The following is a 113248-nucleotide window of genomic DNA, read 5'->3' on the forward strand; positions in this document are numbered from 1 at the left end:
GTCCGGTTCGGCGGCGAGGATGCCGGCGAGCTGACGGCCGACCTCGGTGCGGGTGAAGCGGGCGAGTTCGATGCGGCGGACCGTGCGCAGACGGTCGAGTTCGGCGAGCAGGGGGCGCAGCGGGTGGCGGCGGTGGATGTCGTCGGCGCGGTAGGTGGCGAGGACGACGAGGCGGCCGGAGCGCAGGGTGCGCAGGAGGTAGGCCAGGAGGTGGCGGGTGGAGGCGTCCGCCCAGTGGAGGTCCTCCAGGGCGACGAGGACCGTGCGGTCCGCGGAGACGCGTTCCAGGAGGCGGGCGGTGAGTTCGAAGAGGCGGGCCATGCCCTCCTCGTCGTGGCGTCCGGAGCCGGGGTCGCCCAGTTCGGGCAGCAGCCTGGTGAGCTCTTCCTCCTGACCGGCGGCCGCGGCGGCCAGTTCCTCGGGCAGTTCGCGGCGCAGGGCGCGCAGGGCCGTGGAGAACGGGGCGAAGGGCAGACCGTCCGCGCCGATCTCGACGCAGCCGCCGAGGGCGACGACCGCGCCGCGGCGGCAGGCCTCGGTGGCGAACTCCTCGACGAGCCTGGTCTTGCCGACGCCCGCCTCGCCGCCGATCAGCAACGCCTGCGGCTCTCCCGCGGCGGCACGGGCGAGTGCGTCGTTCAGTGTGTCCAGCTCTTCGGCTCGGCCGACGAACACCGGACTGACGGACCTGGTCTCCACGGGGGCGAGCATGGCATGCGGGGCGGTTGCGGCGGGACCGGTTTTCGGGGCGCCGTTCTGGGGGCTGCCGCCGCCAGGCCCCCGCTTCGGCCCTGAGGGGTCCTCGTCCTCAAACGCCGGACGGGCTGGATCTGCCCGTCCGGCGTCCCCCGTGTTCACGCTGCCCTGGCGAACCTGGGGCGGCGGTGGCGGGAGGTATGGGACTCGTTCTCGGCGGAGCGTTCCGCGGCTTCGCGGCGGGCTCCGCGGACTGCCTCGCGGGCGAGGCGCTCGTGATCGGCGCGGCGGATCAGTTCGGCGGAACGGAACTGCGCGATCTCGTACTCGTACATGGTGTGTCCCCTCGGGAGAGTCTGGTGCGGCTTCGCTTTCTGCGATGCCTCAACCTTCGTCTCCAAGGGGGGTCCGTCACATCGGGAGAGTTCCGCATCTTGCGGGGCGCCCGGGGCCTTAGACGCGGGTAAGGGGCCTCAGGAACTCCGTAAGGTGCTCACGGATGCCCTAAGACCCCTTCGGGCCTGCGGTGACTCAGCCCGCGGACGGCAGTCCGAGCAGGACGTCGGTGTACTTGAGGACGGCCAGGAGCAGGCCGATGACACCGAGCGCGACCCCGCCCCAGGCGACGGACTTGATCCAGGCGGCCTGCGGCTTGCCGGGGGCGCCGAACGCGGGCCGGACGAGGACCACGACGCCGACGACCAGCGCGAGCAGGGCGAAGATGCCGCCCCACAGGGCGCTGGCCTGCCAGGCGTCGCCGTACACGGCCTTGATCTGCTTGGCGACGCTCGCCGAGGACGACGTCTGGAGCTGGCCCACGAGGGTCTGGCGGGCGGCGGCCACGGTGCCGACCCAGCTCCCGGTGAGCGAGACGACGCCGAGGGCGGCGGCGACTACGGCGCCCGCGCCCTGACCGACGCCGGAGGGGCCTTCCTGGTCGCTCTCGGAGCCGCCCTCGACAAGGTCGGCCTCGGCGGTCGCCCCCTCGGTCTCCTCGGCGGCCTCGGCCTCGGCGGTGGTCGCCGCCTCGTCCTCGGGCTTCACTTCGGTGGCCTCGGTCGTGCCGGCCTCGTCAACTGTCTTGGTTCCCATGTCTGGCACCGTACGGACGCTCTCTGAGAGGGATCTTAATGATCGTTGTGTGCGGCACGCGCGCGTGCTTGACGCCACTCCGGGGCGAGGATCGACCACACCTCCAGGTCGTGCCGCACCCCACGATAGGGGTGCGCCTCTCGTCGTACGCCATCGCGGGTCATCCCCAGGCGCCGGGCGACGTTCAGGCTGGGGGTGTTCCCGGAGGCGGCGACCCATTCGACGCGGTGGATGCCGCGCTCCTCGACCGCCCAGTCGATCAGTATCCGCATCGCCCGGGTGATCAGGCCGCGCCCGGTGGCGGCGGGCTCCAGCCAGCAGCCGACCTCGGCGTTGCCGGTCGCCGCGTCGAAGTTCAGGGTGAGCACCCCGCCGACGAGCTTTCCGTCCAGCCAGATGCCGTGGTACGAGCCGGTGTCGGCGGCCCGCATGTCGGCGTACCGCTGGAGCGTCTCGCGCGTCGAGGGCAGGTCGACGGCCTGGGAGCCGAACGGGATGAACCGCCCGATGAACTCCCTGCCGCGCTCCAGGTGTGCCAGGAACTCCTCGGCGTGCCACGTCTCCAGCGGCCGCAGCTCGGCGCCGTCACCCAGTGATATCGCGTACATCCCGTTGCTCCCCGTCCGCCAGTACGTCCGCCACCTCGGCGTCCGTCGCCTCGGCCAGCCTTTCATGGGCGGCACGGCACTCGGGCGGCTCGATGCTGATGCGGGGCAGCCGGGCGTCCAGCCAGCGGGGCAGCCACCAGTTGGCGCCGCCGAGCAGGTGCATGAGGGCGGGCACCAGCAGGGTGCGCAGGACGAAGGCGTCCAGGGCGACGGCGGAGGCGAGCGCGATGCCGAACATGGCGATCACGCGGTCGCCGCTGAGGACGAAGGCCAGGAAGACCGACATCATGATGACCGCGGCGGAGTTGATCACGCGGCTGGTCTCGGCGAGGCCGACCCGTACGGCCCGCCGGTTGTCGCCCGTCTCCAGCCACTCCTCGTACATCCGGCTGACCAGGAAGACCTGGTAGTCCATGGAGAGCCCGAAGAGCACGGACACCATGATCACGGGGAGGAAGGGCTCGATCGGGCCCGCCCGGCCGAGGCCGAGCAGCTCGCTCCCCCAGCCCCACTGGAAGATCGCCACGACGATGCCGAAGGCGGCGGCGACCGCGGCGACGTTCATGGCGGCGGCCTTCAGCGGGATGCCGATGGACCGGAAGGCGAGCAGCAGGAGCAGGCAGCCGAGGCCGATGACGACGCCGACGAACAGGGGCAGCTTGCCCACGATGACGCCCGCGAAGTCGTCGTACGACGCCGTGACGCCGCCGATGTGGAGGTCGAGCGCGGTGCCGGTCTCGGCGCGTGGCAGCACCTCGGTGCGCAGCCGGTCGACGAGATCGCTGGTCCTCTGGGACTGCGGCTCCGAGGTCGGCACGATCGTGAAGTAGGCCGTGTTCCCGCCGCCGTCGTACGACACCGGGCTCACCGAGGCGACGCCCTCGGTGGTGCGGATGGTGGCGTCGAGGTTGTCGAGGGCGAGCCGGTCCTCGGCGCCGTTGACCTTGGTGACGACGGTGAGCGGGCCGTTGACGCCCGGTCCGAAGCCCTCGGCGAGCAGGTCGTACGCCTGCCTCGTGGTGGACGACTTCGGGTCGTTGCCCTGGTCGGAGGTGCCCAGGTGCAAGGAGAGGGTGGGCAGCGCGAGGACCGCCATCACGGCCAGCGCCACCACGCCGAGGACCTTGGGGTGGCGCTCGACGAACGCCGACCAGCGGTGGGCGAGTCCGGTGGGCAGCTCCGGCTGCGGTCCGTGCTCCGCCAGCCGCCGCCGCTCTCGCCGGCTCAGCGCGCGCATGCCGATGAGGGACAGCAGGGCGGGCAGCAGGGTGACGGAGGCGGCGACCGTGAGGACGACCGTCAGCGAGGCGGCGATGGCGACGCCGTTGAGGAAGCCGAGCCGCAGGATCAGCATCCCCAGCAGGGCGATGCAAACGGTGGCACCCGCGAAGACCACGGCCCGTCCGGTGGTCGTCACCGCGTTGGTGACCGCCTCGGTGACCGAGAGCCCGCGTTTGAGTCCGCGGCGGTGTCTGGTGACGATGAAGAGCGCGTAGTCGATGCCGACGCCGAGTCCGATCAGCATGCCGAGCATGGGCGCGAAGTCGGCGACGGTCATGGCGTGCCCGAGCAGCGCGATCGCGGCGTACGCGGTGCCGACACCGACCAGCGCGGTGGCGATGGGCAGCACCGAGGCGGCGAGCGAGCCGAAGGCGAGGAACAGCACGACCGCCGCCACGACCACCCCGACGACCTCGGCGAGGTGCCCGCCGCTCGGTTCGGTGAGGGCGACGGCGCTGCCGCCCAGCTCCACCTGGAGTCCGTCCGCCCGTGCGGCCTCGGCCGTGCGGACCACGGCCTCCACCTCGGACTTCTTGATGTCCTCGACGCGGTGGTCGAAGGTGACCGTGGCGTACGCGGTGTGCCCGTCGGAGCTGATCCGGCCGGCGCCCTGGCCGTCGTAGGGACTGCTCACGGAGGCCACGCCGGGCAGGTCCGTGATCTTGTCCAGGGTCTGGTTCATCGTCTGCTCGACGTCGGCGGCCCGGACGGTGCCGGACTTCACGTGCCACACGACGGTGTCGTTGTCACCGCCGAGTCCGGGGAAGCCCCGCTGCAGCAGCTTGGTGGCGGCGCCCGACTCGGTGCCGGGGGCCTCGTAGTCGTTCGAGTACGCCGTGCCCGCGACGGCGGCGGCCGCGCTCACCCCGCCGAAGGCGAGGAGCCAGAGCAGCACCGCGACGAGGCGGTGCCGGACACACCAGCGTGCAAGGGCTGCCACGAACGAGCTCCCGGGGACGATTTATAGGTCTTTGACCGGGAACAGTCGTGGAACGGTGGTTCACCACATGAACAGCCCGCAAAGAACACATGAGCAATGCGAGGTCCATATTTGCAGCCAGATGTGATCGTTTATGTCACTGGTGGCCTTATTCACAAGAGTGGGAGGCAGATCACAGGACAGTAACGAAGACTCTGTCACCTAGTCGAACTGATCTCCCAGCGCCATCACCATCACCCCGGCGACCAGCAGCCACAGCGCCCGCCGGGTGTGCCCACGGGAGCCCAGCACCGAGGCGAGGGCACAGACGGCGGCGCCGAAGCCGTAGGCGCCCGGCACCAGGGCCGGGGCGGAGCCGGTGAGGCGCAGCAGCGACGCGGCCAGCCCGGCGAGGGTCAGCAGCGTGCCCGTGCCGGCCGCCGTCCAGCGGGCCCGGCGGGCGTCGTAGGCCGTGTCCATGTCGTCCTCGACGTCCCGTATCCCGGAATCATCTCGTCCGCTCATGGCGGGTGAGCGTAGCGCGTCCGCCTCGGAAACCGGCTGCGGGGCGAACCGCACACCTGCTAGCTTCCGCGGGACAGCCGTCACCGGCCCCTCGCCGACGACCGAAGCGGGTGCATTTTTTGAAGGTCCGACCGAGCTCCTACGCATCGACTTCCTCTACGAAGATCCCAAGGAGCCCGTTCACCGATGTCCGACACCAGGACCACGAACGACGACCTGTCTGACCGCCTGAACCACCCCCACTACCCGCGCAGCAACGGCTACGACGCCCGCTGGGTCGTCGACAACCAGATGGGCCCGAACGCCCTGTGGCTGCTGGAGTGGCTGGCCCCCGCCCTCGGCCTGGACGCCCTGCGCCCCTGCGCGCGCGTCCTCGACCTCGGCTGCGGCCGGGCGATGACCTCGGTCTTCCTGGCCAGGGAGTTCCACGCCCAGGTCACCGCCGCCGACCTGTGGGTCAAGCCCGACGACAACGCCCGCCGCATCGCCGAGGCGGGCTTCGCCGACCGGGTGCTGCCCGTGCACACGGAGGCGCACGAACTGCCCTTCGCTGCGGGCGGCTTCGACGCGATCGTGTCCATCGACGCATACCAGTACTTCGGCACCGCCGACCTCTATCTGCCCACCCTCGCCCGGCTGTTGAAGCCCGGCGGGCGCATCGGCGTCGTCGTACCGGCACTTCGCGAGGAGCCCACGGGCGCCGAGCCGCCGGAGCATCTGAAGCCCTGGTGGGAGCCCGACTTCTGGTGCTTCCACACCGCCGACTGGTGGCGCCGCCACTGGACCCGCAGTGGTGCCGTCGAGGTCGAGACGGCCGACTGGCTTCAGGACGGCTGGAAGGACTGGCTGCTGTGGTGCGAGGTGGTCGCCGAGGAGAGCCCGGAGGAGTTCCACCGCACGATGGCCCGCCGGGTCGGCGAGATGGTGCGCGCCGACGAAGGCCGCTTGCTGGGCTTCGTACGCGTCGTGGGACGCCGTAAGCAGTAAGCCGTAAGCCGTACGGCCCCGGAGACCAAGTCTTCGGGGCCGTACCGTCCGTGACTGTCGTTCAGCCCTCGCTGACGCCCAGCTTCTCGAGGATCAGCTCCTTGACGCGGGCCGCGTCGGCCTGGCCGCGGGTCGCCTTCATGACCGCGCCGACCAGGGCGCCTGCCGCGGCGACCTTGCCGCCGCGGATCTTGTCGGCGATGCCCGGGTTGCCGGCGATGGCCTCCTCGACGGCGGCGGTCAGGGCGCCCTCGTCGGAGACGACCTTCAGACCGCGCTTGTCGACGACCTCGTCCGGGGTGCCCTCGCCCGCGAGGACGCCCTCGATGACCTGGCGCGCGAGCTTGTCGTTCAGGTCGCCCTTCGCGACGAGCTCGGTGACCCTGGCGACCTGCGCCGGGGTGATCGCCAGCTCGTCGAGCGAGGTGCCCGACTCGTTGGCGCTGCGGGCGAGTTCGCCCATCCACCACTTGCGGGCGGAGGCGGCGTCGGCACCGGCGTCGATCGTGGCGACGATCGGGTCCAGCGCACCGGCGTTGAGGATCGCCTGCATGTCGGTGGCGGAGATGCCCCACTCGGCGAGCAGCCGGTTGCGGCGGGCCAGCGGCAGCTCCGGCAGCCCGGCGCGGATCTCCTCGACCCACTCCCGGGACGGGGCGACCGGTACCAGGTCGGGCTCCGGGAAGTACCGGTAGTCCTCGGCCTCCTCCTTCACGCGGCCCGAGGTCGTGGACCCCGTGTCCTCGTGGAAGTGCCGGGTCTCCTGCACGATCGTGCCGCCGGACGACAGCACGGCCGCGTGCCGCTGGATCTCGAAGCGGGCCGCACGCTCCACGGAGCGCAGCGAGTTGACGTTCTTCGTCTCCGAGCGGGTGCCGAACTTCTCGGTGCCGTTCGGGCGCAGCGACAGGTTCACGTCGCAGCGCATCTGGCCCATCTCCATGCGGGCCTCGGAGACGCCGAGCGCCCGGATGAGCTCGCGGAGCTCACGGACGTACGCCCGCGCGACCTCGGGAGCGCGCTCGCCAGCGCCCTCGATCGGCTTGGTGACGATCTCGATGAGCGGGATGCCGGCGCGGTTGTAGTCCAGCAGGGAGTGGGACGCGCCGTGGATACGGCCCGTCGCGCCGCCCACGTGGGTCGACTTGCCGGTGTCCTCCTCCATGTGGGCGCGCTCGATCTCCACGCGGAAGGTCTCACCGTCCTCCAGCTGCACGTCGAGGTAGCCGTTGAAGGCGATGGGCTCGTCGTACTGGGAGGTCTGGAAGTTCTTCGGCATGTCCGGATAGAAGTAGTTCTTCCGGGCGAAGCGGCACCACTCGGCGATCTCGCAGTTCAGCGCGAGACCGATCTTGATGGCCGACTCGATGCCGATCGCGTTGACGACCGGGAGCGCGCCGGGCAGGCCGAGGCAGGTCGGGCAGGTCTGCGAGTTGGGCTCGGCGCCCAGTTCGGTGGAGCACCCGCAGAACATCTTGGTCTTGGTGCCGAGTTCGACATGGACCTCGAGGCCCATGACGGGGTCGTACGACGCCAGCGCGTCCTCGTACGACACCAGGTCGGTCGTGGTGGTCACGGTGAAACTTCCCTCTCAGCCCAGCAGGACGTCGTCGTCGCCCAGCCGCTTCAGCTCGCGGTACAGGATGGCGAGGCCGGTGACGATCGCGGCGGCGGAGACGGTGGCGTCGATCAGCCGCAGCGTGTCGTTCTCCAGTCGGGCCTTCTTGATCTGCTTGACGACGGCGACAGCGCCGAAGGCAGTGGTGGCCATGGACAGGTACGTGCCGGACTTGGACTTCTTGAAGTCCTTGGCCTTGGACAGCTTGCTCACAGCGACGGAGCCTCCTCCAGGAGCGGGTGCCCCCACCTTTCCACGAAGGCGGCCTCGACGGCGGCGCCGACCTTGTAGAGCCGGTCGTCCTTCAGTGCCGGGGCGATGATCTGCAGACCGACGGGGAGGTTGTCCTCCGGAGCGAGACCGCACGGCAGCGACATGGCCGCGTTGCCCGCGAGGTTCGTCGGGATGGTGCACAGGTCGGCCAGGTACATCGCCATCGGGTCGTCGGCGCGCTCGCCGATCGCGAAGGCGGTGGTCGGCGTGGTCGGCGACACGATGACGTCGACCCGCTCGAAGGCCTTCTCGAAGTCGCGCGTGATGAGCGTGCGGACCTTCTGCGCGGAGCCGTAGTAGGCGTCGTAGTAGCCGGAACTCAGCGCGTACGTGCCGAGCATGATGCGGCGCTTGACCTCGGGGCCGAAGCCCGCCTCACGGGTGAGGGAGGTGACCTCCTCGGCGGAGTGCGAGCCGTCGTCGCCGGTCCGCAGGCCGTAGCGCAGGCCGTCGAAGCGGGCGAGGTTGGAGGAGCACTCGGAGGGCGCGATCAGGTAGTACGCCGACAACGCGAGGTCGAAGGACGGGCAGTCCAGCTCGACGATCTCGGCGCCGAGCTCCTTGAGGAGGGCGACGGACTCGTCGAAGCGCTGGATCACACCGGCCTGGTAGCCCTCACCGCGGAACTGCTTGACGACGCCGACGCGCATGCCCTCGACGCTGCCGTTGCGGGCGGCCTCGACGACCGGTGGGACGGGGGCGTCGATGGAGGTGGAGTCCAGCGGGTCGTGCCCGGCGATGACCTCGTGCAGGAGGGCCGCGTCCAGGACCGTACGGGCGCAGGGGCCGCCCTGGTCGAGGGAGGACGAGAAGGCGACCATGCCGAAGCGGGAGACCGCCCCGTACGTCGGCTTCACGCCCACCGTGCCGGTGACGGCGGCCGGCTGGCGGATGGAACCGCCGGTGTCGGTGCCGATGGCCAGCGGCGCCATGTGCGCGGCCAGCGCGGCGGAGGAGCCACCGCCGGAACCGCCCGGGATCTTGGTGAGGTCCCAGGGGTTGCCGGTCGGGCCGTACGCGCTGTTCTCCGTCGACGACCCCATGGCGAACTCGTCCATGTTGGTCTTGCCGAGGATGACCACGTCGGCGGCCTTGAGGCGCTTGGTGAGCGTGGCGTCGTACGGCGGGATCCAGCCCTCGAGGATCTTCGAACCGACGGTCGTCGGAATGCCCTCGGTGGTGAAGATGTCCTTCAGCGCCAGCGGGACGCCGGCGAGGGGGCCGAGCCTCTCGCCCCGCTCGCGCTTGGCGTCCACGGCGCGCGCCTGGGCGAGGGCACCCTCGCGGTCGACGTGCAGGAAGGCGTGCACCTTCTCGTCGACGGCCTCGATACGGGCCAGGTGGGCCTCGGTGACCTGGACGGCCGTCAGCTCGCCGGAGGCGATCTTCTCGGCGGTCTCGGCGGCGGTGAGCTTGATGATGTCCGTCATCGTGATCAGTCCTCCCCCAGGATCTGCGGCACCTTGAAACGCTGCTGCTCCTGGGCCGGGGCGCCGGAGAGCGCCTGCTCGGGGGTGAGCGAGGGACGGACCTCGTCCGGCCGCATGACGTTGGTCAGCGGGAGCGGGTGCGAGGTCGGCGGTACGTCTTGGTCGGCGACCTCGCTGACGCGGGCGACCGCGCCGATGATGTCGTCCAGCTGTCCCGCGAAGTGTTCGAGCTCTTCGGGCTTCAGCTCCAGACGCGCCAGCCGGGCGAGGTGGGCGACCTCCTCGCGCGTGATGCCAGGCATGCAGCGTTCCTCTGGGGTGAGTGTGTGTGGTTTGGGGCTGGGGCTTGTCGGCACATTCCCGTCGTCCGCCCGGAGGGCGGGCCGCGCGGCGTCTGGTGCGTGCGATCGCAAGGCGCCGGAGCGTCCTCGTGGCGGAGCCACGTGGACGATTCGGCAACGCGGCGAGCGTGCGTGCCAGGCGTCGCGCGGCAGACGGGAATGTGCCGACAAGCCCCAATCCTAGGGGGCCCGGGGCTCTGGCCGTTAAACGGTTTCCCCGGTCACCGTCGAGCGTCCCAGGCCTCGCTCTTCAGGAAGTGGTTGTCGTACAGCTCCTGGACCTCCAGGAGGCTCTCCACCGTGGCCTCGCCGAGGCGGATGCGCTGGAGGTGGCGGAAGTACTCGAAGCGCTCGACTCCCGGCGTGATGACGATGAGCAGGTCCGCCGTGGCGCCGGGGACGGCGGCGAAGGCGTGCGGCCGGTCCGGCGGGACGATGATCAGATCGCCGCGCTCGGCGGTGACGACGTCGTCGCCGGAGAGGACCTCGGCGGCGCCGTCGAGCAGGTAGAACATCTCGGCGGAGTTGTGGTGCACGTGCGGGCGGGCCCCGTCGGCGCCCTCGGCGAGGGTGACGCGCACGGTGGACAGCGCGCCGCCGCTGGCGCTGCTGTCGGCCAGCAGCCGCACGGCGACGGGATCTCCCCCGACCACCTCGGCCTCGGCATCGCGGACCAGCACGGTTTCGTCGAACTTCGGCACGAAAAGCGACATTTTCTCGGTTCCCCCTGTGTCTCGCGTGCGGACGCCGTCAGACCGCGAAGAGCAGTGCGGCGCTGATCAGTACAACGATCGCGGTGGCGAAGTGGATCCCGAACGCCACGGCCTTCGCGCCTCCGTTGCGCAGGACTATCAGGGTGTCGCCGAACGGGATGAGTGCGACGCCGACCATGAACCAGGCCTCGGCGTGCGCGCCCGCGAAGGCCAGGACGAGGAGGCCGACCACGCCGAGGGCGCCGTCCCTGAGCCCCTTGATCGTGAGATAGGCGCCGGCGTCGCCCGCGGGGTCGGCCGGGACGCCGTAGCCGGCGGCGGCGGGGCCCGGCTGGAACAGGAAGCGGTAGCCGAGGAACAGGCAGAACAGGTCGAGCAGGACGGCCAGGGTGTAGGCGGCCACGGTCATGACGGTTCTCCTTTTTCTAGCAGCGCTAGGAACGCAATCGACGCTAGCAGAGCATCGACAGAACCGCTAGCGATGCTAGAATTTCTGGCATGTCGATTCAGACGCGCCGGGAGCGCGAACGAGCGGAACGCGAGCGGCTGATCGTCACGGCCGCGCGGGAGCTGGCGGAGGCCGAGGGCTGGGACGCGGTGACGACCCGCCGCCTGGCGGCCGAGATCGAGTACAGCCAGCCCGTCCTCTACAGCCACTTCAAGGGCAAGGACGCGATCATGGCGGCGGTCGCGGTGCAGGGCTGCGCTGACCTGGCGGTGGAGCTGCGCGCGGCGCGTACGGCGGCCGAGGGCCCGCGCGAGGCGCTGGCGGCGGTGGGCGAGGCGTACGCGTCCTTCGGACGGCGGCGGCCCGCCCTGTACGACGCGATGTTCACCCACGCGGTGGACCTGCCGTTCGCCACCCCTGAGGCCCCGGCGCCGCTACAGGAGGCGTTCGCTGAGCTGGTCGCGGTGGTGGAGCCGATCGCGGCGGAAGGCGAGGACATCGGCCTGCTCACGGAGACCTACTGGGCGGGACTGCACGGCCTGGTCACGCTGATGCGCAGCGGCCGGCTGCCGGAGCGAGCCCACGACCAGCGGCTGGCCCTGCTGATCGGCCACTTCACGGCCGCACTCTGATGTGAGTGCCGCGGAGGGGGCTACTCGGCCGCCGGCAGCGCGGCCCGTGGCCGCTGCCAGCCTCGGGAGCCGCGGGCCCGCAGCCACGCCGTGGTCTCCTCGGGCGGCATGGCCGCGGCCACCAGCCAGCCCTGTACGGCGTCACAGCCGAGGTCCCGCAGCCGCTCCCAGGTCTCGTCGTCCTCCACGCCCTCCGCGACGACCAGCAGACCGAGCGAATGGGCGAGGTCGACCGTGCAGCGCACTATCTCGGCGTCCTCGGTGTCGACGGCCAGCCGCGCCACGAAAGACCGGTCGATCTTCAGCTCGCTGACCGGGAGCCGGCGCAGGTGGACGAGGGACGAATAGCCCGTGCCGAAGTCGTCCAGGGACATCTTCACGCCGTGCGCGGTCAGCCCGGCCAGCGTGTCCGCGGCCCGCTGCGGATCCTCCAGCAGCACGTGTTCCGTTATCTCCAGCTGGAGCGCCCCCGCGGGCACCCCGTGCCGGGCGAGCCGCGCCGCCACCGAGCCCGCGAACCCGGGCGTGTGCACGTCGCGCGGGGAGACGTTGACCGCCACCGGCACGTACAGGCCCTGCGACCGCCACTCGGCCACCTGCCCGAGCGCCGTCTCCAGCACGTACTCCGTGAGATGGGGCATCAGCCCCGAGGACTCGGCTATCGCTATGAACTCGTCCGGCGGCACCTTCCCCCGCTCGGGGTGCACCCACCGCACCAGCGCCTCGAGTCCCGCCACCTGTCCGTCGAAGCGGACCTTCGGCTGGTAGTGCAGCTGCACCTCGTGCGCGTCCAGCGCGCGCCGCAGATCGCCCAGCAGTCCCAGCCGGTCCGGCGTGTTCGAGTCCCGCTTGGACTCGTACACCTCCACGCCCGTACGGTCCCGCTTCGCCTGGTACATCGCCACGTCCGCCCGCCGCAGCAGCCCCTCCGCGTCCAGGGCGTGGTCGGGGAAGACGGCGACGCCCGCACTGGCCTCCAGGACGAGGGTGAGTCCGTCGAGGTCGAGCGGGGAGCTGAGCGCGGTCACCAGGCCGCGGGCGACCCGGGTCGCGGACGTCGTGGAGTCGGCGACGGGCAGTAAAACGGCGAACTCGTCACCGCCGAGCCGCGCGGCCTCCGCCCCGCGCGGCAGTGCCACCCGCAGCCGGTCGGCTATCTGCAGCAGCAGCCGGTCACCGGCGAGGTGGCCCAGGGTGTCGTTGACGGACCGGAAGCGGTCCAGGTCGATCAGCATCAGCGCGGACCGGGCGCCGATGCGCTCGGCGTCGTCGAGCGCGGTCCAGATCCGCTCCAGCAGCCACTGCCGGTTGGGCAGCCCGGTCAGCGGGTCGCGCAGCTGCTCCTCGGCCCGCGCGCGGGCGATCCACAGGGTGGAGTCGAGGGCGATCAGCGGGATGGCGAACAGCGGCAGCAGCACCGGCTGGGCGACGGCGACCACGCACACCAGCGGGGCGATGCCGAGCAGGGCGATCGCGACCAGGCCCTGTCTGACCAGGGCGGTGCGGGCGACGGTGGGCAGTCCGCCGCGCGGTGCGTGCAGGTACCACAGCAGGGTGCGGGTGACCAGGAGGTAGGCGGTGGCGACCAGGACGACCTCGGGGGCGGTGCAGACCGTCCAGGAGTCGGGGTTCCACGGCGTCTCGACCGACGGCACCCGGCCGAAGGCGCCGAGCAGGAGGGCGCCGGCGCCGATGCCGAGGATGTCGACCGAGCCGTGCAGCACGCCGGCCCTCCAGCGCCCCCGCCTCGCTATGCCGACCAGCACGACGACGGTGAGGCTGACCATGCCGGCCGCGACCCAGCCGTAGAGCATCAGCACGGCGAGGGTGAGGGCGGCGCCGGAGCCCGTGCCGCCCCACCAGCGGGAGCGGCCGAGCATCACCAGGTGGCCGACGATGATGCCGGTCAGCACGGCCAGGGACCAGCCGACCGTGCCGGACGGGAAGAGCGCGTGCGTGCCGGTGAACGCCCGGTAGAACCCGGCGCCCAGGACGAACGCGGCGGCCGAGACGACCGCCGCGGGCAGCGCCGGCCAGGACAGGTGCCGTTCGTGGTCGGTGCCGTCCGGCTGCGCGGGCGGCCGGCCGGTGGTGAGCGGGGGCACACCGCGGACGTCCGTCACGGTGTACTGTCCGGTGCCGCGCCCCTCCGCGCCCGGACGCTCAGACGGCCGGCCGGTCCACCGGCGCGGCCGCCAGGCACCGGTGACCCGGCGTCGGCGCAGCCGTGAGTCCGGGGCGGCGCTCTCGGTCGGTTCCATTCCCGTCCCTCTCACAGCCGGCGGTGCCCACGCCACGCGGCCCGATGCCCGACATCCATCCACGGCGCCGCGTTGGAAAACTCTTCCCCCTGCTCACCAGGAGCACGGGGATGCCCCGACCGCAGCTGGGCACGGCAGGCGCACATCTCAACAGTAGGCCGCAGAAGGCTTCCACGGGCAGCGGTCGCAGACGGTTGCCCGAATGACCCCGGCCACCCGTATGCATCTGGTATGCGCCGAACAGGTGGCCTTCAACCGCTACTCCTCTGTCGGAAGCGCAACTTCGGCCGCCGCCTCGGGTCCCTGTTCGAGCAGTACGGTGAAGCCGTCCTCGTCGAGCACAGGCACCTTGAGCTGCATCGCCTTGTCGTACTTCGAACCGGGATTGTCGCCCACGACGACGAAGGACGTCTTCTTCGAAACGGAACCGGTGACTTTCGCTCCGCGGGTCTGCAGCGCCTCCTTGGCGCCGTCGCGGGTGAAATTCTCCAGGGTGCCGGTCACGACGACGGTGAGGCCCTCCAGGGGGCGCGGGCCCTCGTCCTCGGCGGAGGCCTCCTCCTCCATCCGGACTCCGGCGGCTCGCCACTTGCGGAGGATCTCCTGGTGCCACTCCTCGGCGAACCACTCCTTGAGGGAGGCCGCGATGATCGCGCCGACGCCGTCGGTGTCCGCCAGTTCCTTCTCGGTCGCCTGCTCGATGCGCTCGATCGACCGGAACTCACGGGCCAGCGCTTCGGCAGCGACCGGGCCGACGTGACGAATCGACAGGCCGGTGAGGACACGGGCCAGGGGGCGGGTCTTGGCGGCCTCGATGTTCTCCAGCATCGCCAAGGCGTTCTTGCGGGGTCCGCCCTCCTTGTTGGCGAAGATGAGGGCCGTCTTCTCCTCGCCGGTCTCCGGGTCCCGCTTGGGCAGGCCGCTGTCCTGGTCGAGGACGTACGCCTTGATGGGCAGCAACTGCTCGACAGTGAGGTCGAACAGGTCGCCCTCGTCCTTCAGCGGCGGCTGCTCGGGCTCCAGCGGCCGGGTGAGGGCTGCCGCGGCGACATACCCGAAGTGCTCGATGTCCAGCGCCTTGCGGCCCGCGAGATAGAACAGGCGTTCACGCAACTGGGCGGGGCAGGAGCGGGCGTTCGGGCAGCGGAGGTCGATGTCGCCCTCCTTCATCGGCCTGAGCGGCGTGCCGCACTCCGGGCACTCGCTCGGCATCACGAACTCCCGCTCGCTGCCGTCCCGCAGGTCGACGACCGGCCCGAGGATCTCCGGGATGACGTCACCGGCCTTGCGGATGACCACGGTGTCGCCGATGAGCACCCCCTTGGCCTTGACGACGTCCTGGTTGTGCAGCGTGGCGAACTCGACCTCGCTGCCCGCGACGGTGACGGGCTCGACCTGGGCGTAGGGCGTGACGCGGCCGGTGCGGCCGACGCCCACCTTGATGTCGATGAGCTTGGTGTTGACCTCTTCCGGCGCGTACTTGTAGGCGATCGCCCACCGCGGGGCGCGGGCCGTGGAGCCCAGGCGGCCCTGGAGGCGGATCTCGTCGAGCTTGACGACGACGCCGTCGATCTCGTGCTCCACGGAGTGCCGGTTCTCGCCGTAGTAGGCGATGAACTCCCGCACGCCGTCGAGGCCGTCGACGACCCGGTTGTGCCGGGAGGTCGGCAGGCCCCAGGTCTTGAGCAGGTCGTACGCCTCGGAGAGGCGGGCGATGCCCTCGAAGCCCTCCAGGGCGCCGATGCCGTGGACGACCATGTGCAGCGGGCGGCCGGCGGTGACCCGCGGGTCCTTCTGGCGCAGCGAACCGGCCGCCGCGTTGCGGGGGTTGGCGAACGGCTTGTCACCGGCGGCGACCAGCCGTTCGTTGAGTTCGAGGAACTTCTCCATCGGGAAGTAGACCTCGCCGCGGATCTCCACGAGGTCGGGGACCTCGTCGCCCCCCAGTCGGTCCGGGATCTCCGCGATCGTGCGGACATTGGGCGTGATGTCCTCGCCGGTACGGCCGTCGCCGCGGGTCGCCGCGCGCGTGAGGCGGCCGTGCTCGTAGGTGAGGTTGACGGCGAGGCCGTCGACCTTCAGTTCGCACAGCAGGTGGTAGACGGAGCCGCCGACGTCCTTGGCGACGCGGTCGGCCCACGCGGCGAGTTCCTCGTCGTTGAAGGCGTTGTCCAGGGAGAGCATGCGCGAGCGGTGCTCGACGGAGGTGAACTCGGTCTCGTAGGCGCCGGCGACCTTCTGCGTCGGCGAGTCCGGTGTGCGCAGCTCCGGGTACTCGTCCTCCAGGGCCTCCAGGGAACGCAGGAGCTTGTCGAAGTCCGCGTCGCTGACGACCGGAGCGTCCTTCACGTAGTACCGGAAGCGGTGCTCCTCGATCTGCTCAGCGAGCTGCGCGTGCTTCTCCCGTGCCTCGGCGGGCACCGTCGTCTCCGCTTGCTTGTCGCCGGCCACCGTGTTGTCCTCCCGTTACTCTGGGTTGTCCGCGAGGGATCTCGCCGCCCGGACGCAGTGGGCGAGCGCCCCGCGCGCGTACTCGGGGGAGGCGCCCGCGAGTCCGCACGACGGCGTGATCGTGACCGCCTCCGCGAGAAGCCCCGGTCGCAGCCCCAGCCTGCGCCACAACGTCCTGACACCCATGACGCTACCGGCAGGCTCTGACAATCGGCCGTCCGTGCCCGGCACGACACCGGCGAACAGCCGGGTACCCCCTTCCACCGCCTCGCCGATCACGTCGTCGTCACGCTCGGTGAGAAGCGTGAAGTCGAAGGAGACCGCCGTCGCGCCGGCCCTGCGCAGGAGGGCGAAGGGGACGTCCGGTGCGCAGGAGTGGACCACGGTGGGGCCCTCGCCGTGCACCCCGAGGACGTCACGGAGGGTCGCCTCGACGAGCTGCCGGTCCACGGCCCGGTGGGTGCGGTAGCCGCTGGCGGTCCGCACCTGGCCGCGCAGCACGGCGGTGAGGGACGGTTCGTCGAGCTGGAGGACGAGTCGCGCGCCGGGGATGCGCCGGGCGACCTCGGCCAGGTGCAGGCGCAGGCCCTCGGTGAGCGATGCGGCGAGGTCCCGGCAGGCGCCGGGGTCGCCGAGGGCGGCCTCGCCGTTGCGCAGTTCCAGGTTGGCCGCGAGCGTCCAGGGCCCGACCGCCTGCACCTTCAGCGGGCCCTCGTAGCCCTGGGTGAACTCCTCGAGGGCGTCGAGGTCCTCGCCGAGCCAGGACCGCGCCCGCTTGGTGTCGCGCCCCGGCCGGTCCCCGATCCGCCAGCCGCTGGGCTCCACGCGCGCGTACACCTCGACGAGCATTCCTGCGGTGCGGCCGATCATGTCCGCGCCGGGGCCGCGGGCGGGCAGCTCGGGCAGGTGCGGGAAGTCCTCGAAGGTGCCGGTGACGGCCTTGGCGGCCTCCCGGGCGTCACCGCCGGGCATGGAGCCGATGCCGGTGGCCGGGCCGAAAGCGGGTCCGGTCACCGTCCCGGCCTCACCGTCAGGTCGTTGACCTCGGCGTCCTCGGACAGGTCGACCGCCATCAGGATCGTCGTGGCGACCGACTCGGGGTCGATCCACCGGGCGGGGTCGTACTCCTTGCCCTCCTGCTGGTGGACCTTGGCCTGCATGGGGCTGGCGGTACGGCCCGGGTAGACGGAGGTGACGCGGACGCCGTTGCCGTGCTCCTCGTGGCGCAGGGAGTCGGCGAGGGCCTTGAGGCCGTGCTTGGAGGCGGCGTACGCGGACCAGTCGGCGTGGGCGGTGAGACCCGCGCCGGAGTTGACGAACACCACGTGCCCGCGGGCGGCCCGCAGCTGGGGCAGGAAGTGGCGGGTCAGTTCGGCCGGGGCGATCAGGTTGACGTTGAGCTGGTGCCGCCAGGACTTGGGGGTGAGTTCGCCGACCGGGCCGAGGTCGACCACGCCGGCGATGTGCAGCAGCGAGTCCACCCGGTCCGGGAGGGTCTGGTGCGAGAACGCCCAGGACAGCTTGTCCGGGTCGGCCAGGTCGCCCACCAGCGTCCGCGCGCCCGGGAACCGGGCCGCCAGCTCCTTGGCACGCCCCGCGTCGCGCGCGTGCAGCACGAGTTCGTCCCCGCGCGCGAGGAGGCGGCGGGCGACGGCCGCGCCGATGCCGGAGCCCGCCCCGGTGATCACATGTGTAGCCATGCCCGCCATGCTCGCACCCGCGGGCGGCTACTCGATCCCCTGGCTCTCCTCCAGGTACGCCAGCGCCCCCACGGGCTCCTCCGCGAAGAACACCAGCTCGGTCAGCGGGCGGGGCAGGAAGCCCTCGTCCTCCATGCGGCGGAACTGCTCCTTGAGGCCGTCGTAGAAGCCCGCGGTGTTCAGCAGCACCACCGGCTTCTCGGTGTGGCCGTGCTTCTTCAGCTCCAGTATCTCGGTGGCCTCGTCGAGCGTGCCGGTACCGCCGACCATGATCACCACCGCGTCCGACTTCTCCAGCAGCAGCCGCTTGCGCTCGGCGAGGTCGCGGGCGACCACCATCTCGTCCGCGCCCTGCCGCGCCTTGGCCGCGAGGAAGTCCACGGAGACCCCGCACAGCCGTCCTCCCGCGGCGTGCACGCCGTCGGCGACCACTTTCATCAGGCCGACGTCCGAGCCGCCCCAGACGAGCGTGTGGCCGCCCTTGCCCAGCAGTTCCGCGAACTCGCGCGCGGGTCGCGTGTAACGGTCGTCGAGGTCGGCGGCGGAGAGGAAGACGCAGATACGCATGGGATCACCGTACGCGGGAAGAACCGGCGGCCCGCGAGCGCTGTTTCCTTCATGGCCGAAGGACACACGATCACCATCGAGCAAGGCGACCGGCACGTGCGCGTGGTGCACGGCGATCAGGTACTGGCGGAGAGCGAACGGCCCCTGGTGCTCAGGGAGACGGGCTGCCCCGTGCGGTACTACATCCCCGCCGAGGACGTACGGCTGGACCTGCTGAAGCCCTCCGAGACCCACACCTACTGCCCGTTCAAGGGCACCGCGTCCTACTGGTCGCTGCCGGACGCGCCGGATCTGGTGTGGTCGTACCCCGATCCCAAGCCGGCGGTCGCACCGATCAAGGATCACCTCTGCTTCTACGAAGTCGAGGTGTCGTGAGCGTCTGAGGGCGATTATTTCGCCGCCGTGGGGCAGTCTCCACAGACATGGACAACAACACCATTTCGCACGACGGCACCTCCCTCGCCTACCAGCGCGCCGGCGAGGGCCCGGCGGTCGTCCTCGTGAGCGGGGCGATGTCGACGAGCGCCACCGTGGCCCCTCTCGCCGGGCTTCTCGCCAAGCGCTTCACCACCGTCTGCTACGACCGCCGCGGGCGCGGGCAGAGCGGCGACACGCAGCCCTACGAGGTCGCCCGGGAGGTCGAGGACCTCGCGGCGCTGATCGACGCGGTGGGCGGCGAGGCGTCGCTGTACGGCATGTCCTCGGGCGGCGCGCTGGTGCTGGAGGCGGCGGCGAGTGGACTGCCGGTGCGGCGGGTCGCCGTGTACGAGGTGCCGTACGCCGTCTACGAGGGCGGTGCGAAGGAGCGCGCGGAGTACACCCGGAACCTCACCGAGGCGCTCGGCGCGGGCCGGCGCGGGGACGCCGTGGAGCTGTTCCTGCGGCTGACGGGGCTGGCCGAGCAGATGATCCAGGGCGCCCGGAACTCCCCCATGTGGCCCGGCATGGAGGCGATCGCGCCGACCCTCGCGTACGACGACGCCGTGCTGGGCGACGGTCTGGTGCCCGAGGCCCGGCTGGCCGGGATCGGGGTGCCGGTCCTGTCGCTGGCGGGCGGCGCGAGCCCCGCCTGGATGCGCGAGGCCGCCCGGGCGGTGGCCGAATCCGCGCCCCAGGGGACGTACCAGGTGCTGGAGGGCCAGACCCACATGGTGGATCCGAACGTCCTCGCGCCGGCGCTGGCGGAGTTCCTCTGAGCGGTCAGGCGACCGAGGTCGTCGTCCTCGCGCGCGTGGTCGTCGCGATCGTCGCCGAGCCGACCACGCGCGTGTCGTCGTAGAGGACGATCGCCTGGCCGGGGGCGACGCCACGGACCGGCTCGGTGAAGGTCACCCGCAGTTCGCCGTCGGCCAGTTCGGCGGTGACCTCGCTCTCGCCGCCGTGGGCGCGCAGCTGGGCGGTGTAGGTGCCGGGGCCGGCCGGGGCGGTGCCGCACCAGCGGGGCCGGACGGCGGTCAGGGCCGTGACGTCCAGGGCGGCGGCCGGGCCGACCGTCACCGTGTTGTCCACCGGCGAGATGTCGAGGACGTAGCGGGGCTTGCCGTCGGGGGCCGGGGTGCCGATGCGCAGGCCCTTGCGCTGGCCGATGGTGAAGCCGTACGCGCCCTCGTGGGTGCCGACCTTGGTGCCGGACTCGTCGACGATGTCGCCCTCGGCCTTGCCGAGCCGGTTCGCGAGGAAGCCCTGGGTGTCGCCGTCGGCGATGAAGCAGATGTCGTGCGAGTCGGGCTTCTTGGCGACCGCGAGGCCCCGGCGCTCGGCCTCGGCGCGGATCTCGTCCTTGGTCGTGACCGTGTCGCCCAGCGGGAAGAGGGCGTGGGCGAGCTGCTTCTCGTCGAGCACACCGAGGACGTACGACTGGTCCTTGGCCATGTCGGAGGCGCGGTGCAGTTCGCGGGAGCCGTCCGGCAGTTCGACGACCTTGGCGTAGTGGCCGGTGCAGACGGCGTCGAAGCCCAGGGCCAGCGCCTTGTCCAGCAGGGCGGCGAACTTGATCTTCTCGTTGCAGCGCAGGCACGGGTTCGGGGTGCGGCCGGCCTCGTACTCGGCGACGAAGTCCTCGACCACGTCCTCGCGGAAGCGGTCGGCGAGGTCCCAGACGTAGAACGGGATGCCGATGACGTCCGCGGCGCGGCGGGCGTCGCGTGAGTCCTCGATGGTGCAGCAGCCACGCGCGCCCGTGCGGAACGACTGCGGGTTCGCGGAGAGTGCCAGGTGGACGCCGGTCACGTCGTGGCCGGCCTCGGCGGCGCGGGCGGCCGCGACGGCGGAGTCCACGCCGCCGGACATGGCGGCGAGGACGCGGAGGGGGCGGGTGGGCTGCGGGATGTCAGTCATAGCCCTTCCAGGGTACGGGGGTCCGGGAACCGGAGCCCGCGAGTATCCGTTGACGATCACATGGGGGCGGAGATGAGGTCCGGGGACGGCGACAGGCGGCTGGGGCGGCGCGCGCTGATCGTCGGCGGGGCGGCCGCCGCCGTCGGCACCGCGGCACTGGCGCGCGAGGAGCTGTCGCACCTGTGGTGGCGGCTGCCGGGCGTGGAGAAGCCGCGGGTGGCGGGCGCGGTGGACTTCCGGGGCGCGCGGTGGGTCGCGGCCTCGCCGGGCAACTACCGGCGGGCGGACCGGCCGGACGACTACCTCATAGACCGGGTGGTCGTCCATGTGACGCAGGGCGGTTACGCGAGCGCGGTGAAGGTCTTCCAGGACCCCGCCCACCAGGCCGCGGCGCACTACATCGTCCGCAGGGACGGGCGGATCACGCAGATGATCCGCGAGCTGGACGTGGCGTACCACGCGGGCAACCGGCAGTACAACGAACGCAGCGTCGGCATCGAGCACGAGGGTTTCGTGGAGCGGAGGTCCTCCTTCACGGACGCGATGTACGCCGCCTCGGCGCGGCTGACGGCGGGGGTCTGCGGGCGGTACGGCATACCCGTCGACCGGGAGCACATCATCGGGCACGTGGAGGTGCCGGGCACGGATCACACCGACCCGGGGCCGTACTGGGACTGGGACCGGTACATGGGTCTCGTACGGCGGGCCGAACAGGCCCGGGGGCGGTGATGAAATCGTGATGCTGTGGGTACCGGGCGTGCTCCGGGTGTCCGTTGCGTCCCGCCCGGTGGAGGTGACCTGCGGGGCGCCAACTACGCTTGCTGTTCAGGGGAGTTGAGTCACCCAGCGCTCACGGCGCGTTCACAGCGCGCGCGGCCGGCTCCTAACTTCGGCCCAGTCCTCGCACAGCCCTCGGGTCAAACATCCCGGGCCATGGCTGACATCACCGAGCCCGACGGCCGCACGAGCGGCACGGGCGGCAAGAGCGAGAAGAAGTCCAGGCACTCCAAGGCCGACCGGGCCTCCGGCGGCAAGGGCATGCACCGGCGCAGGTTCCTCGGCGGCATGGCCGGCGTGGGACTCGGGGCGGTCGCGGGGGCGGGCGGCGCCTTCTCCCTGCTGGCCGAGGCGGGAAGGAACAAGGCGAGCGCGGCGACCGGGACCGCCACCCTCACCGTCCCGGACCTCCTGGAGGGCACCACCTCCGGCGACACGACCACCTTCACCCTGGAGGCGAAGACCGGCACCGCCGAGGTCCTCTCCGGGGTCACCAGCGACACGATGGGCTACAACCAGTCCTTCCTCGGCCCCACCATGAAGTGGACCAGCGGCGACACGGTCCTGCTCGACATCACCAACAGCCTGGGCGAGGACACCACCGTCCACTTCCACGGCGCGCACGTCCCGGCCAAGATGGACGGCGGCCCCCAGGTCGCCTTCGCCGACGGGAAGACCTGGTCCCCTACGTTCACGGTCAAGGACGACGCCAAGACCCTCTGGTACCACCCGCACGCCCTGGGCACCACGGCCAAGCAGGCGGTGCACGGCCTGGCCGGCATGATCATCGTGGAGGACGACTCCACCGCGTCCTCGGACCTGCCCAGCACCTACGGCACCGACGACATCCCGCTCATCTTCCAGAGCCTCGCCACCGACAGCAGCGGCGACATCAAGTACAACCTCACCGGCTACCTGAGCAGCGGCCTGAGCTTCCCGCTGCTGCTGAACGGCACGAACGTCGACGACACCACGCTGACGTTCACGGCGACCAAGACCCGCACCCGGTTCCGGTGCCTCAACGCCTCGCCGTCGGACATCATCACCATCCAGCGCAGCGACGGCGGCACGCTGAACCAGATCGCCACCGACCAGGGCTATCTCACCTCGGCCACCGAGGTGACCAGCATCCGGCTGGTGGCCGGTGCCCGCGCGGAGTTCGTGCTGGACCTGTCGGACGCGGTCACGCTCCAGGCCGTCGTCACCACCGGCTGGGTGCGCGGCGGCAGCGGCACCTACGACGTGCTCGCGATCACCGCGTCCGGCAGCGACACCCCGGACGACCTGCCGAGCTCGCTCAACACCATCGACCGGTACGACACCAGCGACTTCACCGCCCGCACGATCACGCTCGGCCAGAGCGGCACGACCATGACGATCAACGGGTCGGCGGGGACGAGCATGTCGTCCATGGCGATGATCAGCACCACGCTGGGCGCCAAGGAGATCTGGACGATCAAGAACAACACCCAGCTGGAGCACTCGTTCCATCTCCACGACGTGCCCTACCAGCTGATCTCCGTCAACGGCGAGGATCCGACCGGCGTGGACCTCGGCTGGTTCGACACCTACGAGGTGGTCGGCGGCGGTTCCATCGAGATCGCCATGGAGTTCACGGACTTCTCCGACGACACCTACATGTACATGCTCCACTGCCATCTGCTGCAGCACGAGGACGAGGGCATGATGGCGTCCCTGATGGTGACGGACAGTTAGCCGAGCTCGCTGCGGTGAGCTAGGTCAGCCCGGCGGCTCGAGCGCGTTCGACCGCCGGGCCGATCGCCTTGGCGACCGCTTCCACGTCGGCCTCCGTGGAGGTGTGCCCGAGGGAGAAGCGCAGGGTGCCGCGGGCCAGGTCCGGGTCGGTGCCGGTGGCCAGCAGGACATGGCTGGGCTGGGCGACGCCGGCGGTGCACGCGGAGCCGGTGGAGCACTCGATGCCCTGGGCGTCGAGGAGCAGCAGCAGGGAGTCGCCCTCGCAGCCGGGGAAGGTGAAGTGGGCGTTGGCGGGGAGCCGGTCGACCGGGTCGCCGCCGTAGATGGCGTCCGGCACCGCCGTACGCACCGCCTCGACCAGGCTGTCGCGCAGGGCGCCGATCTCGGTGGCGAACCACTCGCGCTGCTCGGCGGCGAGGCGGCCGGCGACGGCGAAGGAGGCGATCGCCGGGACGGCGAGGGTGCCGGAGCGGACGTGGCGCTCCTGGCCGCCGCCGTGCAGGACCGGTACGGGGGTGTACTCGCGGCCCAGGACCAGGGCGCCGATGCCGTACGGGCCGCCGATCTTGTGGCCGGAGACGGTCATCGCGGCGAGGCCCGAGGCGGCGAAGTCGACGGGGACCTGGCCGAAGGCCTGGACGGCGTCGGCGTGCAGCGGGACGCCGAACTCCTTCGCCACGTCGGCGAGTTCGCCGACCGGCAGGACGGTGCCGATCTCGTTGTTGGCCCACATCACGGTGGCCAGGGCGACGTCGTCGGGATTGCGGGCGAGGGCCTCGCGCAGGGCGTCGGGGTGGACTCGGCCGTAGGAGTCGACGGGGAGGTACTCGACGGTGGCGCCCTCGTGTTCGCCGAGCCAGTGCACGGCGTCGAGGACGGCGTGGTGCTCGACGGGGCTGGCGAGGACACGGGTGCGGGCCGGGTCCGCGTCGCGTCGGGACCAGTACAGGCCCTTCACCGCGAGGTTGTCGGCCTCGGTGCCGCCGGAGGTGAAGACGACCTCGCTCGGGCGGGCGCCGAGTGCTTCGGCGAGGGTCTCGCGGGATTCCTCGACCGTGCGGCGGGCCTGCCGGCCGGAGGCGTGCAGTGAGGACGCGTTGCCGGTGATGCTCAGCTGGGCGGTCAGTGCCTCCGCCGCCTCCGGGAGCATCGGGGTCGTGGCGGCGTGGTCGAGGTAAGCCATGGTGGGCCCGATTCTACGGGGCCGGTGTCGCCGGCCTCGGGCCAAGGCTCCCCGGGAGGTGCCCGCCGCGGCTCACAGGCTCCAGGAGACGGTGTTGGACATCTCCATCGCGACGACCAGGACCACGAGGTCGGCCACGCCCAGAGTCAGGCCGAGGAAGGCCCGTCCGCGGCGCTTGGTGCCGCGCCAGAGGGCCGCCCCCGCGAGGGCGATGGCGATCGGGCCCAGGAAGACGTTCAGGACGAGCAGGCCGACGAGGCCGAGGATGAAGGACGCGACGGCCATGCCGTCGGCGTCGCGGCGGGTCGGGGTGGCGGTGGTGCCGTTGGCAGGGGCGGTGAGTTGCATGACGGGTCAGCTCCCGGCAGGACGTAGGGGCGGCAGGGTCAGTGGGTGCGGCGGCCGTGGCGCTCGCGGAGCGCGAAGATGCCGAGCCAGGCGGCGATCAGGGCGGCCGCGACCAGGGTGAAGGTGAACGGCGCGTGGGCGACGGTGCCCAGTACGGCGCCGAAGAGCATGAGTGCGGCGACCAGGAACAGCATGGGATCGATCCCCCTTCGACACGTCCCGAGGGACGCTCTCGTTACGTTTCGGTGAACAGTTGTAGTTACAGTTGTTCACTGACTCTAGAGTCTAGCGCGTTCCCCCGCTTTCCAAATCCAGAGAACAGTTGTTAACTGGATGACATGAGTCACACCCTCGGCATCCGGCAGGCCCAGAAACTGAAGACCAGGCAGGCGCTCCTCGACGCCGCGCTCGGCCTGCTGGAGGGGCAGAGCCTGAGCAGCCTCGGCCTGCGCGAGGTCACCCGCGCCGTCGGCGTCGCGCCGACCGCCTTCTACCGGCACTTCCGCTCCATCGCGGATCTGGGCGTGGCCCTGGTCGAGGAGGCCCTGGGCAGCCTTCATCCGATGATCCGCACGACGGTGACCGCGGCGGACAGCAGCGACGAACGCATAGCACGCGCCATTGAGTTGATTGCCGGTCATGTGGACGCGTACCCAGCCCATGTCCGTTTCATCGCCCGTGAGCGACATGGCGGAGTCCAGTCGGTGCGGGAGGCGATCCGGGACCAGCTCGCCCGGTTCGCCGAGGAGGTGAGCGCCGAACTCGCCAAGGACCGCGAGGCCGAGGGGTGGAGCCAGGAGGACCTGCTGATGCTGGCCCACCTGTACGTGGACCAGATGCTGATCACCGCCTCGCTGTTCCTGGAGGCCCTGGACAGCGCCGAGGAGGACCGGGAGCGGATCACGCAGGTCGCGACCCGGCAGATGCGACTGATCAGCATCGGCCGGCAGCACTGGCTGGACTGAACGGAGCGCCGGACGGCACGAAGGGGCGGCACCCCCGTGCACCGGGAGTGCCGCCCCTGTCGTACGCCGCCTGCGGGGTCAGCTCTTGGTGGCCGCCGCCGTCGGCTGCCCGGTGGGGGCGCCGCTCGGCGCGGCGCCGCCCCGGCCCCCGCCCGGACCGCCGCAGCCGCCCATGCCGCCGCCGGGCCCGCCCTGACCGCCTCCCTGGCCCACGCCGGGGGCGCCGCTGGGCATGCCCGTGGGGGTGCCGGTCGGCCTGGCCGTGCCCGTCGGGGCGCCCGAGGGGGCACCGCTCGGGCGGCCGGAGGCGTTCCCGGTGGGCGCCGAACAGGCCTGCTGCTGACCGGAGTTGCCGCTGTTCGAGGACGACGAGGAGTCGCCCGAGCCGCAGGCCACCAGAGCCAGGGGCGCGAGCGCCAGCAGCGCCACCGCGGGAACGAGACGCACACGCTTCATGAGAGACAACTCCAAGGAGGATGAGGGAGACCTGAGGCGGGCACTCAATCAACGGCGCTTAGGGCTTCCTTGGGGGCGGTCTGTCGGCGGCCTGTGATTCAGGTGAAGGAGACACCAACAACCCGCGCCGACCTGGGACTTCACGAATCGGCGTGACCGGCTCGCTGGTACAGGGCCGTGACGGAGGCGGCTGCCGCCGCCAGCTCCGCGCGCACCTCCGGCGGGGTGAGGACCTCCACGTGGTCGGCGAACGGCAGCAGCTGCCGCGCCTCGCCGACCACGCCGTACGACAGCCCGACGGTCACCCACTCGTCCTCGCCGCCGGCGTCCGGGAGCCGGGCGAGCTGTGCGGCGTTCAGGCGCATGAACATGTCGAGGCGGTCGCGCCGGACCCGGACGGTGACGTCGAGCCCGCCGGGGCGCTCCTCGACCTGACGGCGCAACACCCCCCAGACGTCGCCGAGTTCGACGCCGGGCCGGCGCCGCACCGGCTCGTCCAGGACCGTCGCCGACCGCACGCGGTCGGCCCGGAACAGCCGCGGTCGCGTACGCCGGTCGGCGACCAGGTACCAGACGCCCGCCTTCGAGACGAGGCCGTACGGGTCGACGGTGTACGTCCGCGGCTCCTGCTCCCCGCTGTGCCGGTAGCGCAGCCTCAGGCGGCGGTCGGCGAACACGGCGTCCTGCAGCACGTCCAGGTCGGCGGGCCTCTGCGGACCGCCCTTCCAGCGCGTGGCGTCGACCAGGATGCGGCGGCTGGTCACCTCGGCGGCCGGGCGGTACGGCGCAGGCAGCGCGGCCATCACCTTGCGCAGCGCCGAGCCGAGGGCGACGTCGAGGCCGAGGGCCGCGTGCGCGCCCTGGGCGGCCAGGATGAACAGGGCGCGGGACTCGTCGGCGGTCAGTCCCGTGACGTCCGTACGGAAGCCGGCGAGCAGCTCGATGCCGCCGTGCCGCCCCCGCTCGGCGTAGACGGGGACGCCGGAGGCGGACAGGGCCTCGACGTCCCGGTAGATGGTGCGCACCGACACCTCCAGCCGCTCGGCCAGTTCGTGCGCGGGGACGCGGCCCCGGGTCTGCAGGAGCAGCAGGATCGACAGCAGGCGGTCGGCTTTCACGGCACCAGGATCCAGTGCCGCGAAACCTGCGGCAAATGTTGACGGAAACTGTCAGGTTATGCGGGGACTCTTCGGGTGCCGGCCCACCAGCTTCGGGTGTCGGCCCAGCAGAGAGAGGCAGCAAGCACATGAACGTCATCGACCCCCGCCCCCTGTACGCCCGCGCCACCGAGCAGGTGGCCGCGCTGATCCGGACCGTCCGCCCCGAGCAGCTCGACGGCCCCACCCCGTGCGCGGAGTTCGACGTCCGCACGCTGCTCTCCCACATGGTCGGCGGCAGCCTGCGCATCGCGGTCGTCGGCGAGGGCGGCGACGGCATGGCCGTGCACCCCTTCGCCGAGGGCGTGGCGGACGAGGACTGGACGACGGCGTACGAGGAGGTCCGCACGCGCGTCGTCAAGGCCTGGGAGAGCGACACCCGCATGGAGGCGCCGGTGCGGGTGCCGTGGGGCGAGGTCCCGGGCCGGGCGGCTCTGTCGGGGTACCACATGGAGCTGGTGACCCATACCTGGGACCTCTCCGAGTCCCTCGGTCACCCTCTCGCACTCGACCCGGAACTGGCCGATTTCGCGCTGGCCACGGCCCGCCGCGTGCTGGCGGAGCCCGAGCGGGACGCGGACACACCCTTCGCGTCGGCCGTGCCGGCCCCCGAAGGGGCCGACGTCTACGGGCGACTGGCGGCCTGGCTGGGGCGTGAGCCGCTCAGCCGAGCCTGACGCGGGCGAGCTGGCGGGACTGGGCGACCAGGCGGTCGGTGCTGTCCCAGACCTCGGCGTCCTCCTCCAGGAAGCCGCCGGCGAGATTGCGGGTGGTGATGGAGACGCGCAGCGGGCCGGGAGCGGGACGGGAGCGGACGTGGACCGTCAGCTCGACCGTGGGGACCCAGCCCTTCAGACCGATCTCGAAGGCGGTGGGTGGGAGCGCGTCCACCGCGAGCAGGAGGGAGAGCGGGTCGGCGTCGCGGCCGTCGGCGAGGCCGAACCAGGCCCGCATCTCGCCCCTGCCGGAGGGGGCGCCGAGCGCCCAGCCGAGGGTGGCGGGGTCCAGCTTGATCATCAGACGGTCGGTGATGGCCGAGCTGCCGGGGACCGGCGTCGGGCCGTCCTGGGGGCCGAAGCACTCCTGCAGCGGCGGGATGGCGGGCGGCGCGGCGGTCGTACGGACGTCGTCGGGGAGGGAGTCCAGGTCGCCGTAGGAGGCCAGGACGCGGATGCGTTCCACCTCGCGGCCCTCCTCGTCGTACTGCAGGAGGGAGGCCTGGCCGGTGGAGAGGGTGCGGCCGGTGCGGACCGTCTCCGTGCGCACGACCGCCGGGCCCGGCTGGGACGCGGTGAGGTAGTGCGCCGAGATGGTGAAGGGGTCCGGGTGCGGCAGCGCGTCCGCGAGGGCGCGGCCCAGGACGGCCAGGAGGTAGCCGCCGTTGACGGCGTTGATGATGGTCCAGCCGGCGGAGAGGTCGATGTCGTACACGCCGGGGGCGCGTGCGGTGAGCGCGGTGTCGCGGTCGAACTCGCTGTCGCCGATCGTGGCCCGCGTCGGGGTCGCGGCGGAGGCTGCTTCTGGCATGGATGAACCGTACAACAGGAAATTACTAAGCGGTAGCTTTGAATGTGACGACGGTGTGACACGGGGCCGGACGCCGTCCCCTGGGTGAGATACCGGCAATTTCTTGGTAAGTGTCCGTACTCGTCCTCAACCCGGGGCCCTTCCCGGCCCTCTATGGGGACATGAGCCTCACCGGGACTCCGTTCCTCTACACCCTGATCGTGCTGTTCGCGGTCGCCCTGATACTGCCGCTCGTCCTGTGGTCGCGGGTGCGCGGGCCCAAAGCCCTGCGCGCGGTGGCCCGGATGTTCATGGTGCTGTTCGCCCAGGGAACCGCGGTCGCGCTGGTCTTCGTCCTCGTCAACAACGCCAACAGCCTGTACGACAACTGGGCCGACCTCCTCGGCACCGGAAACCACGTGCAGCAGGCCGCCAACCTCGGCGCCGACGGCACCGGCGGCATAGCGCTGAAACGGTTGCCCAAGGTGCGGCAGAACTTCACCGCGGCCACCGGCCCGGGCATGCGCGGAGTGCGCGAGACCCAGCTCAAGGGCCGCGTCTCCGGCGTCAACGCCGAGGTCTACGTCTGGCTGCCGCCCCAGTACGGCGAGCCGAAGTACGCCCACCACAAGTTCCCCGTCGTCGAGCTGCTGCCCGGCTACCCCGGCTCCGCGAAGGCCTGGTTCGGCTCGCTGCACGCGACCGCGCAACTGGCCCCGCTGATGCGCAACGGCGAGGTCTCGCCGTTCATCCTGGTCGCCCCGCGCACCAACCTGCTGGCCGGCGTCGACACGGGCTGCGCCAACATCCCCGGCACCGTCAACGCCGACAGCTGGCTGAGCATCGACGTGCCGAAGATGGTCATGGACAACTTCCGGGCGCAGCCCGCCCCCAGGGGCTGGGCGGTCGCCGGGTACTCGGCGGGCGCGCACTGCGCGGTGAAGCTGGCCGTCGCCCACCCGGACCGCTACATGGCCGCGGTCAGCATGTCCGGCTACAACGACCCGATCGGCGAACGCAACTCGCTCGCAGCGCAGAACCTGCGGATCCGGGCGGCGAACAACCCCTATCTGCTGCTGAAGAAGGCGCTCACGCCGCCGCGTATCGCGCTGTACATCTCCGGCCAGCCGCGCGACGGCTACGAGGCGGGAGTCGCCCTCGAACAGACCGCGAAGGCCCCGACGACGGTCCACGTGATCTTCATCCCGAGGAGCGCGGGCGGCCACAACATGGCGCTGTGGCGGCCGCAGGTGGTCCCGGCGTTCCGCTGGCTGTCGGTGCAGATGGGCCAGCACCGGGCCCGCGGCACTACTCCTCTCGTACCGTCGAGCGGCGGTTCCACGCACGCGGCGCTCGCCAGTGGTACCGCATCGCGAGCAGGCGCAGGACGAAGGCGGTGACGACCGCGAGGCCGCTGGTGAACGGGGTGAGGGCGTCGTAGCGGATGCACAGGACGACCATGGTGGCGCCGACGATCGCCGGGACCGCGTAGAGGTCGCGGTCCCAGCGCAGCAGGGACGGCACCTCGTTGGCGAGGACGTCGCGCAGCACACCGCCGCCGACGGCGGTGGCGAGGCCGAGGGTGGCCGACGAGGTGAGGTTCAGTCCGTACTCGTACGCCTTCGTCGTGCCAGCGACGCAGAACAGGCCGAGGCCGGCCGCGTCGAAGACGTTCACCGCGAACTGGATGCGCTCCACCTGCGGGTGCAGGAAGACGACCAGGAGCGCGGCGAGCAGCGGGGTGAGGAAGTAGCCGAGATCGGTGAAGGCGGCCGGCGGTACGGCGCCGATCACCAGGTCCCGGAACAGCCCTCCGCCCAGCGCGGTGACCTCGGCGAGGACGGCGATGCCGAAGACGTCGAAGTTCTTGCGGACGGCCAGCAGCGCGCCGGAGATGGCGAACACGAAGATGCCGATGAGATCGAGCGTGTGCTGGACGGAGGGGCTGAACAGTTGCTGAAGCACCCCACATTCTTACGCAGGGGTTTTCACAGGGCCGGCTTGCCCGTCGTGTAGAGCCACTTCTGGAACAGGTCCCCGAGCTTCTGGCCGGAGATCCGCTCGGCGAGGCGGATGAACTCGGCGGTGTTCGCGTTGCCGTAGCGGTGGCTGCGCGTCCAGGTGGGCAGCAGCTGGAAGAACGCCTTGTCGCCGATGCGCTCGCGCAGCGCCTGCAGGGTCATCGCGCCGCGCTGGTAGACCGCGGAGGCGAACATCGTGTCGCGCTGCGGGTCGGCGACGGTGATCTGCCAGAACGGGTTGTCGGCGGGACGGGCGTTGTAGGCGGCCAGGAAGGAGTCGTGGGCGCTGCGGGTGCCCTGGTGGTCGGCCCACAGCCACTGGGCGTAGGTGGCGAAGCCCTCGTTGAGCCAGATGTCCTTCCAGCGCTCCACCGACACCGAGTCGCCGAACCACTGGTGGGCCAGCTCGTGCACGATGGTCGTCTCGTTGCGCACGGCCGAGTACGCGGGCTTGCTCTGCACCTCCAGGGAGAACCCGGCCTCAGGCATGTCGTCGACGATCGCGCCGGTCTCCTCGAAGGGGTAGGGCCCGAAGACCTGCGACCAGTAGTCGGTGGCGGCGGCCGTGACGGCGTACACGTCGACGTTGTTGCTGTTCGCCAGCACCGGGTCGATGGCGACGTAGATCGGGATGCCGGACGGTGTGCGGCCCGTCCTCACGTCGAACTTCCCGATCGTCGCCGTCGCGAGGTAGGTCGCCATGGGCCTGCTCTCGCGCCAGTGCGTGTACGTGGAGTCGCCCTTGTCGTACGTCGAGACCAGCCGGCCGTTGGAGACGCCGGTCAGGCCCTTGGGGGCCTTGATGCGTATGTCGTAGGTGGCCTTGTCGGCGGGGTGGTCGCTGGAGGGGAACCAGGTGGAGGCGGCGTTGGGTTCGCAGGCGACGAAGACTCCGTCGGGGGTCTTCATCCAGCCGTAGTCGGAGCCGAAGACGATGGGGCTGTTCAGGGCCTCGGGGACACCGCCGTAGGTGACGGCGACCCGGAAGTCGCGGCCCTTGCGCAGAACTCCCTTGGGCGCGATGTGCAGTTCGTCGCCGTCGCGCGTGAAGTCGGCGCGTCTGCCGTTCACTTCGACCCGGGTGACCTCCAGTTTCTGCAGGTCGAGGTCGAAGGACGAGAGGGCCCGGGTGGCGCGGGCGGTGAGGGTCGTACGGCCGTCGAGGCGGTCGGTGCCTGGGTTGTACGCCACGTCGAGGGCGTAGTGCCGGGCGTCGAAGCCGCCGTTGCCGAGCAGCGGGAAGTAGGTGTCGCCGATGCCGGGGGCGCCCGGAGTGGGGGCGGAGGACGCGGCGACGACAAGGAAAGAGGCCGCCGCGGTAGCGAGGGCCCCTAAACGTGCCGAACGGGAGAGTTTCATGAGCCGTCCCTTTCGAGCGTGTGCCGATAAGTCGGACACGGACGACTCTGAACTCTCCCGTTCGAACATGTGCATGACTTTGCCAACTTGTCATGCGTTACTTGTCGGTTGACTCCTGGCTCTCGGCCGCGTCGGCACCGGACTCGGTGGCCTTCGCGGGCTCGGCAGCCTCGGCGGACTCCGCGGGCTCGGTCTGCTCGCTCTGGTCCGCGACCTCCGCCGCCACTGCCGCCGACGTCTCCGCCGACTCCGCGAGGACCTCGTCGGAGACCAGTTCGGCCGCCTCCTTGGCCGCGGTCAGCAGGACGGTGTCCTGCGGGGCCTGGTCCTCGAAGTTCTCCGGGTGGTGGCAGGCGACCTGCTGGCCGGGCTTGAGCTCGACGAGCTTCGGCTCGGTGGTCCGGCAGATCTCCGTCGCCTTCCAGCACCGGGTGTGGAAGCGGCAGCCGCTCGGCGGGGCGATCGGCGAGGGCACGTCGCCCTTGAGCAGGATGCGCTCGCTCTTGGCGCTCCTGCGCCGCGGGTCCGGGATCGGCACCGCCGACATCAGGGCCTTGGTGTACGGGTGCATCGGCGCCCGGTACAGCGAGTCCCGGTCCGCCAGCTCGACGATCTTGCCCAGGTACATCACCGCGATCCGGTCCGAGACGTGCCGGACGACCGAGAGGTCGTGCGCGATGATCACGTACGTCAGGCCGAGTTCCTGCTGGAGGTCGTCCATGAGGTTCACGACCTGCGCCTGGATCGACACGTCCAGCGCGGAGACCGGCTCGTCCGCCACGACCAGCTTCGGCTTCAGGGCGAGCGCGCGGGCGATGCCGATGCGCTGGCGCTGACCGCCGGAGAACTCGTGCGGGTAGCGGTTGTAGTGCTCGGGGCTGAGGCCGACCACCGACAGCAGCCGCTGCACCTCCTTCTTGATCCCGCCCTCCGGCTCGACGCCCTGGAGCCGGAAGGGGGCCCCGACGATCGTGCCGATGGTGTGGCGCGGGTTCAGCGAGGAGTACGGGTCCTGGAAGATCATCTGCACGTCACGGCGCATCGGGCGCATACCGCCCACGCCGAGGTGCGTGATGTCCTTGCCCTCGAACTCGATGGAGCCGGCGGTCGGTTCGAGCAGCCGGGTGATCAGCCTGCCCATCGTCGACTTGCCGCAGCCCGACTCGCCCACGACGCCGAGGGTCTCGCCGGAGCGGACCTCGAAGTCGATGCCGTCGACCGCGCGCACGGCGCCGACCTGCCGCTGCAGCAGGCCCTTCTTGATCGGGAAGTGCTTCTGGAGCCCGGTCACCTTCAGCAGGGTCTCGCCCGGCGCGACCCCGTCCTTGACGGCCGCCGCGCCCTCGCTCTTCGCGGGAGTGGTCACAGCTTTGTCCTCGCTCACAGCTTCGGCGCAATCTCTTCGGTCCAGATACGCTCCCGCTGCTCCTGCGTCAGATGGCAGGCGGCCCAGTGCTGGCTGCCGACCTCGGTCAGCTCGGGGCGCACCGTGCGGGTGACGTTGTCCTTCGGGATGTCCGCGTAGGGGCAGCGCGGGTTGAAGGCGCAGCCGGACGGGATGTTGATCAGCGACGGCGGGGAGCCCTTGACCGGGATCAGCCGCTCCTGCTGCTCACGGTCCAGACGCGGCATCGAGCCGAGCAGGCCCCAGGTGTAGGGGTGGCGGGGCTCGTAGAACACCTTCTCCGCCGGGCCCCGCTCCACGCAGCGGCCGCCGTACATCACCAGGATGTCGTCGGCGAGCTCGGCGACGACGCCCAGGTCGTGGGTGATGATGATGACCGCGGAGCCGAACTCCTTCTGCAGGTCCCGGATCAGGTCCAGGATCTGCGCCTGGACGGTCACGTCCAGGGCGGTCGTCGGCTCGTCCGCGATGAGCAGCTCGGGGTTGTTCACCAGCGACATCGCGATCATCGCGCGCTGGCGCATACCGCCGGAGAACTCGTGCGGGTAGTTGTCCACCCGCTTGTCCGGCTGCGGAATGCCCACCCGGTCGAGCATCTCGACCGCGCGCCTCTTCGCGGCCTTCTTGTCGACGTTGTGGTGGATGCGGTACGCCTCCACGATCTGCTGGCCGATCGTGTAGTACGGGTGCAGGGCCGACAGCGGGTCCTGGAAGATCATGGACATCTCGCGGCCGCGCAGCTTGCGCACCTCGTCCGGGTCGGCGGACAGCAGCTCGGTGCCGTCCAGCCAGATCTCGCCCGAGATCTGCGCCTTGCGCTTGCCGTACTGGCCGGCGGTGTGCAGGCCCATGATGCCGAGCGAGGTCACCGACTTGCCGGAACCGGACTCGCCCACGATGCCGAGGGTCTTGCCCTTCTCCAGCTTGAAGGAGAGCCCGTCGACGGACTTCACCAGGCCGTCGTCGGTCGGGAAGTGCACCTTCAGGTCGCGCACTTCCAGGAAGGACGTCGGGGCGGGCGAGGTGCTCGTGGGCTCGCCCACGGCCGCTCCGCTCTTGCTCAGTTCCGTCATGCGAGCCTCACTCGGGGGTCGATCACGGCGTACAGGACGTCCACCACGAGGTTGGCGATCAGCACCGCGAGAGAAGTGATCAGGGTGACGCCCAGGATGATGGGCAGGTCCTGGGTCTTGATGGCGTTGAGCACCGCCTGGCCGAGGCCGGGCAGGCTGAACGTCGTCTCGGTCAGGATCGCGCCGCCGATGAGGGCGCCGAGGTCCATGCCGAGCATGGTGAGGATGGGCGTCATCGTGGAGCGCATGGCGTGCTTGCTGATGACGACCTGCTCCTTGAGGCCCTTCGCGCGCGCCGTGCGGATGTAGTCCTCGCCGAGGACCTCCAGCATGGTGGCGCGGGTGATCCGGGCGTACATCGCCGCGTACAGGAACGCGAGGGTGACCCACGGCAGGATCATGCCGCCCAGCCAGCCGGTGAAGCTTTCGGTGAGGGGCACGTACTTGCCGTCGATCCAGCCGAGGCCGTAGCTGAAGATCGCCAGCGACAGCAGACCGGTGAAGTAGATCGGCAGGGACACACCGCCGAGCGCGATGACCATCGCGCCGCGGTCCCACAGGGTGCCCCGCTTGAGCGCGGAGAGCACACCGGCCGCGACACCGAAGACCAGCCACAGCACGGCCGCACCGAGCGCCAGACCCAGGGTCACCGGGAAGCGGTCGGTGAGCACGGGCCAGACGTCCTGCTCGGTACGGAAGGAGTAGCCGAAGCAGGGCGCGGCGCAGTGGGTGATGTCGCCGCCGCCCGAGTAGGTGCGGCCGACGAAGATGCCCTTGAAGAAGTGCCAGACCTGAACGAAGATCGGGTCGCTCAGTCCCAGCTTCTCGCGCACCGCTGCCACCGACGCCGGGTCGGCCTGCTTGCCCACGAAACTTGAGGCGATGTCCACGCCCGCCCACTTGGGGACGAGGAAGAAGATGCAGAAGACCACCAGGATGATGACCACCAGCATCACTGCGGCGGCGAAGAGCCGCCTGATGAGGTAAGCGAGCACAGCTAACGGCCCGCCGCGGGACCGCGGGCCACCGGATGGGGTACCACCCACGCCTTTTGGGCTGTGGGGGACATCCGGTGGCTCACGGTCCCGCCGCGCCGGCCTTCACCTGCCTTTCGTGCCGTTCGGCGGGTGTGCCGGGTTTACTTCGTGGACTTCAGACCGATGTTGACGAAGTCGTAGTAGCCGCTGAAGGCGTTCGACGTGTAGAGGTTGCCGATCCGCGAGGAGCGGAAGTTCAGCAGCCGCTCGAAGGTGAAGGGCAGGTAGTACGCGCCCTCGCTCACCTTGTGGTTGATGTCCGTGGCGATCTGGGTCTTCTTCGCCTCGTCCTGCGTACCGATGTACTGGTCGAACAGGCCGTCGATCGTCTTGTCCTTGATCATGGCGAAGTTGTTGTTACCGCTCTGCAGGATGTAGTGGCTGCTCCACAGCGGGATGCCGTAGCCCTGGACGGTCGGGAAGTCAGGACCCCAGCCCATGATGATGATGCCGAGCTTCTTCTTCGCCACGTTCGCCGGGGCGCCGATGATGCCGGAGCTCTGCGAACCGTCGTACTGGTAGATGTCGGCGTTGATGCCGACCTTCTTCAGCGCGGCCTGCAGGGACGTGGCCGTGGCCACCTCCTGCGCCTTGTTGTTGCGGACGGCGATGGTGGTGCTGAAGCCGGTCGGCTTGCCGCAGGCCTTCAGCTCCTTCTTGGCCAGGTCGGCGTTGCCGTTCTTGTTGGCGCCGGAGATGCCGTACGGGTCGTACTTCTGGCCCTCGGAGCCCGCGACCGACGGCGGGAGCATGTTGGTGCCGATGAGGCCACCGGCGACCGGGCCACCACGCGCGGTCTGCAGCGACACGTGGTCGGCGGCGTAGATCACGGCCTTGCGGCAGTGGATGTTGTCGAACGGCTTGACCGTCTGCGGGAAGACCGCGTAGCGGATGAAGCCGGAGACCGGGTTGTCCAGGTTGCCCTTGTGCTGCTTCAGGGCGATCTGGCGGGCCTGCGGGCCGAGGCCCGTCTGGCTGGCGTCGATGTCGTAGTCGCCGTTGATCAGACGCTGGTCGGAGTCGTTCTGGTTGGACGAGATGTCCAGCGTGATCTTGTCCGGGTACGCCTTGCGGACCGGGTCCGAGGACGCCTTCCAGTTGGTGTTGCGGACCAGCACGAGACCCTTGCCCGGGCTGTACGACTGGAACTTGTACGGGCCGGAGGAGAAGGGGTGCAGCGTGTACTTGGCCTTGGTGTCCTTGTCCTGGCGGATCGGGGACGCCGTGACCATGGCGAGGACCTCGGGGAAGTCCGAGTTCGCCTTGGGCAGGTGGAAGACGATCGTCTTCGCGTCGGGCGTGGAGATCGCCTTCAGGCCGAGCTTGTCCTTCGAGGTGTCCTTGTAGGGACCCTTGTAGGTGTTGTTCGGGTCCAGCATCTGCTGCAGGTAGATCGGGCCGCCGGACAGCACGTCCTGCGCCCAGACGCGCTCGATGCCGTACTTGATGTCCTGCGAGGTGATGGCCTTGCCGTCCTCCCACGTGACGCCGTCACGCAGGTGGAAGGTGTAGGTCTTGCCGTCGGACGAGACCTGGCCCATGTCGGTGGCGAGGTCCGGGGTGAGCTTGGCACCCTCGGCGCCCGGCGCCGTCTTGTAGGTGAGCAGCTGACGGCTGTAGTAGCGAGCGAAGTCCCACATGAAGCCGTAGTAGCCACGCGTGGTGTCCCAGAAGTCGGCGTCCTGGGTGCTGACGTACTTCAGGGTGCCGCCCTTCTTGACCTGATCGGCCTGGGCGACCTTGTTGTTCGCGGCGTCGAAGCCGGCCGCGCCGGACGACGAGCCCCCCTTGTCGTTGCCGCCGCCGCACGCTGCCAAGGTCAGCAGCCCGGCGACCGCGGCAGCAGCGGCCAACGCCTGCTTGCGCCGCCCTGAGGTGCGTTGGGTAGTCACGATCTCGGATCCTCCGGATTTGATGAGAGACCCCGTGCTGGTGCCACGGGACGCTTGCGGTGGGGCGGTCAACGGGAGCCCTTCGGGTCCAGCGCGTCCCGCACGCCGTCACCGAACAGGTTGAAGGCCAGAACGGTGATGAAGATCGCTACGCCCGGGACGATCATGTACATGGGGTCCGAGTCGTAGTAGTCGATCGCGGTCGACAGCATCTGTCCCCACGAGGACGTGGGCGGCTTGACGCCCACACCCAGGAAGCTGAGTGCCGCCTCGGTGAGGATGTTGGTCGGGATCATCATCGTCGTGTAGACGATGATCGGCGCGACGAGGTTGGGCAGCAGTTCCTTGAACAGGATGTAGAACCGCCCGGCTCCCAGGGACCGTGCCGCCTCGACGTACTCCCGCTCACGCATCGAGAGGGTCTGGCCGCGCACCACTCGCCCGATGTAGGGCCAGCCGAAGAAGCCGATGACCAGGATCATCACGAACACACGGACGTTGGACCCGGTCAGCCCCAGCATGTCGTTGGGCATGACGGAGACCAGCGCGATGATGAACAGCAGCTGCGGGAAGGCCAGCAGGCCGTCCATGACACGGCTGATGACCGAGTCGACCCAGCCGCCGAAGAAGCCGGCCAGGATGCCCAGGATCGTGCCGAGGACGACGGCGACGATCGCGGACAGGAAGCCGACGAGGAGCGAGATCCGGGCGCCGTAGAGGACGCGGGCGAAGATGTCGCGGCCGTTGACCGGCTCGACACCGAGCCAGTGCTCCCCGCTGACACCGCCCAGAGATCCCTTGGGGGTGCTGAACAGGGGGTCGATCAGGCTCTCGTGGTAGGCGTCGGGGTCCTGACCGTAGGCGTGGGCGATCAGGGGGGCGAACAGCGCGACCAGGATGAGGAGGAGCACGACGACGCCGCCCGACAGGGCGAGCTTGTCCCGCTTGAGGCGCTCCCAGGCGATCCGGCCCAGGGAACGGCCCTGAACGGCCTTGGCGCCGGCTGTGGCAACCGCTGCTTCCTCGGCCGCGCTCGGGGCCGCTTCCGCAGTCGGCTCGTGCAATGGTGCCGTCATCTGGCAGGGACCCCTCTTCGATTCAACCGGCGGTGGCCGGCCCGCACTTGCCGCTGTGGCGGCGTGATCAGCCGTAGTACACGGGGACGAAGTCCCCTGGAGCGGGAGTCTTCAACGCTTTGGCGATCTGTTGCCAGACTTGGCGGTGAATGGATGCGCAAACGTGATGCGGGCTGATGGGTTCCGTTATCCGGACAGTGGGTAACGGGGGCCGGACGGGAATTTTTTCGGACATTTAGTTTACAACCGGATCAGTCGGCGGTATCTACGCGCGAAGAACGTCTCCTCCGGTCTGAACCAAAGGCGCGCGTCTCAGTACGTGTCGCCCGGAGCGGACGCTCAGTACCCACCCCGCACCGGCGGGTAGCCGTAGCCCGCCACGGGCGCCTGGGCGGGGGCGGCCGCCGGGGCGTGTGCCTCGCGGTCGTAGAAGGGGCGGGCGCTCGCACGCATCCACAGCGCGACCGGGTCGTGGTCGTCGGACATCGCCACGGTCGACACCGGCAGCCCGTCGGGTACGGCGCCCACGGACTGCTGCATCATCGCGCGGACGGAGTCGACGGCACCGGGGCTGGTGTCGTACACGTCCAGGCCGATGGCGAGGTACGGCGCGCCGAGCGCCGGCTGCACCCACGCGCGGCGCAGGGAGCGTACGGCGGGGGTGCGGTGGGCGTTCTGCGTGAGGAGGGCGTAGAACTGCGGGATCTCGACGGCCGGCTCCGACAGCCGCAGCGGGCCGGCCGGCTGGCGCTCCAGGCCGGTGGCGATACGGCGCAGATCCAGCCAGGGGATGCCGACGCCGCCGCCGGGGGCGTGCGGGTTGAGCCAGAGGCCGAAGTGGTCGGGGTAGAGGGTGCGGGCCACGTCGTAGCCGTCCACCACCTCGTACGACCGGTTCCAGCCGCTGGCGCTCAGTTCCTGGGCCGAGGTGACGCAGGGGGCGTAGCCGTAGCCGTCGACCTCCATGTTTCCGTACTGGGCGTCCGGCGAACCGGCCTGGCCGTGCCACAGGAGCATCCAGATCTGACCCGAGCCGGACGTCGCGAGGGCGCGGAGGAGTGCCTCGTAGGCGTCGTAGCGCCCGGGCGTCACCTGGCGCAGCATGTGCTCGACGCTGCCGCTGAGGCTCGCGCTCACCTGTCGTACCGCCCCTTCGAGAAGTTGCCCCGCATTGAGTGACAGCTTAAGCGCCCGGTGGCTCGGAACCTGTGGTGCGTACGGCGTCGCCGCCCGGCGTCTAGAGGTGGTCCCTGATGTAGAAAGGCCGCACGTGGTCCCTCATCCACACCGCCACCGGGTCGTCGGTGACGTCGAGGAGGACCAGGTTCACCGGCCACTGGGTGGGGATCCGGGTCACGGCTCTCTCCAGGGCCTGCAGCGGCAGGGCCCTGAGGTCGCCTTCCCGCTGGGAGAGTTCCACGCCGACGAACATCACCGGGTCGGCCGTCTCCACGGCCGCGAGGCAGCGGCGGGCCGTGACGACCACGCCGGTCTCCGCGAACTCCGCCGAGGCCGCGGCCAGGAAGTCGATCGGGTCGTCCTGCCAGTCCGGTTCGTAGAGCTTGACCCGGCCGCCGGAGGCCGGGCCGTCGAGGGGGGTGCGGCCCACGCGGCACAGCTCGGCGACCCCGGCGGGCGGCAGGGGGATGCCGACCACGCCGTCGGGGTTGACGACGAGGCCCACCTGCGGGGGCAGGCCGCGGGCGAAGTCGACGGCCGGGGCGATGGTGTACGCCATGTGGCTGCCGACGACCTGCCGGAACTGTTCCTCGGAGCTGAAGACCGGGACATAGGCCTGGCCCTCGATCTCCACCGTGGGCAGGTCGACGGGGCCGCTGTCCGGGCCGCCGCCGTTGGGCAGCGGGATCCACAGGTAACTGCGGCCCAGGACCTCGATGATCCGGCCACCGGCGGAGGGGACGCCGAGGGAGGCCGACAGCACCTCCTCCAGCTCGTTGCCGGGCCAACCGCCGTGCGGATGGGGGTGTGCCTGCGTGGGAAAGTCCGCGGGGAGATCCGCTGGGAAGTCCATCTGTCTACGACCGCCTGCTGAGAACCACTGCTGAGGCTGGCAAGGCTAGCGGGTACCACCGACACCGCCCCCTCCCCGCGCACGGGCTGCCGGTGACACCGGGTCAGGTGGTGAAGGTGATTCTGGTGAGGGTGTCCGCCGCGGGGCGGTCCAGGAGGTGGGCCGAGGTGACACCGGTGGGCAGGTCGCCGCGTTCGACGGAGCGGATGAGGCGGGCGGCCGCGGTGCGGTGGCGCAGGAAGGCGTAGCGGGAGACGCCCCGGCCGCGCTCGCGCTGGCCCTCCAGCGCGGTGCGCGGGGTGACGTCCAGGAGCAGCAGGTGCAGGGCGCCGTCCCGGCGGCGGGCCTCGCGGGCCAGCCAGTCGCGGACCCAGGCCTGGGTGCCGCAGTCGTGCACGACGACGCCCTCGCCGCGGCGCAGGGCGCGGCGCAGGCCGGCGAAGTGGGCGAGGCGGACCAGGGGGCGGTAGAGCGCGTACGGCAGGAGGCGGGGGGCACGGGCCTCCCAGCGGTCCCGGGTGTCCTGGGAGTCGACGCGTATGCCCCGCACCGCGCGCCTCATCAGCGTGGACTTGCCACTGCCGGGCAGGCCGGTGACCACGACGACGTCACGGGGGCCGAAGAGCAGCGCGTGCGGGCTGCGGCCCGAGCGGTCACGGAGGTCGCGGACGACCGGCGCCGGGCCCCGGCCGCACCGCTCTCGGGCCGGGGCCGCGGACTGCTCGGGCAGCGCGACCGCCGAAGTCGTGGCGTACACCGTGGTCCTGTTCACCGTGATCGTCCTTCCTGCGGGGTCAGGAAAGCTTCTCCCCACTGTTTGTAAAGGGAAGGTAATGCAGGATGTCTCGCGGTTCGGTTCTTTTCCCGCCACAGGCCTGTTACAGATGCGGCCTGCCACGGGCCGGGCGGGGCGTGCAATGATGTGCGCGCCAACTGCATACCGGCCGTTTGAATCCGCGCGGGAGAGTCCCCGGCAGCACGCTCGCGTCGCTGGGGCGCCGAAGGAGCAAGTCCCTCCCTTGAATCTCTCAGGCCCCGTTACCGCGCGGGCGAGGCACATCTGAAAAGCGGGCCGCCGTCCTCGGCGGTCCCACCCACGGTGCAAGCCATGCCCTCCGCGGTCATGGCGAACCTCTCAGGTTCCGATGACAGATGGGGAGGAACGACCTCGCCCGTCATGACCTCGTCGTCATGTTCAACGCCCTGGGAGACGACCGTCCGATGAGCAGTACCGAAATCCGCCGTACCGCGCTCGATGCACTGCATCGCTCGCTGGGCGCGACGATGACCGACTTCGCCGGCTGGGACATGCCGCTGCGCTACGGCTCCGAGCGCGACGAGCACCTCGCCGTGCGGACGAAGGCGGGCCTCTTCGACCTCTCCCACATGGGTGAGATCACCGTGACCGGCCCCGAGGCGGCCGCCCTGCTGAACCACGCCCTGGTGGGCAACATCGCCTCGGTCGGCGTGGGCCGCGCCCGCTACACCATGATCTGCCGGGCCGACGGCGGCATCCTGGACGACCTGATCGTCTACCGGCTCGCCGAGACCGAGTACATGGTCGTCGCCAACGCCTCCAACGCCCAGGTGGTCCTGGACGCCCTCACCGAGCGGGCCGCCGGCTTCGACGCCGAGGTGCGCGACGACCGGGACGCCTACGCGCTGCTCGCCGTGCAGGGGCCGGAGTCGCCCGGCATCCTCGCCTCCCTCACCGACGCCGACCTCGACGGCCTGAAGTACTACGCCGGCCTGCCCGGCACGGTCGCCGGTGTCCCCGCGCTCATCGCGCGCACCGGCTACACCGGCGAGGACGGCTTCGAGCTCTTCGTGCGGCCGGAACACGCCGTCGAGCTGTGGCAGGCGCTGACCAAGGCCGGCGAGGGCGCCGGGCTCGTCCCCTGCGGGCTGTCCTGCCGGGACACGCTGCGCCTGGAGGCGGGCATGCCGCTGTACGGGCACGAGCTGAGCACGGCGCTGACGCCCTTCGACGCCGGCCTCGGCCGGGTGGTGAAGTTCGACAAGGAGGGCGACTTCGTGGGCCGCGAGGCCCTGGAGGCGGCCGCCGCGCGGTCGCGGGAGAACCCGCCGCGCGTCCTGGTGGGCCTGGTCGCCGAGGGCCGCCGGGTGCCGCGGGCCGGATACCCGGTCGTCGCCGGCGGCGAGGTGATCGGCGAGGTCACCTCCGGCGCCCCCTCCCCCACGCTGGGCAAGCCGATCGCGATGGCGTACGTCGACGCGGCGCACGCGGCGCCGGGCACGCCCGGGGTCGGCGTGGACATCCGGGGCAGCCACGAACCGTACGAGGTCGTGGCCCTGCCCTTCTACAAGCGGCAGAAGTAGACACTGGAGCGGGCGGCTTCCCGCACGGACGTGACGCCGAGCACATCCGCCCTGCTCACTCGCGTTTCCAGCAGTCCCCCATTCACCAGCACTCCCGCGCGTACAGGAGAATTCAGGCCATGAGCAACCCCCAGCAGCTGCGCTACAGCAAGGAGCACGAGTGGCTGTCGGCCGCCGAGGACGGCGTCTCGACGGTCGGCATCACCGAGTTCGCGGCCAACGCCCTCGGCGACGTCGTCTACGCCCAGCTTCCCGAGGTGGGCTCCGCCGTGACCGCGGGCGAGACCTGCGGCGAGCTGGAGTCGACCAAGTCGGTCAGCGACCTGTACTCCCCCGTCACCGGTGAGGTCACCGAGATCAACGAGGACGTGGTGAACGACCCGTCCCTGGTCAACTCGGCCCCCTTCGAGGGCGGCTGGCTGTTCAAGGTGCGGGTCACCGAGGAGCCGTCCGACCTGCTCTCCGCCGACGAGTACACCGCCCAGAACGCCGGCTGAGGAGCCGTAGACGCATGTCTGTCCTGAACACGTCCCTGCACGAGCTCGACCCGGAGATCGCGGCCGCGGTCGACGCCGAACTCGGGCGCCAGCAGTCCACCCTCGAGATGATCGCCTCGGAGAACTTCGCTCCGCTGGCGGTCATGGAGGCCCAGGGCTCGGTCCTGACCAACAAGTACGCCGAGGGCTACCCCGGCCGGCGCTACTACGGCGGCTGCGAGCACGTCGACGTCGCCGAGCAGATCGCCATCGACCGGCTGAAGGAGCTGTTCGGCGCCGCGTACGCCAACGTCCAGCCGCACTCCGGTGCCTCCGCCAACCAGGCGGCCCTGTTCGCGCTGGCCCAGCCCGGCGACACCATCCTGGGTCTGGACCTGGCCCACGGCGGGCACCTCACCCACGGGATGCGGCTGAACTTCTCCGGCAAGCAGTTCGACGTGGTCGCGTACCACGTCGACGACGCCGGCCTGGTCGACATGGACGAGGTGGAGCGGCTGGCCAAGGAGCACCGCCCGAAGGTGATCATCGCGGGCTGGTCGGCGTACCCGCGGCAGCTGGACTTCGCCGAGTTCCGCCGGATCGCCGACGAGGTCGAGGCGTACCTGTGGGTCGACATGGCGCACTTCGCGGGCCTGGTCGCGGCGGGGCTGCACCCCAACCCGGTGCCGTACGCGGACGTCGTCACCTCCACCACGCACAAGACGCTCGGCGGCCCGCGCGGCGGCATCATCCTCGCGCGCGGCACCGACTTCGCGAAGAAGCTGAACTCCTCGGTCTTCCCCGGTTTCCAGGGCGGTCCGCTGGAGCACGTGATCGCGGCGAAGGCGGTGTCCTTCAAGGTCGCCGCTGGCGAGGAGTTCAAGGAGCGCCAGCGGCGTACCGTGGACGGTGCCCGCATCCTCGCCGAGCGCCTGACGGCCGCCGACGCCCGCGAGGCCGGGGTGAACGTCCTGTCCGGCGGCACGGACGTGCACCTGCTCCTGGTCGACCTGCGCGAGTCCGAGCTGGACGGGCAGCAGGCCGAGGACCGGCTGCACGCCATCGGCATCACGGTCAACCGCAACGCGGTCCCCAACGACCCGCGCCCGCCGATGGTGACGTCGGGGCTGCGGATCGGTACGCCGGCGCTGGCGACCCGCGGCTTCACGGCGGAGGACTTCGCCGAGGTCGCCGACGTGATCGCCGAGGCGCTGAAGCCGTCGTACGACGCGGCGGCCCTGAAGGCCCGGGTCGAGGCCCTGGCCGACAAGCACCCGCTGTACCCCGGCCTGAACAAGTAAGTCCCCGGTGGGGCACCCGCGAGCCGGGTGCCCCATCACCCCCGCACTGAGGAGTTCCCGTGGCCATCTCGGTCTTCGACCTGTTCTCGATCGGCATCGGCCCGTCCAGCTCCCACACGGTCGGCCCGATGCGGGCGGCGCGCATGTTCGCCCGCCGTCTGCGCAACGAGGGCCTGCTGCCCTCGGTCGCCTCGGTGCGCTGCGAGCTGTACGGCTCGCTCGGCGCGACCGGGCACGGGCACGGCACGCCCAAGGCGGTGCTCCTCGGCCTGGAGGGCGCCTCGCCGCGGACGGTGGACGTGGAGACGGCGGACGAGCGTGTGGAGTCGATCAGGGCCGCGGGGCTGCTGAAGCTGCTCGGCGAGCACGAGATCCGCTTCTCCTTCGACGACGATCTCGTGCTGCACCGCCGCAAGGCGCTCCCGTACCACGCGAACGGCATGACGGTGTGGGCGTTCGACGCCTCCGGCACCGAGCTGCTGTCGAAGACGTACTACTCGGTGGGCGGCGGCTTCGTCGTCGACGAGGACGCGGTGGGCGCGGACCGCATCAGGCTCGACGACACCGTGCTGAAGTACCCCTTCCGCACCGGCGACGAGTTGCTGCGGCTGACCGAGGAGACCGGGCTGTCGATCTCCGCGCTGATGCTGGAGAACGAGAAGGCCTGGCGCACCGAGGAGGAGATACGGGCCGGGCTGCTGGAGATCTGGCGGGTCATGCAGGCGTGCGTGTCCCGCGGCATGTCCAGGGAGGGCATCCTGCCCGGTGGCCTGCGGGTCCGGCGCCGGGCGTCGATGTCGGCGCGTCAACTGCGCGCCGAGGGCGATGCGTTGGCGCACGCGATGGAGTGGATCACGCTCTACGCGATGGCGGTGAACGAGGAGAACGCGGCGGGCGGCCGCGTGGTCACCGCCCCGACGAACGGCGCGGCCGGCATCATCCCCGCCGTCCTGCACTACTACATCAACTTCGTACCCGGCGCGGACGAGGACGGCGTGGTCCGCTTCCTGCTCGCCGCCGGCGCCATCGGCATGCTCTTCAAGGAGAACGCCTCCATCTCCGGCGCCGAGGTCGGCTGCCAGGGCGAGGTCGGCTCGGCCTGCTCCATGGCGGCGGGCGCGCTGGCGGAGGTCCTGGGCGGCTCGCCGGAACAGGTCGAGAACGCGGCCGAGATCGGCATGGAGCACAACCTGGGCCTGACCTGCGACCCGGTCGGCGGCCTGGTCCAGATCCCGTGCATCGAGCGCAACGGCATGGCCGCGGTGAAGGCGGTCACGGCGGCCAGGATGGCCATGCGCGGCGACGGCTCCCACAAGGTCTCCCTCGACAAGGTCATCAAGACCATGAAGGACACCGGGGCCGACATGAGCGTCAAGTACAAGGAGACGGCCCGCGGCGGCCTCGCCGTGAACATCATCGAGTGCTGAGGCCCCGATCCTCGTCGGCTTCCCGACCGCAGCTCCCATCAGCCCGCTCTCCCCGAAACGGACCGACCCGACACCACAAGTGACGTCGTGCTGCAGCCCCTTCTAGGGTGAACACTTCGAGCACTGGGGGTGGTGTCGGTGGCAGAACAGTCCGACGGCGCAAGGGTGGTGGCCGCCGTACAGCGCGTCTTCCGGGACGGGTTGCTCAGCGGACAGTCCGCCTTCGCGCGGGAACTGCGGGCGTGGACCGAACAGACGGCCGCCGACCTGCGCGCCCGCTTCGTTGACCGCCCGGACGAATCCGCGGACACGTTCGTCGTCAAGCTGCGCCGCCAGCTGGACGCCGCGCCGGACGAGACGATCGCGCTCGCGGCCGAGCTGCTTTTCGTGAACATGGCGCCGCTGGTGCCCGAGCAGATCGGAATACCCAAGAAGCGGGAGATCCTCAGCGAGGTGCTGTCCTGGGCCGGACGGCCCATCACGATCCCGACAGACCTGGCGCCGGCTCTCAGGGGCTTCATTCACGGCGGCCAGGGGTTCCTGAACTACCGGTGGGCACAGTTCCAGATTCTGGTGCTGCTGGTGGAGCGGCTCGCCGGAATGCCGCCTGCCGAGCGCGCATCAGTCCTTCACGACCCTTGGCGGTTCCGAGCCGAGTGCTTCGCCGTGCAGGAGGCCGCCGGGCACAAGAAGGGGCGGGCGCAGATCCACGTACTGCTGCACCTGCTCTTCCCGGACGACTTCCAGCCCATCGCCAGCGTCTTTCACAAACAGTCGATCCTGAAGGCGTTCGGGGACGAACTCCGCGAGCGCACCGGCGACGACGACCGGGATCTGCTCACTCTCAGCAGGGCCCTTCAGGAGCAGGCCGGAGGACCGGTCGACCTCTACGAGGAGCCGTGGGTGGGCCGTTGGCGGCGCGGCCCCGTCGAGCACGGGCAGCGCGGGTGGCTGGTGCGTGGATACAACGTGGACGGGCACAATCTGATCCCCACCTGGCTCGAACAGGGCTACTGCTCGGTGTCCTGGCTGGAGGTACCTGAGATCCCCGCCGGCGTCGGCAAGCCCGAGATTCAGCGCTTGGTCGCGGAATCCACGCCGGACGCCACGGTCCAGGCCCGTGGGCAGGCCGTGTACCAGTTGCATGTCTTCCTGACCGTCATGCAGCCCGGTGACCTCGTGGTCACGGTCACCCCGGAAGAGGTGCACGTGGGCACCGTCCAGGGGGCGGCGTGGTACGACGCCTCGGAGAGCCCGCACAACGCCCGCCGCCGCCCCGTCCAGTGGGCCACTGCCGGGCGACCTCTGCCCCGAGCGGAACTCCCGGAGGCAGTACAGGCACGGCTGACGCGACCGCCCACGGTGTACGACATCAGCAGTGTGACGGCCGAACTCGCCGAACGCGCCGGTCTGGAGGACGTCGTCGCCGAGCCTCTGCTGGAGGCCGACGTCACCAAACCGCTTGAACTGCCACCGATAACGGCGGAGTTGGCCTCGCAGCTACTGATGCCGCAGGAATGGCTGAAGGAGACCGCCGAGCAGCTCCAAGAACAGCGTCAGTTGATCTTCCATGGGCCGCCCGGCACTGGAAAGACCTACCTGGCACGAGCTCTGGCCCGGCACCTGGCCGGCCCCGACCGGGTGGAGCTCGTGCAGTTCCACCCCTCGTACACCTACGAGGACTTCTTCGAGGGCTTCCGCCCGCTCAAGGGCGAGAACGGCTCGGTGGTTTTCGAGGTGCAGCCGGGTCCGCTGAAGCTGCTGGCCGAACGGGCCAGGAAGGACCCGGCAAATCCGTATGTGCTGATCATCGACGAGATCAACCGCGCCAATGCGGCGAAGGTCTTCGGCGAGCTGTATTTCCTGCTGGAGTACCGCGAGGAACCGGTCACGACCCAGTACAGCCCGCACGACCCCTTCCACTTGCCCGGCAATCTGCTCGTCATCGGCACGATGAACACCGCCGACCGGTCGATCGCGCTGGTCGACGCGGCGATGCGCCGACGCTTCGCCTTCCGACGCCTCTCGCCCGACAGGCCTCCGATCGCCGGGCTCCTGGCACGCTGGCTACAGGCCCGCGCCCTGCCGGACACCCCCGCCCGGCTGCTGGACGCGCTCAACGCCCGGCTGGGTGATGCCGACCGGGCCATCGGGCCGTCCTATCTGATGAAGCCGGCCGTGGTCCGGCCGGAGGGGCTCGACCTCGTCTGGCGCACCCAGATCCTGCCCCTGCTCGAGGACCAGCTCTACGGCACCGGTATCGAGGTCGAGGAGGAGTACGGTCTGCCCGCCCTGCGCGCCGCGCTGGAGGAGCGATGACGCCCGGCACCGACTTGCTGCACCTCGCCGTGCCCGAAGCGGGCCCCGGCACGGTGCGCGAGCTGACCGGTGACCAGATCGCCGCACTGCTCACCGTGCCGGGGCTGGTGCGGTTGAGTCCGGCTGTCGGCGGCCGTTGGCGGGTGAGCGGCAACCAGAAGGCCGGCCTGGTAAGACTGCGTACCCCGTCCGGGGGCGCCGTCCAGCTGCTGCTGCGCCCCAAACTCCCCGTGGGCAACCTGCTCTTTCTGCTCTGTCACTCCCCCTCCGACCCCTGGCTCCGCGAGGCCGTCACGGGGGCCGAGTCAGAGGACCTGCTGCCCGCCGTCGCAGAACTGCTCGTCCGGATCGCCCGCCGCACCCTGGAGGCCGGAGTGCTGCACGGCTACCGCACAGTGGAGGAGGAAGCGCCCTTGGTCCGGGGCCAGATCCGCACAGCGGGCCAGCTGCGCCGCTTCGGGATGCCCCTACCGGTCTCCATCCGCTACGACGACCACACCCCGGACATCGCCGAGAACCGGATTCTCCTCGCGGCACTGCATCTCGCCGCCAGACTGCCGGGCCTACCCCGACACACCGACGTCGCCCTGCGGCACCTCGCCCACCACCTCGACGCCGTGCAGCCGCCGCGCCCGGGCGAGCCCCTGCCCGGATGGACACCGAACCGGCTGAATTCCCGCTATGTGCCGGCTCTCAGGCTCGCCGAACTGCTGCTGTCGGGCCGCTCCGTGCGGCTCGAGGGCGGCGAACCCGTCACCGCCGACGGCTTCGTGCTCGACATGCCGACCGTCTTCGAACGGTTTCTCACCTCGACTCTGGGTGACGCCCTCGCCCGCCACGGGGTGCGGTGCGCAGCGCAGGAACAGCACCATCGCCTCGACCTGGCCGGCCATGTGCGGCTCCGCCCCGACCTGGTGCTCTACCGGTCCGGCCGCACGCTCTCCGTCGTCGACGCCAAGTACGCCGTCCGCCACGAACCCGCGCCTCCCACCGAGCACCTCTATCAACTGCTGTCCTACTGCACTGCCCTGGGCCTTCCGTCCGGTCATCTCGTCTACGCGACGACCAGCCATGAGGCCACCGTCTCGCGGGCGCCGGCGACGGACCACGTGATCCGCCGTGCCGGTATTACTGTCACCGCCCACGGCCTGAATCTGGGTGGGCCTCCGAGCACCCTGCTCACTGAGGTGTCCGCGCTTGCCGACCGCATCGCCCTCTCGGGACCGCAGGGGCCACCGCGACGGAGGGAGAATGACGTTCCCCCCGGGTCTACCCATCAGTAACCATCTGCCCCTACGCTGCCGCCAACTCGGTGACGGCAAAGGGGTATTGACGTATGCGCGTGGTGAGACGGATGGCGGCGCTGCTGGGCGCGGCCGCGATGCTGATGGCGGTACCGGGCAACGCTCAGGCGGCGTCGCCGAAGTTCTCGGAGACGACGGCGATCGGGACGCACAACGCGTACGAGAAGGCCAAGTACACCTACTGGGCACAGGCGTTGGACTCCGGTGCCTCGCTGCTGGAGCTGGACGTGTACGCGGACAGCCTGAGCAAGCGGTGGCGGGTGAGCCACAGCAACCCGCTCGGCAACGACAACAACTGCGAGAAGGCGGCCACGCCGAGCGAGCTCTACAGCAAGAACCGCAACCAGGACCTCGGCAGCTGCCTGGACAACATGGCGGCCTGGCAGCAGCTCCACCCGGACCACGCCCCTGTCGTCGTCAAGGTCGAGATGAAGGTCGGCTTCAACAACAACGTCGGCCTCGGCCCCGACGAGTTCGACACCCTGGTCTCGCGCAAGCTCGGCGGCAGCGTCTTCAGGCCGGCCGACCTGCTCGGCTCCTCCTACTCCACGCTCGACGCGGCGGCGAAGGCGAACGCGTGGCCGACGCGGGACGCGATGAAGGGCAAGTTCCTCTTCGAGCTCATCCCCGGCACGGTCGAGCAGCAGAACCCCTTCGACCACTACTGGACCGACGAGGAGTACGGCGACCACCTGCGCGACCTGTACGCGGCCGGGGACATCTCGGCGGCGCAGGCCTTTCCCGCGGTGCTCGGCGCGGCGAGCGGCGACCCGCGCACCGGCCGCTACGACAGCTCCATCCGGCCGTGGTTCGTCTTCTTCGACGGGGACGCGGCGGCGTACGTGAACAACGGGTACGACACGTCCTTCTACTCGACGAACCACTACATCCTGATCACGACGGACGCGGCCGGCGTCTCCCCGGCGATCTCCTCGACCGCCCCGACGGACGCCGAAGTAGCCGCCCGGCTGGCGCTGTTGGCGGCGGACCACGCGAGTCTGATCACCTCGGACTGGGCGGCGAAGCCGGCATCCGTTCTGAGTTCGGTGGCTGCGAGAGGTTGACGTCTTAAAGTATGGGGTCTACAACTCCCCTCCCCACGACAGCACTTCAGGGAGTCCCCCCATGCTGCACGGAATCGACGTCAGTGCGTTCCAGTCCGCCTCGTACGGCACGGACGGCCTCTCCTTCGTCTTCGTCAAGGCGACGGAGGGCCGTTCGTACGTCAACCCGAGACTGGCCGCGCAGACGAAGACCGCCCGGGACGCGGGTCTGGTCGTCGGCTTCTACCACTTCCTGTGGCCCGGCAACCTCGAGGCCCAGGCCGAGTACTTCGTCAGTCATGCCCCCGAGAGGGCGGGCGACATCCTTGCCGTGGACTGGGAGACGACGAGCTCCGGGACGCACGCGAGCAACGCGGAGAAGGACTCGTTCATCCGCAAGGTGAAGGCGCTCAGGCCGAACAACCGGGTGATCCTCTACGCCAACAGGAACTTCTGGCTCGACATCGACCGCACCTCGTACGCCGGCGACGGCCTGTGGATCGCCGACTACGTCACGGCGGGCAAGCCCCGTATCAAGGCCAAGTGGCGCTTCCACCAGTACTCCAGCGAGCCGCACGACAAGGACGTCGCGGACTTCGCGAGCAAGGCGGCCCTCAAGGAGTGGGCCGCGGGCGCATGAGTGAGAGATCATCCCCATAGGGACGAGGGGAGAATTCTCATGTCGGGTGGCTCGGTCGCCGCGGTCAGCAGCAACGGGACGTATTCGTTCACCAAGCCCAACCGGGAGAGCATCACGCTGCTCGCGGGGCTGGGTGTCGAGGGTGACGTGCACGCCGGGGTGACGGTGAAGCACCGGTCGCGGGTGGCCCGGGACCCCTCGCAGCCGAACCTGCGCCAGGTGCACCTCATTCACGAGGAACTGTTCGACGAGGTCCATGAGGCCGGCTTCGAGGTCGCGGCCGGGCAGCTCGGGGAGAACGTCACCACGCGTGGGCTCGACCTGCTGGGCCTGCCGGTGGGCACGCTGCTGCGGCTCGGGGACGAGGCCGTCGTCGAGGTCACCGGGCTGCGCAACCCCTGTCTGCAGATCGACAACTTCCGCAGCGGGCTGCTGAAGCAGGTCGTCGGGCGGGACGCGGACGGCTCGGTCCGGCTCAGGGCCGGGATCATGGGCGTCGTCGTGAGCGGAGGCGTGGTGCGGCCCGGAGATCCGGTGAAGGTCGAGCTGCCGGAGGGGCCGCACCGGCCGTTGGAGATCGTCTGAGCAGGCCGCGTCAGGCCCGCCACTCCGCCGTACGCTCGGGGCTCGCCGCGGCCAGCGCCTTCGTGACTCCGTCGACGCCCTCGCGCAGGCCGTACACCGGGGTGCCGGGCTGCTGGCGCCAGGAGTCGTCGAGGCCGCCGGCGTCCACGGTGTCGAAGCCGAGCTCGTCGATCAGCGCCCTGACCTTCCGCTTGGCCACCTCGTCGTCGCCCGCCACCGGGAGGGCCTGCCGGTCGGGGGCGCCGGCCGGGCTCGGGCGCTCCAGGATGTCGGCGGCGAAGGTGCCGTTGAAGGCCTTGACGACCGGGTGCCCGATCTGCCGCTCGGTCCAGCGGCTCTCGGTCAGGCCCTCGTCCTCGATCCCGGCGATCTTCCCGTCGCGCTGCTGGGGGTAGTAGTTGCCGGTGTCGATCACCGCGACGCCCTCGGCGGCCCCGTCGAGCAGGCCGGAGGGCAGGTTCGGGACGGCCTTCAGGGGAACGGTGACGACGACGATCTCCGCGTCGCGCGCCGCCTCCTCCACCGGCACCGGTGTCGCGCCGGTCTCCTCGGCCAGCTCGGTGAGGGTCTGCGGGCCGCGGGAGTTGGCCACGGAGACGTCGTGTCCGAGGGCGGTCAGCCGCCGGGTGAGGTTGCCGCCGATGTTGCCCGCGCCGATGATGCCGATCTTCATGACAGGCCTTGCCTTTCGAGTCGATGCACACGCATACGTCTGGTGGGCGTCAACCCCGGGCCTCTCCGGGCTATTCCGCAGGACGTCCGGACGGACGAAGGGGCGCCGGCGCACACGGCGCCGGCGCCCCTCGGGCGAGCGTCACTTGTTCAGGTACGCCCAGAACTCGTCGAACGACAGGACCTTGTCGCCGTTGAGGTCGCGGGCCTTGATGATGACCTCGGCCACCGATTCGGTGACGTTCCAGTCGCCCCCCTGCGCCAGAGCGGTCTTGAACTCGGCGGCGGTGATGAACCCGTCGCCGTCGGTGTCGATCCTCTGGAACTCCTTGCGCGCTGCTTCGATATCGGCCACCGATCCGCCCCTTTTATCCATGTTCCATTGCCATGCTGGCGTACTGACGCAGGTCAGACTAACCGCCCGGACGCGCCTCCAGTGCGGCGACCACCGCGGTAGCGGGCGAGACGGCACCTTGCGCACGTCCTCCAGGCCGAGGCCCAGCTCGCGCGGGGTGCGGATCAGCTCCAGGCGTGCGGCGGACCCGGCGTCGCAGAGCCGGTAGCCGCCCGGGGAGCGGGTGACCGGTCATCTCTGCGAGTGTGGGCCTTCCAGTGGGTGGAGACTCAAGGAGCGCGGAGATGGAGACGTTGCGGGACATTCTCGGCGCGGCGGCCCGCGGTGTCTTCCCGCCCGCGAACGGCGGTACGACCGTCGTCCCGCAGGCCTGCCACCGGGACGCCGGGGTCCTCGCCTTCACCGCGCACTCCGTCGTCTTCACCGACGAGGATCCGGGCTGGGTGTACGACACCCTGCGCGCCACGGACTGCGATCCGCTGGCCGCCTCCATGAACCCGCGTTTCCTCGCGGCGCTCATGGAACGTACGGGCCGCAGGGCGGAGACGATCGACGCACTGCTGGTCGCCGCCCCGCTGCCCGGCGAACCGCCCCTGGCGCTGCGGGAGATCGACGACGCCGTCCACTCCCGGGTCGGCTACGCCCGCGGGCGGCGCGACGAGGTGCGGGCCTGGGAGGCGGACGGCGCGGTGCTGGTGACGGGGCGCGGGGTCGGCGGCCGGCTGGAGGTCTCGGTGGAGGTGGACGAGGGGGTACGGCAGCGGGGGCTGGGGCGGCTGCTGGTGAGAGCCGCCCGCCATCTCGTCGCCGAGCCGCTGTGGGCGCAGGTCGCCCCGGGCAACGCCCGCAGCGTGCGGGCGTTCCAGGCGGCCGGCTACCGGGCCGTGGGCTCGGAGGCGCTGCTGCTGCCCGAGTAGGGCCGGGTCAGCGGAAGATGCCCGTGTGGCCGAGCGAGTACCGGCCCGGCTGGGGGTAGACCGCGAGCCCGTGCGGGCCGCTGCCGACCTTGATGCGGGCCAGTTCACGGCCGGAGGCGGTGTCGATGGCGTACACCTCGGCGTTGTAGCGGCCGGACAGCCACAGAACCTTGCCGTCCGCCGAGACGCCGCCCATGTCGGGGCTGCCGCCGCCGGGCAGGTGCCACTTCTTGGTGAGCTTGTTCTGCGCGAAGTCGAAGACCGAGATGCTGCCCTCGCCACGGTTGGAGATGTACATCTCGCGCGAGTCGCGGCTGATGTAGAGGCCGTGGGCGCCCTTGCCGGTGGGCAGGAAGGACGGCTGGGTGAACTTGTCGCCGTCGAGGATCCACACGCCGTCGGCCATCATGTCGGCGATGTAGAACCGCTTGCCGTCGGGGGAGATCTTCACGTCCTGCGGCATCGAGCCGTGGAACGGCAGCTTCTGCTGGCCGACGACCTGCATCCGCTCGGTGTCGACCTTGAGCAGTTCTCCGCTGAACTCGCAGGAGACGATGAAGTACCGGCCGTCCAGGGAGAAGTCGGCGTGGTTGACGCCGTAGCAGCTGACCGGGACGGTCTTGACGCGCTTCATGGTGTGCGCGTCGCGGAAGACGAGTTCGCGGTCGAGGGAGGCCATGACGATCGCGTACTTGCCGTTCGGCGTGAAGTAGAGGTTGTACGGGTCGTGCACGTCGACCGTCCTGCCCGTCCTGCCGGTCTTCGGGTCGATGGGGGTGAGGGTGTTGCCGCGGTCGTTGTTGACCCACAGCGTCTTCAGGTCCCAGGAGGGGACGACGTGCTGGGGCTGGGTGCCGACCGGGATCGTCCCGATCACCTTGTAGGTCTCGGGGTCGATGACGGAGACGGTGTTGGAGTTGGTGTTGGGGACGTAGACGCGGGACGGGAAGTCCTTGACGACCGGGGAGAGCCGGTTCGGGCGGTCGGCCGCGTACACGTCCTTGGGGTCGAGGACGGGCGGCATGCCGGGCAGCCCCTGGACGGCGGCCTTCTTCTCGGCCGGCGCGACGGCCGCCTTGCTGCCGAGGGCCTCGTCCTTGTGGTGGTCGGCGCCGGAGCTGCAGGCTGCCAGGGAGACGAGGACGGCACTCGCGAGGAGAGCGTGGGCGATTCGGGTGCGCTGCATCAGCTGAACAACTCCGTGGTGGTCACCGCGGACAGACCGCGGTGGGCGAGTTCTTCCAGGACGGCGGGGAGCGCCTTGACGGTGTCCGGGTAACCGAAGTGCAGGCTGACCATGGACCCGTCGCGCACCTCGGCGGCGACCTTGCGCGTGATGGCGTCGGCGCCGGGCCGGGTGTAGTCGAGGGAGTCGACGTCGTAGGACAGGACGTGCGGGTATCCGGCCTCGCGGGCCAGGCGGGCGACGAGCGGGGAGGCCAGCGGGGCCCGGGAGGGGCGGAACCAGGTGCCGATCGAGCCGGTGAGGCGCCGGAGCCGGTCCGCGCAGGCGGTGATCTCGGAGCGGGCGTCGGCCTCGGACATGGTGTCGATCGCCAGGTGCCGCTGGGTGTGGTTGCCCAGGTCGTGGCCGCCGTCGAGGATCCGGCGGGCGATGTCGGGGTGCTCGTCGAGCCAGGTTCCGACGGCGAGGACGGTCAGGTGCGCGCCGTGCTTCTCGGCCTCGGTCAGCAGGGAGTGGGCGATGGCGGGGTCGCCCTGGCCGTGGAAGGTGAGGGCGACGCGGGGGCGGGTGCGGGGGCCGTGGGTGAGCTGGGCGGGTCGGCCCGGGTAGCGGCGGGGGGCGGGGGCCACTGCGGGGGAGGTCGGCGGGGTGGCGGAGGGTTCGGTGGACGTCGGACGCGACGCGGAGGGCGCGGGATGTGCGACGGCGCCGTGCGTGGCACATCCGGCGGAGAGGGCGCCTGCGGCGAGGAGGCCGGCGCCCGTGCGTAGGGCCGTGCGGCGGTCGGTCGGGGTCACCCGCACCATTTAAGAGGGGCAGGGTAAGAAAACGGCCGATTGCCCCGATTAGGGGGCGTTTTCGGGTCGCGGCGAACGGGAGCGGCCCTGAGCCGACAGGCCCTAGCGGTCGGCGACGCGCATTTCGAACCAGGTTGTCTTGCCGCGGGGCAGCAGGTCGACGCCCCAGCGGTCGGAGAGCTTGTCGACCAGGAACAGACCGCGGCCGCTGATGTCGGTCTCCTGGACGGGCATCAGACAGGGCAGCCCCCGGGACGGGTCGCGGACCTCGATGCGGATCCAGCCCCTGCGGCGGCGCATCCGGAGGCCGAACACCCGGGCTCCGGTGTGCCGGACGGCGTTGCCGACCAGCTCGGAGACCAGCAGGACCACGTCCTCGGTCATCTTCGGCGTCAGCCCCCACTGGCGGAGGACGACGACCTGGGCGAGGCGGCGGGCGGTGGCCGCGGACTCGGGGCGGGAGGGGAGCGGCACCTCCGCGTCCGTCGGGTTGCCGAACAGTTCCAGCGCTTTCAGCGCCCGCTCGTCCTCCACCGCGGGCGACCAGCGCGCCGCCGTCGCACGGCCGTGTCCCCGCGGCTGTTCGATGCCCTCCAGCCCCGCCATGCCCCCATCATGGCCGCCGAAAGCTCACTCCGGGGCCGTTCCGGGGGAATACGCCCCCCGGAATCAACCGCTCCGGATGAGTCGTTTGACATATGCCAAAGTCAATTCGTGGTCACCCACAACCCGGTTGAGCTGCGACGCAGGCATCGCGAGCGGCAATCGACCGCCCCCCTGGATCAGCCAGACTTAAGGTTGCCTTAAGGCTCTCATAAACCGCCCCATCGAGGGACCACCGGATCAGACAGCGTGTCAATTGCAAGTGGTTCAGAGGAACTTCGCCTTGCCGGGTCCCTCCTCCACGAAGCTCCGCATCCCCCGCTCCCGGTCCTCGGTGGCGAACAGGCCCGCGAACCAGTTCCGTTCCACCGCGAGTCCCGTGTCGATGTCGGTCTCCAGGCCCGTGTCGATGGACTCCTTCGCCGCCCGCAGCGCGAGCGCCGGACCCTGCGCGAGCTTCGCCGCCCACTCGTGCGCCGCGGTGTACACCTCGGCGGCCGGGACGACCCGGTCGACCAGGCCCAGCGCCAGCGCCTCGTCCGCCCTGACCATACGTCCGGTGAAGATCAGGTCCTTGGCCTTGGAGGGGCCGATGAGCCGGGACAGCCGCTGGGTGCCGCCGGCGCCCGGGATCAGGCCGAGGAGGATCTCGGGCTGGCCGAGCTTGGCGTTGTCCGCGGCGATGCGGAAGTCCGCGCACAACGCGAGTTCGCAGCCGCCGCCGAGGGCGTAGCCGGTGACCGCCGCGACCACCGGCTTGGGGATGCGGGCCACCGCCGTGAACGAGTCCTGCAGGGCGCGGGCGCGCAGGACCATCGCCGTGTGGTCCATGTTCTGCATCTCCTTGATGTCCGCGCCCGCCGCGAACACCTTCTCCCCGCCGTAGACGATCACGGCCCGCACGTCCTCGCGCCGGGTCGCCTCCTCGGCGAGCTCCTTGAGCCGGTCCTGGGTGGCGACGTCCAGCGCGTTCATCGGCGGACGGTCGAGGCGGATGGTGCCGACACCTTCGGCGACTTCGAGATTCACGGTCATGCAGGCAGGTTAACGGGGACTAACGACAACGGCCCCGGTGTGGTACCTCACACCGGGGCCGTCGATCGACGGACGTCTACGACTTCCACTTCTCCCACGACATGTTCCAGCCGTTGAGTCCGTTGGCCGGGTCGACGGTACGGTCGTCGGAGTTCTTCACCGTCACCACGTCGCCGACGATGGAGTGGTCGAAGAACCAGGCGCCCGGCAGCGAGCGGTCGTAGCCGCCGCGCGCGTCGCGCAGGCCGATGCAGCCGTGGCTGGCGTTGTAGTTGCCGAACGCGCCGCCGCCCCAGTAGTTGCCGTGGGCGAAGGTGCCCGAGTCGGTCAGCCGCATGGCGTCCGGGACGTCCTTGATGTCGTACTCGCCGCCGTAGCCGACCGTGTCGCCGTTCATCCGGGTCACCCGCAGCTTCTCGCTGATGACCATCTGGCCGTTCCAGGTGTCGTAGCCCGGCTTGCCGGTGGTGACGGGAAGGGTCTTGTACACCTTCCCGTCCCGCATGACCTTCATCGTGTGCTTCTTGGCGTCCACGATCGAGACCTGGTTGCGGCCGACGGTGAACTTCACGGTCTTGGCCTGCTTGCCGTAGACACCGGGGCGGCCCTCGACGCCGTCCAGGTTCAGGCTGACGGTGACCTTGGTGCCGGACTTCCAGTAGTCCTCCGGGCGGAAGTCGAGGCGGTCGTTGCCGAACCAGTGGCCCTCGACGTCGACGGCCGGCTCGGTCTTGATGCTGATGGCCTTCTCGACGTCACCGGGGTGCGTGATGCCCCGGGTGAAGCGGATCGAGAACGGCATCCCGACGCCGACGGTGGAGCCGTCCTCGGGGGTGAAGCTGCCGATGAAGGTGTTCTTCGGGGTCAGCGTGGTGAAGCTGGAGTCCTCGGCCGCCTGGCGGCCCTCGGAGTCCTTGGCGACGGCGTGCACGGTGTACTTCGTGGACGCCGCCAGATGCGTGGACGGCGTCCACGAGGCGCCGCCGTCGGTGATCTTCCCGGCTATCGCCTCGCCCTTGGCGGTCTTGACCTCGACCTGCGTCAACTTGCCCTTGGAGGCGCTGACCTTGAGCGCGCCGCTGGTGTCGACGGAGGTCGCGCCGTCCTTCGGGGCGATGGCGACGACGGCCACCGACTGCTTGCTCTGCGCGCTGTCCGCGCCCTTGCCCTTGGCGTCCCCGGAACCGGACCCGGAGCCCGAGCCACCCCCTCCGCACGCGGTGACGGTGAGGAGCAGGGCGCCGAGTATCAGCGCCGGCACTCCCCTGCGTCCGCGCGCGTCAACCGACGCCCCCGATATCGGCCGCACGTTCAAGTCGTTCTCCCCTCCCGGGCCTGGTCGGGCCCCACCCCAGTGCGCCAGCCCAGCGCATTCGCGCATATTAACCGCAGGGTTTTGAGAATCGTGTCAGCCGAAGGTCACCGTTTCGTCCCAACATCAACTGCCCGCTTTCCACTCCTTCCACCCCATGTTCCATCCCCCGAGGCCGTTGTCGGGAGCGACCTTTTTGTCATTGCTGTGGACCACCTCGATGACGTCCCCGATCAGGCTGCGGTCGAAGAACCAGCCCGCGGGGGTGTCGGAGCCGCCGCCCTTGACGTCCCTGAGCCCCACGCACCCGTGGCTGACATTGACCCGGCCCGGGGCGTCGGGCGCCCAGTAGTTGCCGTGGACGAAGGTGCCGGAGTCGGTCAGGCGCATGGCGTGCGGGACGTCCGGGATGTCGTACTCGCCGCCGAAGCCGACCGTGCGGCTGTTCATGCGGGTGACCTCGAGCATCTCCATCACCACCATCTTCCCGTTGTAGGTGGTGTGCTGGGGCGAGCCGGCCGTGATGGGCACGGTGGCCAGCAGGGCGCCGTCCCGCCGCACCTGCATGGTGTGCCCTGCAGCGTCGACCAGGGAGACCTGGCTGCGGCCGACGGTGAAGGAGAACGTCTTGTCCTGGATGCCGTAGACGCCGGGCGCCCCCTCCACGTCCCGCAGCCGCAGATCGACCGTGACCTGGGTGCCGGGCTTCCAGTAGTGCTCGGGGCGGAAGTCCAGGCGGCCCCCGCCGAACCAGTGCGGGCGGATCTCGACGGCCGGGCGGGCGGTGACGCGGATCGCGCGCTCGACCGCCGCGCGGTTCGCGACCTCCCGGTTGAACTCCAGGGAGACGATCATGCCGGTGCCGACGATGGCGCGGTTCTCGGGAGTGACGTAGCCGACGAACCGCTCGTCGGGGACGTAGGTGGTGAAGGTCGTGTGGCGGGCCGACCTGCGGCCGTGCCCGTCCAGGGCGACCGCGTCGACGGTGTACTTGGCGGCGAGCGCGAGCCGGCCGTCGTCCGGCTCCCAGCGCAGTCCGTCGTCGGAGACGTGCCCGGGTACCTCGGTCTCCTGCGCGTCCTGTGCCTCGACGACCTTCACCGACTCCAGGCGCCCGCTGGGCACCCGCACCACGAGCCGCTGGTCGGGCCGGACACTCTTGCTGCCGTCGTCCGGTGAGACCCGGATGACGTCCTCGGGAGCGGGTGGCTTGCCGAGGGCCTCGTCGATGCCGGTCGGGGAGGTGCAGCCGGCGAGGAGCCCCGCCCATGTCAGTACGGCGGCCAGTGCGGCCCCCGCGCGCCGCGCGCGCCTGTGTGCGTCCTTCACATGGGGCCCAACGAGCGGCCCCCCCTGGGGAAACGTGAGTGCGAGCCACGCTCTGGGCAGAACAGTGGGGAGGACGGCGTGAGGGGCGCCGCGGCCGGGACGCCGCACGCCCTTTCCATCCCGTTCCACGAGCCGTGGGAGGCCGACAGGTGTCCAGCGCAGCCGAGCAGGAGGCGGTGGCCGAGAAGGGTGTGCGCCCTTCCGCCGTGGTCGACGGCGCGCCCCGCAGGGTGCCGGGCGTGCCCGTGCGGCCGGGTGCGCCGACGCCGCTGGGCGCCAGGTTCCGTACCGGGCCGGACGGGGTGGCGGGTACCAACTTCGCGCTGTGGGCGGGCGGGGCGGAGGCGGTGGAGCTGTGCCTGTTCGACGAGCGGGGCAAGGAGACGCGGGTCCGTCTGACCGAGCTGACCCACGAGATCTGGCACGGCTTCGTGCCGGGGGTCGTGCCCGGGCAGCGGTACGGCTACCGGGTGCACGGCCGCTGGGACCCGTGGACCGGCGGCCGCTGGAACCCGGCCAAGCTGCTGCTCGACCCGTACGCGCGCGCGGTGGACGGCGACTTCGGGCTGCCCCCGGAGGTGTACGGGCATGTGCGCGACTGGCCGCAGCAGCACGTCGCGGACACCGTGCGCGACGAGCGGGACTCGGCGCCGTACGTCCCCAAGGGCGTCGTCGTCCACGATGACGACGACTGGTCCGACGACCGCCGCCCGAAGACCCCGTGGGCGGACTCGGTCATCTACGAGCTGCACGTGCGGGGCTTCACCAAGCTGCACCCGGGCATCCCGCAGGAGCTGCGCGGCACCTACGCCGGTCTGGCGCACCCGGCCGCGATCGAGCACCTGGTCGGGCTGGGCGTCACGGCGGTGGAGCTGCTGCCCGTGCACCAGTTCGCCCACGAGGACCACCTGCTGCGCCGCGGCCTGAAGAACTACTGGGGCTACAACTCCATCGGCTACTTCGCCCCGCACGCCGGGTACGCCGCCTCCGGTACGACGGGCCAGCAGGTCGGCGAGTTCAAGCGCATGGTGCGGGCGCTGCACGCGGCCGGCATCGAGGTGATCCTGGACGTCGTCTACAACCACACGGCCGAGGCGGGCGAGCTGGGCCCGACGCTGTCGCTGAAGGGCATCGACAACCGCGGCTACTACCGGCTGCAGTCGGACGCCCGGCGCTACGCGGACTACACCGGCTGCGGCAACACCCTGCACGTGGTCCAGCCGCACGTGCTGCGCCTCATCACCGACTCGCTGCGCTACTGGGTGACGGAGATGGGCGTCGACGGCTTCCGCTTCGACCTGGCCGCCGCGCTGGCCCGCTCGATGCACGACGTCGACATGCTCTCGCCGTTCCTCGCGGTCATCGCCCAGGACCCGGTGCTCCGGCGCGTGAAGCTGATCGCCGAGCCCTGGGACGTGGGCTCCGGCGGCTACCAGGTGGGTGCCTTCCCACCGCTGTGGACGGAGTGGAACGACCGGTACCGCAACGCCGTGCGGGACTTCTGGCGCGGCGCGCTGCCCGACGTGCGGGACCTCGGCTACCGCCTGTCGGGCTCCAGCGACCTCTACGCGTGGGGTGGCCGGCGCCCCTACGCGTCCGTCAACTTCATCACCGCGCACGACGGTTTCACCCTGCGCGACCTGGTGTCGTACGAACGCAAGCACAACGAGGCCAACGGCGAGGGCAACCGCGACGGCACGGACGACAACCGGTCCTGGAACTGCGGGGCGGAGGGCGAGACCGACGACGAGCGCGTACGGGCGCTGCGGCGGCGGCAGCTGCGGAACCTGCTGACCACCCTGCTGCTGTCGACGGGCGTGCCGATGCTGGTCGCCGGTGACGAACTGGGCCGCACCCAGCGCGGCAACAACAACGCCTACTGCCAGGACAACGAGATCGGCTGGCTGGACTGGGGACTGCTGGCGGAGCCCGGCTGGAAGGCGCTGGCCGACCTCACCTCCCGGCTGATCGCGCTGCGCCACCGCCATCCGGTGCTGCGCCGCCGCGCCTTCTTCTCGGGCCGCGCGCACTCGGCGGACGGCCTGCGCGACCTGGCCTGGTTCACCTCGCGCGGAGCGGAGATGACGGAACGGGACTGGTACGCGCCGGCCGCCACCCTCGGCATGTACCTCTCCGGCCGGGACATCCCGGGCCGCGACGAGCGGGGCGAGGCGATCCTCGACGACAGCTTCCTCGCCGTCCTGCACGCCGGCGACCGCCCGTCGAGCTTCGTCCTGCCGGGGCCGCCGTGGGCCGAACGCTACGAGGTGGTCGTCGACACCTCGCGCGAGACCCAGTCGGAAGAACCGGCGGTGGCGCACCGCGCAGGCACGGCGATCACGATCCCGGCCCGCTCGGTACTGCTGCTGCGGGTGGCCGGATGACCTAGCCGAGGATCCCCCGCTGGTACGCCGTGGCCACCGCTGCGGCGCGGTCGTTCACTCCCAGCTTGGCGTAGAGGTGGGTGAGGTGGGTTTTCACGGTCGCCTCGCTGATGAACAGTTCGCGGGCGATCTCGCGGTTGGAGGTGCCCCTGGCGACCAGGGCCAGGACCTCGCGTTCGCGGGCCGAGAGGGGCTCGTTGCCGGGGGCGCGTACCGCGGAGACCAGGCGGGAGGCGACGGCCGGGGAGAGGACGGTGCGGCCCTCGGCGGCGGCGCGCACGGCGGTGAACAGCTCCTCGCGCGGGGCGTCCTTGAGGAGGTAGCCCGTGGCGCCGGCCTCGATCGCCGGAAGGGTGTCGGTGTCGGTGTCGTACGTCGTGAGCACGAGGACCTTGGCACGGGCGCCGCGCCGGGTGAGCTCGGCGATGGCGTCGACCCCGCCGCCGCCCGGCATGCGCAGGTCCATCAGGACCACGTCGGGGTCGAGCGCGGCGGCCCGCTCGACCGCCTCGACGCCGTTCGCGGCCTCACCGAGGACGCGGAAGCCCGGCGCGGACTCGAACATGCCGCGCAGGCCGTCCCGTACGACGGGATGGTCGTCGACGATCAGCACGGAGATGTCATGCGTCATGGCGGACCAACGGTACGCGAGCCGACAGCGCCGTGCCGTGCCCCGGCTCGGACTCCACGGTGAGGGAACCGGCGATGCGTTCGGCGCGGGCGCGCATGCCGTCCAGGCCGAAGCCGCCGGAGGCGGTGCGGGCCGGTACGGCGTCCGGGTGGAAGCCGGTGCCGTCGTCGCGGATGTCGAGGACGACCTCGTCGCCCATGAAGGAGAGGGTGACGCCGACGCGGGTGGCCCGGGCGTGGCGGGCGGCGTTGGACAGGGCCTCCTGGACGATGCGCAGGAGGGTGGCCGCCACCTCGCCGTGGAGCTGCTCCGCGGTGCCGGTGACGGTGAAGTCGGCCCGCACGCCGGTGCGTTCGCCCCATTCGAAGACAGTCTTCTTCAGCGCCTGGGGCAGCCCGTCGTTGTCCAGTGCCGGCGGCGCGAGGTTGTGGACGGAGCGGCGGGCCTCGCCCAGGCTGTGGCGGGCCAGCTCCACGGCGCGGCCCACGTGCTCGCGGGCCGCCGCCTCGTCGGGCGTGTTCGCGACGACCTGGAGCTGGGCGATGATGCCGGTCAGGCCCTGGGCGATGGTGTCGTGGATCTCTGCGGCCAGGCGCCGGCGTTCGTCGGCGACCCCCGCCTCCCGTGCCTGGACGAGGAGTTGGGCGTGGAGGGCGGCGTTCTCGTCGAGCGCCTGCTGCAACGCGGCGTTGGTGCGCTCCAGTTCGGTGATGGTCTCGGTCCGCTCGTGGGCCCGTCGCGTCTCCTGCTCGGTGAGATGGGCGACCACCATCTGCAGGCCGGAGTTGGCGGCCAGCAGCGCGAGGAAGACCAGCCACTGCACCGCGCTGCCGAACGGCATCCCGCCGGCCTGCGCGCCGGCCACGGTGACGGCGCTCGCGAACAGGCCGAGCCGCTGCCACCTGATGCCCGGGATCGTCTCGTCGGCGTCCATGTAGCCGGTCGCGGCGTAGAAGGCGAAGAACGGGTTGAGCCAGGTGAGGGCGAAGGCCAGCGCCCAGCGGACGGCGTAGTACGCGGTCCCGGCCCGGGAGGGGGTGCGGCGCCGGTCGGGCCCGTGGGGGCGGGTGCTGTGCCACCACAGCTGGAGTACGACCGCGGCGCCGAGCAGCGCCCAGGCGGAGTACCACTTGGCCGGTCCGGCATGCGGGTCGGCGGTGGCGAGCGCGGGGACGAGACCGATGAACAGCAGCCCGTACGGCCCCCAGGTGTGGAACTGCTCCCAGCGCCGCTCGATCTGCGTGTCCACCCCGGTCATGTCCTCAGTCTGCACGGCCGGCCGCCTACTCCCAGCGGAACCAGCGGCCGGCCGCGCCGGTCAGCAGCAGGATCCACACCGCCAGCACGCCGATGTGGCCCCAGCCGGGCCAGTGCCCGGCCGCCGCCCGGTTCAGGGCCTGCGCGGCCGCGCCGAAGGGCGTGCAGTCGACGATCCTCGCCATCAGGTGCGGCATGGACTGCACGGGCAGCCACACGCCCGCGCAGAACATCGACGGGAAGAACACGGCCGATCCGATCGCGCCCGCGATCTTCGTCGTACGGGACAGCGCCGACACCACCGATCCGAGAGCGAGGGCGACCAGGACGGCCAGGAGCAGCGCGAGGAGGTATCCGAGGGGCTGCTTCGGCAGCCGCACGGCGAAGGCCAGCCGCCCGACGACGAGGGCGAGCAGCGCCGACACCAGGGCGGCGCCGCCGTAGACCACCATCTGCGCGGACAGCAGGGCGGAGGGGCGGACGGGCGTGGTGGCCATCCGGCGCAGGATGCCGCGCTCGCGGTAGCCGGTGAGGGTCTGCGGCATGGACTGCAGCCCCCCGACGATCAGGCCGAGCAGGACGGCGACCGGGACGTAGACGTCGATGGTGCGCAGTCCGCCGAGGTCGCTCTGGTGCTCCCGGAACCCGGGGATCGAGCCGAGGATCACCAGCAGCAGGGTCGGGAAGAGCAGGATCCAGAAGACCGCTCCCGGTTCCCGGCGGAAGAGACGGACCTCGGTCCGCAGTACGGCGGTGCTCATGACGCGGTCTCCTTCGTGTCGGCCTTCGTCAGGTCGAGGAAGGCGTCGTCGAGCGTGGCGTCCACGACGCGGAGCTGGTGGGCGGTGACCCGGTGGCGGGCGAGGAGGGTGATGACGGCGTTGACCGTCTCGTCGGTGCCGGCCAGCGTGATCCGGCCGTCCTTGCGGTCGACGGACGCGAGCGCGGGCAGGGCGGCCAGGTCACGGTCGTCCAGCGGCGCGGACGGGGTGAAGCTGATGACCGTGGCGCCCGCCGAGCGCCGGATCAGACCGGCCGGGGTGTCCAGGGCGGCCAGCCGTCCCCTGTCGATGACGGCGATCCGGTCGCACAGCCGCTGGGCCTCCTCCATGAAGTGGGTGACCAGCAGGACCGTCACCCCGCCCGCGCGGACGTCCTCGATGAGCTGCCAGGTGTCCCGGCGGGCCCGCGGGTCGAGGCCGGTGGTGAGTTCGTCGAGGACGACGACCCGCGGGTTGCCGATCAGTGCCAGGGCGATGAACAGCCGCTGCTTCTGACCGCCCGACAGCTTGGCGAACCGGGTGGCGAGCTTGGCGGTCAGGCCCAGGCGTTCGGCGAGCGGCGCCCAGTCGAGCGGGTGCGGGTAGAAGGAGGCGTACAGCTCGAGCGCCTCGCGGACGGTGAGCTTGGGCTGCAGCTCGCTCTGCTGGAGCTGGGCGCCCAGGACGCGTGCCACGCGCGCGTGGTCGGCGACGGGGTCGAGGCCGGTGACGCGGACCCGGCCGGCGTCGGGGACGCGCAGCCCCTCGACGCACTCGACGGTGGTGGTCTTGCCGGCGCCGTTCGGGCCGAGGATCCCGAAGATCTCGCCCTCCTCGACGGCGAAGGAGACACCGTCGACGGCGGGCCGGCCGCCGTAACTCTTGCGCAGGTCGGTGACTTCGATGACGGACATGGGACCAGCGTCGCCAAACGCGGGGTCCGGCCACATCGGCCGTCGCGCTCGAAGCCGCATCAACCGATCGGTCGATGCGGGCCTACGACCCCGCCCGCCGCTCCCGTGCGGCCGCTCGAACACGCAGGTCGTAGGACCATGGGCCGATTCCGGTCCGGCCAAAACTCGGTGGGCGTTGTCAGTGCCGGTCCGTAGGCTCACCACTGATGTCCACGACACGTGCAACCACCAAGGACCGGTCGGCCGTACGCACCCTGCTGCGCCTGTGGCCCCATGTCCGGCCCGTGCGGGCGCGGCTGGTGACGGCCGCCCTGGTGGCGATCGTCGCCTCCTGCGTGGGTCTGGTCATCCCGCTGGTGCTGAAGTGGATGGTCGACGGCCCGGTGGCCGACCACGATCCGGCGGGCGTGTGGCTCGGCGCGCTGTACCTGCTGCTCCTCGGAGTGGCCGAGGCGCTGCTGTTCGGGCTGCGGCGCTGGCTGGTGGCGCGGCCGCTGTCCGGTGTCGAGGCGGGCATGCGGGCCACGCTGTACGCGCATCTGCAGCGGCTGCCGGTCGCCTTCCACGACCGGTGGGCCTCGGGCCAGTTGCTCTCGCGCGGCACGACGGACCTGATGCTGCTGCGCCAGTTCCTCGCCTTTCCCCTGACGTTCCTGCTGGTCAACGGCGTGACGATCCTCGTCGGTGTGACCATCATGCTGATGCAGGACTGGACGCTGGGCCTGGTGATCCTGGTGCCGGCCGTGCCCGTCGTGGTCACCTGCGTGATCTTCGAGAAGCGGTACGCGCGTGTGGCGCGGCTCGCGCAGGACCAGGTCGGCGATCTGACGACGGTCGTCGAGGAGAGCGTGCTCGGCATCCGGATCGTCAAGGGGTTCGGGCGCCACCGCAGCCAGGCGCTGGCCTTCCGGGAACTGTCGCGGACGCTGCGCGGGACGGAGCTGCGCAAGGCCGGGCTGCTGGCCACGATCTGGGGCGTCATCGTGACGCTGCCGGAGGTGGCCATCGGGGCGGCGCTGGTGCTGGGGACCGTGCAGGTGGCGGATGGTTCGCTGTCGGCGGGGACGCTGGTGGCCTTCCTGTCGACGGCGCTCGCGCTGCGCTGGCCGGTGGACTCCATCGGCTTCCTGCTGGCGATGAGCCAGGAGGCGGCGACGGCCACCGAGCGGTACTTCGAGGTGCTGGACGAGGAACCGGAACGGTCCGGGCGGGTCGCCTCGGGGCCGTCGCCGGACAGCAGCGGCCTGCGCTTCCACGACGTCCGCTTCCGCTACCCCGACGCCCCCGACGGCTCGCCCCCCGTCCTCGACCGGGTCGACCTGCACATCCGTCCCGGCGAGTCCATGGCCCTGGTCGGCGCCACCGGAAGCGGCAAGACCACCCTCACCGCGCTCGTCCCCCGCCTCCACGAGCTCACCTCGGGACGCATCACCCTGGACGGCGAGGACATCACCGCCATGTCCCGCGAGGAGCTGCGCGCCAAGGTGGCCGTGGCCTTCGAGGAACCGACCCTGTTCTCCGCGAGCGTCGGGGAGAACGTGCTCATGGGCGCCGACGACGAAGCCGGGGCCGCCGAGCTGAACCGCGCCCTGTCCGTCGCGCAGGCCGAGTTCGCGCACGCCCTGCCCCAGGGCACGGACACGCAGGTCGGCGAGCAGGGCCTGAGCCTGTCCGGCGGACAGCGGCAGCGCCTCGCGCTCGCGCGGGCCGTCGTCGGCAGACCCAGGTTCCTCGTCCTGGACGACCCGCTGTCGGCGCTGGACGTGCACACGGAGGCCGCCGTGGAGGCCGCGCTGCGGGACGTGCTGGCCGAGACCACGGCGCTCATCGTGGCGCACCGCCCGTCGACCGTGCTGCTCGCCGACCGGGTCGCTCTGCTGTCGGGGGGCCGTATCGCGGCCGTGGGCACCCACCACGAACTGCTGCGCACCAACGCCGAGTACGCCCACCTGATGTCGGGCGTCGGGGAAACGGAGGACGAGCGATGACGGCACCCTCGACGTCCGTGTCCACGGCCGACGACGAACCGGACCTCCCGCGCCCCGCGGGCAGACTCGACCCCTTCGACCGGGACGTGCTGCCCACTCCCCCGGGAGCCACCGGCGGGCTGCTGCGCTCGCTGCTGGCCCCGCTGAGGTCCCGTGTCGCCCTGACCTCGTTCCTGCTGCTGCTCCAGCAGGCGGCCGTGCAGGCCGGCCCGCTGCTGGTGGCGTACGCCATCGACAACGCCGTACCGGCGTTCCGGCGCGAGGACCACGGGCCGCTGGTGGTGGTGGCCGTCGCCTATCTGCTGTGCGCGCTCGCCTCCGGGACACTGCAGTGGGCGTTCATCCTGACCTCGGCCCGGGTCAGCCAGGACGTGCTGCTGGACCTGCGGGGCCGGATCTTCCGGCACGCGCAGGCGCTGAGCATCGACTTCCACGAGCGCTACACGAGCGGCCGCCTGATCTCGCGCTCCACCACGGACGTGGAGTCGCTGCGCGAGCTGCTGAACGAGGGCCTGCAGGAGCTGGTGACGGTCGTCCTGTCCTTCGTCTACATCTCGGCGATGCTGCTGTGGCTGGATGCGGGGATCGGGGCGCTCGCGGTGGTGTCGTTCGTGCCGCTGTATCTGCTGGTACGGCTCTACCAGCGGCGCGCGGGACGGGTGTACCGGGTGCGGTCGACCGCCATCGCGGCCGTGATCGTGAAGTTCGTCGAGACGATGAACGGCATCCGCCCGGTGCGCGCGTTCCGCCGCGAGGCCGTCAACGACGCCGAGTTCGGGGTGCTCAACCGGCGGCACGAGCGGACCAACGGCGACGCGATGCTGGAGATGGCCCGCTATGTCGTGGGGTCCCGGCTGGTCGCCAACGCCGCGGTCGCGGTGATCGTGCTGTGGGGCGCCTACCGGGTGGCGGACGGCTCGCTGGAGCTGGGTGTGCTGGCGGCCGCGGTGCTGTACCTGCGGCGGCTGTACGACCCCATCGACCGGCTCGGCATGTTCCTGAACGCCTACCAGTCGGCGGCGGCCTCACTGGAGAAGATCGCCGGTCTGCTCGCGCAGACGCCGTCCGTGCCGGAGCCGTCGGCGCCCGTACCGCTGCCCGCCCTCGCCGGTGAGAGCCCGGGCCGCGAGGTCGTCTTCGACGGCGTGCGCTTCGGCTACCGCACCGGCGGCGAGGTGCTGCCCCGCTTCGACCTCGTCCTGCCGGCCGGACAGACGGTCGCGGTCGTCGGCTCGACCGGCGCCGGCAAGTCGACGCTGGCCAAGCTGCTCGCCCGCTTCTACGACCCCTCCGACGGGCGGGTGCTGCTGGACGGCGTCGATCTGCGCGAGCTGTCGGTGCCCGAACTGCGGCGCGGGGTGGTGATGGTCACGCAGGAGGCGTTCCTGTTCTCCGGCACGGTCGCCGACAACATCGCCATCGGGCGGCCGGAGGCGAGCCGTGAGCAGATCGAGCGGGCGGCGAAGGCGATCGGCGCGCACGACTTCATCGAGGCGCTGCCCGACGGGTACGACACGGACGTACGCAAGCGGGGCGGCCGTATCTCGGCCGGCCAGCGTCAACTCGTGGCCTTCGCTCGGGCGTTGCTGGCCGACCCGGCCGTGCTGATCCTCGACGAGGCGACCAGCTCGCTCGACATCCCGGGTGAACGGGCGGTGCAGCGCGCCATGTCGACGGTCCTGCACGGCCGCACGGCGGTCGTCATCGCCCACCGGTTGTCGACGGTGGAGATCGCCGACCGGGTGCTGGTGATGGAGCACGGCCGGATCGTCGAGGACGGCCCACCGGCCGAACTCATCGCGGGCACCGGCCGGTTCGCGGACCTGCACCGGGCCTGGCGGGACAGTCTGGCGTGACGGGCGGGGCCGTCAGCGGACGCCGACGGTCACGTTGGCACTGACCGCGCGAACGGAGTCGCCCGGCGGCAGGGCCGCGGCCGCCGTGCCCTCCGTACGCAGCTCGACCAGGAGCGACTTCGCCCGGGCCAGCAGCTGCTGCTGGCGCTCGATGCGCTCGATCTGCTCGTCGAAACGCTGCCGCGCCTGGGCGCAGTGGGGCACCGACGGCTTGTCCACGCAGGGCAGCACGGTGACGATGTCGACGATGTCCAGGCCGACCTGGAGCAACAGTTTGATCTTGGTGATCTGTTCCAGGGCGTCCGCGTCGAACTCCCGGTAGCCGTTGGTCCGGCGGCGTGACGTCAGCAGCCCGACCGACTCGTAGTAGCGGATGGAGCGGGCGCTCGCGCCGGACCGTTCCGACAGTTCTCCGATGCGCATCACAGGACCTTCCTCGCACTGCCGTGCGGTACGCCGAGGGCGGTGGGTGGGTCGTCGTCGCCCGGGGGTCCGCCGGGCGGGCCGGCGTCGGTAGGGGCGCCGGACAGCAGCAGCAGTGCGTCCTGGCACTCGATCTCCCGCCGGTATCTCCGGTACGAGATGTCGATCAGGTCGCCCAGCCCGCGCAGTCCGCGCTCCCGGGGCAGGACGACCTCCGGGTGGAGCGTGGTGAGCCTGCGCCAGGCCGGCCCGATCCGCCAGAAGGCCCGCAGATCGTCGTACGCCCTGCGGACGCCGCCCACCGCCCGCCACAGGGCCGTGAAGTGCAGGCCCAGCACGCTGGCCAGCACCGCGGCCTCGGTGAAGACGAAGTTGACCACGCTGTACCAGGTGAACCAGGCGTCGGCGGACAGAAGTTGGGCGACCACCAGGGCCAGGCGGTTCACGCAGGTGACCGCGTACGCCACCATGCCGATCGCACCGACCCGGACACCGAGGGCGACATGGTCGCGCACGATCCGGGCGATGCGCAGACAGGCGATCGCGGACGCCGCCGAGCAGAAGAGGAAGAAGAGGTTGCCGATCAGGTAGACACCGACGATCTTCCAGTCGCCGGTGTACTCGTTCTGCAGCGGATCGGTGCGCCGGGCGGGTGGCGTCGCGGCCATCAGGACGGCGAGCAGCGCACTGACCGCGCCCGCGGCGAGCAGCAGACGACCGCGCCACCAGGGCCCGCTCCGCGTGCGCCGCAGCGGCCGCCAGAGATAGGCCGTCAGCAGGGCGAGGCTCACGGACACGCCGGTGTCCATGGTGAGGGAGGCGACTCCGGGAACGGTCTCGAACGGGACGTTCCGCCGTACGACGGGGATTCCGGCCAGGGCAGCGACGGTGAAGCTGCCCAGCGCCACGGTCAGCATCGTGGTCCGTGGGTCGCGCAGCCGCTTCAGCCGCAGCTCGGCGATCTTCGCCAGCAGCGCGACGCAGAGGAACCCGGACAGGAAGTACTGGAGTGTGGCCGCCACGTCCGCTCACCCTCCGGCGAAGTACCGGTGCACGTCCCAGGCGACTTCCGGCTCGCAGGAGTCGTCGGTCAGCCGCTCGGCGAACGCGGCGGCGAGCAGTTCCGCCTCGCGCTCGGAGTCGGAGTCGTAGACCGACCTCAGCCGCAGGACCGGACCGCCGTCGGCCGTGTCGCCGAGCGTGGGGAGCGCCGAGGCGTACTCCGGGAACGCCTCGCCCTCATGTGCGCACAGGATGTGGGCGAGTTCATGGAGCACGATGTGGTCCCGATGGACACCTCCGGCCCGTTCCTGCACGACCACGACGTCGTCGTGCGTGCGGGAGACCCAGACTCCCATCGGCCCCGGGATCGGCAGCGGCCATTCGACGACGTGTATCGGCCGGCCCCGGAGCGAACTCATCTGGTCGCACAGTTCATAGGCGCTCGCGTACGGCTCCAGGCGCAGCGAGCGGACGAGTTTCCGGCAGGAATGGATGTTCCGCAACCGCGGGGTCATCACTTCTTTCCGTCCATCATGTCGAGGATCGCGATGAGTTGCTTGCGCAGGTCCGGCGTCATCTTTCCGGCGCGCATCGCGATGTGCCGGACCTGCTGGTCGGTGAGGGGCGAGAGGTCTCCCGCGCCGTCGGGGGAGTTCCGCGCCCGGGACGAGCCGGATGCCAGCCAGTCGACGCTGATCTCCGGATGGCCCTCGCGCAGGTGGTCGTTGAAGAACCGGACGAGCGCGACGACCACGGCGATGGAGGGGTTGGTGTACCGGCCGGAGCGGAGCATGCCGAGGTAGCTGCGGGACACCTTGACCTGGTAGCGGTCCTCGGCGCGGCTGATCATGTCGGCGACTTCTCCGGTGCTGAAATTGCGCCACCGGCGCTCGGCGTCCTGCGTTCCGGTGACCGAGAAGAGGTAGTTGATTCGGCCCGTGAAGGTCTCCCCGCCGTCCTGGTCCAACTCGCCGCTCCGTTCGCCGACATATTCAACTGTGCGGTCACTGTACTTGCGCGGTTTCTCCCTGGTCGTGGTCATCGTCCGGCTCCCGAGGCCGCCACCGACAGCGCGTATCCGGCCACCTCCGCCGCCTCGGCCGGGCCCAGCGGACCCGAGCGGGCGGCCGCCGCGTTGGCGCGCAGGTGCTCGGGCCGGGAGGTGGCCGCGAGGACCGAGGTGACCTCGGGGCGCGCGAGCACCCAGCGCAGGAGTGCCTCGCTCCAGGTGGTGCAGCCGAGCTCCCGCAGCCAGCCGGCGGGCGGCCGTGCCCGGAGCAGTTCGCCCTCGCCGAAGGGCCGCATGGCCAGCACGCCGATGCCGGCTTCGGCCGCCGCCGGGAGGATGTCGTCGGTGAGCGCGGTCTCGGCGGCGTTGAGGTTGACCTGGACGAAGTCCACCCTGCGCTCGGCGATGATCCGGGCGAGGTCCTCGTGGCTGCCGCCGAGCCCGAAGGCATGGTCGAACTGGTAGGTGGCGCCGGTGAACCGGACGCGTCCGGAGTCCTGCTGCCGCCGGAGCCAGTCGAGGTTGGCACGCCAGCCGTTGAGGTTGTGCACCTGCAGCAGGTCGATCGAGGACCGTCCGTAGGAGCGCAGCTGGCTCCGGAAGACGGCCTCGACGCGCTCCGGGTCGCTGTCCCAGACCTTGGTGGCGACGAAGAAGCCGGTGTCGCCCCGCAGCAGGGCGGCGAGCCGGGCCTCCGCGCGGCCGTAGACCGGTGCGGTGTCGACGAGTTCGACGCCCGACTCGCGGGCGGTTCGCAGGACCTCGGCGAGCCGCTCCGGGGCCGGGTCGTCGAACGTGCGCCAGGTCCCGAGTCCGAGCACGGGAAGGTCCACACCCGCCCGGAGGGCGGTCCGGCGGGGCACGGTCGAGGTCATGGCAGATCCTTCCAGGCGCTCAGGGGGGACGAGACCGATCCTTGGAGCTGACATCGGTGTCAGCTCAACCCGTGGGCGCCGGGCCCCTCACGCGCCCGCCGGCAGCTCCTCGGGCGCGGGAGCGGTGACCTGCACGGCGTCGAGCAGGCCGGGGAAACGGGCGTCGAGGTCGTCGCGTCGCAGGGTGATGATCCGGGTGGTGCCCCGGACCTCGGTGTGCATGACGCCGGACTCCCGCAGAACCTTGAGGTGGTGCGAGAGCGTCGACTTGGCGATGGGGTAGTCGAGTTGCCCGCACGAGCGCGAGCCCTCGGCGTGCATGACGCGGGCGATGTCCCGGCGGATGGGATCGCTCAGGGCATGCAGGACCTTGTCGAGGGAGATGTCCCGCCGGTCCGGGTGATACAGCTGGTTGCGCATGCGCGACCTCCTCGTCGGCCCGTGACGTGGCGCAGCCGCTTCCCGCGCAGCTCCGACCCACCTCGTTCAACGTTCTACGATGATAGAACATTACCGCCGGAGCCCGTCCGGGTCGGTCAGCCGTGCAGGGCGCGCCGCAGCACCGTGGTGCGCTCCTCGGCCCGCCGACGGGTGACCGCGGCGGTCGGCACGAGGAACGCCAGGTGGTAGGCGCCCGGGAACACATGGAGTTCCACCGGCACTTCCGCGGCGAACAGGCTCTGCGCGTAGGACACCGCCTCGTCCCGGCACGGGTCGTACTCGAGTGCCACGACGTACGCGGGAGGCAGCCCGGACAGGTCCTTGGCGCGTGCGGGCGCCGCGTACTCCGGCACGTCGTCGCCGCCCGCCCGGTCACCGAGGTAGTGGCGCCAACTGGTGCGCGCGTTGAGGGTGTTCCAGCCGGGCGTGTCGGTGAACCGCCGCATGCTCACGGTGTCGGTCCGGTCGTCCAGCTCGGGCAGTTCGAGGTACTGGAAGACCGGCGCGTGGCCGCCCCGGTCCCGGGCCATCAGCGACACGGCGGCGGCCAGGCCGCCGCCCGCGCTGGTGCCGTGGACGGCGATCCGGCCGGGGTCGACACCGAGTTCGCCGGCGTGCGTGGCGAGCCACTGCAGGGCGGCGTAGCAGTCCTCGGGCGCGGCGGGGTAGGGGTTCTCGGGCGCGAGGCGGTAGCCGACCGAGACGACGACGGCGTCGACCCGGCGGACGATGTCCAGACAGGTCGGGTCGTCGTTCGAGACGACACCGAACACGAAGCCGCCGCCGTGGAAGTTCAGCACCGCCGGCCGTACGGCGTCGCCGACGGCGGGCCGGTAGACCCGCACCGGCACGGGTGGGCCGTCCGGCGGGCCCGGGATCTGAAGGTCCGTCACTTCCACACCGGTGGTGTCCGGGGCCGGCCGGGAGGCGCTGAACCGGCGCAGCTTGGCGCGGGTCTCCTCGGGGTCGCTGAGGTCGAAGACGTCGAACATCGCGGCGGCGTCGACGATGTCGGCGTCGTAGCGGTAGGTCATGATGCGGGCCCTGTTCCGTGGGGGGAGGGGGAAAGGAGCCGGTCCGTGGGGGCGGCGGCGCCGGGCAGGAGCACGATCTTTCCGCCGAGTCCGCCCTTGCGGCCGAGGTCGAGCGCCTCGGCGGCCTGCGGCAGCGGGAACCGTGCTGCGACGGGCAGTTCGAAGGCGCTGTGACCGATCAGGTCGAGCGTGGAGGCCAGTTCGAGAGGGACGTGCTCCAGGTGGGGCACGTCCCCGGCCGGCGCGCCCGGGTCCCAGGCGACGGTGACCCGGCGCGCCCTGGACCGGACCAGTTCCGCCGCGGTCTCGGTCGGCTGGGGCCCGCCCGCGCAGTCCACGGAGGCGTCGAACGGGCCGAGCGGGGCGAGCCGGCCGAGGAGACCGTCTCCGTAGGCGACCGGGGTCGCCCCCAGACGCCGTAGCAGCAGGTGGTGCTGCGCAGAGGCCGTGCCGATCACCTCGGCGCCGATCAGCCGGGCCAGCTGGACGGCGGCCAGACCCACTCCCCCGGACGCGCCGTGCACCAGGAGCCGTTCACCGGCCCGCAGCCCGACCTGGACCAGGGCGGAGTACGCGGTGCCCGCCGCCACGGGCAGGACCGCGGCCTGCTCGGCCGAGAACCTGCCCGGCTGCGGGGTGAGTTCGTCGGCCTCCTGTGCGGCGGGGACGGCCTCGTACTGCCGGTAGGTCCCGGGGCGGCCGTGCCGGATGACGGCGTCGCCGACCTGGAACCGCCGTACGCCGGGGCCGACGTCCACGACCACGCCCGCCGCCTCGACGCCCAGGCAGGCGCCGGGCAGGTCCATGGGGACGAGGTCCCGCAGACCGCCGCCGAGGAGCTTCCAGTCGATCGGGTTGACGCCGATCGCGGTGTAGCGGACCACCACCTCGCCGGGTGCCGGCGTGGGAACGGGCACGTCGGCGCCGTACAGCTCGTCCGAAGTCCCGTACCGGTCGAAGAGCACGGCCGTGCTCACGCGGTGACCTCCTCGCGGCGGAAGGCGCCGGCCGCCGCGTACACGGCGAGCGAGGCGAGGTAGGCGACGACGGTGAACAGGGCCACGCCCCAGAAGCCGTCGCCCTTGGTGAGCAGGATGCCGCCGACGGCGCCGCCGATGGTGGTACCGACGTACATCGCGGCGTTCGCCAGCGAGGAGACGGTGCCGCGGGCGGTCTCCGTCTGCTGCTGCAGGACGCTCATGAACACCGGGAAGACGAATCCGGCGACCATCATGACGAGCGCCAGCAGCACCAGGGCCGTGCCGAGGTTGGGCGACAGCGGGGTCAGGCAGTACAGGACGGTCATGGCCAGCACGGCCGACAGCAGGGAGCGGTACAGCCCCAGGCGCTGCACCAGCCTGCTGCCGAACAGCGAGCCGATCACGTTGCCCGCGCCGACCGCCATCATGGCGGTGCCGACGGATCCGACGTCGAGTCCGAAGTCCCTGTTGAACCAGGACCCGAAGAACGAGATGGCCTCGAAGTTGCCGGTCTGGAAGACCAGGTAGCCCAGGAGGAACCAGCGCAGCCTGCCGCGGCCGAGGACCGTGCCGTACGTGCGGAGCATGGCGCGCGGACCGGTGCCGGCGTTCCCGGCGTGACCCGGCACCGACGGGAAGAAGCGGGCGAGCACCAGCCACAGCAGCGCGGAGATCGCGCCGATGGCCCAGAACGGAAGGTGCCAGGAGGAGGCGGCGAGCCAGCTGCCGAGCGGGATGCCGGCGAACTGCGCGATGGACAGGCCGGCCGTCGCGAAGCCCATGGTCCGCACGATCTGCTGGGGCTTGACCAGGACCGGGATGGAGGCCCAGATCTGCGGGGAGACGAACGCGGCGCTCACTCCGGCGAGGAACCGGAACAGGATCATCGTCCAGAAGCCCTGGGCGAATCCGCACAGCGTGGTCGTCACGATGAACCCGACCAGGCCGGTCAGCAGCACCCGGCGCCGGTCGCGGCCGTCCGACAGCGGTCCGGCGATGAGGGCGAAGACCGCGTAGCCGAGGGCGTAGGCGCTGACCATCCAGCCGGAGACGTCGGAGGAGACGTCGTAGGTGCGGGCCAGCGTCGGCAGCAGGGGGGCGACGAGGAAGGTGTCCGTGCCGATGACGAACATCGTGGCGAAGGCCAGCAGGGAGACGGTCCGGGCCGAGGGCCCGGCGGCCTTCGGGGTGGACGTGGCCGGGGGCGCGGAGGTGGGTGAGGTACTGGTCATGTCATCATCACCGCCCAGGAGCGGTTGAGTTTCCCTTCGAGCATGTGGAGGGCCTGGACCGCGATGAATCCCTCGTCGGTGGTCTCCGAGGGACCACCGGGGGTCCGGGAGAATCCGCCGTCGGCGCTCTGCCGGATCGCGATCCACTGCTTGCAGGCTTCGATGTCGGTGGGCAGGGCGCCCAGTACGTAGAGCGTGGCGATGGCGTGGTAGGAGCCGACGAAGCTCTCCGGGCCGCCGTCGCGGTAGCGGAAGCCGCCCGCCTCGGTCTGCAGGTTCTGCAGCCAGGAGACGGTCCGCTCGGCGTGCGGCGGGCGCAGGCCGAGCGCGATGAGCGCGCCGACCACCCGGAAGGTGGCGAACGTGTCGGACGGCGAGCCGGGCTGGTTGCCGTAACCGCCGTCTTCGTTCTGGCAGTTGACGAGGTACGCCACCAGGTCGTCCGTCCGCTCCGGCCGGGCGTCCAGCGCGACCAGGGTGAGCGTGGCGAGGTGGGAGTGCCAGGCGTCGCCGGGGAAACCGGGCGCGTTGCCGAACCCGCCCTCCGGGTGCTGGCAGGACCGCAGGAAGGCGACACAGCCCTCGCGGTCGAAGGCGGGGTGGTCGGCACCGCCGAGCACGACGGCGGTCAGGACCGCGCAGTAAGTGGTGAAGGTCTCCGACGGCAGGGAGGGCTGCTCGCCGAAGCCGCCGTCCCGGTTCTGCGTGGCGAAGACGCCGGCGAGCTTCCCCGGCACGTCGGGCACGGGTTCGCCGAGGGCCATGAGGTCGGAGACCACGTGCAGCACAGAGAAGGTCTGCGCGGTGCGGTCGGATCGCAGGCCCAGCGGCGAGCGGTAGGGGGTGAGGCCGTAGCCGAGCCCGGAGGCCGTGGAGCGCAGCCAGTCGAGATAGCCGGGCAGGTCGACCCTGTCCTCGGTGAGGGGAGCGCTGGTGACGTACCCGAGGTCGTTGTCGAACGGCTCCGCGGCGGGCCGTTCGGTCAGGAGGGGCGCGGTCCGCACGGCGGGGGCGCGGTCGCCCAGGGCCGCCACGGCGAGCAGCTGGGTCTGGGCGTGCTTGCCGTGGAAGGGCACGTACGTGGTGTTGCCGACGGCGAACGAGCCCGTGCTGCGCGGCGGCACCATGACGTGCCGGGCCAGCGGGACGGTGGGGTCGACCGGCGTGGAGAACCAGCTGCCCTGCCCGTGGAAGACACCGCCGGCCAACGGGTCGGCGTACCGCTCCAGTTCGGCGGTGCTCTCCTCGTCCAGCGCCTTGAGCCGTACGTCGGCCTCGCCGCCGGTGCCCAGCGCGGCGGCGCGACGGGCGGCCAGGGCGAGCAGGGCGTGGTCGGCGACCAGCTTGGCGGGGAAGGGCGAGTCGGGGCGGCCGTGCAGGGCGGCGACGGGGTCGACCCGGACGACGGAGTCGGCGTCGCTGCGGTCCCAGTAGCCGTGCGCACCGGTGTGACCGTGGTGGGCCTGGATGTGCAGCAGTGCCCGGCGGGCCAGGTCCGCGGCCCCGTCGTGACCGCGCTCGTACAGCGCGGTCCAGGCGAGAGCGGCCAGGGCGCTCGCCCGGGTGCGATGCCCGTGCAGGGTGTCCGGTGTGCCGCGCGGGGTGAGACACGCCCATACCCCGTCGCCGTGCGTGTAGCGCTGAAGGTGGTGCGCGGCCCGGTCGAGGAAGTCCGTGGCGCCCTCGGTCACCGCGTCGGCGGCGAGGACCGCGACCGCGGCCTCCTCCAGGGGGCTCGCACCGTCGAGGACGGTGGACCAGGAACGGTCGAGGCGGGCCGGCCAGTCGTGGGCGAGCAGTTCGTCGGCGACGTGCAGCACGAGGGTCCGGCCCTCGGTGACGAGCGCGCCGTCGTCCAGCAGGGTGCCCGCGCGGTGCAGGGCCCAGCCGGCGAGCGCCTGGGCGGAGGGGGTACGGACGTCGCCGACCGGGTGCGGTGCCCCGGTGACGTCGAGGAGTTCGCGGAAGCCGGGGTGGTCGGGGTCGGTGAACTCCCGCAGGGCGGCGAGGAGCCGGGTCACCAGCTCGCTCTCGCCGGGGCCGGGGAGCACCAGGAGGGCGAGGGCGGCGTCGCGCAGGGTGCGGTCGGGGGTGATGACGTCGGTGGCGTCCCGTCCGAGGACCGCGGGGACGCGGGCGTGGTCGTCCAGGAGTTGATCCAGGACGAAGGCGCGCGGGGAGGGGGGACTGCTCATCGGACTCCTTCTCGTCGCACGGTTCGGCGGCGCTCCACGTGTTTCGTTGTTCGTGAAACATCGAACCATGGGGATGGTAGCAGGGAACGGGCTTGTCGCCCAGGGGAGTTCGGCCGGTGCCGGATCGCGGCCGGGCGGACTCCCCTCTCACACGGTCAGGACGGCACCGCCGGCCCGGGATCCACCGGCACGGATCGCGAGAGCCGTGTCCGCGAGAAGCCGCGCGGCACGCGCCGCGCCCGACCCCCCGGGGGCCACCGCGAGCTGCGCCGGGGTCGGCCGCACGGGCCGGTCGCCGATGAACGGCCGTACGGCGGCCTCGAGTTCGTCGGACGTGGGGGCCAGGAGCGCGGGGAAGCCCAGTCGTTCGACCCGGCCGAACGACTCGGCCGCGCGCGGGCCGTCGAGGCCGCCGGCCACGAAGACCGCGGGGACGCGCTGGACCGCCGCCTCGACGACGGTCGCCCAGCCCGGCGTCGCCACCAGGACGTCGGCCGCGCGCAGCAGCGCGGGCCGGTCCGGCACGAACCGGCGCACGACGACGTCGTCCGGGACCTCCACCCAGTCCCGGGTCAGCAGGACGAACCGGAGGTCCGGATGGCGCCGCAGCAGTCGCCGGTGGACCAGGACACAGCGTTCCACCACCCGCTGCCGGTCGTCCCGGGACCCGCCCGCGCCGCCGACGGAAGCGACCATGAGCGGGCCGGGACCGAGGCCGAGCGAGGCACGCGCGGCGCCGGCGTCGACGTGCTCCGGGACGTCACGCACCAGGGGTCCGGCGACGACGGCCCGGCCCTCGGCCAGGGCGCGGGCGACGGGGCTGCCCGCGTCGGTCTCCGGGACGTACGGCTTGTCGGTGAGCACCAGCCGAGCGGTGCTCACCACCCGGTCGAACACCGATCGCAGGGAGTCGACTCCCTGTCCGTCACTTCGCGGCGCGATGTCGTACCGACCGGTCACCAGCGCGTACGGGACGCCGGCGACGGCGGCGGCGAGGCCGGCGGCGAGGTTGTCGTCGCCGACCACCAGATCGGGGGCGACGTCGTGGAAGCAGGCCAGGTGCCCGAGCATCCGGTCGCCGCAGGCGTCGCCGTCGGCGTAGGTCTCCCGGCCCGTCCGCGGGACGGTGACCACCTCGGCCCCGACGGCGTCGAAGAGCCTGCCGAAGGCCGAGTGCGCCGGGTCCACCAGCACGGCGAGCCGGGCCCCGGGCGCTTGCAGGCGCAGCCGGCCGGCCAGGGCGAGGGCGCGCGTGGTGGGACCGGAACCGGTGGGGTCGGGGGCCAGCAGGACGGTGACGCGGTCCGGTTCCCTCACGACGCCGCCCTCCGCTCCGCCGCCAGCACCCCGGACGTCGTGTGTCCCGCGGGGACGTCGCCGACGACGACCGCGCCGGGGGCGACGACCGCACCGTCGCCCAGCACGCAGGGGCCGACGACCGTGGCGTCCGCGCCGATGCGGACGTTCGCGCCGATCCGGACCGGACCGCCCTGCCAGGGCAGTGAACGCCGGGCCAGATCATGGCCGCTGGAGACGACGAGGACCCGTGGGCCGAGGTCAGCACCGGGGCCGATGTCGATGCCGTCCGAGCCCTCCAGCACGCATCCGGCCCCGATCCGCCCGTCCGAGCCGATGCGCACGCCGCCCCGCGGTGACGGCCCGTCGGACCGGCCCATGGCGATGACGCCCGCGCCCAGCCGGACCCGGTCACCACCGGCGAACTCCGCGTCGAGCATGCCGTCCCCGTCCGAGGTCCAGCCCGGGGGCAGGGGCCTGCGGCCCGAGTCGGCGCGCGCCCGCACCCGGGCGATGATGGCGGTGAAGTCCGGGGCCCCGTCCTCCGTCACTCCCCGACGTCGGCGCAGCGGGCGGGCCGGGCGCCCCACGACGATCGTGTCCGCGGGCACGTCGGCGGTGACGTGGGCGCCGGCCGCGACGACCGCCCCGGGCCCGATCCTGACCCCCGGGTCGACGACGGCCCGCGCCCCGATCCAGGCACCGGCCTCCACCACCACGGGCGCGCCGCCGGGACGGCCGAGGGTGGACATGGAGGCGATCTGGCATCCGGTGGCGATACGCGCGGCGTCGATCCGGCAGCGGAATCCGACGAAGACTCCCCCCTCGACGACGGACGCGCGCACGGCGGTCCCGAAGCGGATCCAGGAGCCCACCCCGACGGTGGTGCCGGCCGTCACCTCGGTCCCGGCTTCGACGAGTGCGGTCAATAACCTGGAGGAATGTTCCATGGCATCTGAAATTAATGACACTCACAGCCAGGGCGCAAGCCTTGAGAAAAACTCGGCACGAAGGACCGGCGGGTCATACGCCATTAACGCAGACTTCATGTTCACCGTTCTTCAGGGAATGGAAAATTCCGCTTCTGCTTGCCATCTGCAATCTTTGTCAAGTCATTGCCATGAACCACCCGCACGGACCGCGCCAGTCGGCTCCGACGGCCGCCAGTATGCTGTTGCGCACCGATGTTCGATGTTCTACGATCCTTGGAGCTCGCCCCCGGCACATCAGCCGGCAGGACCGCGAGCGAACGGGGGGCAGTGATGCGACGTCATCTAATTTCAGTATTCAATTTCTTGCGGCTCCCCGGACCGGTGCGCGAAATCGCCGCATCGGAACAGCGTTGAAAACCGCCGAAGGGTGAGCCATGCATATATTGGTGACGGGTGGTGCCGGCTTCATCGGCAGCAATTACGTACGCCGACTCCTGGACGGCCGATCGGACATCACGGTCGATCGCGTCACCGTTCTCGACAAACTGACCTACGCGGGCAACCTCGCCAACCTCGCCCCGGTCGCCGACCACCCGGCCCTGCGCTTCGTCCGGGGCGACACCGCCGATCCGGCCCTGGTGCCGGAGTTGATGTCCGGCGTGGACGCCGTGGTCGACTTCGCCGCGGAGACCCACGTCGACCGGTCCATCGCGAGCTCCGCCGAGTTCGTCAGGACCAACGTCCTCGGCACCCAGAACCTCCTCCAGGCGGCCCTGCACCGGAAGGTCACGCGGTTCGTCCACGTCTCCACCGACGAGGTGTACGGCTCCATCGACACCGGCTCCTGGACCGAGGACTGGCCCCTGGCCCCCAACTCCCCCTACGCCGCGGCCAAGGCGGGCGCCGACCTGCTCGTGCTCGCCTATGCCCGCACCCACGGCCTGAACGTCGGCATCACACGCTGCAGCAACAACTACGGCCCCTACCAGTTCCCGGAGAAGGTCGTCCCGCTGTTCGTGACCACCCTCCTGCGGGGCGGCACCGTGCCGCTCTACGGCGACGGGCTCAACGTCCGCGACTGGCTGCATGTCGAGGACCACTGCCGCGGCATCGACCTCGTCCTGACCGACGGCGCCCGGGGTGAGGTGTACAACATCGGCGGTGGACTGGAGTTGACGAACCGTCAGCTGACCGGTCTGATCCTCGACGCGTGCGGCGCCGACTGGTCGTCGGTGCGGCCCGTGCCCGACCGCAAGGGCCACGACCGGCGCTACTCACTGGACGACGGCAAGCTCAGGGCACTCGGCTACCGGCCCCAGGTCGCCTTCGAGGACGGACTCGCGCAGACCATCGACTGGTACCGGCGAAACACCGACTGGTGGCAGCCCCTCGTGGTCCGGAGCGCCGCCTGACGCCGTGCCGCGCGCTCACCGGCACCTAGGCCCCCGTCCACCGACACCGGGCCCGCGCCCATCGACACACGACCGACGAACCGAAGGAAGTCCCATGCGCGGCATCATCCTCGCCGGCGGCTCCGGAACCCGGCTGCGCCCGCTCACCAGCGTGCACTCCAAGCAGTTGCTGCCGGTCTACGACAAACCCATGATCTACTACCCGCTGTCCGTCCTGATGCAGGCCGGCATCCGCGAGATCCTGGTCATCTCCGCACCCGAGCACCTGGAGGCCTACCGCTCGCTGCTCGGTGACGGCAGCCGGCTCGGGATCTCCCTGTCCTACACCGTCCAGCAGGAGCCCCGGGGCATTGCCGAGGCCCTCGTGATCGGCGGCCCGTTCACCGCGGGCGAGGACGTCTGCCTGATCCTCGGGGACAACATCTTCTACGGCCACCGGCTGCCCGACATGCTGCGCCAGGAGGCCCGGCGCCTCGACGGCTGCACCCTGTTCGGATACCCCGTGAGCGACCCCGAGCGCTACGGCGTGGCCTCCGTCGCCGAGGACGGCACCATCGCGACCCTGGAGGAGAAGCCCGCCCGGCCCGCCTCCAACCTCGCCGTCACCGGGCTCTACATGTACGACGCCGACGCCGCGAACCGGGCCGCCCGCCTCACTCCCTCCGCCCGCGGCGAGCTGGAGATCACCGATCTCAACCTCACCTACGTGCGCGAGGGCCGAGCCCGCCTGGTCGGGCTGGGCCGGGGATCGGCGTGGTTCGACACCGGCACGCACGACAGCCTGCTGGAGGCCGCGATGTTCGTCCAGGTGCTGGAGAAGCGCCAGGGCATCCGCATCTCCTGCCTGGAGGAGGTCGCCTACCGCATGGGCTACGTCGGCAGGGAGCAACTGGCCCTGCTGGGCAAGGAGATCTCCGCCTCCTCCGCCTACGGCCGGTACGTGATGGATCTGGCGAACGCCTGAACCCCTCCCCCGACCGGGATCTCCGGTCACCCAGCGATGCCCTTGATCGCCAGCATACTGGCCGCTCGGCCAGCAAACTCCGCAGTGCACACGAAAGGTCCGAGATGAAGGTGCTCTACCTGCCGGCCGAGACCGGCACCGGCCACAACATGCGCGCGCTCGCGGTCGCCGCCCAGGTGCGCGCCCTGTTCCCGGCGGCCGAGCAACACGTGTACCTCGCGTCGAAGAGCACGGTCTTCCGCTCGATGTTCGAGACCGTCGGCACCCGGGTGCACGTGGCCCCGGCCGAACGGGACCACGCCAACACCTCACAACTGGGCACGAGTTTCGACTGGACGACGTACGTCACCAACTACCTGGACCGCACGTTCATCAGCGGCGACAAGATGCTCAACGCGGTCGCGCTGATCGAGGACATCGGGCCCGACGTCGTCGTGAGCGACTACAACATCGCGGGCAGCCTCGCCGCCGAGGTGGCGGGGGTGCCGCACGTACTGATCACCGAGCGCTACGACTTCACCCTCGGGCAGCTCGACAACGACAGCCTCGTCGAGGCCGGCTTCACCGTCGGTGACCCCGACGAGGTGGACGCCATCCGCACCTCCCTCACCCGGCTGTTCGGCTGGGTGACCCGCCGCGCCCGGGCCGTGCTGACCGACAAGCCGCCCGTCGAACGGCTCGACCACGGCACACCCGTGCTCCGCGCGATCGGGGCCGGCAACGGCCACTTCGTCGGGCCGATCGTGCGCGCGGAGTGCGCGGCCGACCCCGCGCCGCGCGCGGAGGTCGACGAGCGGTTCGGCCTCGAAGGCAGCGAGTACATCGTCGCCGGGTTCGGCGGTACCACCATGTTCACCGAGAACAAGAGCCGGCTGCTCGCCAACTACCTCGCCGCGTTCGAGAAGTTGCGGGCGGCGCACCCGCGGGCCCGGCTCGTCGTCATCGGTCGCCAGGAGATCGCCGAGGACATCGACGGGGTCGTCTTCCTCAACTACGTGCCGGACTGGCACTCCCTGGTGAAGCACGCCAAGGTCGTGCTGTCGCCCCCGGGCTGGATCTCGGTGACGGAGATGGCCGTGATGAACGCCCCCGTCGCGTACGTGCTCAGCGGTCGCAACGAGTATCACGAGCTGGAGGCGATGCGTCGGCTGGCGCTGCTCGGCTACACCACCGTGACCGAACCGGACGAGGCGGCCCTGCTCGGCATCCTCCAGGACGCGTTCGACGCCCCGGACACGTTCACCCGGGCCACCTCCGAGGCGTCCCGGACGATCGCGCCGACCAGCAACGGTGCCGAGGTGGCCGCCAAGTTGATCGCCCAGACCGCCGCCGAGGCACATGTGCACCGGGAGACGGCCGACGCGGCCTGATCCCGCGCGCGACCGGCCCCCGCCGACCCCCCACCTGACCACGAATCACGTAAGGGTGTTCCGAATGGACTCGTATCCCGACTTCGCGCCGCCGTCCGCGATGCCGGCAGCCACCCGGATGATGCTGCACAACGAGGGCTCCACGACCGTCCTGCTGCAGTCCCTCGTCGGCAGCGCGCTGTCGGCACAGGTGCTGCCGGAGACGGACCCCGCCCCGCTCGCCCCGTCCGGACATCTCACCGAGGTCTTCGGCGCCGGCCCGCACGACGGTCTCGGGATCCGCCACTCCCGGCTGCGCGACAGCGCGGGCACGTTGGTGAGCGAGAACCTCATCACCTTCCGCCGGACCGACCGCGACCGCCTCATCCCCCGGGACGACACTCCGTTCGGGCTGCACACCCGGCGCCTGGGGCTGTTCGAGAGGCGCCGGATCTTCACCGTCGGCACGACCACCGAACGCTTCGGACTGCTGCCCGCCGGATCGCCCGGCCGGGTCTACGAGATCGAGTTCTCCGACCGGGCCCGGGTCCTGGTGCACGAGGTCTTCAACCCACGGTTCGTGACGACCGGCGAGCCCCCGGCCGCCCCCGGCGGCGACCGCCCCGCCACCGACCTCGCGCACACCGCGGCGGGGCCGCACCACCAGCCGCGCTGGCCGGACGCGGCCCGGGTGCGGCAGGTCCGCGAGGTCCTGACCAAAGTCGATCCGCTGGTGCGTGCCACCGACTGCCGCGCCCTGCAGGCCGAACTCGCCGGGCCGGCCTTCCTGCTCCAGGCCGGGGACTGCGCGGAGACCTTCCGGGACAACACACCCCGCTCCGTGGTGAACCGGGTGTCGCTGCTGCGCGGCATGTCCGACCGGATCGCGGCGGCCTCGGGCGTCCGGGTCGTCACCGTCGGCCGGATCGCCGGTCAGTACGCCAAGCCCCGTTCCTCACCGGTCGAACGGCGTGGCGGCATCGCCCTGCCCTCCTATCTGGGCGACGCCGTGAACTCCGTGTCCTTCTCCGCTCGCGAGCGCACCCCCGACCCGAGCCAACTGCTGCGCGCCTACCGGGAGTCCAGCAAGGCCCTGTCGTTCATGGCCGGTTCGGGGGTGTACGCCTCCCATGAGGCCCTGCTGCTCGACTACGAACGCCCGCAGGTGAGGCACTCCGCACAGGACGGCCGGCCGTACGGTCTGTCGGCACACCTGCTGTGGATCGGGGAACGCACCCGGGCCCTGGCAGGGCCGCACATCGAGTTCGCCGCGAGCATCGCCAATCCCGTCGCGGTGAAGCTCGGGCCGGGTTGCAGCCCGGAGGAGCTGCTGCGGCTGCACAGCGCGCTCAATCCGGACAACGTCCCCGGACGGCTGACGTTCGTCCTGCGCATGGGCCACACCCATGCCTACGACCGCTGCCGCGCGCTGCTCGCCGCCGCGACCGACGCCGAACTCGCCGACCGGTTCGTCAGCGACCCGATGCACGGCAACTCCGTGACCAGTGCCGCGGGTGTGAAGACGCGCACCATGGGGGCGATCGAGGCGGAGCTCCGCGCCTTCTTCGACGCCTGCCGCGACACAGGGACGACGCCTGGCGGTGTCCATCTGGAGGTGTCGGGCGACGACGTCACCGAGTGCGTCGACTCGGAGATCGACGACGTCTACCTGGCCGCCCGGTACCGCTCCGCCTGCGATCCCCGGCTCAACCCCGCGCAGTCGCTGCGGCTGGCCGACGTGGTGGGTGAGCTGCTGGCCGAGACGTTCGCCGACTCCCCCGGGCTGAGCCTGACGGCTTGACCTGACATCGGTGTCAGTTCGTAGCGTCCCGGTCGTTCCCCCTCCTTCCCACTCCCGTTCCCTCTTTCCCGGTTCCCGAAGGGAGGTACCCCTGTGTCCGACGACGCCCGGTCCGACAGGGTCGCCTTGCTCACCGTGACCTGCGTCGGTCAGTTCATGGTCCTGCTGGACAACACGATCACCAGCGTCGCGCTGCCCGACATGGAGCGGCGACTGCACACGACGCTCACGGGGCTGCAGTGGATCGTGGACGCCTACGTTCTCGCGGTCGCGATGCTGCTGCTGGCCGGTGGTGTCTGTGCCGACCGGTTCGGCCGCAAGCGCGTGTTCCTGGGCGGCCTGACCGTGTTCACGCTCTCGTCCCTGCTGTGCAGTGTCTCCACGACCGTCGGCTGGCTGCTCGCCGCCCGCATCCTGCAGGGCATCGGCGCGGCCGCGCTGAGCCCGGCGAGCCTGGCGCTGCTCGGCTCCGGCTACCCGGACCCGCGGGAGCGGGTGCGGGCGATCGGCCTGTGGGCCGGCTTCAGCGGCATCGGCCTGGCCGCCGGTCCGCTGGCCGGCGGGCTGCTCGTGGACGCCTTCGACTGGCGGGCCATCTTCCTGATCAACCTCCCGATCGGGCTGGTCCTGCTGGTGGTCGGCCTGCGCGTCCTCGGCGAGTCCCGCAACCCCGCCGCACCGCCGCTCGACCTTCCGGGACAGGCGCTGTCCGTCCTCGGTGTGGGCGCGCTGACCTTCGGGCTCATCGAGGCCGGCGACCGTGGCTGGACGTCGCCGCTGATCCTGGGCAGCTTCGCCGCCTCGGCCCTGCTGCTCGCCCTGTTCGTGGTGGTCGAGGCGCGTACGGCGACGCCCATGCTGCCTCTGGGGCTGTTCCGCAAGCGGCTGTTCAGCGTGTCCAACACCGCGATGACGGTCGTCGGGTTCGGTCTGATGGGCTCGGGTTTCTTCTTCTCCCAGTTCTTCGTCTCCGTCCAGGGTGCCTCGGTGCTCCGGGCGGGCCTGGAGACGCTGCCGTGCTCCCTGGCCATGGTGGTGTGCAGCCCGTACGCGGCCCGGATCGCCGCCCGGTTCGGTTTCCGTGCGGTCGTCACCGTCGGTCTGCTCCTGGCCGGTCTCGGCCTGCTGGCCATGGCGGGCGTGCAGGAGGACACCGGCTACGGCAACGTCTGGTGGCGGCTGGCGGTCACCGGCGTCGGGTTCGGTCTGACGATGTCCCCGCTGACCGGGGCCGCGATCTCCTCGGTCCGCCCGCAGGAGGGCGGTCTCGCCTCGGGGATCAGCAGCACCACCCGGCAGATCGGGGCGGTCTTCGGGGTGGCCGTGCTCGGCGCCGTCGTACGGACCCGGCAGGAGCACGGCGCCTCCTTCGGGGACGGCCTCGACTCGGCCTTCCTGCTGGCCGGCGTGGTCACCCTGGTCGGTGCCGTCTTCACCGGCCTGTGGCTGGTCCGGGCGAGGCCGGCGGCCCCGGCCGCCACCGAGCCGGCCGCCGCTCCCCCGGCGGCCACCCGACGGTGACGTCCTGACGCCGCCCGGTCGGCACACGGCGGTGGCCGGGCTCCGGCCCGGCCACCGCCGTGTGCCGACCGGGCGGCGTGCCCACAGCGAGAAGAGGGAGACATGTCCTTTCCGCTACGTCAGACCGCTCGCGAGACCGCTCGTGGCGTCACCGTCGCCTTGGCCGTGCGCAACGACATCCACCGGTACGGTCTCGAAGGGATGCTGCGTTCGCTCGACATCGTCTCGGGCACCTTCAGTTACCCGGCGATCGCCGACGCCGCCGACGCGGCCTCCGCGCTCGCCCTCGACCTGCTGCTGACCTCGACCGCCGAACTGCAGGAGACGGCCGACCTGCCGGCGGCGCAGCGGCTGCGCAGACACGGTGTCCGGCTGATGGTCCTGGTCGGGCCGGACGAGCGGGTGGACCCGGCGTGGGCGTCCCTGACGCACGGCTTCGTCGACCGTTCGGCGCTGCATCTTCAGCTGCTGCGGGAGGCGGTCGCCGACGTCGGCGCCGACCGCTTCCATGTCTCGCCCAGTCTGGCCAGGCAGCTGTTCGTGCCGGCGAACTCCGGTCCGGGCGTGGCCCTGACCCCCAGGGAGCTGCAGGTGCTGGAGCTGGTCGCGGACGGCCTGAGCAACAAGCAGGCCGCCCGCTCCCTGGGGATCTCCGAGAACGGCGTCAAGCGGCTGATGGGCAACATCCTGGCCAAGCTGAACAGCCCGAACCGTACGCTCGCCGTGGTCAGGGCGCTGGAGACGGGGCTGCTCAGGAAGTGACCACGGCGGCCAGGGCGGCGGTGAGCTCCCGTTTCAGCACCTTGCCGCTCGGGCCGAGGGGCAGTTCCCGGACGAACTCGACGCGGCGCGGACACTTGTAGCCCGCCAGGTGCCGACGGCTCCATGCCACCAGGGCGGCCGCCAGTGGCTCGCCGGACGTGGACCCCGCCCGGACGACGACGACCGCACACACCTCCTCGCCCTGCCGGGCGTCCGGCACACCCACGACGGCGACCTGTTCGACGGCCGGATGCCGCAGCAGGACCTCTTCGACCTCCCGTGGATAGACGTTGTAGCCGCCGCGGAGGATCACGTCCTTCTTCCGGTCCACGACGGACAGGTAGCCGTCCGCGCCGAGCACGCCCAGATCGCCGGAGCGGAACCAGCCGTCCACCAGGACCTCGGCCGTCGCCTCCGGCAGTCCGAGGTATCCGGCCATGACGTTGTGGCCGCGGATCACGATCTCCCCGACCTCGCCCGCCGGCAGCAGCTCCACGACCCCCTCGACGTCGGCACGGGCGACCGCGACCTCGACACCGGTGACCGGCAGCCCGACGGTCCCGGGCCGGCAGGGCATGCCGGGCTGGTTGTAGGCGACGACCGGCGAGGTCTCGGTCAGCCCGTAGCCCTCGTACACCTCGCAGCCCAGTGTCCGCCGCACCTGTTCCAGCACGGGCACCGGCAGGGCGGAGCCGCCGCTGTAGGCGCGGCGCAGCGCGGGGGGTGCGGGGGCTCCGGACGTCACCGCCTCCACCAGCGCGTGGTACATCGTGGGTACGCCCATGAAGACGGTGCAGCCGTGCCCGGTCATCAGCTCCAGCGCGGACGCCGCGTCGAACCTGCGCATCAGCACGAGCGTCGCGCCCGTGGCGAAGCAGGTGCCCATGACACAGGTCTGGCCGAAGGTGTGGGACAGCGGCAGACAGCCGAGCAGCACGTCGTCCGGCTCCACCGCGAACGGGGAGACGGCGGTCACCTCGATGTTCGTGACGACGCCGCGGTGCGTGAGCATCGCGCCCTTGGGACGCCCGGTGGTGCCCGAGGTGTAGAGGATCGCGGCGATGCCGTCGGGGTCGACGGGGACGAGTTCCGCCGGGACGGGCGCGGCCGCCGGGGCGTCGAGTCGTACCGCCCCGGGGTGGGCGCCCGCCACGGTGAACAGCTCGGCACCGGTGGCGTCGGCGGCGGGCGCCCCCTGTTCCAGGGCGGACGCGTCGCAGACCAGCGCCCGTGCCTCGCTGTCCCGCAGCACGAACTCGATCTCGGCGGAACGCAGTTGGGTGTTGAGCGGCACCACGGTCGCCCCGAGCGCGAGGACACCGTGGTAGACGGCGGGGAAGTCCGGCGTGTTGGGCACCAGCACGGCCACCCGGTCGCCGGGGCCGATGCCGTGGTGCCGCAGTACGCCGGCCCGTTCGCGGGCCAGTCGCCACAGCTGACGGTAGGTCACCTCGGTGGACTCCCAGACCAGGGCCGGGTGGTCCGGCCGCCGTGCCGCGGTGTCCGCGAGCACGGCGGCCAGGGAACGGGTCACACCAGCTCCTTCACGGCCGCGTCCCCCACCGCCGCCCGCCGGTCCGAGGCCGACGCGATCCCCAGGTCGCGCCAGATCCCGGCCAGCGCCTCGGCGAACTTCTGCACGTCCGCCCGGGTGTGTGTGGCCGAGGGCGCGATCCGCAGCAGTTCCTCGCCGCTGCGGACGCTGGGCGCGTTGATGGCCTGCACGTAGATGCCGTGCCGGTCGAGCAGCAGGGTCGAGGCCTGCTTGCACAGCGCGTCGTCGCCCACCAGCGCCGAGACGATGTGCGAGTCCGGGGACAGGTACGGGATGTCCGCCTCGTCCAGCAGCCGGTGCAGCAGCCCGGCGTTCTCGGCCAGTCGGGCGCGCTCGGCGTCCGAGGACCGCAGATGGCGTACGGCGGCCAGGGCGCCGGCCGCCGTGGCCGGCGGGAGAGAGGTGGTGAAGACGAAGGCACGGGAGAAGGTGCGGACCGTGTCGATCAGGTCGGCGGGCCCGGCGATGTAGCCGCCCGCCGTGCCGAGCCCCTTGGCGAGGGTGCCCATGATGACGTCGAACCGGTCGGCGATGCCCTCGCGGGCCGCGATCCCGGCGCCCTGCGGACCGTACATGCCGATCGCGTGCACCTCGTCGAGGAAGGTGGTGGCGCCGTATCGCTCGGCGAGGTCGGCGATCTCGGCGAGGGGCGCCACGTCCCCGGACATCGAGTAGACGGACTCCAGGACGATCAGCTTCGGCGCTTCCGGGTCGGTGTCGGCGAGGAGTTCGGCGAGGTGCTCGACGTCGTTGTGGCGGAAGATGCGCTTGCGCGCGCCGCTGCGCCGCAGTCCGTCGATGATCGAGGCGTGGTTCAGCTCGTCGGAGAAGACCACGGTGCCCTCGGGCTTGCCGGCGATCACCGCGAGCGCACCGTCGTTGGCTGTGTAGCCGGAGGTGAACAGCAGCGCCCCGTCCTTGCCGTGCCAGTCGGCCAGTTCGCGTTCGAGCTCGACATGGCGGTGGTTGGTGCCGCCGATGTTGCGCGAGCCGCCCGAGCCGGCCCCGAACCGTGCGACGGCGTCGTGCACCGCCGCCAGGACCAGCGGGTGCTGGCCCATGCCGAGGTAGTCGTTGCTGCACCAGACGCTGACCTCGTTCTCCGTCCGGTCGGTGCGGGCGACGGCGCTGGGGAAGTGCCCGGCGCGCCGGCCGATCTCCAGGAAGGTCCGGGTGCGGCGCTGTTCTTCGGAGATGCCGTCGGTGAAGTACTGAAGGTGCGTGGGCATGATGGGTCCTTCGCGGGTGTGGGGTGGGATGGGGGTCCGGTCAGGCGGGTGCGGCGCTTCGGCGGCGCAGCTGGGACCTGTCGGGCTTGCCGGCCGCGTTCATCGGGACCTCGTCGAGGACCAGCACCCGCTCCGGGGCGTGGGCCGGCGAGAGGGTGGCGGCGACATGGGCCCGCACCGCGTCCGGGTCGACGAGGGCTCCGGGGCGGGAGGTCACCGCGGCGTGCAGATGCTCGGTCCCGTCCTCGTCGCGGACTCCGTAGACGGCGGCCAGGGCGATCCCGGGCAGGGTCAGCACCTCGCGCTCCACGACGGCGGGGTACACCTTGGCTCCGTCGATCTTGACGATGTCGGCGACCCTGTCGAGCAGATGGAGATGGCCCCGCTCGTCCCGGTAGCCGATGTCCCCGGTGCGGTACCAGCCGTCGCGCAGGGTGTCCGCCGTCAGGGAGGCGTCGAGGTAGCCGTCCATGAGCTGGGGGGAACGCATCCGGATCTCGCCGACCTGGCCGTCGGCGAGCGACTGGCCCGAGTCCAGGTCGCGGACGTCGATCTCGACCTCCGGGAAGGGCCGGCCGACGGTCGCGGCGAGCCGCGGGTCCGCGTGGTCGGCGGGGCCGAGGAAGCTGATACGGCCGCTCTCGGAGGTGCCGTACACCTGGAGCAGGACGGGGCCGAACACCGAGACGGCCGCGGCGATGCGGGCGGGGGCGGCCGCGGTGCCGCCGTAGATGAGCCGCCGCAGACCGGACAGGCCGGCCGCGGCGGCGTCCCGGTGCCCCCGCTCCTGGAGGTGGTCGAGCAGCCGGTACAGCTGGGTGGTCGCCATGAAGGTGCGGGTGACCGCTCGCTCGCGCACCGTCCGTACCACCAGCTCCGCGTCGAACTCCGGGAGCAGTACGACGCTGCCGCCCGCGGCGAGCGCGCCGTCGACCATCGGCCCCGCCGTGTGGCTGAGCGGGGTGCTGAACAGGGCGGTGATCTCGTCGGCCTCGGCTGGTGCCGCGACGGCGGTGCGCACGGTGCCCTCCCAGGCCCCGCGGGACTTGCGGATGCCCTTGGGCCGGCCGGTGCTGCCGCTGGTGAACATGATCAGCGCGAGGTCGTCGGGGTCCCCGGCGCTCGGGTCGAGGGGCCCGGCATCGTCGGCGGGCACCGGCTCGACGGCACCGGGCACGCCGTGGCCCACGAGGGCGGTCCCGGCCCGGGACGCCAGGTCGGCCGTGCGGGCCGAACTGTCCGGGTCGGCGTACAGGACCGTCGCACCGGTGACCCGGATGATCTCCAGCTGGTCGTCGGCGGGCAGCATCGCCGTACTCGATCCCGGGTTGGTCGAGCGCAGATGGCAGACGGCCGCGCCCAGCAGGTGGGCCGCGTGACGGACCGCGATCATGTCGGGGCTGTTGGGAGCGGTGAGCACGGCGACGACGGTGCCGCGCCGCGTGCCCGCCTCCCGCAGGGCGCGGTGGGTGCCGGCCACGGAGCGGATGTACTCGGCGGCGGTGACGCCGACGTCCCGGTGGCGCAGGACCTCCTTGCCGGGGGTCGCCGCCAGCGCGGACAGCACGTCGGCCACGTAGCCGCTCGCGCTCGTCCACCACGCCTCGTCCTTCATTGCCACGCCGGCTTCTCCTTCCTGCCGCGACGACGGCGGCGATGCTCAGCGGGCTTTCGGACCGAGCCTTTCTCCGCGCGGTGGCGGGGCACAGAGGGGAACGGGTACGGCGACGGTCCGCCGAAGGGGGCTGCGCGAGGGGGGTACCCGACCGGGCAGCCCGCCGGGGCACGGCGAAGTCGTTGCCCGATCGACGGCGGCCGGTCCGCGACGGGCCGCATACGGTCCGGCGTTGTGACGATGCATGGACTCGCGGGTGAGACGCAGTGGATGGACGCGACGGCCCAGGCGCGGCTGGTCGCCTCGGGTGAGGTGACCGCCGTGGAGCTGCTGGAGGCGGCCGTCGAACGTGTCAAGGTGCTCGATCCGGCCGTGAACGCGGTGGTGATGGAGTGGTTCGACCAGGCGCGCGCGGTGGCGGCGGACCCGCTGCCACCGGGCCCCTTCCGGGGAGTGCCGTTTCTTCTGAAGGACTTCATGGCCGCCTGTGCCGGACAGCCGATGTCGAACGGCAACCACCGGCTGCGGGAGCTGGCCCTCGCGTCGCCGACCGACTCCACTCTCGTACGGCGGTTCAGGGCTGCCGGGCTGGTCATCGCGGGGCGAACCAACACCCCGGAGTTCGCCTCCCAGCCGACGACCGAACCGGCCGCGTGGGGAGCCACGCGCAACCCCTGGAACCTCGGTCACTCCACGGGTGGCTCCAGCGGCGGCGCGGCCGCGGCCGTCGCTGCGGGCATGGTCCCCGTGGCGCACGCCTCCGACGGTTCGGGTTCCATCCGTATCCCGGCGGCTTGTTGCGGCGTCCTCGGGCTGAAGCCCTCGCGCGGCCGGATCAGCGCCGGCCCGTTCGGCGACGAGGCCGGACCGGGGGTCGAACTGTGCGTCAGCCGCACCGTGCGGGACACGGCGGCGATGCTGGACGCGGTCTCGGGTCCGGGCGTGGGCGACCTGGTCGTCGCGCCCGCGCCGCGGCGGCCGTACGTCGAGGAACTGGCCGCCGATCCGGCGCCGTTGCGCATCGGGCTGCTCGACCGCACCCCGGCCGGTGACGCGGTGGACCCCGACTGCCGGGAAGCGGTGTACGCGGCGGCGGCGCTGCTGGAGGAACTGGGCCACCGGGTCGAGGTGGACCGTCCGGCGGCGCTCGCCGAGGCCGACGAGCGGATGGCGCTGGTGGCGACGAGTCCGATGGCGAACTCCTTCAAGCAGCTGGCGGACGCTCTGGGCCGGGACCTGACCGCCGCCGACATGGAGCCGGCGACCTGGTCCCGCTACCAGGCCGGGCGCCGGGTCAGTGCGGCCGAGTACGCGCAGGCGCTGGCGGCGTGCGCGGGCTTCCGGCGGCGGGTGCAGCAGTGGTGGACCGAGGGGTTCGACCTGTTGCTGACCCCGACGACGAGCCGCCCGGCCGCCCCGATCGGCTCGTTCGGGGACGACGTGCACCAGGTGGACGAACTGACGGACGGGTACATCGCCTTCACCAGGCCGTTCAACATCACCGGCCAGCCGGCGGTGAGCGTCCCGCTGCACTGGAACGGCGCGGGACTCCCGATCGGCGTCCAACTGGTCGCCGGCTACGGCCGCGAGGACGTCCTGATCGCCGTCGCCGCGCAGCTCGAACGAGCCCGCCCGTGGGCCGGGCGCACCCCCTCGCCGGAGTAATCCGCTTGAGCGGACTGCCGGTTACCGCTTTCGTGGACCCGATGCCACCGAGCGGCGAGGCGGAGGACACGGCGGATGATCGACGCGTACGAGGATCCCGGCGCGCCCGACTGCCGCGGCGGTTCGCACTACCTGATGTGGCTGGTCCGCCGCCAGCCCGGCAGATGCGCCGCCGGGGCGGTGCTGGGCAGTGTGTGGATGGTCCTGCTGGCGGCGACCCCCTATCTGCTGTCCCGGGCGATCGACGACGGGCTGGTGCCGGGGGACTTTCCGGCGCTCGCGGGCTGGACGGCCGCGCTGTTCGCGGTCGGGGTGTTCAACGCCTGGCTGAGCATCATGCGGCACCGCACCATGACCCGGGTGCGCATGGACGCCAACTTCCGCACGGTGAAGGTGGTCGTCGCGCAGGCGGTGCGGCTGGGGGCGGCGTTGCGGCGCCGGGTGGGGGCCGGGGAGGTCGTCACGATCGGGGTGGGCGACGTGCAGACGATCAGCCAGTCGCTGACGGTGGTGGGTCCCGGCGTCGGAGCGGTGGTCGCCTATCTCGTGGTCGCCGGTCTGCTGCTGTCCGTGTCACCGCTGGTGGCGGCCGTCGTCCTGCTCGGCATGCCCGTGATCGTCGTCCTCGTGGGCCCGCTGCTGGCCCGGCTGCAGGGCGCGGAGACCGAGTACCGGGAGCGGCAGGGGGTGCTGACGGCCCGTATCGCCGATCTCGCCGGCGGGCTGCGGGTCCTCAACGGGCTCGGCGGCAAGGGCCTGTTCGCGCAGGCCTTCCGGCGCGACTCGCAGCGCCTGCGCCGGCAGGGCTACCGGGTCGGCGCGGTGACCAGCTGGGTCCAGGCGCTCGGGGTGGGCCTGCCGACGCTGTTCCTGGCCCTGGTGACCTGGCTGGCGGCCCGGCTGGCCGCCCAAGGGCTCATCACCGTCGGCCAGTTGGTGTCCGTCTACGGCTATGTGGCGGTGCTGGTGAGCCCGGTGGCCTTCTGGGTGGAGTGCGGCTACCAGATCAGCCGGGGGCTGGTGTCGGCCCGGCGCGTCGTACGGTTCCTGCGGCTCGAGCCCCTCGCCGACACCGGCACCCGTGACGCGCCGGCCGGTCCCGCCGCGCTGCACGACCCCGAGTCGGGGGTCAGGGTTCCCGCGGGCGGGCTGACCGCCCTGGCCGCGGCCCGCCCGTCCGACGCGGCGGCCGTCGTCGACCGGCTCGGGGGATACACGCCCTCGGCGGCGACCTGGGGCGAGGTTCCGCTGGCCGACATACCGGTGGCGCGGATCAGGGAGCGCGTCCTGGTCGCCGACCACGAGGCGGACCTGTTCGCGCAGACGCTGCGCTCCCTGGTGGGCGGGCGGCGGGAGCGGCCGCCGGAGGACATCGAGCGGGCCGTGCGCACGGCGGTGGCCGAGGACGTCGTGCTCGGGCTGCCGGACGGGCTGGACTCGGTGATCGAGGCCCAGGGCCGCAACCTCTCCGGCGGCCAGCGCCAGCGGGTACGGCTGGTCCGCGCCCTGCTGGCCGACCCCGAGGTGCTGCTCGCGGTGGAACCGACCTCCGCCCTGGACGCCCACACCGAGGCGCGGGTCGCCGAGCGGCTGCGCGCGGCACGGCAGGGCCGTACGACTCTCGTCACTTCCACGTCCCCGCTCGTGCTGGACCGGGCCGACACCGTGTACTTCCTGGTGGAGGGAGCGGCCGTGGCGGCCGGAAGCCACCGCGAACTGCTCGACACGGAGCCCGCCTACCGGGCGCTCGTGGCCAGGGACACGGACGCCGAGGAGGTCGCGCGGTGACGACGGATTCCAGCCGTACGGCGACAGCGGATTCCCGCGGGCACCTCCCCGTCGCCGAACGCGCCGACGTGCGGCACGCGATGGTGCGGCTCGTCCGCGCCGACGCCCGGGCCTTCGCCGCCGTGCTCGCGCTCAACGCGCTCGCCGCCGGCGCCGGGCTGGCCGGGCCGTGGCTGGTGGGGCGGATCGTGGACGAGGTGCGGGCCGGCGGGGGCGTGGGCGCCGTCGACCGGCTGGCCCTGTGGATCCTGCTCTGCTCGCTCGCCCAGCTGGTGCTGGCCCGCTGGGCCCGCTATGTCGGCCATCGCTTCGGCGAGCGGACGCTGGCCCGGGTCCGGGAGCAGTTCGTCGACCGTACGCTCGCGCTGCCCGCGTCGGTCGTGGAGCGGGCCGGCACCGGCGATCTGACCGCGCGCGGCACGGGCGACGTGGCGCTGGTCGGCACCACCTTGCGCGACGCGGGCCCCGACCTGCTCATCAACGGCGTGCAGGCGGTGTTCCTGCTCGGCGCCGTGTTCGCGCTGCACCCGCTGCTGGGCGCCTGCGGCCTGCTCGGTCTGGTCCCCATCGGATGCGGTGTGCGCTGGTACCTGCGGCGCGCCCGCGACGGCTATCTCGCCGAGGGCGCCGCCACGTCCGAGGTGGCGGAGATCCTCGCGGCGACGGCGGCCGGTGCCCGGACGGTCGAGGCGCTGCGGCTTCAGGAGCGGCGCGTGACGGCGGCCCGGGACGCGCTGGAGACGTCCCGGCGCACCCGGCTGTACACGCTGTTCCTGCGGAGCGTGTTCTTCCCGGTGGTGGAGGTGTCCTATCTCGTCCCCGTCGCCGCGGTCCTGCTGGCCGGCGGGCTGCTGCACGGGCGCGGCACGCTGAGTCTGGGCGCGGTGGTGGCGGCGGCCCTGTATCTGCAGCGGCTGAGCGGGCCCCTCGACGAGATCCTGATGCGCATCGAGCAACTGCAGAACAGCGGCGCCTCGTTCGCCCGCGTCGAGGGCCTCGCCCGGGCTCCGCGTGCGGTGCGGGACGGCTCGCCCACACCGGCCGGCGACCGGATCGACGTGTCCGGGGTCCGGTACGCCTACGACCGCGGCGGCGAGGTGCTGCACGGGGTCGATCTGACCGTACGGCCCGGGGAGCGGCTGGCCGTCGTCGGCCCCTCCGGCGCCGGCAAGACGACCCTCAGCCGGCTCCTCGCGGGGGTCGACGCGCCGACCGAGGGGTCGGTGACCGTCGGCGGTGTGCCCGTCGTCGACCTCGGGCCCGAACAGCTGCGCCGTCAGGTCGTCCTGGTCACCCAGGAGCACCATGTGTTCCTGGGCACGGTCCGCGACAACCTGCTCATCGCCGAACCGGACGCCACGGACGCGGAGTTGTGGGCGGCGCTCGCGGCGGTGGGTGCCGGCGAGTGGGTGCGCGAGCTGCCGGACGGCCTGGACACCCCGCTCGGGGAGGGGGGCCGGCGCACCGACGGTTCGCAGGCGCAGCAACTCGCCCTGGCCCGCGTCGTGCTGGCCGACCCGCACACCCTGATCCTGGACGAGGCGACGGCGCTGCTGGACCCGACGACCGCCCGGCACACCGAGCGCGCCCTGGCCGCCGTACTGGAGGGGCGCACGGTCATCGCGATCGCGCACCGTCTGCACACGGCGCACGACGCGGACCGGGTGGCCGTGATGGAGAACGGCCGCCTCACCGAACTCGGCACCCATGAGCAGCTGGTGGAGGCGGACGGCGCGTACGCGGCGCTGTGGGGGACGTGGCACGGGGAGCGCCCGCAGCCCGCGTGATCGGCTCATAGGCCAGAGGCAGGTTCGCATAACGAACACGGATATCCGGTCAACGAACCATTTCCGGCCAAGTTCCTGACGCGCTCCTGACAGGGCGCAGATCTCCTGCCACCCTTCCCACAGCTTCAACACAGCAACCCCACAGCTCCACCCCAGTTCTGCCCGGGCGGTCGACCCACCGTCCGGATCTCCCCTGGTCGCGCGATCCGCGGCCACGCAGAAGGAGTCAGTGTTGAGAAGCAGTTCCTCTCGCAGACGCACCTCCCACACCCTCGCCATAGCCGGCGTCACCGCCCTGCTCGCCGCGGCCGTCCAGACGGGCGCCGCCTCCGCCGCCCCGGCCCAGGCCTCCGCCAAGGGCAACCCGGCCCACGCGGCCGTCAAGCTCTCCCCCTCGCAGCGCGCCGAGCTGCTGCGCGACGCCGACGCGGCCCGCGCCCGGACGGCCCGTGACATCGGCCTCGGGTCGAAGGAGAAGCTGGTCGTCCGCGACGTCGTCAAGGACGCCGACGGCACCCTGCACACCCGCTACGAGCGCACCTACGCGGGCCTGCCCGTCCTCGGCGGCGACCTCGTCGTCGACACCGCCAAGTCGGGTGCCACGCAGCGCGTCATCAAGGCGACGAACGCGACCGTCAAGGTCTCGGACGTCACCCCGGACATCACCAAGGCGGCCGCCGAGAAGCAGGCCGTGAGCCGCGCGAAGGCCCTCGGCGGCACCAAGGCCACCGCCGACAGCGCCCGCAAGGTGATCTGGGCGGCGAGCGGCAGGCCCGTCCTCGCCTACGAGACGGTCATCGGCGGCTTCCAGGACGACGGCACCCCGAACCAGCTGCACGTCATCACCGACGCCGCCACCGGCAAGAAGCTCTACGAGTACCAGGGCATCGAGAACGCCACCGGCACCGGCAACACCCAGTACAGCGGCACGGTCTCGCTGACCACGACGCAGTCGGGCTCGAACTACAACCTGACCGACGGCGACCGCGGCAACCACAAGACGTACAACCTGAACCACGGCACGTCCGGCACCGGCACGCTGTTCTCGCAGACCAGCAACACCTGGGGCAACGGCACCACGTCGAACGCGGCCACCGCGGGCGCGGACGCCCACTACGGCGCGGCGGTCACCTGGGACTTCTACAAGAACACGTTCGGCCGCTCCGGCATCAAGAACAACGGCGTCGGCGCCTACTCCCGCGTCCACTACGGCAACTCGTACGTGAACGCCTTCTGGGACGACAGCTGCTTCTGCATGACCTACGGCGACGGCTCCGGCAACGCGGACCCGCTGACGTCCCTGGACGTCGCCGGCCACGAGATGAGCCACGGCGTCACCTCCAACACCGCGGGCCTGAACTACTCGGGCGAGTCCGGCGGTCTGAACGAGGCGACCTCCGACATCTTCGGCACGGGTGTGGAGTTCTACGCCGCCAACTCCTCCGACGTCGGCGACTACCTCATCGGCGAGAAGATCGACATCAACGGCGACGGCACCCCGCTGCGCTACATGGACAAGCCCAGCAAGGACGGCGCGTCCAAGGACAGCTGGTACTCCGGCCTCGGCGGTCTGGACGTGCACTACTCGTCCGGTCCCGCCAACCACTTCTTCTACCTGCTGAGCGAGGGCAGCGGCGCCAAGGTCATCAACGGCGTCAGCTACAACTCGCCGACCGCGGACGGGCTGCCGGTCACCGGCATCGGCCGCGACAAGGCCCTGCAGATCTGGTACCGGGCGCTGACCACCAAGTTCACGTCCACCACCAACTACGCCTCCGCGCGCACCGGCACCCTCGCGGCGGCCGGTGAGCTCTACGGCACCACCTCCGCCGAGTACAAGGCGGTGCAGGACGCTTGGGCGGCCATAGCGGTCGGTTCGCGCTCCGGCGGCGGTGGCGGTACCGGGACGTCGTACGAGAGCTCGACCGTGGTGTCGATTCCGGACAACGGCCCCGCCGTCACCTCGTCGATCACGGTCTCCGGGCGGACCGGAAACGCACCGTCCAACTTGCAGGTCACGCCGAACATCACTCACACCTGGCGCGGCGACCTGGTGATCGATCTGATCGGTCCGTCGGGCACCGCCTACCGGCTGAAGAACTTCAGCTCCTCCGACTCGGCGGACAACGTGACGGACACCTACACGGTGAACGCCTCCACCGAATCAGCCAATGGCACCTGGAAGTTGCGGGTCCAGGACCAGGCCGCACAGGACACGGGCAAGATCAACAGCTGGAAGATCACCTTCCCGTAGGCGACGGGCCGCAGAGGCCTCCAGCCCCGAATTCAGGGCGCCGCCCCGGTGGTTCGACTCCCCGGGGCGGCGCCCCCTTTTTGCCGTCGCGTTACACCTCCAAGGTTGGCCCTTTACGCGCCCCAACCCGGTTTACATGCCTGCAATGTTCACCCGGCCGACGCTTTTCGGCCAACATCACTTGGGGGGACTGACATGTACGCGCCCGGATGTCACTCTTCCTCACAACCGCCGCACAACTTCACAGCAACCCGCAACCCGGCAGCCCCACGCCGGGCGAGGACTCCCCCACCACAAGGAGCTTGTGTGACCCCCCTCTACGCGCGTCACAAGCGCTCGACTCTGGCCATCGCCACCGCCGTCGCGGCCGGAGCCCTGCTCACCACCGGTCTGACCACCGGTTCCGCGGCCGCCGCCCCCACCATGGCGGACGCCGCGACCGCGGCCCGCCCGGCGGCCGCCCCCACCGCGCTCTCTGCCGCGACCCGCGTCTCGCTGATCAAGAAGGCGCAGGCGGACGTCGCCGAGACGGCGCAGAAGATAGGCCTGGGCGCCAAGGAGAAGCTGGTCGTCAAGGACGTCGTGAAGGACGCCGACGGCACCACCCACACCCGCTACGAGCGCACCTACGCGGGCCTGCCGGTCCTCGGCGGCGACCTCGTCGTCCACACCTCGAAGGCCGGCAAGACCGAGGGCGTGACCAGAGCCGTGAAGGCCGCCATCAAGGTCGCCTCCCTCAAGGCGCAGGTCAGCCCCGTCAAGGCCGAGAAGCAGGCGGTCAGCGCCGCCAAGACGCTCGGCTCGACCAAGTCCGCGGCCGACGGCGCCCGCAAGGTGATCTGGGCCGGCTCGGGCAAGCCCGTCCTCGCCTACGAGACGATCGTGGGCGGCTTCCAGGACGACGGCACCCCGAACCAGCTGCACGTCATCACCGACGCCGCCACCGGCAAGAAGCTCTTCGAGTACCAGGGCATCGAGAACGCCACCGGCACCGGCAAGACGCTGTACTCGGGCACCGTCAGCCTCACCACCACCCTGTCGGGCTCGACGTACCAGCTGTACGACACCACGCGCGGCGGCCACAAGACGTACAACCTGAAGCACAGCAGCTCCTCGGGCACCGGCACGCTGTTCACCGACGCGGACAACGTGTGGGGCACCGGCGCCGCCTCCAGCTCCACCACCGACCAGACGGCGGCCGCCGACGCCGCCTACGGCGCGCAGGAGACCTGGGACTTCTACAAGGCCACGTTCGGCCGCTCCGGCATCAAGAACAACGGTGTCGGCGCCTACTCCCGCGTCCACTACGGCAGCAGCTACGTCAACGCCTTCTGGGACGACAGCTGCTTCTGCATGACCTACGGCGACGGCTCCGGCAACACCCACCCGCTGACGTCCCTGGACGTCGCCGGCCACGAGATGAGCCACGGCGTCACCTCCAACACCGCGGGCCTGAACTACTCGGGCGAGTCCGGCGGTCTGAACGAGGCGACCTCCGACATCTTCGGCACGGGTGTGGAGTTCTACGCCGCCAACTCCTCCGACGTCGGTGACTACCTCATCGGCGAGAAGATCGACATCAACGGCGACGGCAGCCCGCTGCGCTACATGGACAAGCCCAGCAAGGACGGCGGTTCGGCGGACTACTGGTCCTCCTCCGTCGGCAACCTGGACGTCCACTACTCCTCGGGTGTGGCGAACCACTTCTTCTACCTGCTGAGCGAGGGCAGCGGCAGCAAGACGATCAACGGCGTCAGCTACAACTCGCCGACGTCCAACGGCTCCACGGTCACCGGCATCGGCCGCGCCAAGGCGCTGCAGATCTGGTACAAGGCGCTGACGACGTACTTCACGTCGACGACGAACTACAAGTCGGCCCGCACCGGCACGCTGAGCGCGGCGGCGGCGCTCTACGGCTCCGGCAGCACGGAGTACAACGCGGTGGCGGCGGCCTGGTCCGCGGTCAACGTGAGCTGACCCGAGGGGGGTTGGCGGGCGGCACCCGGGGAGAGGGCTTCCCCGGGTGCCGCCCTACTCTTGTGTCCCATGCCCCCGAGCGACTTCACGTACGACGACATCGGCGCGACCCGGCGCGGCGGGTTCTGCCCGCCGGGCTTCCACCAGCTGCATGTGCGTTCGCGCATCGGCGAGGGCGAGAAGGTCTTCCGCCGGGCCTCCGAGGCGGTGCTGACCTGGAAGATGCACCGCGAGATGGGCGTCGGCATCGAGGCGGGCGCGGACCGCGCCGCCGCCGACGTCGACGTCACGGTCACCCTCGCCGGGATGATCAAGGCCCCGTGCCGGATCGTCTACACGGTCGAGGAACCCCGCCGCGCCGGCTGGGCGTACGGCACGCTGGCCGGGCATCCGGAGTGCGGCGAGGAGGCGTTCGTCGTGGAGCGGACGGGCGACGGCACGGTGTGGCTGACGGTGTCGGCGTTCAGCCGCCCGGCCAAGTGGTACGCGCGGGCGGGCGGGGCCGCCACCCGCGGCCTGCAGAACGCGTACGCGCGGCGCTGCGGGAAGGTGCTGCGCAGGATGTGCGCCGACCTCGCGGAGTGGTGACGGCCCCCGCGGCCCGAACCGGGCGGGACGGCCCTACGACCGCACCCCCGCCCGGCACCCCGGACCGCTAGCGCATCAGCACCCCCGCTCCCTCACCGGTCTCCTCGCTCGGCACCGCCACCAGTCCCAGCTCCGCGCCGGAGGCCAGCAGCCGGTGCGTCGGCAGGATGCGGACGGTGTAGCCGTAGGGGCCGGTGCGGTCGAGGGAGAGGGGACCCTCGTAGACCCAGCGGCCGTCCAGGTCCGGGCCGCCCGCCGGTTTCAGCGGGACCGCCTCGGCGTCCGCGATGCGGTCCTGGCTGTCGACCCGGCCCGACACGGCCTGCACCTCCACGTCGTCCGGGCCGAGGTCGCCGAGGCCGACCCGCACCCGCAGGGCGAGCGTCGTGCCCAGTTCCGCGGTCGCCGTGGTGGCCGACGTCTCCACGTGGTCGACCTTCACCTCGTGCCAGGCGGCCCGCACCCGCCCCTTCCAGGCGGCGAGTTCACGCGCGGAGTCGGGGTCCATGGCGCGGTGGGCCTGCGCGGCCGGGGTGTAGAGGCGCTCCACGTACTCGCGCACCATGCGGCCGGCCAGCACCTTCGGGCCGAGAAGGGTCAGGGTCTGGCGGACCATCTCGATCCAGCGGTCGGGCAGTCCGTGCTGGCCGCGCTCGTAGAAGCGGGGTGCCACCCGCTGCTCCAGCAGGTCGTACAGCGCCGCCGCCTCTATGTCGTCTCGCCGGTCCGGGTCGGTACCCACGCCGTCCGCCGTGGGGATCGCCCAGCCGAAGTCGGGCTGGAACCACTCGTCCCACCAGCCGTCCAGGACGGAGAGGTTGAGGCAGCCGTTGAGGGCCGCCTTCATACCGGACGTGCCGCAGGCCTCCAAGGGGCGCAGCGGGTTGTTCAGCCAGATGTCGCAGCCCGGGTAGAGCTTCTGCGCCATCGCCATGCCGTAGTCGGGCAGGAAGACGATGCGGTGGCGGACCCGGGGGTCGTCGGCGAACCGGACCAGTTCCTGGACCAGGCGCTTGCCGCCGTCGTCCGCCGGGTGCGCCTTGCCCGCCACCACGATCTGCAGGGGCCGCTCCGGGTGCAGGAGCAGCTCCATCAGCCGGTCGCGGTCGCGGAGCATGAGCGTCAGGCGCTTGTACGACGGAACGCGGCGGGCGAAGCCGATGGTGAGGACGTCGGGGTCCAGCACCCCGTCGATCCACCCCAGCTCGGCCGTTCCGGCGCCGCGCTGCCGCCACGACGCGCGCAACCGCGCGCGCACCTCGTCGACCAGCTGCTCGCGCAGATTGCGGCGCAGCTCCCAGATGTCCTGGTCGGGGATGTCCGCGACGGCGTCCCAGCGGTCGGAGGCGCCGACGGTCAGCGCGTCCTCGGTGCGCTGGGCGCCGATCTGCCGGGCGCCGAGCCGGAAGACCTCGGGGGCGACCCAGGTGGGGGCGTGCACGCCGTTGGTGACGGAGGTGATCGGCACCTCGTCGGGGTCGAATCCCGGCCAGAGTCCGGAGAACATCTCCCGGCTGACGTGACCGTGCAGCAGCGAGACGCCGTTGGCGCGCTGGCCCAGGCGCAGACCCATCACGGCCATGTTGAACAGGTTGGGTTCGCCGCCGGGATAGGTCTCCATGCCGAGCCGGAGAACGCGCTCGACGTCGATGCTCGGCAACTCGGCGTCGGGGCCGAAGTGGTGGGCGACGAGCTCGCGGTCGAAGCGGTCGATGCCGGCCGGGACGGGCGTGTGGGTGGTGAAGACGGTCCCGGCCCGCACCGCCTCCAGCGCGGAGTCGAAGTCGAGCCCCTGGGCGCAGAGTTCGGCGATGCGTTCCAGGCCGAGGAAGCCCGCGTGCCCCTCGTTGGTGTGGAACACCTCCGGCTCCGGGTGCCCGGTCAGCCGGCAGTACGTCCGCACCGCCCGCACCCCTCCTATACCCAGCAGCATCTCCTGCAGCAGCCGGTGCTCGCTGCCGCCGCCGTAGAGCCGGTCGGTCACCCCGCGCTCGCCGAGGTCGTTCTCCTCGACGTCCGAGTCGAGCATGAGCAGCGGCACGCGGCCGACCTGGGCGAGCCAGATCCGGGCGTGCAGCCGCCGGCCGCCGGGCAGGGCGAGGGAGACCTGGGCGGGGGTGCCGTCGGGCTCGTTCAGCAGGGCCACCGGCAGCTCGTTGGGGTCGAGGACCGGGTAGTGCTCCTGCTGCCAGCCGTCGCGGGAGAGGGACTGCCGGAAGTAGCCGTGCCGGTAGAGCAGGCCCACGCCGATCAGCGGGACGCCGAGGTCGCTGGCCGCCTTGAGGTGGTCGCCGGCCAGGATGCCGAGGCCGCCGGAGTACTGGGGCAGGGCGGCCGTGATGCCGAACTCGGGTGAGAAGTAGGCGACGGCGGCCGGGAGTCCGCCGGTCTGCGCCTGGTACCAGCGCTCGCCGGTCACATAGTCGTTGAGGTCGTCCACGACCGCCGTCAGCCGGCGCAGGAACCGGCGGTCCTCGGCCAGCTCCGCGAGCCGCGCCGGCGATACGCTGCCGAGCAGCCGTACGGGATCGCCCTCAGAGGCGGCCCAGCGCTCGGGGTCGACGGACTGGAAGAGGTCGCGGGTCTCCGCATGCCAGGACCAGCGCAGATTGCGCGCGAGATCGCTGAGCGGCCGCAGGGGGTCGGGGAGAACGGGCCGGACGGTGAAACGACGGATAGCCTTCACTTTCCCACCTCGACGCTTGTGCTGTGCGGACGCACAACGCTGTGCGTCTCGTCGTCAACGACGACGTTATCGGTGCGAGGGGCTTCACAACCACGGCGCGTCCAAGAGGGCGGCACTGTCGTACACAGTCCGGAAACCACCGCAACCCTCGCCGGTCCCCCATGGCCGACATGGCCGATTCACCCCCTGGGCCCTCTTGTGGGGCTTCACACCGCACGAGAGGCTGCCGAGGGGGAGTCAAAGGGAGGGGAACAACGACCATGGCACGGACGCGAAGCAGACGTCTGCGCCGGGCAGCGGGCCTGACCGCGGTGGCCTGTGCCGCCGCGCTCTCGGCCGCCACCCTGCCCGCGCACGCGGCACCCGAGGGGCGGATACTCGGCGCCGGCCGGCCCGGCTCCGTCAGCGGCAGTTACCTGGTGACGCTCAAGGGGGGAACGAAGGCTCCGACGTCGGCCGGAAAGGGCATCGCCGAGAAGTACGGTGCGCGAATAAGCCACACCTACGGCTCCGTCCTCAACGGCTACGCGATCAGAGCCGAAGCGAGACAGGCCGCTCGCCTCGCGGCCGACCCGCGCGTCGCCTCGGTGGCCCAGGACACCCGGGTCGCCGTCGACCGCACCCAGCGCAACCCGCCGTCCTGGGGCCTGGACCGCATCGACCAGCCGGTCGCACCGCTGGACGGGAGGTACACCTGGCCCTCGTCCGCCGGCGCCGGGGTGACCGTCTACGTGATCGACACCGGCATCCGGATCACCCACAAGGACTTCGGCGGGCGCGCGAGCTACGGCTGGGACTTCGTCGGAAACGACAGGACCGCCTCCGACGGCAACGGCCACGGCACACATGTCGCCGGGACCATCGCCGGCACGACGTACGGGGTGGCCAAGAAGGCGAAGCTGGTCGCCGTAAGGGTCCTCGACAACTCGGGAACCGGTACGACGTCGCAGGTCATCGCGGGTATCGACTGGGTGACCCGACACGCCGGGAAGCCGGCGGTGGCCAACCTCAGCCTGGGTACCGCGCACAACGCCCAGCTCGACGCGGCCGTGCGCAACTCCATCGCCTCCGGCGTCACCTACGCCGTCGCCGCCGGGAACGACGGCCTGCCGGCCGACCTGTACTCCCCGGCGGACGTCAGGGAGGCCATCACGGTCGGCGCGACCGACCGCGCGGACGCCCGGGCGGGCTTCTCCGACTACGGCTCCGCCGTCGATCTGTTCGCTCCCGGGGTGTCGATCACCTCGGCCTGGGGTACTAGCGACACCGCGAAGGCGACCTTCTCGGGCACCTCGATGGCGACCCCGCACGTGACGGGTGCCGCCGCGCTGTACCTGGCCGGCCACTCGAAGGCCACGCCGGCGCAGGTCGCCCGCGCCCTGTTCCGACTGTCGGTCTCCGGGGTAACCGGACGGGGACCCGGTTCGCCGGACGAACTGCTGCAGGTGCCGTCTTCTTAGGAACTACGTAGGAACTTCGTGGGAACTTGGCCCAGAGACGGCCCCGTTCGTTCACGAACGGGGCCAGTCTTGTGTGTAGACAAACGCGTGAGTAGTTAACAAAGTGCCGGAATGCTCACCCGAACAGGGTGGGAAGGCTCCTCCGGTACCTTTCACGACAGAAGCCACGCAGGACCCCCTCCCCACAGCCAACCGGCCACCCACGTTGACGCGGACAGGAGCGGTCATGCCCGCCACGCACCACTCGTCAGCACCCCCGACACCCAGCGCCGAGACGCCCTGCGCCCCGCCGGTCACCGCCGGCGTCGGACGCATCCCCGTCCTCGACGTCCGCCCGGTCGTCCAGAACGGCCGCCTCCCCGCCAAGGCGGTCACCGGCGAGTCGTTCGAGATCTCGGCCACCGTTTTCCGTGAGGGCCACGACGCCGTCGCCGCCAACGTCGTCCTCACCGACCCCGAGGGCCGACCCGGCCCCTGGACGCCGATGCGCGAGCTGGCCCCCGGCACGGACCGCTGGGGCGCCACCGTCACCGCCGGAGAACCCGGTCACTGGACGTACACCGTGGAGGCCTGGGGCGACCCGATCACCACCTGGCGCCACCACGCCCAGATCAAGATCCCGGCCGGCATGGACACCGAGCTGGTTCTGGAGGAGGGGGCACGCCTGTACGAACGGGCGGCCGCCGACGCACCTCCGCAGACGGGCGACATCGTGCTGGCCGCGGCCGCCGCCCTGCGCGACGAGTCACGCCCGGCGGCCGCCCGTCTGGCGGCGGCGTTGACGCCGGAGGTGGATGCGGTGCTGGCGGCGCATCCGTTGCGGGAGCTGGTGACGGCCTCGGAGACGCTGGCGCTGCTGGTGGAGCGGGAGCGGGCGTTGTACGGCGCCTGGTACGAGTTCTTCCCGCGTTCGGAGGGCACCGCCGAGGAGCCGCACGGCAGTTTCCGCAGCGCCGCCCGGCGGCTGCCGGCGATCGCGGCGATGGGCTTCGACGTGCTCTACCTGCCGCCGGTCCATCCGATCGGCACGACGTTCCGCAAGGGCCGCAACAACACCCTCACCCCCGGCCCCGAGGACGTCGGGGTGCCGTGGGCGATCGGCTCGCCCGAGGGCGGCCACGACAGCGTCCACCCGCGGCTGGGCACGATGGAGGACTTCACCTGGTTCGTGGACCAGGCCCGCGCCCAGGGCCTGGAGATCGCCCTGGACTTCGCCCTGCAGTGCTCCCCGGACCATCCATGGGTGCACAAGCACCCCGAGTGGTTCCATCACCGGCCCGACGGCACCATCGCCTACGCCGAGAACCCGCCGAAGAAGTACCAGGACATCTACCCCATCGCCTTCGACGCCGACATGGACGGCCTGGTCGCCGAGACACTGCGGGTGCTGCGGGTGTGGATGGCGGCGGGGGTGCGGATCTTCCGGGTGGACAACCCGCACACCAAGCCGGTGGTGTTCTGGCAGCGGGTGATCGCCGAGATCAACGCCGCCGACCCGGACGTGATCTTCCTGGCCGAGGCGTTCACCCGCCCGGCGATGATGCGCACCCTGGCCCAGATCGGCTTCCAGCAGTCCTACACCTACTTCACCTGGCGCACCTCCAAGCAGGAGCTGACCGACTACCTCACGGAACTGTCGACGGAGACGGCGGCGTACATGCGGCCGAACTTCTTCGTCAACACCCCCGACATCCTGCACGAGTACCTCCAGCGCGGCGGCCGGCCCGCCTTCGAGGTCCGCGCCGTCCTGGCCGCGACCCTCTCGCCGACCTGGGGCGTGTACTCCGGCTACGAGCTGTGCGAGAACGTCCCGCTGCGCGAGGGCAGCGAGGAGTACCTCGACTCGGAGAAGTACCAGCTCAAACCACGCGACTGGGAAGCCGCCGAACGCCAGGGCCGCACCATCACCCCCCTGATCACCAAACTCAACACCATCCGGCGGGCGAACCCCGCCCTCCGCCAACTGCGCGACCTCCACTTCCACGATGTGGACAAGGACGCGGTGATCGCGTATTCGAAGCGGAGCGGGTCGAACACTGTTCTGGTCGTCGCCAACCTCGACCCCCACCACACCCAGGAGGCCACGGTCTCGTTGGACATGCCGCAACTCGGCCTCGACTGGCACGAGTCGGTGCCGGTGCGCGACGAGCTCACCGGCGAGACCTATCACTGGGGCAGGGCGAATTACGTACGCCTCGAACCGGGCACTCGTCCCGCGCACGTGTTCACCGTCCTGCGACCGTCCACCCCGCAGATCGGAGGGTCACCCACAATATGATCGTCAACGAACCCGTCCCGGACACGTTCGAGGACACCCCCGCCAAGGACAGGGACCCGGAGTGGTTCAAGCGCGCGGTCTTCTACGAGGTCCTCGTCCGCTCCTTCCAGGACAGCAACGGCGACGGCGTCGGCGACCTCAAGGGCCTGACCGCGAAACTCGACTACCTGCAGTGGCTGGGCGTCGACTGCCTGTGGCTGCCGCCCTTCTTCCAGTCACCGCTGCGTGACGGCGGATACGACGTCTCCGACTACACGGCCGTCCTGCCGGAGTTCGGCGACCTCGCCGACTTCGTCGAGTTCGTCGACGCCGCCCACCAGCGCGGCATGCGGGTCATCATCGACTTCGTCATGAACCACACCAGCGACCAGCACCCGTGGTTCCAGGAGTCCCGCCGCGATCCCGACGGCCCGTACGGCGACTACTACATGTGGGCCGACGACGACAAGCAGTACGCGGACGCCCGGATCATCTTCGTCGACACCGAGGCCTCCAACTGGACCTTCGACCCGGTCCGCAAGCAGTACTTCTTCCATCGCTTCTTCTCCCACCAGCCGGACCTCAACTACGAGAACCCGGCCGTGCAGGAGGAGATGATCTCGGCGCTGCGGTTCTGGCTGGACCTGGGCATCGACGGCTTCCGCCTCGACGCCGTGCCCTACCTCTACGCCGAGGAGGGCACGAACTGCGAAAACCTTCCGGCGACCCATGAGTTCCTCAAACGCGTCCGCAAGGAGATCGACGCCCAGTACCCGGACACGGTGATCCTCGCGGAGGCCAACCAGTGGCCCGAGGACGTCGTCGACTACTTCGGCGACTACGAGTCCGGCGGCGACGAGTGCCACATGGCGTTCCACTTCCCCGTCATGCCGCGCATCTTCATGGCCGTCCGGCGGGAGTCGCGCTATCCGGTCTCGGAGATCCTCGCCAAGACGCCCGCGATCCCGTCGAACTGCCAGTGGGGCATCTTCCTGCGCAACCACGACGAGCTGACCCTGGAGATGGTCACCGACGAGGAACGCGACTACATGTGGGCCGAGTACGCCAAGGACCCACGGATGCGCGCCAACATCGGCATCCGCCGGCGCCTGGCCACCCTCCTCGACAACGACCGCAACCAGATCGAACTGTTCACCGCCCTGCTGCTGTCCCTGCCCGGCTCGCCGATCCTGTACTACGGCGACGAGATCGGCATGGGCGACAACATCTGGCTCGGCGACCGCGACGCCGTCCGCACCCCGATGCAGTGGACACCGGACCGTAACGCGGGTTTTTCCTCCTGTGACCCCGGGCGGCTGTTCCTGCCGACCATCATGGACCCCGTCTACGGCTACCAGGTCACCAACGTCGAGGCGTCGATGTCGTCGCCCTCCTCACTGCTGCACTGGACCCGCCGCATGATCGAGATCCGCAAGCAGAACCCTGCCTTCGGCCTCGGGTCCTACACGGAGCTCCAGTCGTCGAACCCGGCGGTACTGGCATTCCTGCGGGAGTACGAGGACGATCTGGTGCTGTGCGTGCACAACTTCTCCCGGTTCGCGCAGCCCACCGAGCTGGATCTGCGGATCTTCAACGGCCGGCATCCGGTGGAGCTCTTCGGCGGGGTGCGCTTTCCCGCCATCGGTGAGCTGCCGTACTTGCTGACCCTGGCGGGCCACGGCTTCTACTGGTTCCGGCTCCGCAAGGAGCCGGCGTAGAGCCAGGCAGAACCCCGGGTGGGGCGGTTTCCTCCGTCCCACCCGGGGCACGCATACGTAACACCCCGCCCACCCCGGGGAAAGGAATGTGACGTTATGGCGGAAACGGTCACACTTTCCGGCAAGACCAGTCCCGGCCTGCTGGAATCCCTGGATCCACTGCTCAGGGAATGGCTGCCGCGGCAGCGCTGGTTCGCGGGCAAGGGACGCCCGGTCACCGGATTCTCGCTGGTCGAGGCCACCGAGCTGTTGCCGGCCGGCGGCAAGCTGGGCCTGTACCACCTGCTGGTGCGCGCCCATCAGCCGCTCACCCTGGGCGCCGAGCCGCACCCCGGTGACTGTTACCAGCTGTTGATAGGCGTGCGCGAGGCGCTGCCGCCCCGGCTGGCGCCCGCGCTGATCGGACACGTGGAGGACGGCCCGCTCGCCGGCCGGACGGTCTACGAGGCCCTGTACGACGGCCGGTCCGCCGAGGTGCTCCTGGAGGCCATGCGCTCCGAGGCCCGCATCGGCGGGCTGCGCTTCGAGCGCGAGGCCGGCCGGGAGATCCGCTCCGGACTCGTCCCGCGCGTGGTGACCGCCGAGCAGTCGAACTCCTCCGTCATCTATGGAGATACGTTCATTCTGAAGCTGTTGCGCCGGGTGGTGCCCGGCGTCAACCCCGATCTGGAGCTGCCGCTGGCCCTGGCCCGCGAGGGCTGCCCCCGGGTGCCGGCGCCGACGGCGTGGGTGCGGGCGGAGCTGGGCGGTGAGCCGTACGTGCTCGGCGTGCTGCAGCCCTTCCTGCAGGGTGCCTCGGACGGCTGGGAGCTGGCGCTGCGCGAGCTCGCCAAGGGTGAGGACTTCGGCAGCGAGGCCCGGGAGCTGGGCCGCGCCACTGCCGAGGTGCACACGGCCCTGGCCCGTGCCCTGCCGACAGTCACGCTCGGGCACACCCAGATGCGGCTGCTGGCCGACGGCATGATCGAGCGCCTCGACGTGGCCGCGCAGTCGGTGCCCGCACTGCGGCCCTACGCGCCCGCGCTGCGCACGGCGTTCACCGCGCTGGCCGACCTGGCCGCCGAGGGCAGTACCTGGACCGCGCAGCGCATCCACGGGGACCTGCACCTCGGGCAGTGTCTGCGCTC

Annotated in this window: 100 protein-coding genes and 2 riboswitches (2 of these 102 running past the window's edge); of the genes, 38 read left to right on the forward strand and 62 right to left on the reverse strand. The window is 71.2% G+C overall.

Annotated features, from left to right (window positions below; all coding sequences use genetic code 11):
• The 6 genes from ACQF4J_RS15590 to ACQF4J_RS15615 all read right to left on the reverse strand — a co-directional run.
• On the reverse strand, positions 1-711 hold the start of the coding sequence (locus ACQF4J_RS15590) for a helix-turn-helix transcriptional regulator (protein ID WP_427165842.1). It extends 2322 nt beyond the left edge of the window; only the first 711 of its 3033 coding nucleotides appear in the window; the start codon lies at positions 709-711; the stop codon falls past the left edge of the window.
• A 143-nt stretch (positions 712-854) separates the two neighbouring features.
• Positions 855-1031 carry a hypothetical protein gene (locus tag ACQF4J_RS15595; protein ID WP_351574406.1) on the reverse strand — a complete coding sequence of 59 codons (177 nt, stop codon included), beginning with the start codon at positions 1029-1031 and terminating at the stop codon, positions 855-857.
• A 196-nt stretch (positions 1032-1227) separates the two neighbouring features.
• A complete protein-coding gene (locus ACQF4J_RS15600) occupies positions 1228-1788 on the reverse strand; it encodes a hypothetical protein (protein WP_351574408.1) in 561 nt (186 codons plus the stop codon).
• A gap of 35 nt (positions 1789-1823) precedes the next feature.
• Positions 1824-2396 carry a GNAT family N-acetyltransferase gene (locus tag ACQF4J_RS15605; protein WP_351574410.1) on the reverse strand — a complete coding sequence of 191 codons (573 nt, stop codon included), beginning with the start codon at positions 2394-2396 and terminating at the stop codon, positions 1824-1826.
• The gene (locus ACQF4J_RS15610) at positions 2374-4617 is read right to left on the reverse strand and encodes an MMPL family transporter (RefSeq protein WP_427165844.1); all 2244 of its coding nucleotides are present in this window, start codon (positions 4615-4617) and stop codon (positions 2374-2376) included. The genes ACQF4J_RS15605 and ACQF4J_RS15610 overlap by 23 nt, the downstream gene beginning before the upstream one ends.
• Positions 4618-4818: 201 nt before the next feature.
• Positions 4819-5121, reverse strand: a complete 303-nt coding sequence (locus ACQF4J_RS15615; protein WP_351574415.1) for a hypothetical protein — start codon at positions 5119-5121, stop codon at positions 4819-4821.
• 186 nt (positions 5122-5307) lie between these two features.
• Between ACQF4J_RS15615 and ACQF4J_RS15620 the strand changes: the two genes are divergently transcribed.
• Positions 5308-6108 (forward strand): SAM-dependent methyltransferase, encoded by an 801-nt coding sequence (locus ACQF4J_RS15620; protein WP_427165846.1) that lies wholly within the window; start codon positions 5308-5310, stop codon positions 6106-6108.
• 61 nt (positions 6109-6169) lie between these two features.
• On the opposite strand, the gene gatB is transcribed toward ACQF4J_RS15620, so the two are convergent.
• The 6 genes from gatB to ACQF4J_RS15650 all read right to left on the reverse strand — a co-directional run bounded on the left by gatB (position 6170) and on the right by ACQF4J_RS15650 (position 10892).
• A complete protein-coding gene (gatB, locus tag ACQF4J_RS15625; protein ID WP_351574421.1) occupies positions 6170-7684 on the reverse strand; it encodes an Asp-tRNA(Asn)/Glu-tRNA(Gln) amidotransferase subunit GatB in 1515 nt (504 codons plus the stop codon).
• Positions 7685-7699: 15 nt separating this feature from the next.
• On the reverse strand, positions 7700-7939 hold the full coding sequence (locus tag ACQF4J_RS15630; protein WP_058923023.1) for a hypothetical protein: 240 nt from the start codon (positions 7937-7939) through the stop codon (positions 7700-7702).
• Entirely contained in the window at positions 7936-9429 is a 1494-nt protein-coding gene (gatA, locus tag ACQF4J_RS15635; RefSeq protein ID WP_351574424.1) for an Asp-tRNA(Asn)/Glu-tRNA(Gln) amidotransferase subunit GatA, read from the reverse strand. Before gatA ends, ACQF4J_RS15630 begins: the two co-directional genes overlap by 4 nt.
• A 5-nt stretch (positions 9430-9434) precedes the next feature.
• Entirely contained in the window at positions 9435-9731 is a 297-nt protein-coding gene (gene gatC, locus ACQF4J_RS15640) for an Asp-tRNA(Asn)/Glu-tRNA(Gln) amidotransferase subunit GatC (protein WP_030231941.1), read from the reverse strand.
• 260 nt (positions 9732-9991) lie between these two features.
• Complete coding sequence (locus ACQF4J_RS15645) at positions 9992-10483, reverse strand: cupin domain-containing protein (RefSeq protein ID WP_351576094.1); 492 nt, start codon at positions 10481-10483, stop codon at positions 9992-9994.
• A gap of 37 nt (positions 10484-10520) precedes the next feature.
• The gene (locus ACQF4J_RS15650; RefSeq protein WP_351576097.1) at positions 10521-10892 is read right to left on the reverse strand and encodes a DUF4267 domain-containing protein; all 372 of its coding nucleotides are present in this window, start codon (positions 10890-10892) and stop codon (positions 10521-10523) included.
• An 89-nt stretch (positions 10893-10981) separates the two neighbouring features.
• Between ACQF4J_RS15650 and ACQF4J_RS15655 the strand changes: the two genes are divergently transcribed.
• Positions 10982-11563: a TetR/AcrR family transcriptional regulator gene (locus ACQF4J_RS15655; RefSeq protein ID WP_351576100.1), complete on the forward strand. Its 582-nt coding sequence runs from the start codon at positions 10982-10984 to the stop codon at positions 11561-11563.
• 20 nt (positions 11564-11583) lie between these two features.
• Here ACQF4J_RS15655 and ACQF4J_RS15660 read toward each other — a convergent pair whose 3' ends face one another.
• The 5 genes from ACQF4J_RS15660 to ACQF4J_RS15680 all read right to left on the reverse strand — a co-directional run bounded on the left by ACQF4J_RS15660 (position 11584) and on the right by ACQF4J_RS15680 (position 18542).
• On the reverse strand, positions 11584-13824 hold the full coding sequence (locus tag ACQF4J_RS15660) for a putative bifunctional diguanylate cyclase/phosphodiesterase (protein WP_351576109.1): 2241 nt from the start codon (positions 13822-13824) through the stop codon (positions 11584-11586).
• Positions 13825-14082: 258 nt separating this feature from the next.
• A complete protein-coding gene (ligA, locus tag ACQF4J_RS15665; protein WP_351576112.1) occupies positions 14083-16275 on the reverse strand; it encodes an NAD-dependent DNA ligase LigA in 2193 nt (730 codons plus the stop codon).
• Between the two features lie 15 nt (positions 16276-16290).
• Positions 16291-17289: a methionine synthase gene (locus tag ACQF4J_RS15670; protein WP_351576115.1), complete on the reverse strand. Its 999-nt coding sequence runs from the start codon at positions 17287-17289 to the stop codon at positions 16291-16293.
• Entirely contained in the window at positions 17286-17984 is a 699-nt protein-coding gene (locus ACQF4J_RS15675; protein ID WP_427165849.1) for an SDR family oxidoreductase, read from the reverse strand. Before ACQF4J_RS15675 ends, ACQF4J_RS15670 begins: the two co-directional genes overlap by 4 nt.
• An 18-nt stretch (positions 17985-18002) precedes the next feature.
• On the reverse strand, positions 18003-18542 hold the full coding sequence (locus ACQF4J_RS15680; protein WP_351576121.1) for a TIGR00730 family Rossman fold protein: 540 nt from the start codon (positions 18540-18542) through the stop codon (positions 18003-18005).
• 51 nt (positions 18543-18593) lie between these two features.
• Here ACQF4J_RS15680 and ACQF4J_RS15685 point away from each other — a divergent pair, with 51 nt between their 5' ends.
• Together ACQF4J_RS15685 and ACQF4J_RS15690 are read left to right on the forward strand one after the other, a co-directional pair.
• Positions 18594-18917 (forward strand): DUF427 domain-containing protein, encoded by a 324-nt coding sequence (locus ACQF4J_RS15685; RefSeq protein ID WP_351576123.1) that lies wholly within the window; start codon positions 18594-18596, stop codon positions 18915-18917.
• 47 nt (positions 18918-18964) lie between these two features.
• Entirely contained in the window at positions 18965-19738 is a 774-nt protein-coding gene (locus ACQF4J_RS15690; protein ID WP_427165850.1) for an alpha/beta fold hydrolase, read from the forward strand.
• 4 nt (positions 19739-19742) lie between these two features.
• Here ACQF4J_RS15690 and mnmA read toward each other — a convergent pair whose 3' ends face one another.
• Positions 19743-20879: a tRNA 2-thiouridine(34) synthase MnmA gene (gene mnmA / locus ACQF4J_RS15695; protein WP_351576129.1), complete on the reverse strand. Its 1137-nt coding sequence runs from the start codon at positions 20877-20879 to the stop codon at positions 19743-19745.
• Between the two features lie 60 nt (positions 20880-20939).
• On the opposite strand from mnmA, the gene ACQF4J_RS15700 reads away from it, so the two are divergent.
• Positions 20940-21608, forward strand: coding sequence for an N-acetylmuramoyl-L-alanine amidase (locus ACQF4J_RS15700; protein WP_351576132.1), 669 nt, complete (start codon positions 20940-20942; stop codon positions 21606-21608).
• Positions 21609-21812: 204 nt separating this feature from the next.
• Positions 21813-23372 (forward strand): multicopper oxidase family protein, encoded by a 1560-nt coding sequence (locus tag ACQF4J_RS15705; RefSeq protein ID WP_351576135.1) that lies wholly within the window; start codon positions 21813-21815, stop codon positions 23370-23372.
• A gap of 19 nt (positions 23373-23391) precedes the next feature.
• Here the strand turns inward: ACQF4J_RS15705 and ACQF4J_RS15710 are convergent, their stop codons facing one another.
• The 3 genes from ACQF4J_RS15710 to ACQF4J_RS15720 form a co-directional block, all read right to left on the reverse strand.
• On the reverse strand, positions 23392-24555 hold the full coding sequence (locus ACQF4J_RS15710; RefSeq protein ID WP_427165852.1) for a cysteine desulfurase family protein: 1164 nt from the start codon (positions 24553-24555) through the stop codon (positions 23392-23394).
• A gap of 72 nt (positions 24556-24627) precedes the next feature.
• Complete coding sequence (locus ACQF4J_RS15715; protein ID WP_351576141.1) at positions 24628-24903, reverse strand: DUF4190 domain-containing protein; 276 nt, start codon at positions 24901-24903, stop codon at positions 24628-24630.
• A 38-nt stretch (positions 24904-24941) separates the two neighbouring features.
• Positions 24942-25097 (reverse strand): hypothetical protein, encoded by a 156-nt coding sequence (locus ACQF4J_RS15720; RefSeq protein WP_174267089.1) that lies wholly within the window; start codon positions 25095-25097, stop codon positions 24942-24944.
• A gap of 144 nt (positions 25098-25241) precedes the next feature.
• On the opposite strand from ACQF4J_RS15720, the gene ACQF4J_RS15725 reads away from it, so the two are divergent.
• A complete protein-coding gene (locus tag ACQF4J_RS15725; RefSeq protein WP_427165855.1) occupies positions 25242-25868 on the forward strand; it encodes a TetR family transcriptional regulator in 627 nt (208 codons plus the stop codon).
• Positions 25869-25946: 78 nt separating this feature from the next.
• Here ACQF4J_RS15725 and ACQF4J_RS15730 read toward each other — a convergent pair whose 3' ends face one another.
• Together ACQF4J_RS15730 and ACQF4J_RS15735 are read right to left on the reverse strand one after the other, a co-directional pair.
• Complete coding sequence (locus tag ACQF4J_RS15730; RefSeq protein ID WP_351576147.1) at positions 25947-26324, reverse strand: hypothetical protein; 378 nt, start codon at positions 26322-26324, stop codon at positions 25947-25949.
• Positions 26325-26464: 140 nt separating this feature from the next.
• Positions 26465-27442 (reverse strand): helix-turn-helix transcriptional regulator, encoded by a 978-nt coding sequence (locus tag ACQF4J_RS15735; RefSeq protein ID WP_427165856.1) that lies wholly within the window; start codon positions 27440-27442, stop codon positions 26465-26467.
• Positions 27443-27570: 128 nt separating this feature from the next.
• On the opposite strand from ACQF4J_RS15735, the gene ACQF4J_RS15740 reads away from it, so the two are divergent.
• Entirely contained in the window at positions 27571-28158 is a 588-nt protein-coding gene (locus tag ACQF4J_RS15740; RefSeq protein ID WP_351802938.1) for a TIGR03086 family metal-binding protein, read from the forward strand.
• On the opposite strand, the gene ACQF4J_RS15745 is transcribed toward ACQF4J_RS15740, so the two are convergent.
• Positions 28145-29008: a thioesterase family protein gene (locus tag ACQF4J_RS15745; RefSeq protein WP_351576155.1), complete on the reverse strand. Its 864-nt coding sequence runs from the start codon at positions 29006-29008 to the stop codon at positions 28145-28147. The two genes, ACQF4J_RS15740 and ACQF4J_RS15745, sit on opposite strands and share 14 nt — an antisense overlap.
• A 161-nt stretch (positions 29009-29169) precedes the next feature.
• Between ACQF4J_RS15745 and ACQF4J_RS15750 the strand changes: the two genes are divergently transcribed.
• Positions 29170-30387, forward strand: a complete 1218-nt coding sequence (locus tag ACQF4J_RS15750) for an alpha/beta hydrolase (protein WP_351576158.1) — start codon at positions 29170-29172, stop codon at positions 30385-30387.
• Here the strand turns inward: ACQF4J_RS15750 and ACQF4J_RS15755 are convergent.
• The 10 genes from ACQF4J_RS15755 to ACQF4J_RS15800 form a co-directional block, all read right to left on the reverse strand.
• On the reverse strand, positions 30296-30952 hold the full coding sequence (locus tag ACQF4J_RS15755; RefSeq protein ID WP_351576161.1) for a trimeric intracellular cation channel family protein: 657 nt from the start codon (positions 30950-30952) through the stop codon (positions 30296-30298). The genes ACQF4J_RS15750 and ACQF4J_RS15755 overlap by 92 nt on opposite strands.
• A 23-nt stretch (positions 30953-30975) precedes the next feature.
• A complete protein-coding gene (locus ACQF4J_RS15760; protein ID WP_351576164.1) occupies positions 30976-32367 on the reverse strand; it encodes a M1 family metallopeptidase in 1392 nt (463 codons plus the stop codon).
• 97 nt (positions 32368-32464) lie between these two features.
• Positions 32465-33733, reverse strand: coding sequence for an ABC transporter ATP-binding protein (locus tag ACQF4J_RS15765; RefSeq protein ID WP_351576167.1), 1269 nt, complete (start codon positions 33731-33733; stop codon positions 32465-32467).
• A 14-nt stretch (positions 33734-33747) separates the two neighbouring features.
• The gene (locus ACQF4J_RS15770) at positions 33748-34845 is read right to left on the reverse strand and encodes an ABC transporter ATP-binding protein (RefSeq protein WP_351576170.1); all 1098 of its coding nucleotides are present in this window, start codon (positions 34843-34845) and stop codon (positions 33748-33750) included.
• Positions 34842-35840, reverse strand: coding sequence for an ABC transporter permease (locus ACQF4J_RS15775; protein WP_351576173.1), 999 nt, complete (start codon positions 35838-35840; stop codon positions 34842-34844). Before ACQF4J_RS15775 ends, ACQF4J_RS15770 begins: the two co-directional genes overlap by 4 nt.
• 143 nt (positions 35841-35983) lie before the next feature.
• The gene (locus ACQF4J_RS15780; protein ID WP_351576176.1) at positions 35984-37774 is read right to left on the reverse strand and encodes an ABC transporter substrate-binding protein; all 1791 of its coding nucleotides are present in this window, start codon (positions 37772-37774) and stop codon (positions 35984-35986) included.
• Positions 37775-37842: 68 nt separating this feature from the next.
• On the reverse strand, positions 37843-38850 hold the full coding sequence (locus tag ACQF4J_RS15785; protein ID WP_351576179.1) for an ABC transporter permease: 1008 nt from the start codon (positions 38848-38850) through the stop codon (positions 37843-37845).
• A gap of 339 nt (positions 38851-39189) precedes the next feature.
• Positions 39190-39954, reverse strand: coding sequence for an enhanced serine sensitivity protein SseB C-terminal domain-containing protein (locus ACQF4J_RS15790; RefSeq protein WP_427168585.1), 765 nt, complete (start codon positions 39952-39954; stop codon positions 39190-39192).
• Positions 39955-40087: 133 nt separating this feature from the next.
• A complete protein-coding gene (locus tag ACQF4J_RS15795; protein ID WP_351576185.1) occupies positions 40088-40882 on the reverse strand; it encodes an enhanced serine sensitivity protein SseB in 795 nt (264 codons plus the stop codon).
• A 103-nt stretch (positions 40883-40985) separates the two neighbouring features.
• Positions 40986-41654, reverse strand: a complete 669-nt coding sequence (locus ACQF4J_RS15800; RefSeq protein ID WP_351576188.1) for an AAA family ATPase — start codon at positions 41652-41654, stop codon at positions 40986-40988.
• A 177-nt stretch (positions 41655-41831) separates the two neighbouring features.
• A riboswitch (glycine riboswitch) is annotated at positions 41832-41936 on the forward strand.
• A riboswitch (glycine riboswitch) is annotated at positions 41937-42044 on the forward strand. It begins immediately after the preceding riboswitch.
• 59 nt (positions 42045-42103) lie between these two features.
• On the opposite strand from ACQF4J_RS15800, the gene gcvT reads away from it, so the two are divergent.
• The 9 genes from gcvT to ACQF4J_RS15845 all read left to right on the forward strand — a co-directional run bounded on the left by gcvT (position 42104) and on the right by ACQF4J_RS15845 (position 52317).
• Positions 42104-43222 carry a glycine cleavage system aminomethyltransferase GcvT gene (gene gcvT, locus ACQF4J_RS15805; RefSeq protein WP_351576191.1) on the forward strand — a complete coding sequence of 373 codons (1119 nt, stop codon included), beginning with the start codon at positions 42104-42106 and terminating at the stop codon, positions 43220-43222.
• A gap of 119 nt (positions 43223-43341) precedes the next feature.
• Positions 43342-43719 (forward strand): glycine cleavage system protein GcvH, encoded by a 378-nt coding sequence (gene gcvH / locus ACQF4J_RS15810; protein ID WP_108015535.1) that lies wholly within the window; start codon positions 43342-43344, stop codon positions 43717-43719.
• Between the two features lie 14 nt (positions 43720-43733).
• Positions 43734-44999: a serine hydroxymethyltransferase gene (gene glyA / locus ACQF4J_RS15815; protein WP_351576194.1), complete on the forward strand. Its 1266-nt coding sequence runs from the start codon at positions 43734-43736 to the stop codon at positions 44997-44999.
• Between the two features lie 59 nt (positions 45000-45058).
• On the forward strand, positions 45059-46426 hold the full coding sequence (locus ACQF4J_RS15820; RefSeq protein WP_351576197.1) for an L-serine ammonia-lyase: 1368 nt from the start codon (positions 45059-45061) through the stop codon (positions 46424-46426).
• A gap of 138 nt (positions 46427-46564) precedes the next feature.
• On the forward strand, positions 46565-48745 hold the full coding sequence (locus ACQF4J_RS15825; RefSeq protein WP_351576200.1) for an AAA family ATPase: 2181 nt from the start codon (positions 46565-46567) through the stop codon (positions 48743-48745).
• Positions 48742-50028 (forward strand): McrC family protein, encoded by a 1287-nt coding sequence (locus ACQF4J_RS15830; RefSeq protein WP_351802930.1) that lies wholly within the window; start codon positions 48742-48744, stop codon positions 50026-50028. The genes ACQF4J_RS15825 and ACQF4J_RS15830 overlap by 4 nt, the downstream gene beginning before the upstream one ends.
• 53 nt (positions 50029-50081) lie before the next feature.
• Complete coding sequence (locus ACQF4J_RS15835; protein ID WP_351802928.1) at positions 50082-51113, forward strand: phosphatidylinositol-specific phospholipase C domain-containing protein; 1032 nt, start codon at positions 50082-50084, stop codon at positions 51111-51113.
• A 61-nt stretch (positions 51114-51174) separates the two neighbouring features.
• The gene (locus ACQF4J_RS15840; RefSeq protein ID WP_351576209.1) at positions 51175-51732 is read left to right on the forward strand and encodes a glycoside hydrolase family 25 protein; all 558 of its coding nucleotides are present in this window, start codon (positions 51175-51177) and stop codon (positions 51730-51732) included.
• Positions 51733-51771: 39 nt separating this feature from the next.
• Positions 51772-52317: an MOSC domain-containing protein gene (locus ACQF4J_RS15845; RefSeq protein WP_351576212.1), complete on the forward strand. Its 546-nt coding sequence runs from the start codon at positions 51772-51774 to the stop codon at positions 52315-52317.
• A gap of 10 nt (positions 52318-52327) precedes the next feature.
• Here ACQF4J_RS15845 and ACQF4J_RS15850 read toward each other — a convergent pair whose 3' ends face one another.
• A complete protein-coding gene (locus ACQF4J_RS15850; protein WP_427165862.1) occupies positions 52328-52990 on the reverse strand; it encodes an NADPH-dependent F420 reductase in 663 nt (220 codons plus the stop codon).
• A 141-nt stretch (positions 52991-53131) separates the two neighbouring features.
• Positions 53132-53344 carry an EF-hand domain-containing protein gene (locus tag ACQF4J_RS15855; protein ID WP_115905780.1) on the reverse strand — a complete coding sequence of 71 codons (213 nt, stop codon included), beginning with the start codon at positions 53342-53344 and terminating at the stop codon, positions 53132-53134.
• A gap of 284 nt (positions 53345-53628) precedes the next feature.
• Between ACQF4J_RS15855 and ACQF4J_RS15860 the strand changes: the two genes are divergently transcribed.
• Positions 53629-54261 (forward strand): GNAT family N-acetyltransferase, encoded by a 633-nt coding sequence (locus tag ACQF4J_RS15860; protein WP_351802924.1) that lies wholly within the window; start codon positions 53629-53631, stop codon positions 54259-54261.
• Positions 54262-54268: 7 nt separating this feature from the next.
• On the opposite strand, the gene ACQF4J_RS15865 is transcribed toward ACQF4J_RS15860, so the two are convergent.
• The 6 genes from ACQF4J_RS15865 to ACQF4J_RS15890 form a co-directional block, all read right to left on the reverse strand.
• Complete coding sequence (locus tag ACQF4J_RS15865; RefSeq protein ID WP_351802922.1) at positions 54269-55447, reverse strand: hypothetical protein; 1179 nt, start codon at positions 55445-55447, stop codon at positions 54269-54271.
• Entirely contained in the window at positions 55447-56253 is an 807-nt protein-coding gene (locus tag ACQF4J_RS15870; protein ID WP_427165865.1) for a polysaccharide deacetylase family protein, read from the reverse strand. Before ACQF4J_RS15870 ends, ACQF4J_RS15865 begins: the two co-directional genes overlap by 1 nt.
• A gap of 93 nt (positions 56254-56346) precedes the next feature.
• A complete protein-coding gene (locus tag ACQF4J_RS15875; RefSeq protein WP_351576231.1) occupies positions 56347-56850 on the reverse strand; it encodes an ATP-binding protein in 504 nt (167 codons plus the stop codon).
• Between the two features lie 264 nt (positions 56851-57114).
• Positions 57115-57882, reverse strand: a complete 768-nt coding sequence (locus tag ACQF4J_RS15880) for an enoyl-CoA hydratase/isomerase family protein (RefSeq protein ID WP_351576234.1) — start codon at positions 57880-57882, stop codon at positions 57115-57117.
• A 76-nt stretch (positions 57883-57958) separates the two neighbouring features.
• Entirely contained in the window at positions 57959-59197 is a 1239-nt protein-coding gene (locus tag ACQF4J_RS15885; RefSeq protein ID WP_427165866.1) for a L,D-transpeptidase, read from the reverse strand.
• A 123-nt stretch (positions 59198-59320) separates the two neighbouring features.
• On the reverse strand, positions 59321-60523 hold the full coding sequence (locus ACQF4J_RS15890) for a L,D-transpeptidase (RefSeq protein ID WP_351576240.1): 1203 nt from the start codon (positions 60521-60523) through the stop codon (positions 59321-59323).
• A gap of 149 nt (positions 60524-60672) precedes the next feature.
• On the opposite strand from ACQF4J_RS15890, the gene glgX reads away from it, so the two are divergent.
• Positions 60673-62907 carry a glycogen debranching protein GlgX gene (gene glgX / locus ACQF4J_RS15895; RefSeq protein WP_351576243.1) on the forward strand — a complete coding sequence of 745 codons (2235 nt, stop codon included), beginning with the start codon at positions 60673-60675 and terminating at the stop codon, positions 62905-62907.
• A gap of 1 nt (position 62908) precedes the next feature.
• Here the strand turns inward: glgX and ACQF4J_RS15900 are convergent, their stop codons facing one another.
• Genes ACQF4J_RS15900 through ACQF4J_RS15915 form a run of 4 tightly spaced genes read right to left on the reverse strand, consistent with a single transcriptional unit; the run spans position 62909 to position 66470 of the window.
• On the reverse strand, positions 62909-63538 hold the full coding sequence (locus ACQF4J_RS15900; RefSeq protein WP_351576246.1) for a response regulator transcription factor: 630 nt from the start codon (positions 63536-63538) through the stop codon (positions 62909-62911).
• Entirely contained in the window at positions 63528-64796 is a 1269-nt protein-coding gene (locus ACQF4J_RS15905) for a sensor histidine kinase (RefSeq protein ID WP_351576249.1), read from the reverse strand. The genes ACQF4J_RS15900 and ACQF4J_RS15905 overlap by 11 nt, the downstream gene beginning before the upstream one ends.
• Before the next feature lie 25 nt (positions 64797-64821).
• Positions 64822-65556 (reverse strand): ABC transporter permease, encoded by a 735-nt coding sequence (locus ACQF4J_RS15910; protein WP_427165870.1) that lies wholly within the window; start codon positions 65554-65556, stop codon positions 64822-64824.
• A complete protein-coding gene (locus ACQF4J_RS15915) occupies positions 65553-66470 on the reverse strand; it encodes an ATP-binding cassette domain-containing protein (RefSeq protein ID WP_427165872.1) in 918 nt (305 codons plus the stop codon). The genes ACQF4J_RS15910 and ACQF4J_RS15915 overlap by 4 nt, the downstream gene beginning before the upstream one ends.
• A 206-nt stretch (positions 66471-66676) precedes the next feature.
• On the opposite strand from ACQF4J_RS15915, the gene ACQF4J_RS15920 reads away from it, so the two are divergent.
• Positions 66677-68458 (forward strand): ABC transporter ATP-binding protein, encoded by a 1782-nt coding sequence (locus ACQF4J_RS15920; RefSeq protein WP_351576258.1) that lies wholly within the window; start codon positions 66677-66679, stop codon positions 68456-68458.
• Positions 68455-70314 carry an ABC transporter ATP-binding protein gene (locus ACQF4J_RS15925; RefSeq protein ID WP_351576261.1) on the forward strand — a complete coding sequence of 620 codons (1860 nt, stop codon included), beginning with the start codon at positions 68455-68457 and terminating at the stop codon, positions 70312-70314. Before ACQF4J_RS15920 ends, ACQF4J_RS15925 begins: the two co-directional genes overlap by 4 nt.
• Positions 70315-70326: 12 nt before the next feature.
• Here ACQF4J_RS15925 and ACQF4J_RS15930 read toward each other — a convergent pair whose 3' ends face one another.
• The 12 genes from ACQF4J_RS15930 to ACQF4J_RS15985 form a co-directional block, all read right to left on the reverse strand.
• Complete coding sequence (locus tag ACQF4J_RS15930; RefSeq protein ID WP_351576264.1) at positions 70327-70737, reverse strand: MerR family transcriptional regulator; 411 nt, start codon at positions 70735-70737, stop codon at positions 70327-70329.
• Positions 70737-71759, reverse strand: coding sequence for an MAB_1171c family putative transporter (locus ACQF4J_RS15935; RefSeq protein WP_427165875.1), 1023 nt, complete (start codon positions 71757-71759; stop codon positions 70737-70739). The genes ACQF4J_RS15930 and ACQF4J_RS15935 overlap by 1 nt, the downstream gene beginning before the upstream one ends.
• Before the next feature lie 6 nt (positions 71760-71765).
• The gene (locus ACQF4J_RS15940) at positions 71766-72254 is read right to left on the reverse strand and encodes a hypothetical protein (protein WP_351576270.1); all 489 of its coding nucleotides are present in this window, start codon (positions 72252-72254) and stop codon (positions 71766-71768) included.
• Positions 72254-72781 (reverse strand): hypothetical protein, encoded by a 528-nt coding sequence (locus tag ACQF4J_RS15945; RefSeq protein WP_351576273.1) that lies wholly within the window; start codon positions 72779-72781, stop codon positions 72254-72256. The genes ACQF4J_RS15940 and ACQF4J_RS15945 overlap by 1 nt, the downstream gene beginning before the upstream one ends.
• Positions 72778-73623: an aldo/keto reductase gene (locus ACQF4J_RS15950; RefSeq protein ID WP_427165878.1), complete on the reverse strand. Its 846-nt coding sequence runs from the start codon at positions 73621-73623 to the stop codon at positions 72778-72780. Before ACQF4J_RS15950 ends, ACQF4J_RS15945 begins: the two co-directional genes overlap by 4 nt.
• 87 nt (positions 73624-73710) lie before the next feature.
• Positions 73711-74043: an ArsR/SmtB family transcription factor gene (locus ACQF4J_RS15955; protein WP_351576279.1), complete on the reverse strand. Its 333-nt coding sequence runs from the start codon at positions 74041-74043 to the stop codon at positions 73711-73713.
• 116 nt (positions 74044-74159) lie between these two features.
• Positions 74160-75098, reverse strand: a complete 939-nt coding sequence (locus ACQF4J_RS15960) for an alpha/beta hydrolase (RefSeq protein WP_351802916.1) — start codon at positions 75096-75098, stop codon at positions 74160-74162.
• Positions 75095-76075, reverse strand: coding sequence for an NADP-dependent oxidoreductase (locus ACQF4J_RS15965; RefSeq protein WP_351576285.1), 981 nt, complete (start codon positions 76073-76075; stop codon positions 75095-75097). The genes ACQF4J_RS15960 and ACQF4J_RS15965 overlap by 4 nt, the downstream gene beginning before the upstream one ends.
• A complete protein-coding gene (locus tag ACQF4J_RS15970) occupies positions 76072-77310 on the reverse strand; it encodes an MFS transporter (protein WP_351576288.1) in 1239 nt (412 codons plus the stop codon). The genes ACQF4J_RS15965 and ACQF4J_RS15970 overlap by 4 nt, the downstream gene beginning before the upstream one ends.
• Positions 77307-79505 (reverse strand): prenyltransferase/squalene oxidase repeat-containing protein, encoded by a 2199-nt coding sequence (locus ACQF4J_RS15975; protein ID WP_427165880.1) that lies wholly within the window; start codon positions 79503-79505, stop codon positions 77307-77309. Before ACQF4J_RS15975 ends, ACQF4J_RS15970 begins: the two co-directional genes overlap by 4 nt.
• Positions 79506-79652: 147 nt before the next feature.
• Positions 79653-80822 carry a hypothetical protein gene (locus ACQF4J_RS15980; RefSeq protein ID WP_427165882.1) on the reverse strand — a complete coding sequence of 390 codons (1170 nt, stop codon included), beginning with the start codon at positions 80820-80822 and terminating at the stop codon, positions 79653-79655.
• Entirely contained in the window at positions 80819-81751 is a 933-nt protein-coding gene (locus ACQF4J_RS15985) for an acyltransferase (protein WP_427165884.1), read from the reverse strand. Before ACQF4J_RS15985 ends, ACQF4J_RS15980 begins: the two co-directional genes overlap by 4 nt.
• A 416-nt stretch (positions 81752-82167) precedes the next feature.
• Between ACQF4J_RS15985 and rfbB the strand changes: the two genes are divergently transcribed.
• The 6 genes from rfbB (at position 82168) to ACQF4J_RS16015 (ending at position 89542) form a co-directional block, all read left to right on the forward strand.
• Positions 82168-83145 carry a dTDP-glucose 4,6-dehydratase gene (rfbB, locus tag ACQF4J_RS15990; protein ID WP_427165886.1) on the forward strand — a complete coding sequence of 326 codons (978 nt, stop codon included), beginning with the start codon at positions 82168-82170 and terminating at the stop codon, positions 83143-83145.
• A gap of 94 nt (positions 83146-83239) precedes the next feature.
• Positions 83240-84109, forward strand: a complete 870-nt coding sequence (rfbA, locus tag ACQF4J_RS15995; protein ID WP_351576306.1) for a glucose-1-phosphate thymidylyltransferase RfbA — start codon at positions 83240-83242, stop codon at positions 84107-84109.
• Positions 84110-84213: 104 nt separating this feature from the next.
• Entirely contained in the window at positions 84214-85479 is a 1266-nt protein-coding gene (locus ACQF4J_RS16000) for a hypothetical protein (protein ID WP_351802906.1), read from the forward strand.
• A 64-nt stretch (positions 85480-85543) separates the two neighbouring features.
• Positions 85544-87259 (forward strand): 3-deoxy-7-phosphoheptulonate synthase, encoded by a 1716-nt coding sequence (locus tag ACQF4J_RS16005; protein WP_427165888.1) that lies wholly within the window; start codon positions 85544-85546, stop codon positions 87257-87259.
• 93 nt (positions 87260-87352) lie between these two features.
• Positions 87353-88780 (forward strand): MFS transporter, encoded by a 1428-nt coding sequence (locus tag ACQF4J_RS16010; RefSeq protein WP_427165889.1) that lies wholly within the window; start codon positions 87353-87355, stop codon positions 88778-88780.
• A gap of 102 nt (positions 88781-88882) precedes the next feature.
• On the forward strand, positions 88883-89542 hold the full coding sequence (locus ACQF4J_RS16015; protein WP_351802902.1) for a helix-turn-helix transcriptional regulator: 660 nt from the start codon (positions 88883-88885) through the stop codon (positions 89540-89542).
• On the opposite strand, the gene ACQF4J_RS16020 is transcribed toward ACQF4J_RS16015, so the two are convergent.
• The 3 genes from ACQF4J_RS16020 to ACQF4J_RS16030 are packed head-to-tail and all read right to left on the reverse strand — an operon-like array spanning position 89532 to position 93941.
• Positions 89532-91076 (reverse strand): long-chain-fatty-acid--CoA ligase, encoded by a 1545-nt coding sequence (locus ACQF4J_RS16020; RefSeq protein WP_427165891.1) that lies wholly within the window; start codon positions 91074-91076, stop codon positions 89532-89534. The two genes, ACQF4J_RS16015 and ACQF4J_RS16020, sit on opposite strands and share 11 nt — an antisense overlap.
• Positions 91073-92326 carry a 5-aminolevulinate synthase gene (hemA, locus tag ACQF4J_RS16025; protein WP_351584272.1) on the reverse strand — a complete coding sequence of 418 codons (1254 nt, stop codon included), beginning with the start codon at positions 92324-92326 and terminating at the stop codon, positions 91073-91075. Before hemA ends, ACQF4J_RS16020 begins: the two co-directional genes overlap by 4 nt.
• 40 nt (positions 92327-92366) lie before the next feature.
• On the reverse strand, positions 92367-93941 hold the full coding sequence (locus tag ACQF4J_RS16030; protein ID WP_427168586.1) for a class I adenylate-forming enzyme family protein: 1575 nt from the start codon (positions 93939-93941) through the stop codon (positions 92367-92369).
• Positions 93942-94181: 240 nt separating this feature from the next.
• Here ACQF4J_RS16030 and ACQF4J_RS16035 point away from each other — a divergent pair, with 240 nt between their 5' ends.
• The 6 genes from ACQF4J_RS16035 to ACQF4J_RS16060 all read left to right on the forward strand — a co-directional run bounded on the left by ACQF4J_RS16035 (position 94182) and on the right by ACQF4J_RS16060 (position 104000).
• Complete coding sequence (locus ACQF4J_RS16035; RefSeq protein WP_351802983.1) at positions 94182-95606, forward strand: amidase; 1425 nt, start codon at positions 94182-94184, stop codon at positions 95604-95606.
• Positions 95607-95681: 75 nt separating this feature from the next.
• Entirely contained in the window at positions 95682-97394 is a 1713-nt protein-coding gene (locus ACQF4J_RS16040; protein WP_351584274.1) for an ABC transporter ATP-binding protein, read from the forward strand.
• Positions 97395-97474: 80 nt separating this feature from the next.
• Complete coding sequence (locus ACQF4J_RS16045; RefSeq protein ID WP_351584278.1) at positions 97475-99181, forward strand: ABC transporter ATP-binding protein; 1707 nt, start codon at positions 97475-97477, stop codon at positions 99179-99181.
• A gap of 232 nt (positions 99182-99413) precedes the next feature.
• Positions 99414-101435: a M4 family metallopeptidase gene (locus ACQF4J_RS16050; RefSeq protein WP_351802898.1), complete on the forward strand. Its 2022-nt coding sequence runs from the start codon at positions 99414-99416 to the stop codon at positions 101433-101435.
• 306 nt (positions 101436-101741) lie between these two features.
• On the forward strand, positions 101742-103412 hold the full coding sequence (locus tag ACQF4J_RS16055) for a M4 family metallopeptidase (RefSeq protein WP_351584275.1): 1671 nt from the start codon (positions 101742-101744) through the stop codon (positions 103410-103412).
• A gap of 69 nt (positions 103413-103481) precedes the next feature.
• The gene (locus ACQF4J_RS16060) at positions 103482-104000 is read left to right on the forward strand and encodes a DUF1990 domain-containing protein (protein WP_351585020.1); all 519 of its coding nucleotides are present in this window, start codon (positions 103482-103484) and stop codon (positions 103998-104000) included.
• A 67-nt stretch (positions 104001-104067) separates the two neighbouring features.
• Here the strand turns inward: ACQF4J_RS16060 and ACQF4J_RS16065 are convergent, their stop codons facing one another.
• Positions 104068-106686 (reverse strand): glycosyltransferase family 1 protein, encoded by a 2619-nt coding sequence (locus tag ACQF4J_RS16065; protein ID WP_351585018.1) that lies wholly within the window; start codon positions 106684-106686, stop codon positions 104068-104070.
• Between the two features lie 260 nt (positions 106687-106946).
• Between ACQF4J_RS16065 and ACQF4J_RS16070 the strand changes: the two genes are divergently transcribed.
• The 4 genes from ACQF4J_RS16070 to ACQF4J_RS16085 form a co-directional block, all read left to right on the forward strand.
• Positions 106947-108146, forward strand: coding sequence for a S8 family peptidase (locus tag ACQF4J_RS16070; RefSeq protein ID WP_427165894.1), 1200 nt, complete (start codon positions 106947-106949; stop codon positions 108144-108146).
• 226 nt (positions 108147-108372) lie between these two features.
• Positions 108373-110424 carry an alpha-1,4-glucan--maltose-1-phosphate maltosyltransferase gene (locus tag ACQF4J_RS16075; protein WP_427165895.1) on the forward strand — a complete coding sequence of 684 codons (2052 nt, stop codon included), beginning with the start codon at positions 108373-108375 and terminating at the stop codon, positions 110422-110424.
• Complete coding sequence (gene treS, locus ACQF4J_RS16080) at positions 110421-112121, forward strand: maltose alpha-D-glucosyltransferase (RefSeq protein WP_427165897.1); 1701 nt, start codon at positions 110421-110423, stop codon at positions 112119-112121. Before ACQF4J_RS16075 ends, treS begins: the two co-directional genes overlap by 4 nt.
• 96 nt (positions 112122-112217) lie before the next feature.
• On the forward strand, positions 112218-113248 hold the 5' portion of the coding sequence (locus tag ACQF4J_RS16085; protein ID WP_351561600.1) for a maltokinase N-terminal cap-like domain-containing protein. Its footprint extends 358 nt past the window's final position; only the first 1031 of its 1389 coding nucleotides appear in the window; it begins with the start codon at positions 112218-112220; its stop codon lies beyond the right edge, outside the window.

The organism is Streptomyces sp. C1-1, assembly GCF_050214755.1.
GTDB lineage: Bacteria > Actinomycetota > Actinomycetes > Streptomycetales > Streptomycetaceae > Streptomyces.

Coding starts and splice junctions, on each gene's coding strand:
- ACQF4J_RS15835 (WP_351802928.1), top strand. CDS start 50,082: ATGCGCGTGGTGAGACGGATGGCGGCGCTGCTGGGCGCGGCCGCGATG.
- ACQF4J_RS15685 (WP_351576123.1), top strand. CDS start 18,594: ATGGCCGAAGGACACACGATCACCATCGAGCAAGGCGACCGGCACGTG.
- ACQF4J_RS15875 (WP_351576231.1), bottom strand. CDS start 56,850: ATGGCGGGGCTGGAGGGCATCGAACAGCCGCGGGGACACGGCCGTGCG.
- gcvT (WP_351576191.1), top strand. CDS start 42,104: ATGAGCAGTACCGAAATCCGCCGTACCGCGCTCGATGCACTGCATCGC.
- ACQF4J_RS15745 (WP_351576155.1), bottom strand. CDS start 29,008: ATGCCAGAAGCAGCCTCCGCCGCGACCCCGACGCGGGCCACGATCGGC.
- ACQF4J_RS15790 (WP_427168585.1), bottom strand. CDS start 39,954: ATGCTGCGCCAGGTGACGCCCGGGCGCTACGACGCCTACGAGGCACTC.
- ACQF4J_RS15880 (WP_351576234.1), bottom strand. CDS start 57,882: ATGACCGTGAATCTCGAAGTCGCCGAAGGTGTCGGCACCATCCGCCTC.
- ACQF4J_RS15795 (WP_351576185.1), bottom strand. CDS start 40,882: ATGGACTTCCCAGCGGATCTCCCCGCGGACTTTCCCACGCAGGCACAC.
- ACQF4J_RS16060 (WP_351585020.1), top strand. CDS start 103,482: ATGCCCCCGAGCGACTTCACGTACGACGACATCGGCGCGACCCGGCGC.
- ACQF4J_RS15705 (WP_351576135.1), top strand. CDS start 21,813: ATGGCTGACATCACCGAGCCCGACGGCCGCACGAGCGGCACGGGCGGC.
- ACQF4J_RS15645 (WP_351576094.1), bottom strand. CDS start 10,483: ATGTCGCTTTTCGTGCCGAAGTTCGACGAAACCGTGCTGGTCCGCGAT.
- ACQF4J_RS16030 (WP_427168586.1), bottom strand. CDS start 93,941: ATGAAGGACGAGGCGTGGTGGACGAGCGCGAGCGGCTACGTGGCCGAC.
- ACQF4J_RS15690 (WP_427165850.1), top strand. CDS start 18,965: ATGGACAACAACACCATTTCGCACGACGGCACCTCCCTCGCCTACCAG.
- ACQF4J_RS15770 (WP_351576170.1), bottom strand. CDS start 34,845: ATGACGGAACTGAGCAAGAGCGGAGCGGCCGTGGGCGAGCCCACGAGC.
- mnmA (WP_351576129.1), bottom strand. CDS start 20,879: ATGACTGACATCCCGCAGCCCACCCGCCCCCTCCGCGTCCTCGCCGCC.
- ACQF4J_RS15720 (WP_174267089.1), bottom strand. CDS start 25,097: ATGCTGTTCCTGGTCGCCGCACTCATGCTCTTCGGCGCCGTACTGGGC.
- rfbA (WP_351576306.1), top strand. CDS start 83,240: ATGCGCGGCATCATCCTCGCCGGCGGCTCCGGAACCCGGCTGCGCCCG.
- ACQF4J_RS16040 (WP_351584274.1), top strand. CDS start 95,682: ATGATCGACGCGTACGAGGATCCCGGCGCGCCCGACTGCCGCGGCGGT.
- ACQF4J_RS15975 (WP_427165880.1), bottom strand. CDS start 79,505: ATGAGCAGTCCCCCCTCCCCGCGCGCCTTCGTCCTGGATCAACTCCTG.
- rfbB (WP_427165886.1), top strand. CDS start 82,168: ATGCATATATTGGTGACGGGTGGTGCCGGCTTCATCGGCAGCAATTAC.
- ACQF4J_RS15860 (WP_351802924.1), top strand. CDS start 53,629: ATGGAGACGTTGCGGGACATTCTCGGCGCGGCGGCCCGCGGTGTCTTC.
- ACQF4J_RS16070 (WP_427165894.1), top strand. CDS start 106,947: ATGGCACGGACGCGAAGCAGACGTCTGCGCCGGGCAGCGGGCCTGACC.
- ACQF4J_RS15655 (WP_351576100.1), top strand. CDS start 10,982: ATGTCGATTCAGACGCGCCGGGAGCGCGAACGAGCGGAACGCGAGCGG.
- ACQF4J_RS15915 (WP_427165872.1), bottom strand. CDS start 66,470: ATGTCCGTCATCGAAGTCACCGACCTGCGCAAGAGTTACGGCGGCCGG.
- ACQF4J_RS15955 (WP_351576279.1), bottom strand. CDS start 74,043: ATGCGCAACCAGCTGTATCACCCGGACCGGCGGGACATCTCCCTCGAC.
- ACQF4J_RS16035 (WP_351802983.1), top strand. CDS start 94,182: ATGCATGGACTCGCGGGTGAGACGCAGTGGATGGACGCGACGGCCCAG.
- ACQF4J_RS15700 (WP_351576132.1), top strand. CDS start 20,940: ATGGGGGCGGAGATGAGGTCCGGGGACGGCGACAGGCGGCTGGGGCGG.
- ACQF4J_RS15865 (WP_351802922.1), bottom strand. CDS start 55,447: ATGCAGCGCACCCGAATCGCCCACGCTCTCCTCGCGAGTGCCGTCCTC.
- ACQF4J_RS15605 (WP_351574410.1), bottom strand. CDS start 2,396: ATGTACGCGATATCACTGGGTGACGGCGCCGAGCTGCGGCCGCTGGAG.
- ACQF4J_RS15905 (WP_351576249.1), bottom strand. CDS start 64,796: ATGACCGGGGTGGACACGCAGATCGAGCGGCGCTGGGAGCAGTTCCAC.
- ACQF4J_RS15870 (WP_427165865.1), bottom strand. CDS start 56,253: ATGGTGCGGGTGACCCCGACCGACCGCCGCACGGCCCTACGCACGGGC.
- ACQF4J_RS15910 (WP_427165870.1), bottom strand. CDS start 65,556: ATGAGCACCGCCGTACTGCGGACCGAGGTCCGTCTCTTCCGCCGGGAA.
- ACQF4J_RS15715 (WP_351576141.1), bottom strand. CDS start 24,903: ATGCAACTCACCGCCCCTGCCAACGGCACCACCGCCACCCCGACCCGC.
- hemA (WP_351584272.1), bottom strand. CDS start 92,326: ATGCCCACGCACCTTCAGTACTTCACCGACGGCATCTCCGAAGAACAG.
- gcvH (WP_108015535.1), top strand. CDS start 43,342: ATGAGCAACCCCCAGCAGCTGCGCTACAGCAAGGAGCACGAGTGGCTG.
- ACQF4J_RS15785 (WP_351576179.1), bottom strand. CDS start 38,850: ATGACGGCACCATTGCACGAGCCGACTGCGGAAGCGGCCCCGAGCGCG.
- ACQF4J_RS15595 (WP_351574406.1), bottom strand. CDS start 1,031: ATGTACGAGTACGAGATCGCGCAGTTCCGTTCCGCCGAACTGATCCGC.
- ACQF4J_RS15675 (WP_427165849.1), bottom strand. CDS start 17,984: ATGGCGGGCATGGCTACACATGTGATCACCGGGGCGGGCTCCGGCATC.
- gatA (WP_351574424.1), bottom strand. CDS start 9,429: ATGACGGACATCATCAAGCTCACCGCCGCCGAGACCGCCGAGAAGATC.
- ACQF4J_RS15680 (WP_351576121.1), bottom strand. CDS start 18,542: ATGCGTATCTGCGTCTTCCTCTCCGCCGCCGACCTCGACGACCGTTAC.
- ACQF4J_RS15750 (WP_351576158.1), top strand. CDS start 29,170: ATGAGCCTCACCGGGACTCCGTTCCTCTACACCCTGATCGTGCTGTTC.
- ACQF4J_RS15950 (WP_427165878.1), bottom strand. CDS start 73,623: ATGACCTCGACCGTGCCCCGCCGGACCGCCCTCCGGGCGGGTGTGGAC.
- ACQF4J_RS16015 (WP_351802902.1), top strand. CDS start 88,883: ATGTCCTTTCCGCTACGTCAGACCGCTCGCGAGACCGCTCGTGGCGTC.
- ACQF4J_RS15945 (WP_351576273.1), bottom strand. CDS start 72,781: ATGACCACGACCAGGGAGAAACCGCGCAAGTACAGTGACCGCACAGTT.
- ACQF4J_RS15650 (WP_351576097.1), bottom strand. CDS start 10,892: ATGACCGTGGCCGCCTACACCCTGGCCGTCCTGCTCGACCTGTTCTGC.
- ACQF4J_RS15725 (WP_427165855.1), top strand. CDS start 25,242: ATGAGTCACACCCTCGGCATCCGGCAGGCCCAGAAACTGAAGACCAGG.
- ACQF4J_RS15920 (WP_351576258.1), top strand. CDS start 66,677: ATGTCCACGACACGTGCAACCACCAAGGACCGGTCGGCCGTACGCACC.
- ACQF4J_RS15925 (WP_351576261.1), top strand. CDS start 68,455: ATGACGGCACCCTCGACGTCCGTGTCCACGGCCGACGACGAACCGGAC.
- ACQF4J_RS15900 (WP_351576246.1), bottom strand. CDS start 63,538: ATGACGCATGACATCTCCGTGCTGATCGTCGACGACCATCCCGTCGTA.
- ACQF4J_RS16045 (WP_351584278.1), top strand. CDS start 97,475: ATGGTGCGGCTCGTCCGCGCCGACGCCCGGGCCTTCGCCGCCGTGCTC.
- ACQF4J_RS15960 (WP_351802916.1), bottom strand. CDS start 75,098: ATGACCTACCGCTACGACGCCGACATCGTCGACGCCGCCGCGATGTTC.
- ACQF4J_RS16000 (WP_351802906.1), top strand. CDS start 84,214: ATGAAGGTGCTCTACCTGCCGGCCGAGACCGGCACCGGCCACAACATG.
- ACQF4J_RS15615 (WP_351574415.1), bottom strand. CDS start 5,121: ATGAGCGGACGAGATGATTCCGGGATACGGGACGTCGAGGACGACATG.
- ACQF4J_RS15760 (WP_351576164.1), bottom strand. CDS start 32,367: ATGAAACTCTCCCGTTCGGCACGTTTAGGGGCCCTCGCTACCGCGGCG.
- ACQF4J_RS15600 (WP_351574408.1), bottom strand. CDS start 1,788: ATGGGAACCAAGACAGTTGACGAGGCCGGCACGACCGAGGCCACCGAA.
- ACQF4J_RS15845 (WP_351576212.1), top strand. CDS start 51,772: ATGTCGGGTGGCTCGGTCGCCGCGGTCAGCAGCAACGGGACGTATTCG.
- ACQF4J_RS16075 (WP_427165895.1), top strand. CDS start 108,373: ATGCCCGCCACGCACCACTCGTCAGCACCCCCGACACCCAGCGCCGAG.
- ACQF4J_RS15970 (WP_351576288.1), bottom strand. CDS start 77,310: ATGACCAGTACCTCACCCACCTCCGCGCCCCCGGCCACGTCCACCCCG.
- treS (WP_427165897.1), top strand. CDS start 110,421: ATGATCGTCAACGAACCCGTCCCGGACACGTTCGAGGACACCCCCGCC.
- ACQF4J_RS15940 (WP_351576270.1), bottom strand. CDS start 72,254: ATGACCCCGCGGTTGCGGAACATCCATTCCTGCCGGAAACTCGTCCGC.
- ACQF4J_RS16005 (WP_427165888.1), top strand. CDS start 85,544: ATGGACTCGTATCCCGACTTCGCGCCGCCGTCCGCGATGCCGGCAGCC.
- ACQF4J_RS15930 (WP_351576264.1), bottom strand. CDS start 70,737: ATGCGCATCGGAGAACTGTCGGAACGGTCCGGCGCGAGCGCCCGCTCC.
- ACQF4J_RS15710 (WP_427165852.1), bottom strand. CDS start 24,555: ATGGCTTACCTCGACCACGCCGCCACGACCCCGATGCTCCCGGAGGCG.
- glyA (WP_351576194.1), top strand. CDS start 43,734: ATGTCTGTCCTGAACACGTCCCTGCACGAGCTCGACCCGGAGATCGCG.
- ACQF4J_RS15730 (WP_351576147.1), bottom strand. CDS start 26,324: ATGAAGCGTGTGCGTCTCGTTCCCGCGGTGGCGCTGCTGGCGCTCGCG.
- ACQF4J_RS15660 (WP_351576109.1), bottom strand. CDS start 13,824: ATGGAACCGACCGAGAGCGCCGCCCCGGACTCACGGCTGCGCCGACGC.
- gatC (WP_030231941.1), bottom strand. CDS start 9,731: ATGCCTGGCATCACGCGCGAGGAGGTCGCCCACCTCGCCCGGCTGGCG.
- ACQF4J_RS15830 (WP_351802930.1), top strand. CDS start 48,742: ATGACGCCCGGCACCGACTTGCTGCACCTCGCCGTGCCCGAAGCGGGC.
- ACQF4J_RS15740 (WP_351802938.1), top strand. CDS start 27,571: ATGAACGTCATCGACCCCCGCCCCCTGTACGCCCGCGCCACCGAGCAG.
- ACQF4J_RS15985 (WP_427165884.1), bottom strand. CDS start 81,751: ATGGAACATTCCTCCAGGTTATTGACCGCACTCGTCGAAGCCGGGACC.
- ACQF4J_RS15620 (WP_427165846.1), top strand. CDS start 5,308: ATGTCCGACACCAGGACCACGAACGACGACCTGTCTGACCGCCTGAAC.
- ACQF4J_RS15840 (WP_351576209.1), top strand. CDS start 51,175: ATGCTGCACGGAATCGACGTCAGTGCGTTCCAGTCCGCCTCGTACGGC.
- ACQF4J_RS15850 (WP_427165862.1), bottom strand. CDS start 52,990: ATGAAGATCGGCATCATCGGCGCGGGCAACATCGGCGGCAACCTCACC.